The 113,972-nt window shown below is 73.4% G+C and carries 92 protein-coding genes; 36 read left to right on the forward strand and 56 right to left on the reverse strand.

The annotated features are described in order from the left end of the window. Positions 1-1,490: 1,490 nt before the first annotated feature. Positions 1,491-2,018 carry a DUF5709 domain-containing protein gene (locus ACFYVJ_RS22875; RefSeq protein ID WP_388894306.1) on the forward strand — a complete coding sequence of 176 codons (528 nt, stop codon included), beginning with the start codon at positions 1,491-1,493 and terminating at the stop codon, positions 2,016-2,018. 105 nt (positions 2,019-2,123) lie between these two features. Here ACFYVJ_RS22875 and ACFYVJ_RS22880 read toward each other — a convergent pair whose 3' ends face one another. Then, positions 2,124-2,900: a DeoR/GlpR family DNA-binding transcription regulator gene (locus ACFYVJ_RS22880; RefSeq protein ID WP_326800407.1), complete on the reverse strand. Its 777-nt coding sequence runs from the start codon at positions 2,898-2,900 to the stop codon at positions 2,124-2,126. Between the two features lie 433 nt (positions 2,901-3,333). On the opposite strand from ACFYVJ_RS22880, the gene ACFYVJ_RS22885 reads away from it, so the two are divergent. The 8 genes from ACFYVJ_RS22885 to ACFYVJ_RS22920 all read left to right on the forward strand — a co-directional run bounded on the left by ACFYVJ_RS22885 (position 3,334) and on the right by ACFYVJ_RS22920 (position 12,629). Further along, complete coding sequence (locus tag ACFYVJ_RS22885) at positions 3,334-4,410, forward strand: sugar ABC transporter substrate-binding protein (protein WP_388894309.1); 1,077 nt, start codon at positions 3,334-3,336, stop codon at positions 4,408-4,410. A gap of 63 nt (positions 4,411-4,473) precedes the next feature. After that, the gene (locus ACFYVJ_RS22890) at positions 4,474-5,319 is read left to right on the forward strand and encodes an ATP-binding cassette domain-containing protein (protein WP_388894312.1); all 846 of its coding nucleotides are present in this window, start codon (positions 4,474-4,476) and stop codon (positions 5,317-5,319) included. Beyond that, on the forward strand, positions 5,316-6,566 hold the full coding sequence (locus tag ACFYVJ_RS22895; RefSeq protein ID WP_388894314.1) for a sugar ABC transporter permease: 1,251 nt from the start codon (positions 5,316-5,318) through the stop codon (positions 6,564-6,566). Before ACFYVJ_RS22890 ends, ACFYVJ_RS22895 begins: the two co-directional genes overlap by 4 nt. Before the next feature lie 4 nt (positions 6,567-6,570). Beyond that, a complete protein-coding gene (locus tag ACFYVJ_RS22900; RefSeq protein ID WP_388894317.1) occupies positions 6,571-8,112 on the forward strand; it encodes an FGGY family carbohydrate kinase in 1,542 nt (513 codons plus the stop codon). Further along, the gene (locus ACFYVJ_RS22905) at positions 8,109-9,701 is read left to right on the forward strand and encodes an FGGY-family carbohydrate kinase (RefSeq protein WP_388894320.1); all 1,593 of its coding nucleotides are present in this window, start codon (positions 8,109-8,111) and stop codon (positions 9,699-9,701) included. The genes ACFYVJ_RS22900 and ACFYVJ_RS22905 overlap by 4 nt, the downstream gene beginning before the upstream one ends. Further along, entirely contained in the window at positions 9,698-10,396 is a 699-nt protein-coding gene (locus ACFYVJ_RS22910) for a histidine phosphatase family protein (protein ID WP_388894323.1), read from the forward strand. The genes ACFYVJ_RS22905 and ACFYVJ_RS22910 overlap by 4 nt, the downstream gene beginning before the upstream one ends. Next, positions 10,393-11,421, forward strand: a complete 1,029-nt coding sequence (locus tag ACFYVJ_RS22915; RefSeq protein ID WP_388894326.1) for a 2-hydroxyacid dehydrogenase — start codon at positions 10,393-10,395, stop codon at positions 11,419-11,421. Before ACFYVJ_RS22910 ends, ACFYVJ_RS22915 begins: the two co-directional genes overlap by 4 nt. A gap of 20 nt (positions 11,422-11,441) precedes the next feature. Continuing rightward, entirely contained in the window at positions 11,442-12,629 is a 1,188-nt protein-coding gene (locus ACFYVJ_RS22920; protein ID WP_388894328.1) for a hypothetical protein, read from the forward strand. A 66-nt stretch (positions 12,630-12,695) separates the two neighbouring features. Here the strand turns inward: ACFYVJ_RS22920 and msrB are convergent, their stop codons facing one another. The 4 genes from msrB to ACFYVJ_RS22940 all read right to left on the reverse strand — a co-directional run bounded on the left by msrB (position 12,696) and on the right by ACFYVJ_RS22940 (position 15,996). Further along, positions 12,696-13,115 carry a peptide-methionine (R)-S-oxide reductase MsrB gene (gene msrB / locus ACFYVJ_RS22925; protein WP_388894331.1) on the reverse strand — a complete coding sequence of 140 codons (420 nt, stop codon included), beginning with the start codon at positions 13,113-13,115 and terminating at the stop codon, positions 12,696-12,698. A gap of 1 nt (position 13,116) precedes the next feature. Further along, positions 13,117-14,526 carry a UDP-N-acetylmuramate--L-alanine ligase gene (gene murC / locus ACFYVJ_RS22930; RefSeq protein WP_388894334.1) on the reverse strand — a complete coding sequence of 470 codons (1,410 nt, stop codon included), beginning with the start codon at positions 14,524-14,526 and terminating at the stop codon, positions 13,117-13,119. 128 nt (positions 14,527-14,654) lie between these two features. After that, the gene (locus ACFYVJ_RS22935; protein ID WP_388894336.1) at positions 14,655-15,122 is read right to left on the reverse strand and encodes an indole-3-glycerol phosphate synthase; all 468 of its coding nucleotides are present in this window, start codon (positions 15,120-15,122) and stop codon (positions 14,655-14,657) included. A gap of 106 nt (positions 15,123-15,228) precedes the next feature. Continuing rightward, positions 15,229-15,996, reverse strand: coding sequence for a dihydrofolate reductase family protein (locus ACFYVJ_RS22940; RefSeq protein WP_388894339.1), 768 nt, complete (start codon positions 15,994-15,996; stop codon positions 15,229-15,231). A gap of 64 nt (positions 15,997-16,060) precedes the next feature. Here ACFYVJ_RS22940 and zapE point away from each other — a divergent pair, with 64 nt between their 5' ends. From zapE to ACFYVJ_RS22955, 3 genes are all read left to right on the forward strand, one after another. Further along, a complete protein-coding gene (gene zapE / locus ACFYVJ_RS22945; RefSeq protein WP_388894342.1) occupies positions 16,061-17,215 on the forward strand; it encodes a cell division protein ZapE in 1,155 nt (384 codons plus the stop codon). 103 nt (positions 17,216-17,318) lie between these two features. After that, positions 17,319-18,680 carry an alkaline phosphatase PhoX gene (locus ACFYVJ_RS22950; protein ID WP_388894345.1) on the forward strand — a complete coding sequence of 454 codons (1,362 nt, stop codon included), beginning with the start codon at positions 17,319-17,321 and terminating at the stop codon, positions 18,678-18,680. Positions 18,681-18,857: 177 nt separating this feature from the next. Beyond that, positions 18,858-19,802 (forward strand): polysaccharide deacetylase family protein, encoded by a 945-nt coding sequence (locus ACFYVJ_RS22955; protein ID WP_388894348.1) that lies wholly within the window; start codon positions 18,858-18,860, stop codon positions 19,800-19,802. 97 nt (positions 19,803-19,899) lie between these two features. On the opposite strand, the gene ACFYVJ_RS22960 is transcribed toward ACFYVJ_RS22955, so the two are convergent. After that, positions 19,900-20,577: an AIM24 family protein gene (locus ACFYVJ_RS22960; RefSeq protein WP_125937701.1), complete on the reverse strand. Its 678-nt coding sequence runs from the start codon at positions 20,575-20,577 to the stop codon at positions 19,900-19,902. Between the two features lie 6 nt (positions 20,578-20,583). Here ACFYVJ_RS22960 and ACFYVJ_RS22965 point away from each other — a divergent pair, with 6 nt between their 5' ends. Then, positions 20,584-21,414, forward strand: a complete 831-nt coding sequence (locus ACFYVJ_RS22965; protein WP_388894352.1) for a peptidyl-tRNA hydrolase — start codon at positions 20,584-20,586, stop codon at positions 21,412-21,414. 225 nt (positions 21,415-21,639) lie between these two features. Here ACFYVJ_RS22965 and ACFYVJ_RS22970 read toward each other — a convergent pair whose 3' ends face one another. Next, positions 21,640-23,046 (reverse strand): FAD-dependent oxidoreductase, encoded by a 1,407-nt coding sequence (locus ACFYVJ_RS22970; RefSeq protein ID WP_388894355.1) that lies wholly within the window; start codon positions 23,044-23,046, stop codon positions 21,640-21,642. Between the two features lie 41 nt (positions 23,047-23,087). Continuing rightward, the gene (locus tag ACFYVJ_RS22975) at positions 23,088-24,062 is read right to left on the reverse strand and encodes a DUF4349 domain-containing protein (protein ID WP_388894357.1); all 975 of its coding nucleotides are present in this window, start codon (positions 24,060-24,062) and stop codon (positions 23,088-23,090) included. Positions 24,063-24,303: 241 nt separating this feature from the next. Here ACFYVJ_RS22975 and hemG point away from each other — a divergent pair, with 241 nt between their 5' ends. Together hemG and hemQ are read left to right on the forward strand one after the other, a co-directional pair. Further along, entirely contained in the window at positions 24,304-25,863 is a 1,560-nt protein-coding gene (gene hemG, locus ACFYVJ_RS22980; protein ID WP_388894359.1) for a protoporphyrinogen oxidase, read from the forward strand. Beyond that, positions 25,860-26,606 (forward strand): hydrogen peroxide-dependent heme synthase, encoded by a 747-nt coding sequence (gene hemQ, locus ACFYVJ_RS22985; protein ID WP_388894362.1) that lies wholly within the window; start codon positions 25,860-25,862, stop codon positions 26,604-26,606. Before hemG ends, hemQ begins: the two co-directional genes overlap by 4 nt. Positions 26,607-26,650: 44 nt before the next feature. Here hemQ and ACFYVJ_RS22990 read toward each other — a convergent pair whose 3' ends face one another. The 3 genes from ACFYVJ_RS22990 to hemE all read right to left on the reverse strand — a co-directional run bounded on the left by ACFYVJ_RS22990 (position 26,651) and on the right by hemE (position 30,332). After that, positions 26,651-28,276 (reverse strand): alpha/beta hydrolase, encoded by a 1,626-nt coding sequence (locus ACFYVJ_RS22990; RefSeq protein WP_388894365.1) that lies wholly within the window; start codon positions 28,274-28,276, stop codon positions 26,651-26,653. 155 nt (positions 28,277-28,431) lie between these two features. Then, a complete protein-coding gene (locus ACFYVJ_RS22995; protein WP_388894368.1) occupies positions 28,432-29,166 on the reverse strand; it encodes a TIGR04222 domain-containing membrane protein in 735 nt (244 codons plus the stop codon). 158 nt (positions 29,167-29,324) lie between these two features. Beyond that, positions 29,325-30,332 (reverse strand): uroporphyrinogen decarboxylase, encoded by a 1,008-nt coding sequence (hemE, locus tag ACFYVJ_RS23000; RefSeq protein ID WP_388894681.1) that lies wholly within the window; start codon positions 30,330-30,332, stop codon positions 29,325-29,327. Between the two features lie 188 nt (positions 30,333-30,520). On the opposite strand from hemE, the gene ACFYVJ_RS23005 reads away from it, so the two are divergent. From ACFYVJ_RS23005 to ACFYVJ_RS23030, 6 genes are all read left to right on the forward strand, one after another. Next, positions 30,521-31,216: a DUF3000 domain-containing protein gene (locus ACFYVJ_RS23005; RefSeq protein WP_388894371.1), complete on the forward strand. Its 696-nt coding sequence runs from the start codon at positions 30,521-30,523 to the stop codon at positions 31,214-31,216. A gap of 330 nt (positions 31,217-31,546) precedes the next feature. Continuing rightward, entirely contained in the window at positions 31,547-32,239 is a 693-nt protein-coding gene (locus tag ACFYVJ_RS23010) for a LuxR C-terminal-related transcriptional regulator (RefSeq protein WP_388894374.1), read from the forward strand. Between the two features lie 105 nt (positions 32,240-32,344). Continuing rightward, positions 32,345-33,604, forward strand: a complete 1,260-nt coding sequence (locus tag ACFYVJ_RS23015; protein ID WP_388894378.1) for an HRDC domain-containing protein — start codon at positions 32,345-32,347, stop codon at positions 33,602-33,604. Between the two features lie 437 nt (positions 33,605-34,041). Beyond that, positions 34,042-35,262 carry a thiolase family protein gene (locus ACFYVJ_RS23020; RefSeq protein ID WP_388894381.1) on the forward strand — a complete coding sequence of 407 codons (1,221 nt, stop codon included), beginning with the start codon at positions 34,042-34,044 and terminating at the stop codon, positions 35,260-35,262. Continuing rightward, a complete protein-coding gene (locus tag ACFYVJ_RS23025; protein ID WP_388894384.1) occupies positions 35,259-37,391 on the forward strand; it encodes a 3-hydroxyacyl-CoA dehydrogenase NAD-binding domain-containing protein in 2,133 nt (710 codons plus the stop codon). The genes ACFYVJ_RS23020 and ACFYVJ_RS23025 overlap by 4 nt, the downstream gene beginning before the upstream one ends. A gap of 79 nt (positions 37,392-37,470) precedes the next feature. After that, on the forward strand, positions 37,471-37,863 hold the full coding sequence (locus tag ACFYVJ_RS23030; RefSeq protein WP_388894386.1) for an NTP pyrophosphohydrolase: 393 nt from the start codon (positions 37,471-37,473) through the stop codon (positions 37,861-37,863). A gap of 289 nt (positions 37,864-38,152) precedes the next feature. Here ACFYVJ_RS23030 and dxs read toward each other — a convergent pair whose 3' ends face one another. The 5 genes from dxs to ACFYVJ_RS23055 form a co-directional block, all read right to left on the reverse strand. After that, positions 38,153-40,123, reverse strand: a complete 1,971-nt coding sequence (gene dxs / locus ACFYVJ_RS23035) for a 1-deoxy-D-xylulose-5-phosphate synthase (RefSeq protein WP_388894390.1) — start codon at positions 40,121-40,123, stop codon at positions 38,153-38,155. Positions 40,124-40,340: 217 nt separating this feature from the next. After that, positions 40,341-41,675 carry a sugar ABC transporter permease gene (locus ACFYVJ_RS23040; RefSeq protein ID WP_388894393.1) on the reverse strand — a complete coding sequence of 445 codons (1,335 nt, stop codon included), beginning with the start codon at positions 41,673-41,675 and terminating at the stop codon, positions 40,341-40,343. Then, positions 41,672-42,454, reverse strand: a complete 783-nt coding sequence (locus tag ACFYVJ_RS23045) for an ATP-binding cassette domain-containing protein (RefSeq protein WP_388894396.1) — start codon at positions 42,452-42,454, stop codon at positions 41,672-41,674. The genes ACFYVJ_RS23040 and ACFYVJ_RS23045 overlap by 4 nt, the downstream gene beginning before the upstream one ends. Before the next feature lie 129 nt (positions 42,455-42,583). Beyond that, positions 42,584-43,693: a sugar ABC transporter substrate-binding protein gene (locus ACFYVJ_RS23050; protein WP_388894399.1), complete on the reverse strand. Its 1,110-nt coding sequence runs from the start codon at positions 43,691-43,693 to the stop codon at positions 42,584-42,586. Between the two features lie 130 nt (positions 43,694-43,823). Further along, complete coding sequence (locus tag ACFYVJ_RS23055; RefSeq protein WP_388894684.1) at positions 43,824-45,029, reverse strand: ROK family protein; 1,206 nt, start codon at positions 45,027-45,029, stop codon at positions 43,824-43,826. Between the two features lie 479 nt (positions 45,030-45,508). On the opposite strand from ACFYVJ_RS23055, the gene ACFYVJ_RS23060 reads away from it, so the two are divergent. Beyond that, on the forward strand, positions 45,509-46,129 hold the full coding sequence (locus ACFYVJ_RS23060; RefSeq protein ID WP_388894401.1) for a hypothetical protein: 621 nt from the start codon (positions 45,509-45,511) through the stop codon (positions 46,127-46,129). After that, positions 46,120-47,154, forward strand: a complete 1,035-nt coding sequence (locus ACFYVJ_RS23065) for a hypothetical protein (RefSeq protein WP_388894404.1) — start codon at positions 46,120-46,122, stop codon at positions 47,152-47,154. The genes ACFYVJ_RS23060 and ACFYVJ_RS23065 overlap by 10 nt, the downstream gene beginning before the upstream one ends. A 63-nt stretch (positions 47,155-47,217) precedes the next feature. Here the strand turns inward: ACFYVJ_RS23065 and ACFYVJ_RS23070 are convergent, their stop codons facing one another. Genes ACFYVJ_RS23070 through ngcE form a run of 3 tightly spaced genes read right to left on the reverse strand, consistent with a single transcriptional unit; the run spans position 47,218 to position 50,695 of the window. Further along, the gene (locus ACFYVJ_RS23070) at positions 47,218-48,147 is read right to left on the reverse strand and encodes a carbohydrate ABC transporter permease (protein WP_388894407.1); all 930 of its coding nucleotides are present in this window, start codon (positions 48,145-48,147) and stop codon (positions 47,218-47,220) included. Positions 48,148-48,197: 50 nt separating this feature from the next. Further along, complete coding sequence (locus ACFYVJ_RS23075) at positions 48,198-49,229, reverse strand: carbohydrate ABC transporter permease (protein WP_388894410.1); 1,032 nt, start codon at positions 49,227-49,229, stop codon at positions 48,198-48,200. A gap of 44 nt (positions 49,230-49,273) precedes the next feature. Beyond that, on the reverse strand, positions 49,274-50,695 hold the full coding sequence (gene ngcE / locus ACFYVJ_RS23080; protein ID WP_388894413.1) for an N-acetylglucosamine/diacetylchitobiose ABC transporter substrate-binding protein: 1,422 nt from the start codon (positions 50,693-50,695) through the stop codon (positions 49,274-49,276). A 782-nt stretch (positions 50,696-51,477) separates the two neighbouring features. Between ngcE and ACFYVJ_RS23085 the strand changes: the two genes are divergently transcribed. Both ACFYVJ_RS23085 and ACFYVJ_RS23090 read left to right on the forward strand, forming a co-directional pair. Beyond that, positions 51,478-52,977: a toll/interleukin-1 receptor domain-containing protein gene (locus ACFYVJ_RS23085; RefSeq protein ID WP_388894416.1), complete on the forward strand. Its 1,500-nt coding sequence runs from the start codon at positions 51,478-51,480 to the stop codon at positions 52,975-52,977. A gap of 32 nt (positions 52,978-53,009) precedes the next feature. Further along, positions 53,010-54,863, forward strand: a complete 1,854-nt coding sequence (locus tag ACFYVJ_RS23090; RefSeq protein ID WP_388894419.1) for an SPFH domain-containing protein — start codon at positions 53,010-53,012, stop codon at positions 54,861-54,863. Here the strand turns inward: ACFYVJ_RS23090 and ACFYVJ_RS23095 are convergent. From ACFYVJ_RS23095 to ACFYVJ_RS23130, 8 genes are all read right to left on the reverse strand, one after another. Continuing rightward, positions 54,832-55,386, reverse strand: a complete 555-nt coding sequence (locus ACFYVJ_RS23095; RefSeq protein ID WP_388894422.1) for a toll/interleukin-1 receptor domain-containing protein — start codon at positions 55,384-55,386, stop codon at positions 54,832-54,834. The genes ACFYVJ_RS23090 and ACFYVJ_RS23095 overlap by 32 nt on opposite strands. Positions 55,387-55,392: 6 nt before the next feature. Continuing rightward, positions 55,393-58,107 carry an aconitate hydratase AcnA gene (acnA, locus tag ACFYVJ_RS23100; protein ID WP_388894687.1) on the reverse strand — a complete coding sequence of 905 codons (2,715 nt, stop codon included), beginning with the start codon at positions 58,105-58,107 and terminating at the stop codon, positions 55,393-55,395. A 207-nt stretch (positions 58,108-58,314) separates the two neighbouring features. Next, positions 58,315-59,139 carry an SAM-dependent methyltransferase gene (locus tag ACFYVJ_RS23105; protein WP_388894425.1) on the reverse strand — a complete coding sequence of 275 codons (825 nt, stop codon included), beginning with the start codon at positions 59,137-59,139 and terminating at the stop codon, positions 58,315-58,317. Positions 59,140-59,213: 74 nt separating this feature from the next. Further along, on the reverse strand, positions 59,214-60,830 hold the full coding sequence (locus ACFYVJ_RS23110) for a hypothetical protein (RefSeq protein ID WP_388894428.1): 1,617 nt from the start codon (positions 60,828-60,830) through the stop codon (positions 59,214-59,216). Further along, positions 60,817-62,865 carry an ATP-binding protein gene (locus ACFYVJ_RS23115; RefSeq protein ID WP_388894430.1) on the reverse strand — a complete coding sequence of 683 codons (2,049 nt, stop codon included), beginning with the start codon at positions 62,863-62,865 and terminating at the stop codon, positions 60,817-60,819. The genes ACFYVJ_RS23110 and ACFYVJ_RS23115 overlap by 14 nt, the downstream gene beginning before the upstream one ends. A gap of 36 nt (positions 62,866-62,901) precedes the next feature. Beyond that, positions 62,902-63,795 carry a hypothetical protein gene (locus ACFYVJ_RS23120; RefSeq protein ID WP_388894433.1) on the reverse strand — a complete coding sequence of 298 codons (894 nt, stop codon included), beginning with the start codon at positions 63,793-63,795 and terminating at the stop codon, positions 62,902-62,904. Positions 63,796-63,950: 155 nt separating this feature from the next. Then, positions 63,951-64,349: a RidA family protein gene (locus tag ACFYVJ_RS23125; RefSeq protein WP_101420856.1), complete on the reverse strand. Its 399-nt coding sequence runs from the start codon at positions 64,347-64,349 to the stop codon at positions 63,951-63,953. Positions 64,350-64,439: 90 nt separating this feature from the next. Then, the gene (locus ACFYVJ_RS23130) at positions 64,440-65,636 is read right to left on the reverse strand and encodes an acyl-CoA dehydrogenase family protein (RefSeq protein WP_388894438.1); all 1,197 of its coding nucleotides are present in this window, start codon (positions 65,634-65,636) and stop codon (positions 64,440-64,442) included. A 354-nt stretch (positions 65,637-65,990) separates the two neighbouring features. Here ACFYVJ_RS23130 and ACFYVJ_RS23135 point away from each other — a divergent pair, with 354 nt between their 5' ends. The 4 genes from ACFYVJ_RS23135 (at position 65,991) to ACFYVJ_RS23150 (ending at position 71,012) form a co-directional block, all read left to right on the forward strand. Continuing rightward, positions 65,991-67,628, forward strand: coding sequence for an AMP-binding protein (locus tag ACFYVJ_RS23135; protein ID WP_388894441.1), 1,638 nt, complete (start codon positions 65,991-65,993; stop codon positions 67,626-67,628). Between the two features lie 9 nt (positions 67,629-67,637). Continuing rightward, entirely contained in the window at positions 67,638-68,498 is an 861-nt protein-coding gene (locus ACFYVJ_RS23140) for a PaaX family transcriptional regulator C-terminal domain-containing protein (RefSeq protein ID WP_388894444.1), read from the forward strand. A 203-nt stretch (positions 68,499-68,701) separates the two neighbouring features. Next, positions 68,702-69,529 (forward strand): alpha/beta fold hydrolase, encoded by an 828-nt coding sequence (locus tag ACFYVJ_RS23145; protein ID WP_388894690.1) that lies wholly within the window; start codon positions 68,702-68,704, stop codon positions 69,527-69,529. 31 nt (positions 69,530-69,560) lie between these two features. Further along, positions 69,561-71,012: a catalase gene (locus tag ACFYVJ_RS23150; RefSeq protein ID WP_388894447.1), complete on the forward strand. Its 1,452-nt coding sequence runs from the start codon at positions 69,561-69,563 to the stop codon at positions 71,010-71,012. A gap of 36 nt (positions 71,013-71,048) precedes the next feature. Here ACFYVJ_RS23150 and ACFYVJ_RS23155 read toward each other — a convergent pair whose 3' ends face one another. The 4 genes from ACFYVJ_RS23155 to ACFYVJ_RS23170 form a co-directional block, all read right to left on the reverse strand. Further along, the gene (locus ACFYVJ_RS23155) at positions 71,049-73,376 is read right to left on the reverse strand and encodes a bifunctional salicylyl-CoA 5-hydroxylase/oxidoreductase (protein WP_388894450.1); all 2,328 of its coding nucleotides are present in this window, start codon (positions 73,374-73,376) and stop codon (positions 71,049-71,051) included. Between the two features lie 5 nt (positions 73,377-73,381). Then, positions 73,382-74,209 carry an enoyl-CoA hydratase family protein gene (locus ACFYVJ_RS23160; protein ID WP_388894453.1) on the reverse strand — a complete coding sequence of 276 codons (828 nt, stop codon included), beginning with the start codon at positions 74,207-74,209 and terminating at the stop codon, positions 73,382-73,384. A 168-nt stretch (positions 74,210-74,377) separates the two neighbouring features. Then, entirely contained in the window at positions 74,378-75,376 is a 999-nt protein-coding gene (argF, locus tag ACFYVJ_RS23165) for an ornithine carbamoyltransferase (protein ID WP_388894456.1), read from the reverse strand. 142 nt (positions 75,377-75,518) lie between these two features. Further along, positions 75,519-76,448 (reverse strand): AraC family transcriptional regulator, encoded by a 930-nt coding sequence (locus ACFYVJ_RS23170; protein WP_388894458.1) that lies wholly within the window; start codon positions 76,446-76,448, stop codon positions 75,519-75,521. 144 nt (positions 76,449-76,592) lie between these two features. Between ACFYVJ_RS23170 and ACFYVJ_RS23175 the strand changes: the two genes are divergently transcribed. Then, on the forward strand, positions 76,593-77,345 hold the full coding sequence (locus ACFYVJ_RS23175; protein WP_388894460.1) for an SDR family NAD(P)-dependent oxidoreductase: 753 nt from the start codon (positions 76,593-76,595) through the stop codon (positions 77,343-77,345). A gap of 118 nt (positions 77,346-77,463) precedes the next feature. On the opposite strand, the gene ACFYVJ_RS23180 is transcribed toward ACFYVJ_RS23175, so the two are convergent. From ACFYVJ_RS23180 to ACFYVJ_RS23200, 5 genes are all read right to left on the reverse strand, one after another. Then, a complete protein-coding gene (locus ACFYVJ_RS23180; RefSeq protein ID WP_101420867.1) occupies positions 77,464-78,705 on the reverse strand; it encodes an arginine deiminase in 1,242 nt (413 codons plus the stop codon). Positions 78,706-78,808: 103 nt separating this feature from the next. Beyond that, positions 78,809-81,475, reverse strand: coding sequence for a polynucleotide kinase-phosphatase (locus ACFYVJ_RS23185; protein ID WP_388894464.1), 2,667 nt, complete (start codon positions 81,473-81,475; stop codon positions 78,809-78,811). Next, complete coding sequence (locus ACFYVJ_RS23190) at positions 81,472-83,004, reverse strand: 3' terminal RNA ribose 2'-O-methyltransferase Hen1 (RefSeq protein ID WP_388894467.1); 1,533 nt, start codon at positions 83,002-83,004, stop codon at positions 81,472-81,474. Before ACFYVJ_RS23190 ends, ACFYVJ_RS23185 begins: the two co-directional genes overlap by 4 nt. A gap of 262 nt (positions 83,005-83,266) precedes the next feature. Then, positions 83,267-84,205 (reverse strand): homocysteine S-methyltransferase, encoded by a 939-nt coding sequence (gene mmuM / locus ACFYVJ_RS23195; RefSeq protein ID WP_388894470.1) that lies wholly within the window; start codon positions 84,203-84,205, stop codon positions 83,267-83,269. Continuing rightward, positions 84,202-84,549, reverse strand: coding sequence for a nucleotide pyrophosphohydrolase (locus ACFYVJ_RS23200; RefSeq protein WP_388894473.1), 348 nt, complete (start codon positions 84,547-84,549; stop codon positions 84,202-84,204). The genes mmuM and ACFYVJ_RS23200 overlap by 4 nt, the downstream gene beginning before the upstream one ends. 91 nt (positions 84,550-84,640) lie before the next feature. Between ACFYVJ_RS23200 and ACFYVJ_RS23205 the strand changes: the two genes are divergently transcribed. Both ACFYVJ_RS23205 and ACFYVJ_RS23210 read left to right on the forward strand, forming a co-directional pair. Further along, complete coding sequence (locus ACFYVJ_RS23205) at positions 84,641-85,405, forward strand: TetR/AcrR family transcriptional regulator (RefSeq protein ID WP_388894693.1); 765 nt, start codon at positions 84,641-84,643, stop codon at positions 85,403-85,405. Then, positions 85,368-85,589 carry a hypothetical protein gene (locus tag ACFYVJ_RS23210; protein ID WP_388894476.1) on the forward strand — a complete coding sequence of 74 codons (222 nt, stop codon included), beginning with the start codon at positions 85,368-85,370 and terminating at the stop codon, positions 85,587-85,589. Before ACFYVJ_RS23205 ends, ACFYVJ_RS23210 begins: the two co-directional genes overlap by 38 nt. Before the next feature lie 68 nt (positions 85,590-85,657). Here the strand turns inward: ACFYVJ_RS23210 and ACFYVJ_RS23215 are convergent, their stop codons facing one another. Then, the gene (locus ACFYVJ_RS23215) at positions 85,658-86,050 is read right to left on the reverse strand and encodes an ester cyclase (protein WP_388894479.1); all 393 of its coding nucleotides are present in this window, start codon (positions 86,048-86,050) and stop codon (positions 85,658-85,660) included. A 115-nt stretch (positions 86,051-86,165) separates the two neighbouring features. Between ACFYVJ_RS23215 and ACFYVJ_RS23220 the strand changes: the two genes are divergently transcribed. Next, on the forward strand, positions 86,166-86,771 hold the full coding sequence (locus ACFYVJ_RS23220) for a TetR/AcrR family transcriptional regulator (protein WP_388894482.1): 606 nt from the start codon (positions 86,166-86,168) through the stop codon (positions 86,769-86,771). Positions 86,772-86,787: 16 nt separating this feature from the next. On the opposite strand, the gene ACFYVJ_RS23225 is transcribed toward ACFYVJ_RS23220, so the two are convergent. From ACFYVJ_RS23225 to ACFYVJ_RS23255, 7 genes are all read right to left on the reverse strand, one after another. Next, positions 86,788-87,582 (reverse strand): SDR family oxidoreductase, encoded by a 795-nt coding sequence (locus tag ACFYVJ_RS23225; protein ID WP_388894485.1) that lies wholly within the window; start codon positions 87,580-87,582, stop codon positions 86,788-86,790. A gap of 162 nt (positions 87,583-87,744) precedes the next feature. Continuing rightward, positions 87,745-89,028 carry an AAA family ATPase gene (locus tag ACFYVJ_RS23230; protein ID WP_388894488.1) on the reverse strand — a complete coding sequence of 428 codons (1,284 nt, stop codon included), beginning with the start codon at positions 89,026-89,028 and terminating at the stop codon, positions 87,745-87,747. Between the two features lie 151 nt (positions 89,029-89,179). Further along, a complete protein-coding gene (locus ACFYVJ_RS23235; RefSeq protein WP_388894491.1) occupies positions 89,180-89,551 on the reverse strand; it encodes a cell division protein SepF in 372 nt (123 codons plus the stop codon). A 377-nt stretch (positions 89,552-89,928) separates the two neighbouring features. Next, entirely contained in the window at positions 89,929-91,494 is a 1,566-nt protein-coding gene (locus tag ACFYVJ_RS23240; protein ID WP_388894494.1) for an alkaline phosphatase D family protein, read from the reverse strand. Continuing rightward, the gene (locus ACFYVJ_RS23245) at positions 91,491-92,072 is read right to left on the reverse strand and encodes a phosphoesterase (protein ID WP_388894497.1); all 582 of its coding nucleotides are present in this window, start codon (positions 92,070-92,072) and stop codon (positions 91,491-91,493) included. Before ACFYVJ_RS23245 ends, ACFYVJ_RS23240 begins: the two co-directional genes overlap by 4 nt. Positions 92,073-92,203: 131 nt before the next feature. Then, on the reverse strand, positions 92,204-92,734 hold the full coding sequence (locus tag ACFYVJ_RS23250) for an ArsR/SmtB family transcription factor (protein WP_388894696.1): 531 nt from the start codon (positions 92,732-92,734) through the stop codon (positions 92,204-92,206). After that, on the reverse strand, positions 92,731-93,207 hold the full coding sequence (locus ACFYVJ_RS23255) for a hypothetical protein (RefSeq protein ID WP_388894499.1): 477 nt from the start codon (positions 93,205-93,207) through the stop codon (positions 92,731-92,733). Before ACFYVJ_RS23255 ends, ACFYVJ_RS23250 begins: the two co-directional genes overlap by 4 nt. A 185-nt stretch (positions 93,208-93,392) precedes the next feature. On the opposite strand from ACFYVJ_RS23255, the gene ACFYVJ_RS23260 reads away from it, so the two are divergent. Both ACFYVJ_RS23260 and ACFYVJ_RS23265 read left to right on the forward strand, forming a co-directional pair. Beyond that, entirely contained in the window at positions 93,393-94,658 is a 1,266-nt protein-coding gene (locus tag ACFYVJ_RS23260) for a hypothetical protein (protein WP_388894502.1), read from the forward strand. Between the two features lie 47 nt (positions 94,659-94,705). Further along, complete coding sequence (locus ACFYVJ_RS23265) at positions 94,706-95,533, forward strand: peptidoglycan DD-metalloendopeptidase family protein (protein WP_388894505.1); 828 nt, start codon at positions 94,706-94,708, stop codon at positions 95,531-95,533. Between the two features lie 129 nt (positions 95,534-95,662). On the opposite strand, the gene ACFYVJ_RS23270 is transcribed toward ACFYVJ_RS23265, so the two are convergent. Together ACFYVJ_RS23270 and ACFYVJ_RS23275 are read right to left on the reverse strand one after the other, a co-directional pair. Then, positions 95,663-96,850: an abortive phage infection protein gene (locus tag ACFYVJ_RS23270; protein ID WP_388894508.1), complete on the reverse strand. Its 1,188-nt coding sequence runs from the start codon at positions 96,848-96,850 to the stop codon at positions 95,663-95,665. Between the two features lie 159 nt (positions 96,851-97,009). Then, entirely contained in the window at positions 97,010-98,218 is a 1,209-nt protein-coding gene (locus tag ACFYVJ_RS23275; protein WP_388894511.1) for an acyltransferase, read from the reverse strand. A gap of 377 nt (positions 98,219-98,595) precedes the next feature. On the opposite strand from ACFYVJ_RS23275, the gene ACFYVJ_RS23280 reads away from it, so the two are divergent. After that, entirely contained in the window at positions 98,596-101,937 is a 3,342-nt protein-coding gene (locus ACFYVJ_RS23280; RefSeq protein WP_388894514.1) for a glycosylhydrolase-like jelly roll fold domain-containing protein, read from the forward strand. Between the two features lie 51 nt (positions 101,938-101,988). On the opposite strand, the gene ACFYVJ_RS23285 is transcribed toward ACFYVJ_RS23280, so the two are convergent. From ACFYVJ_RS23285 to ACFYVJ_RS23330, 10 genes are all read right to left on the reverse strand, one after another. Beyond that, positions 101,989-102,180 (reverse strand): DUF397 domain-containing protein, encoded by a 192-nt coding sequence (locus ACFYVJ_RS23285; protein WP_388894517.1) that lies wholly within the window; start codon positions 102,178-102,180, stop codon positions 101,989-101,991. After that, positions 102,177-103,025 (reverse strand): helix-turn-helix domain-containing protein, encoded by an 849-nt coding sequence (locus tag ACFYVJ_RS23290; protein WP_388894519.1) that lies wholly within the window; start codon positions 103,023-103,025, stop codon positions 102,177-102,179. The genes ACFYVJ_RS23285 and ACFYVJ_RS23290 overlap by 4 nt, the downstream gene beginning before the upstream one ends. Positions 103,026-103,160: 135 nt before the next feature. Next, a complete protein-coding gene (locus ACFYVJ_RS23295) occupies positions 103,161-104,183 on the reverse strand; it encodes an alpha/beta hydrolase (RefSeq protein WP_388894522.1) in 1,023 nt (340 codons plus the stop codon). 76 nt (positions 104,184-104,259) lie between these two features. Beyond that, positions 104,260-105,900, reverse strand: a complete 1,641-nt coding sequence (locus ACFYVJ_RS23300; RefSeq protein WP_388894525.1) for a phosphodiester glycosidase family protein — start codon at positions 105,898-105,900, stop codon at positions 104,260-104,262. Between the two features lie 146 nt (positions 105,901-106,046). Further along, positions 106,047-108,452, reverse strand: coding sequence for a family 43 glycosylhydrolase (locus tag ACFYVJ_RS23305; RefSeq protein WP_388894528.1), 2,406 nt, complete (start codon positions 108,450-108,452; stop codon positions 106,047-106,049). Next, entirely contained in the window at positions 108,449-109,918 is a 1,470-nt protein-coding gene (locus ACFYVJ_RS23310; RefSeq protein WP_388894531.1) for a sulfatase-like hydrolase/transferase, read from the reverse strand. Before ACFYVJ_RS23310 ends, ACFYVJ_RS23305 begins: the two co-directional genes overlap by 4 nt. Beyond that, the gene (locus tag ACFYVJ_RS23315; RefSeq protein WP_388894534.1) at positions 109,915-110,898 is read right to left on the reverse strand and encodes an aliphatic sulfonate ABC transporter substrate-binding protein; all 984 of its coding nucleotides are present in this window, start codon (positions 110,896-110,898) and stop codon (positions 109,915-109,917) included. The genes ACFYVJ_RS23310 and ACFYVJ_RS23315 overlap by 4 nt, the downstream gene beginning before the upstream one ends. Before the next feature lie 62 nt (positions 110,899-110,960). Further along, positions 110,961-111,740 carry an ABC transporter ATP-binding protein gene (locus ACFYVJ_RS23320; RefSeq protein ID WP_388894537.1) on the reverse strand — a complete coding sequence of 260 codons (780 nt, stop codon included), beginning with the start codon at positions 111,738-111,740 and terminating at the stop codon, positions 110,961-110,963. Continuing rightward, the gene (locus ACFYVJ_RS23325; protein ID WP_388894540.1) at positions 111,737-112,549 is read right to left on the reverse strand and encodes an ABC transporter permease; all 813 of its coding nucleotides are present in this window, start codon (positions 112,547-112,549) and stop codon (positions 111,737-111,739) included. The genes ACFYVJ_RS23320 and ACFYVJ_RS23325 overlap by 4 nt, the downstream gene beginning before the upstream one ends. A gap of 16 nt (positions 112,550-112,565) precedes the next feature. Next, positions 112,566-113,768, reverse strand: a complete 1,203-nt coding sequence (locus ACFYVJ_RS23330; protein WP_388894543.1) for an ROK family protein — start codon at positions 113,766-113,768, stop codon at positions 112,566-112,568. Positions 113,769-113,972: the final 204 nt, after the last annotated feature.

The following is a 113,972-nucleotide window of genomic DNA, read 5'->3' on the forward strand; positions in this document are numbered from 1 at the left end:
ACCAACGACCCCGACCTGCCCACCGAACTCACCGCATAACCTCACAACAAGATCACGCCAGTGGCCACCGATACACCACCCCCGCGGACGTGACCCGACCGGTCTCACCCTGCGCCGGTATTCGCCCCCCGTCTGCCGGTACCGCCCGTGATCGGATCAGGCCCGGCACCGCCGTTCGCCCCCGACCACCGTGGACCGGCAACCGGCTGAGCCCAGATCCGGGGGCCCACCCCACCCGCCGGGGGTATCCGCGACAGAGCGCAGCCGTCTCCGGCCTCCGCCCCGTCCAGCGGGGACAACGGCGATCAGCGCCAGCCCGCCCCCGGCCTCCGCCCAACTTCCCACGAGAACATCGGCGATCGGCCCCAGCCCGTCTCCGGCCTTCGCCCCACGTCCGCCGGGGCAACGGCGATCAGGGCAGACCCCGGCGAGCGGCAGCCCGCTCCACGTCCGCCGGGAACCTCAGCGATCGGGGAAGCCCCGGCACCCGCCGGCCCCGGCCTCCGTCGACCGGATGCATCAGCGATCAGGGCAGACCCACCGGCCGGCTTGGCCCCCGTCCGCCGAGAACATCGGCGATCGGGAAACACCCGGCACCCGGCAGTCCGGCCTCCGTCGGCCGGGTGCATCGGCGATAGGGGCAGACCCACCGGCCGGCGTCCGGCCCTCCGTCCGCCGGGAACGTCGGCGAACGGGACTGGCCCAACTCCCGGCGGCCCGGCCACCCCGTCCGCCGGACACCGCCTTCGTAGCGCAGCATTAGGGCGCCCGCTCCCTCCTGGCCACCCATAGCCGCCGGTCTTTCGGGCCGGAGTCCGGTGTCAAGGGTGGGGCGAAGCCCCATCGCGAAGCGACGTTCCTCGCAGCGAAGCGGAGAGGAGCGCCCTTGACGGCGGACGCAGGCCCGCACACTCAGGAGTGGGGTGGCCCGGGGGGAGCCCCAATGACGCCCCACTCCCTTCGCCGCCACCCCCGTACACCGGCACACCCCACGCACCACCGCCACCCCGACGCCGTATCCCCGCACCCGGCCCCACCCACGCACCGCCCCCACCCCGACGCCGCACCCCCGCACCCGGCCCCACCCCACGCACCGCCCCCACCCCGACCCGTACCCCCCACCCGGCCCCACCCAGGCACCACAGCCAGCCCGACACCGACCCCCGCACCCGTCCCACCGCACGGACAACCACCCTCCCCACGCCGTACCCCCGCACCCGCCCCTCGTGCACAAAAGGCCAGCTCACACCGCCAGCGCCCCCGCGCTGTCAGACCAGCCGCATACCCTTGGGTGGGCGTGAGGGGAAATAGAGCGGAAATAGAGGCGAAAAGGACCGGAAAGAGGGGCGCCTCTTCGCCGCGCCCGCGCCGCCCCGTCGCCTGACCGCCGGACCCACCCACCCCGCCACCCGATCGCCCCGCCCAGGTATCCCCGCCCCCACGCCCCGCCGAGGATGACCGCAGCGGGAAATTCTCCACAGGAGGCGCGTGTGACGGGCAGCGACGGCGAAGAAGACAGCGCCGCTGGCGACGAGGTCTACCAGCCCTACGCCTCCGGCGCGCCCGGAGACGGGGCTCAGGACGACGAAGGGCTGCTGCCGCCCGAGGACACCCTGGACGGGTTCATCGACCCCCTCGACGAGGGGTACTCCCCACCCGAGAAGCCCCGCGGGGTCGACCGCACCGGCGTCACCGCCGCCGAGCAGCGTCGCGGGGAGTCCCTGGACGAGCGGCTCGCCGAGGAGATCCCCGATCCGCCCGTCCTCCCCGACGACGACGGCCTCGGCGACGCCGCCGACACCGACGGCGAGCTGATCGACGACGAGGTCGGCGACCGCCGCGCCGGCCGCCTCGTCGCGCCGGACGAGGGCGCCCACGACGACGAAGAGAAAGACATGATCGCCTCGGACGCCGGCATCAACGGCGCCGCCGCCTCCGCCGAGGAAGCCGCCGTCCACGTCGTCGACGATGAGGAAGAGTACGAAGGCCCGCAGGAAGGCCGGCACGAAGGCCCGTAGGAGGACCCGCAGGAAGGTCCGCACGAAGGTCCGCACGGCAGCCCGCACGAAGACAGCGCGCGGTCCGCTCCACCGACGCCCCCCGCCGAGACGGACACGCCCCCCTCACTCCGGGTGGGCCACCAGCACCTCCACCCCGTCCGCCTGCAGTGCGTCCAGATCCGCCGGCGGGATCCCCGAGTCGACGATGACCAGGTCGAAGGCCGTCACCGGGGCGAGTTGGTACAGGCCCCGGCGGCGGAACTTCGTGTGGTCCACCAGGAGGATCTTGCGGGCGCACGCCTCCATCAGCGCGCGCTTGACCGCCACCGTCTCCTGCGACTGGTGGTAGCAGTGCCCCCGGGTGATCGCCGTCGTGGAGGCGAAGAGGGTGTCGGCGTACAGGCTCGTGACCGCGTCGACCGTGCGCAGGCCCAGGAAGGCGTCGTACGCGGGGTAGTACGTGCCGCCCAGTGATATCAGCTCGATGCCCGGGCTGCCCGCGAGCACCTGCGTGACCGGCACGAAGTTGGTGATGACCGTCAGCGGCGCCTGCTGCGTGAGCAGGCGGGTCAGGGCCAGGGCCGTGGTGCTGTCGTCGATGATCACCGACTGGCCGGACTTGACCAGCGGCAGCGCGGCGCGGGCCAGGGCGTTCTTCTCGGCCGTCATCGCCTGGGTGCGGTGGCGCACGTCGCCGTGGAAGGCGGTCGAGGGCTGGGCGGTGGCGCCGCCGCGGACCTTGCGGAGCCAGCCTCTGCTCTGCAGGTGGTCGAGGTCCCGGCGGATGGTCATGGGGGTCACGCCGAGTTCGTCGGCCAACTGCTCGATGCGGACGAAGCCTTCGTCCACGACGCGGCCTTTGATGCGGTCTCTTCGCTCCCGGGGCTTTCGCCCGCTCATGTCGGCCGGCTGCCGGGTCTCTGCCCCCATGGAAACTCCTGTTCTCTTTCTGTGAAGTGAACATTCCCGTATCCGGACGCCGCGCCCCGCTCAGGGCTGCGTACGCGGCGGATGGCGACGCGACTGCCTGCGCTGTCATAGTCCCCCACCGCACCTGCCATCGACTCGATGTTAACCGCCCCTGATCGAGCGAACACTCAAAGGGGTGCTTTACCGGGGTCCGTTGTTCATTTTCTGAGGCCCGTTGACACGAATGAAACATCCGAGTTTCGTGTGCGTCGCCTTCCAAGCGCCCGGCGGGCACCCGGCAACCGCCGGGCAGCGGTCCGGCGGGCGCCCACGAAGGCCACCACGCCGAGGGCACAGCGCACCGCGCCCCCGCGCCCCACCGCAGCCAGCGCCCACGAGCAAGGACACGAGCAAGGAGTGGATCATGAGACGACTGGCCAGTTTTGCTCTCGCCGGCATCCTCGCCACCGGCGCACTGACCGCCTGCGCCGAGGAGCCCGGCAGTTCGGGTGACGACGGCGAGGGCGGCGGCACCGGGGCCGGGAAGGTCGCGTTCCTCATGCCCGACCTGGCCTCCACGCGCTACGAGCAGTACGACGCCCCGCTGTTCAAGAAGCGGATGGGCGAGCTCTGCGACGAGTGCAAGGTCATCTACCAGAACGCCGACAGCGACGCCGCCCTCCAGCAGCAGCAGGCCAACTCCGCCATGGCGCAGGGCGCCAAGGTCATCGTCCTGGACCCGGTGGACTCCGAGTCCGCGGCGACCATCGTGCAGACCGCGCAGTCGCAGGGCGTCAAGGTCATCGCGTACGACCGGCCGATCCCCACCAAGCCCGCCGACTTCTACGTCTCGTTCGACAACGAGGCCATCGGCGAGTCCATCGGCCAGTCGCTCGTCGACCACCTCGACAAGGAGTCCGCCGAGGGCGGCATCCTCCAGGTCAACGGCTCGCCGACGGACGCCGCGGCCGGGCTGATCAAGAAGGGCATCCACAACGCCGTCGACGACAGCGGCTACAAGCTGCTCGCCGAGTACGACACACCCGACTGGTCGCCGGAGAAGGCCCAGCAGTGGGTGAGCGGCCAGATCTCGCAGTACTCGGGACGCATCGCCGGCGTGGTCGCCGCCAACGACGGCACCGGCGGCGGGTCGATCGCCGCGTTCAAGGCCGCCGAGGCCCAGGTCCCGCCGGTCACCGGCAACGACGCCGAGCTTGCGGCCGTTCAGCGGATCATCGCGGGCGACCAGTTCAACACCATCTCCAAGCCGATCAAGACCGTCGCCGAGGCCGCCGCCGAGGTCACGTACGCCTTCATGCAGGGCGAGAAGCCCAAGGCCGACACCCAGCTCTTCGACACGCCGTCCCAGCTCTTCCAGCCGACCGTCGTCACGCAGGAGAACCTCAAGGAGGTCATCTTCGGCCCCGACGGCGTGCTGAAGGCCGAGGACGTCTGCACCCGCGAGTACGCCAAGGACTGCGAGAGCCTCGGCATCGGCTGACGGTACGCAGCCTCCGCACCCGGCGAACTCCGCACCCGGCGAAACGAAAGGAAAAGGGTCACGATGACAGCCCCCGCCGCCCCGGCCGCGCCCACCGTGCTGTCCCTGCGCGGCGTCAGCAAGCAGTTCGGCGCCGTCGCCGCGCTCACCGGCATCGACCTCGACGTGGCCGCCGGCGAGGTGGTGGCCGTCGTCGGGGACAACGGCGCCGGCAAGTCCACGCTGGTGAAGATCCTGTCGGGGGTCTACACCCCCGACGGGGGCACCATCGCCTTCCACGACCGGGAGGTGTCGCTCGCCTCCCCGGCCGACGCGCAGGCCATCGGCATCGCCACCGTCTTCCAGGACCTCGCGCTCTGCGAGAACCTCGACGTCAAGGCGAACCTCTTCCTCGGCCAGGAGCTACGTCCCTGGATGCTGGACGACGTTCGGATGGAGACCCGCTCCTGGGAGCTGCTGCGGGAGCTGTCGGCCCGTATCCCCACCCTCGACGTGCCGGTGGCCGCCCTCTCCGGCGGCCAGCGGCAGACGGTGGCGATCACCCGGGCGCTGCTGGGCAAGCCCGAGGTGATCCTCCTCGACGAGCCGACCGCCGCGCTCGGCGTGGCGCAGACGGCCGAGGTGCTGAACCTCATCGAGCGGCTGAAGGGCAACGGCCTCGGCGTCGTCATGATCAGCCACAACATGGACGACGTACGCGCCGTCGCCGACCGGGTGGCGGTGCTCCGCCTCGGCCGTAACAACGGCGTCTTCGACGCCCGCACGGTCACCTCGGAGCAGGTCGTCGCCGCGATCACCGGCGCGGTGGACAACGTGGTCGCGCAGCGCGCGGCCAGGAGAGCCGCGGCCGGCGAACCGCGGCCGGACGCGGCGACGCGGAATGAGCGGAAAGAGAAGGAACTGCCGTGACATCCCTGGACACTCCGCCGAGCAAGACCACCGACTTGCAGGACGAGCGGCTGACGACGCCCCAGGGCATCGGCGACAGCGTCCGCGCCGCCATCCGCCGCACCCGCGACGGCGACCTGGGCATGCTGCCCGTCGTCGCCGGCATCCTCGTCATCTGGACCATCTTCCAGTCGCTGAACCAGACCTTCCTGTCCAGCACCAACCTGGTGAACCTGACCTTCGAGATGGTGCCGCTCGGCGTCATCGCGCTGGGCATCGTCTGCGTGCTGCTCGTCGGCCAGATCGACCTGTCGGTCGGCTCGGTCAGCGGCGTCTCGGCCGCCGCCACCGCCGTCGTCATGGTCAAGCACGAGCAGCCGATGGTGCTGGCCCTGGCCGTCGCGATCGCCGGCGGCTGTGTGATCGGCTGGCTCTACGGCCAGATACTGAACCGCTTCGGCGTGCCCAGCTTCGTCGTCACCCTGGGCGGGCTGCTGGCCTTCCTGGGCCTGCAGTTGTGGCTGCTGCGCGACCAGAACGCGATCAACATCCCGTTCGACTCGCCGCTGGTGAAGTTCGCGCAGGTGTGGTTCGTGCCCGAGGCGCTGGCCTACGTCTTCGCGGTCGCGGCGGCCGGCGGCTTCCTCGCCGTGGGCTGGGTGCGGGCCCGCAGCCGGCGCCTCGCGGGGCTGTCGTCCGCGTCGATGCAGTGGCTCGGGCTGCAGGCGGGGCTGCTGGCCGCGGCGCTGCTGTTCACGGTCTACTACCTGAACCGCACCCGTGGCGTCCCCTGGATGTTCATGCTCTTCGTCAGCCTGGTGCTGATGGTGCACTACGTCCTCACCAAGACGAAGTTCGGGCGCTCCCTGTACGCGGTGGGCGGCAACGCGGAGGCGGCCCGCCGGGCCGGCATCAACGTCCGCGCCGTCTACACCTCCGCGTTCGTCATGTGCTCCGCGCTGGCGGCGACCGGCGGCGTGCTGGCCGCGGCGCGGCTGGCGGCGGCGAACCAGTCGACCGGCACCGCGGACGTCAACCTCAACGCCATCGCCGCCGCGGTCATCGGCGGCACCAGCCTCTTCGGCGGCCGCGGTTCCGCGTTCGCGGCGCTGCTGGGCGTGCTGGTCATCCAGTCGATCTCCAGCGGTCTGACGCTGCTCAACCTCGACTCCTCGTACCGCTTCATCATCACGGGCCTGGTGCTGCTCGTCGCCGTGGCCCTGGACTCCGCGGCCCGCCGGTCGCGGCAGGCACACGGAAGGGGCTGACGACATGGGGGAAGCGGACCTGACCGCGATCGCGATCGACGCCGGCACCACCGTCGTCAAGGTCGTCGGCTACGGCCCGGACGGCGCGGAGCTGACGGTCGGCCGGCGCCCGACGCGGGTGACGCGGCCCCGGCCCGGCTGGGCCGAGCAGGACATGGCCGACGTGTGGGACGCGGTGGCCTCCGCCGTACGGGAGGTGGTCGCCGAGCTGCCCGCGCCGCCCGCGTTCGTCGCGGTGACCGGGCAGGGCGACGGGGCCTGGCTGATCGACGGCGCGGGCCGGCCCACCGGGCCCGCGGTTCTCTGGAACGACGGCCGCGCCGCCGGCATCGTCGGCGACTGGGAGCGGGACGGGACCGTGGCCGAGGCGTTCCGCATCTGCGGCTCGCGGCTGTCCACGGGCATGCCGAACGCGGTGCTGGCGTGGCTGCGCGCGCACGACCCTGACCGCCTCGCCCGCTCCCGGCACCTGCTGACCTGCGGGGGCTGGCTGTTCTACAAGCTCACCGGCCGGCCCGCCGTGGACGAGTCGGAGGCCGCGGCGCCGTTCCTGGACATCGCCGAACGCACCTGGTCGGACCGGCTGTTCGAGCTGTACGGGGTGGAGTGGGCCCGCGAACTGCTGCCGCCGCTGCGCGACGACGACCACCGCGTCACCCCGCTCGGCGCCGCCGCCGGCGCCGAGACCGGGCTGCCGGAGGGCATCCCCGTGGTGCTCGCCCCGTACGACATCTGCGCCACCGCGATCGGCTCGGGCGCGGTCGGCGCGGGCCGCGCGTGCACCATCCTCGGCACCACGCTCTCCACCGAGATCGTCATGGACGCACCCCCCGCGCCCGGTCCCGCGGACACGCCCGTGGGCATCACCGTCCCGCTCGGCGTCCCCGGCCACTACCTGCGCGCCTTCCCGACGATGAGCGGCGGCGACATGCTCGAGTGGGGCGCGAAGCTCCTGGGTCTCGCCTCGGCCGCAGACCTGATGGAGCTGGCCGAGCGCGGCTCGGCGGACACGGCCGGGGTGCGGTTCATGCCGTACCTCTCCCCCGCGGGCGAGCGCGCCCCGTTCTTCGACCCGGCAGCCCGCGGCTCGCTGACCGGTCTGTCGCTGGACAGCGCCCGCGAGGACGTGGCGCGCGCGGTGGTGGAGGGGGTCACCCTCGCGATCCGCGACTGCCTCGCCGCCTCGCCCGCGGAGCCGGACCTGCTGACGCTCAGCGGCGGCGGCACCCGCAGCGGGTTCTGGATGCGGCTGATCTCGGACGTCACGGGCGTGCCCGTGGCGGTCCCCGCCGACACCGAGATCGGCGCCCGCGGCGCGTGGCTGACCGGCGCCGTCGCGACCGGCAGGGAGCCGGACTTCGCGACGGCGGCGGCGCACCAGGTACGTATCGCCGCGTCGTACGAACCGGACCCCGCCCGCGCCGCGGACGGCCGCTACGCCGAGTTCCTGGAGCTGCGCGAGCTGCACCGGCCGGTGTGGGCGCTGGGCCGGGAGCGTACGGCCGACGGGAACGGATCCGCGCACTCCGGTGGAGCCGGCGCATGACCCACCCCGCTCCCGACGCCTGGCTCGGCATCGACCTGGGCACGCAGGGCGTCCGCGCGGTGGCCACCGACTCCGCCGGGCAGTTGCTCGGCGCGGGGACGGCCCCGCTGACCAGCGACCGCCGCGACGGCCGCCACGAGCAGGACCCGGACGAGTGGTGGCGCGCGGTCTGCGCCGCGGTCGGGCAGGCCCGTGCGGCGGGCGCGGACCCGCGCCGGATCCGGGCCGTGGCCGTCGACGCCACCTCCGGCACCGTCACCCTGACGGACCGCCACGGGCACACCGTCACGCCCGCGCTGATGTACGACGACGGGCGCGCCGCCGTCGAGGCCGAGAAGGTCAACGAGGCCGGCGAGGCGCAGTGGACCCGCGCCGGCTACCGGCGGATGCAGCGCTCCTGGGGGCTGCCGAAGCTGCGCTGGCTGCTCGACCGGCATCCGCGGGCCGCCGCGGACGGCTGGCGGCTGGCGCACCAGAGCGACGTGGTCAACCGCCGGCTCGTCGGCCACGACGTACCGACCGATACCAGCAACGCGCTCAAGACCGGCGCCGACGCCGCCACCGTGACCTGGCCGGAGAAGGTCTTCGCGGACCTCGGCATCCCCGCGGAGGTGCTGCCGGGGCTGGTGCCGCCCGGGACCGTGCTCGGTGAGGTCTCGGCCGCCGCGGCGGCGGAGACCGGGCTGCTCGCGGGCACCCCGGTGGTCGCCGGGATGACCGACGGCTGCGCCGCCCAACTGGGCTCCGGGGCCACGGCGGTGGGGAGCTGGAACTCCGTCATGGGCACCACCCTGGTGCTCAAGGGCGTGACCGCGGAGCTGGTCCACGACCCGGCGGGCGTCATGTACTCGCATCGCTCGCCCGCGGGCACCTGGCTGCCGGGCGGCGCGTCCAGCGTCGGGGCCGGGCTGGTGGCGCGGGAGTTCGCGGGCGCCGACCTGGACCGGCTGACGGCCGGGGCGGCGGAGCTGCTGCCGACCGGGCTGCTGCGCTATCCGCTGGTCTCGCCCGGGGAGCGGTTCCCGTTCGTCGCGCCCGGCGCGACGGCGTTCCGCAGCCGGGAGCCGGCGGGCTCCGCCGAGGACTTCGCGGCGCTGCTCCAGGGGGCCGCGTACGTCGAGCGGCTCTGCTTCGACTACGCCGACCTGCTCGGCGCGCCCGCCACCGGGGCCGTCGTCCTCACCGGCGGTGCGACCCGCAACCCGGTGTGGAACCAGCTCCGCGCCGACGTGCTGCGCCGCCCGGTGACGCTGCCGCGGCACGCGCAGCCGGCGCTCGGGATGGCCGTCCTGGCCGCCGCCGCCCTCGACGGCACCGGCGACGGCGACCGCATCGGGAACGGCAGCGGCACAGGGACCGGCTCCGGCCCCGACTCCGGCTCCGGCACCGCCGCCGGCAGCCCCGCCGCGGGCGGCGCCCTCGACCGCGCCGCCGCCGCGATGGTCCGGGCCGACCGCACCGTCGAGCCCCGCGACCCGTACCGATCCGCCCACGACGAGGGCTATGTCCGGCTCGTCGACCTGCTGGCCCGGCGCGGCTGGCTGCCCGAGGTCGTCGCGGCCCACGCACGAGAGAGGACCGCGTCATGAGCCTCAACGTCATCTTCGTCCGGCACGGGGAGAGCGTCTGGCACGGCGAGAACCGCTACGCCGGCGCCACCGACATCGACCTCACAGAACACGGCCGCGACCAGGCCGCCGCCCTCGCCGACTGGGCGGCGCAGGCGGGTCTCGCGGCCGTGTGGTCCTCGCCGATGCTGCGCTGCCGGCAGACCGCGGCGGGCAGCGCGGCGGCCGCGGGGCTGCCGCTGCACCTCGACCCGCGGCTGCGCGAGCTGGACTTCGGCGTGGCCGAGGGGCTGACCCGCGCCGAGATGCGCGAGCGGATGCCCGAGGCCGTGGCGTCGTTCGAGGCCGACCCGGTGGCCAGCCACTTCCCCGAGGGGGAGGACCCGGCCGCGGTCGTCGAGCGGTACGCCGCCTTCCTCGCCGACCTGCGCGCGGAACACGACACCGGTGCGCAGGGCAGCGGAGGACAGGGCACCGGAGGACAGGGCAGCGGCAAGCAGGCCGGCGGCGGGAAGAGCGACGGGCGGATACTCGTCGTCGCCCACTCCACCGCCATCCGGCTCACCCTGTGCCGGCTGCTCGGCCTGCCGCTGCGCGACTACCGCCGCCGCTTCCCCCACCTGGCCAACTGCGCCCTCAACGAGCTGGTCCTCAGCGACGGCACGCCCTCGCTGCTGACGCTGAACCGCCCCGTGACCCCCGGAGTCCCCGCGTGACCACCATCCTCGCCGCCGGCGACCACTTCGTCCGCAACGACCTGCTCCGCGACCGGCTCCGCCCGGTCGCCCCCGACGCCGACGTCCGCGAACTCACCCTGCCCTGGCCCGTCGAGCCGTTCGGCCCGGTGGCCGAGGTGCGGGAGGCGTCGGGCACCGAGGACCAGCTCATCGAGGCCCTGGACGGCGCCGAGATCTGCGTGACGCAGATGGCGCCGCTGACCGAACGGATCCTCGCCGCCAGCCCCGCCCTGCGGCTGTTCTGCGTCAGCCGCGGCGGCCCCGTCAACGCCAACCTGGAAGCCGCCACCCGCCACGGCGTCGCCGTCACCTACGCCCCCGGCCGCAACGCCACCGCCACCGCCGAGCACACCGTGGCCCTGATGCTGGCCGCCGCCCGCCGGATCCCCGCCACCCACGCGGACCTGGCGGCCGGCACCTGGCGCGGCGACTACTACCGCTACGAGGCCGTCGGGCCGGAGCTGGAGGGCAGCACGGTCGGCATCGTCGGCTACGGCGCCATCGGCTCCCGCGTGGCCCGTATCGCCCGCGGCTTCGGCGCCCGCGTGCTCGTCGCCGACCCCTTCGCCGACGCGGCGGCCGTCGCGCCGGACGAACTGGTCGAGCTGCCCGAGCTGATGAACCGTTCCGCCTTCGTCACCGTGCACGCCCGTGCCACCCCGCAGACCGAGGGGCTGATCTCCCGCGAGCTGATCGGCCTCATGCCCGCCGGCGGCGTCCTCGTCAACTGCGCCCGCGGCTCCCTCGTCGACTACGACGCGGTCTGCGACGCCCTCGACGAAGGCCGGCTCTTCGGTGCCGCGTTCGACGTGTTCCCCGTCGAACCGCTGCCCACCGACTCGCGACTGCCCCGTACCCCGGGCGTCGTGATGACCCCCCACTTGGCCGGCGCCAGCCGCCAGACCGCCCACAACGCGGCCGGCATGGTCGCCACCGAGGTCGGCCACCACCTGGCCGGCCGGCCCCTGATCCACTGCGCGAATCCGGAAGTGCTCACCAGATGAACCCGTGGAAAGGAACCCGCATGCGCGGCAAGTACCGTACGGCCAGAGCGGCCGTCGTCGCCGGCATAGCCGTCCCCGCCCTCCTGCTCACCGCCGCCCCGGCAGGCTTCGCGGCCGCCACCGCACCCGCCGCCCCCGCGGCCAAGCCGCTCCCGCCCAACCTGCCCACCCACATCGAAGGCGGCGCGTGGCCGACGAGCCACGTCCAGGGTGTCACCGTCGACACCGAACGCGGCTTCGTCTACTGGTCCTTCACGCAGATGCTGGTCAAGACCGACCTCGACGGCAACGTGATCGGCACCGTCGAGGGCCTCACCGGACACCTCGGCGACATCGACCTCAACGACCGCGACGGCCGCGTCTACGGCTCGCTGGAGTACAAGGCCGAAGAGGCGTTCTACATCGCCGTCTTCGACGTGGACGAGATCGACCGGGTCGGCATGAACGCCGAGTCCGACGGCGTGATGACCGCCGTCCACCTGGACGAGGTCGTCGAGGACTTCACCGCCGACATGAACGGCGACGGCGTCTTCGACGGCGACACCGCGAACACCCCCGACCACCGCTACGGCTGCTCCGGCATCGACGGCGTCTCCTTCGGCCCGGAGTTCGGCAAGCGCGGCGGGGTGCAGAAGCTGATGGTCGCCTACGGCGTGTACTCCAACACCACGCGCGCCGACAACGACCACCAGGTGGTCCTGGAGTACGACGTGCGCGACTGGCGCCGCTACGAGCGCCCGCTGTCGCAGGCCGACCCGCACCGCAGCGGCCCGAAGCGGACGGACGGCAAGTACTTCGCGTACACCGGCAACACCACCTACGGCGTGCAGAACCTCCAGTACGACCCGTACACCCGCAACTGGATCATGGCGGTCTACGACGGCGTGAAGGAGGGCTTCCCGAACTACTCGTTCTTCACCGTCGACGGCTCGAAGAAGCCGGTGCGCGGCGAGATCAGGGGCCAGGCGAAGCCCGAGAAGGGCAAGCTGCTCACGCTGCGCGACGCGGGCCTGAACGACCCGGAGACGGGCGTGCGCGGCTGGGAGTTCCACGGCAACTACGGCATCGACGCGCTGGGCGACGGCCGCTACTACGTCGCCGAGGGCCGGGCGGTGACCGAGGACGGCGTGAAGAAGCAGGAGGGCGAGGTCTACCTCTACCGCTGGACGGGCGAGACCCCGACCCCGTTCGAGCGCGTCGAGGACTGACGCGGGGCGCTCTCGCGCCTCCCGGGCCCGCACGTATCGGGGGCGGGCCCGGGGGGTTCCCGGCCGTTACTGCCCGGTGGACTCACCGGCGGGCAGCAGCCGCAGGGAGACGGAGTTGATGCAGTAGCGCTGGTCGGTCGGCGTCGGGTAGCCCTCGCCGCTGAAGACGTGGCCCAGGTGGGAGCCGCAGCGGGCGCAGCGCACCTCGGTACGGACCGTGCCCATCGACCGGTCCTCCAGCAGCTCGACGGCCTCGCTCTGCGCCGGGTCGTAGAAGCTCGGCCAGCCGCAGTGGCTCTCGAACTTCTCCGTGGAGCGGAACAGCTCCGCGCCACAGGCCCGGCACTCGTAGACGCCCTCGGCCTTGGTGTCGGTGTACTCGCCGGTAAAGGGGCGCTCGGTGCCCGCCTGCCGCAGCACCTGGTACTCCTCGGGCGACAGCTCCGCGCGCCACTGCTCGTCCGGCTTGTCGACCTCGTATGTCATCTCAGCCCTCCAGTCGGGACAGGATCCGGGGTCCCAGCTCGGTGACGTCCCCTGCCCCCATGGTGAGAACGAGATCACCGGGCTTCGCCATTCCTGCCACCAGGCCCGGGACGGCGGCCATGTCGGGCGCGGAGGTGACGTCGGCACCCTGCGCGCGGGCGGCCTCGATGATGATGTCGCTGGTCACGCCGGGGATCGGGTCCTCGCGGGCGGGATAGATGCCGAGCACCAGGGAGGCGTCGGCGAGCGCGAGGGCCTGGCCCATCTCGGTGCCCAGCTCGCGGGTGCGCGAGAACAGGTGCGGCTGGAAGACGACGAGGATGCGGCCGGAGCGGCCGCCGTGGCCGTCGTCCGCGGCGGCCCGTACGGCCTCCAGGTCGGCGCTCATCTCGGTGGGGTGGTGCGCGTACGTGTCCACGACCCGCACGCCCCCCGCCGTGCCCTTCGGCTGCAGCCGCCGGCCGACGCCGGTGAAGGACGCCAGCGCCGGCGCCAGCTCCGCGGCGGGCACGCCTGCCGCGGCGCCCGCGGCCAGCGCCGCGACGGCGTTGTGTGCGTAGTGGCGGCCGGGGACGGAGACGCCGAAGGTGAGCTTCGCGCCGTCGAGCACCACGGTGACCTCGCTGGCCAGGCCCTTGGGGGTGACGGAGAGCACGCGCGCGTCGGCGTCGGGTGACTCGCCGTAGGTGACGGTACGCACGCCGCTTTCCGCCAGCCGGCGGGTCAGCTCGCGGGCGCCCGGGTGGTCGGCGGAGACGACGAGGGTGCCGCCGGGGACGATGCGGTCGGCGAAGGTCTCGAAGGAGGCGTAGATCTCCTCCAGCGAGGCGTAGTTGGCGTGGTGGTCCAGCTCGACGTTGAGGACGATGGCGACCTCGGGCGCGTACTTGTGGAAGCTGCGGTCGCTCTCGTCCGCCTCGGCGACGAAGAGGTCGCCGGTGCCGTGGTGCGCGTTGGTGCCGGGGGCGTCGATGTCACCGCCGATGGCGTACGACGGGTCGCGGCCGAGGGTGCGCAGGGCGACGGCGAGCATCGAGGTGGTCGTCGTCTTGCCGTGGGTGCCGGCCACGGCGATGGGGCGCAGCCCGTCCATGACCGCTGCGAGCGCGTCGGAGCGGTGCACGACGGGCAGCCCGCGGGCGCGGGCGGCGGCCAGCTCGGGATTGTCCTCGCGGATGGCGGAGGAGACGACGACGGCGCTGGCGCCGGGGTCCAGGTGCCCGGCGGCGTGGCCGAGGTGCACGACGGCGCCCAGCTCGCGGAGGGCGGCCACGGTGCCGGACTCGCGGGCGTCGCTGCCGGCGACGGCGGCGCCGCGCTGGGCGAGGATCTTCGCGATGCCCGACATACCGGCGCCGCCGATGCCGACGAAGTGCGGACTCTCCAGCGTGGGCGGGATCCCCGGGGTCATGTGGTGGCGCCCTGCCTTCCTGGCGGGTTCGGATGGGACGCGACGATTCTCGCACCCCGCGCCGACAATCCGGTGCCACCGCCGGGGCCGGGCGGCGCGTGGCCCCCGCCCCCGGCGCGCGGCCGGGCTCAGCCCTCGTGCGCGAAGAGCTTCAGCACCGGCACGCCGACCTTGTGCCGGGCCCGGGAGGCCCAGTCGCGGTGGAAGAACTCCTCCACCAGGTGCGGCGCGGTGAGCACGATGACCTCGTCGGCCCGCGTCTGCTCCACGACGGACTTCAGCAGGTCGAGCGGGTGCCGGTCGACGATCTCGCCGACGGCCTCCGCCCCCTTCTCGCGCAGCGCCTTCAGGGAGTGCTCCAGGGCCAGCTTGGCGGTGGGCAGCGCCTCGTGCCCCTCCGGCTCGTCCGACTCGCGGACCGCGTCCTCCAGCTCTCCGAGGGCTACGTCGTCGAGCGCCCGCAACAGCACTCCCTGGTCTCCGCGGGGTTGCAGCAGCACGACGAAGCTGACGGGCTCCTGACCGTGGAGCGTGGTGACCATCTCCACATCCACGGGTGCGAGCGGCTTCTCGATCATCAGGACGGTGGTGAACACGATGAACGCCCTTCTTCCGCACAGGCACACAGACCACGTCAGAAACGATCCTGCCGACTTAGTCTGCCCCAGCACGGCTAAGCGGAACGTGATATTCCGCAGATTGTCAGAACCGACGGTAACGCGTGAACAGGAAGCCGGCCTCCTCCATGACCGACTCCAGGCCGAGGCCCAGCGGCTCCGCCTCCGGGGCGGTGCCGTGCATGATCCGGGGCCCGTCTCCCAGCGCCACCCGGGGCGCCAGGGTCAGGCACAGCTCGTCGAGCACCCCCGCCCGGGCGAAGCGGCCCAGCGCCGAGGGACCGCCCTCCGTCAGCAGCCGCCGGTGCCCGCGCTCCGCGAGCGCGGCGACGGCCGCCGCCGGGTCCGCGCCCCGGCCCTCCCCCGCGACCACGACCTCGGCTCCGGCCGCCCGGGCCGCGGCCACCCGCTCCGCCGGCGCCCGGGCGCCCGTGAGCAGCAGCGTCGGCACGGCCGGTGCGGTGAACAGCGGCAGCGAGAAGTCCAGGTCGAAGGAGGCGGTGAGGATCGCGACCGGCGGCGCGGGGCTCTGGCCCGCCGCGGCCCTGCGGGCGGCGAACGCCTCGCGGACGCGGGCCGGCCTGTACCCCTCAAGGCGTACCGTTTCTGCACCCACGACCACCACGTCGGCCAGCGCGCGCAGCACACCGAAGAGGCGCATGTCCGCCGGGGACGACAGCGGCTGGGAGCGCCCGTCGAAGGACGCGGCGCCGTCGACGGAGCTGACCATGTTGGCCCGTAGCCAGACGCCGTCCCCCGGGGGGTATGCATAGGCGTCCGCGAGCTCGTCCAGGGACCACTCGCGGTCGGCGAGGGCGGACGGATCCGCGGGTACGGGCAGCAGGCGACGCATATGCGGCAGTGTGGCATGACGTACTGGTGTACGGCTTGCCGAGGAGTCGACCTACAGTGAGAACGTGTCCCCTTCCGCCTCCGCCTCCACCGCCGACACGCCCGGCGGCATAGCCCCGGGCGCGCTCACCGGCCGCGAGCCGCGCGTGCCCGCCGAACGGCTGGTCGCCGAGCTGGTGCCGCCGCCGCGCTTCGACGCGGTGCGGTTCTCGACCTACGTGCCGGACCCCGCCCGCCCCAGCCAGGCGGAGGCCGTACGCGCCCTCGCCGCCTTCGCCGCCGGGCTCGGCGGCGGCGCCACCGCGGTGGGCGGCCGGCGGCCCTGGTGGCGGCGGGCGCCGAAGGAGCCCACCGGGCCGCGCGGGGTGTATCTGGACGGCGGCTTCGGCGTCGGCAAGACGCACCTGCTGGCCTCGCTCTGGCACGCCACCGAGGCGGCGCCCGAGCTGAAGGGCTTCTGCACGTTCGTCGAGCTGACGAACCTGGTGGGCGCGCTGGGCTTCCAGCAGACGGTACGCACCCTCGGGGACCACCGGCTGCTGTGCATCGACGAGTTCGAGCTGGACGACCCCGGCGACACCGTGCTGGTCTCCAGCCTCCTCGGCAAGCTCGTCGACTCCGGCGTCGCGCTGGCCGCCACCTCCAACACCCTGCCGGGCAAGCTGGGCGAGGGCCGCTTCGCCGCGGCCGACTTCCTGCGCGAGATACAGGGCCTGGCGGACCGCTTCCGCCCCCTGCGCATCGACGGCGACGACTACCGCCACCGCGGCCTGCCCGCCGCCCCCGACCCGCTGACCGACGCGGCCGTCAGCCGCGCCGCCCACACCCTCCCCGGCGCCACGCTCGACGCCTTCCCCGACCTCCTCGGCCACCTCGCCCGGGTCCACCCCAGCCGCTACGGCGCGCTGACCGACGGCGTCCGCACCGTCTGCCTGACCGGCGTGCGGCCGGTGGCCGACGAGGCGACGGCGCTGCGGCTGGTGGTGCTCGCGGACCGGCTGTACGACCGGGAGATACCCGTGCTCGCCTCCGGCGTTCCGTTCGACCGGCTCTTCGGCGACGACATGCTCGCGGGCGGGTACCGCAAGAAGTACTTTCGCGCGATATCCCGGCTCACCGCGCTGGCCCGCGACGCCCGTCCTGACCTGGACGAACGGGACACCCCGGACGACTCCGCAGCGGCCGGCGGCAGCGGCGGCACACCGCCGCCACAGGAGTAGACCCTTCACACACCTCTCACCTGGTTCACTTTCAGTTCACCGAGTGGTACACACGGTCGGGTCACCGTTTTCCTGTCCGTCAGCAGGGAGTTGGTCTTTCCGCATGGCTGCCACACGACGTGAGGTTCTCGCCCGTACCGGCGCGCTGGGCGCCGGCATCGCCTTCACCGGAAGCGTCTCCGAGCTGTACGCCGGCACCGCCGCCGCACACGCCCCGAAGGACGCCGGCTACGGCCCGCTCGTCCCCGACCCCAACGGCCTCCTCGACCTCCCCGAGGGCTTCGAGTACCGGGTGCTCTCCCGCGAGGGCGACCAACTGCTCTCCGGCGAGGGCGCCGTGCCCAGCAACCACGACGGCATGGCCGCCTTCCGCGCCCGCGGGGGCGACGTCCGGCTCGTCCGCAACCACGAGAACCGCCCCACCGCACCCCACCGCGTCCCCGCCATCGACGGCCTGACGTACGACCCGATGGGCATGGGCGGCTGCACCGTGCTGGAGGTCGACCGGAACGGCGAACTCGAGGGCGAGCGCGTCGGCATCGCCGGCACCGCGGTCAACTGCGCCGGCGGGCCCAGCCTCTGGGGCACCTGGCTGACCTGCGAGGAGACCGAGGACAAGGCCGGCACCAACGGGTACACCAAGGACCACGGCTTCATCTTCGAGGTCGACCCCGTCGACCCGCACGAGAGCGGCGCGGAGCCGCTCACCGCGATGGGCCGCTTCCAGCACGAGGCCGTCGCCTTCGACCCGTCCAACGGCGTCGTCTACGAGACGGAGGACGCCTTCCAGCACCCGTTCGGGCTGTTCTACCGCTTCCTGCCGAAGAAGCCCAAGGGCGGCCTCGGCTCCCTGCGGGCCGGCGGCGAGCTGCAGGCCATGCGGGTGCCGGACGTGCCGGACCTGTCGGTGGTCGAGGAGATCGGCACCACGTTCGACGACGTCGAGTGGATCGAGGTCCCCGACCCGCTGGCGGCGAAGACCCCGATCCGCCACCAGGACTTCGGGCGCCCCATGTCGCACGCGCAGAAGCTGGAGGGCTGCTACTGGGGCGGCAACTCGGTGTACTTCGTCTCCAGCTTCGCCAAGTCCTCCGAGGGCTCGGGCGGCGACCACTTCGGCCAGGTGTGGCGCTACACGCCGCGGACCAACGAGCTGAAGCTCGTCATCCGCTTCGGCCCCGACCACGGCGTCGACACCCCCGGCGAGTCCCCCGACAACATCGCCCTGTCGCCGTCGGGCGGCCTGTTCCTCTGCGAGGACGGCGGCGGCGAGCAGCACGTGTACGGCGTCTCGCGGCGCGGCGAGGTCTTCGCGGTGGCGCGCAACCGGCAGAACACGGGCAGCGCGGAGGACCCGGAGTACGGCGAGTTCGCCGGCGTCACCTTCTCGCCGAACGGCCGGACGATGTACGTGAACTGCTACGCGCCCGGCACCACGTTCGCCATCACCGGCCGCTGGCGGTAGCCCCCCGGCGCGTACGCGCACGCAAGGCGGTACCGGCACGGCGCCCGGCGCCGGCCCGGCGGAGGACCGGTTCCACCCGGTTCGCCGCCCGGGCCGGCGCCGCGGCGTGTCGTAGCCCGTTCACCCGGGCGCTCGCTCCGGCGCGCGCGCCCCCGGAAGCGCTCTTACGCTCCCCGCATGATCGACTTCCGGCGCCCGCGCCCCGCCCGCGCGGCCCTCGTCGCGCTGCTCGCCCTCTTCCTCGCGGCGTGCGCCCAGCCTTCCGCGCCCTCGGCACCGGCCGGCGCGCCCGCGGCCAGGGAGCACAGCGACCACCCGGCCGCGTACGGGACGGGGCGGCCGCAGAAGGACCCGGAGGGCGGGACCCGGGGCGAGAGCAGGGACGAGGCACGCGGCGGGGCGCGGGCGAAGGCCCGCGGGGAGGCCAAGGCGGCCCGCGCGGGACTCGCGCCGGTGTGGCGGCACGGCGCACGCCGGGGCGCGGCCGGCAAGCGCGTCGCGCTCACCTTCGACGCCGACATGATGGCCGACCAGCACGACCGCGCCGACGCCGGCGAGCGGTTCGACAACCCCGGGCTCATCGCCGCGCTACGGCAACTGAAGGTGCCCGCGACCGTCTTCATGACCGGCACCTGGGCCGCCCGCTACCCCGGCCAGGCCCGCGCCATCGGCCGCGACCCGCTGTTCGAGGTGGCCAACCACTCCTACAGCCACCGCGCCTTCGCCACCCCCTGCTACGGCCTGCCCGAGGTCGACCCCGGCACCATGCGCGCCGAGGTCGAGCGGACCTTCGCCGAGCTGCGCCGCGCGGGCGTGCCCGCACCCGTCCCGTACTTCCGCTTCCCCGGCGGCTGTTACGACGACGCGGCGCTGCGCGCCCTCGCCCCGACGGGGGTGACCGCCGTGCAGTGGGACGTGCCCAGCGGCGACGCGTTCGCCACCGACCCGGGCGCGGTGGCGGAGGAGGTGCTGACGCGGGTGCGGCCGGGGTCGGTGGTGGTCCTGCACGTCACCCGCAGCGCGGCGCCGGTCACGGAGCAGGCGGTGCGCGAGATCGTGCCGGAGCTGCGCCGGCGCGGCTACGGCTTCGCCAAGGTCTCCGAGCTGATGGCGGCGCGCTGAGGCCCGCGGGGGCCGCCGACGCCCGCAGGGGAGCCGCGGCCCGTAGCGGACCCGCCGCGGCGGCAGCGGAACCCTCGCCCCGCCGCGGCGCCCCGGGTCACCCGGTGGGCGCCCCCGTGCCGGTCTCGCTCGGCCGCACCACGACGAAGCCCTCGCCGTCCAGCCGGAGCTGCATGACCTCTCCGGAGCCGCCGCGGATCATCGACCCGAAGCTCTGCGAGCGGTGCAGCCCCGTCTGGAGCTGGGTGCTCCAGCCGACGACGGCGTCGGTGTCGACGAAGACCGGGTAGCCCGGCGAGACGGGGATGACGATCGGGGTGCCGTCGCAGACCACGCCCAGCCGGCCCTGGCCGGTGAACACGCTGTTGAACAGCCCGCCGCCGGCCATACCCGCGCCCTTGACCACCTTGATGTCGTACGACAGCGTCGAGTCGAAGCACAGCACGTTGCGCCCGTTGAGCGTCAGGCTGTCGTTCGGCTGGTCGAAGTCCAGGATGAAGCAGTTGGCCGCGCTCAGCGCGAACCAGCACTCCCCCTGCCCCTTCACCGACATGAGCGCCAGGCCCTCGCCGGTGACCGCGCGCTTGAGGAACTGCCCCGCCCCCTGGCCCTTCTTCTCGAACTGCAGATTGCCCCTGTAGGCGATCATCGCGCCCTGCCGGGCCAGGCACTCGCCGTTGACGGCGTACTTGATCGACTTGGCGTTCTGCAGAGTCATGCCGACCTGAGTCGCAGGCTCGGCCATGTTTTCCTTAGCGAACAAATCACTGCGCATACGGGCATGATCCGCCGGAATCCCTCCCTCCGCCAAGCAGGCTGCGCCCCTGGCACACTTGATCGTGTGACCGGCACCGAGACCAGCCCCTTCCAGCACGAGGCGGTGAGCCGCGACGACCTGCCGCAGTTCGTCCTCCCCCTCGTCGTACGCATCGAGCGCGCCGGCCCGCCCACGCGCACCGACGCCCTTGAGACGGCGGCGCGGGCGGTGCTGGTCCTGCTGGCGGACGAGCGATGCGCGGACGGGGGCCCGTGGGCCCGGGCGGTACGGGACTGGCAGGACGCCCGGATCCGCAAGGTGGTGCGGCGCGCGCGGGGCGCGGAGTGGCGCCGCGCGGAGGCGCTGCCCGGGATCACGGTGACGTCGGCGGCCGGCGGCGCCGCGGAGCACGGCGCGGGCACCGCGGCGAGCCCGGCCGGGGCGGCCGCCGCCGCCGAGGTGCGGGTCTTCCCGCCCGTACCGCTCGACGGCTGGCCCAAGGACCTCGCCCGGCTCCAGGTCTCCGGCACCGACCTCGACGACCCCGGGCCCCCTCCCCCGCCCCCGGCCGGCGTCCCGGTGCTGTGGCTGGCGCCGGGGCTCGGCATGACCGCGGGCAAGGCGATGGCCCAGGCGGGGCACGGCGCCCAACTCGCCTGGTGGGAGCTGTCCGACGCGGAGCGCACGGCCTGGCGCGCCGCCGGCTTCCCCCTCGCCGTCCGCACGCCTGCGCCGGAGCGCTGGGCGGAGCTGGTCGCGAGCGGGCTGCCGGTGGTCAGGGACGCCGGGTACACGGAGATCGCCGCGGGCAGTTGCACGGTCGTCGCCGACCACCCCGCGCTGCGCACCGGCTGACCCGCGGCCGTACGGGCACGCGCGCGCGGGACGCACATCGCGGTGCACGCGCGCCTAGGGGCACGCGCGCGGCCCGACTGCCCCTACTCCGTCGCCACCCGCACGCCCAGCGCCACCAGCGTGCCGCCGGGCAGCGTCGATGCACTCGGGTGCACGGCGCCGGGCACGCGCGCGCCGGACGGCGTACGCGGTCCGTACGGCCGCGAGAACCCGGCCGCCGTCGCGTCAGCCGCCGTCGGTCTCCCGCGCGTCCTCCGCGACGGCCGCCGCCGCCTTGCGCGCCGCGACCAGCACCGGGTCCCACACCGGCGAGAACGGCGGCGCGTACCCCAGGTCCAGGGCCGTCATCTGCTCCACTGTCATGCCCGCCGTCAGCGCCACCGCCGCGATGTCCACGCGCTTGCCCGCGCCCTCGCGGCCGACGATCTGCACGCCGAGCAGCCGCCCCGTGCGCCGCTCCGCGAGCATCTTCACGTGCATGAGCGCGGCCCGCGGGTAGTAACCGGCGCGGCTGGTCGACCGGATGGTCACCGTCACGTACTGCAGGCCCACTTCGCGCGCCTGCGCCTCAAGCAGACCCGTACGGGCGATCTCCAGATCGCACACCTTGCTGACGGCCGTGCCGACCACGCCGGGAAACGTGCCGAAGCCGCCGCCGACGTTGCGGCCGATGACCTGCCCGTGCTTGTTGGCGTGCGTGCCCAGCGGGATGTACCGCTCGCGGCCCGACACCAGGTCGAGCACCTCGACGCAGTCGCCGCCCGCCCACACGTTCTCCTGCCCCCGCACCCGCATCGCCAGGTCCGTCAGCAGCCCGCCGGACTCGCCCAGCGGCAGCCCGGCGTCCCGCGCGAGCCCGGTCTCCGGGCGCACGCCCAGGCCCAGCACGACGACGTCCGCCGGATACTCGCCGTCCGCCGTGGCCACGCCGCGCACCTCGCCGTCCGTGCCGGTGAGGATCCCGGTGACCTCGGCGCCGGTGACGATCCCGATGCCGTTGCCGTTCATCGCCTCGTGCACCAGGGTGCCCATGTCGGGGTCGAGGGTGTTCATGGGCTGCTCGGCGCGCTCCAGCACGGTGACGTGGAGCCCGCGGTGGCAGAACGCCTCCGCCATCTCCACCCCGATGTACCCGGCGCCCACCACGACCGCGTGCCGGACGTGCTGCTTCTGCAGCCGGTCCAGCAGTTCCTGGCCGTCGTCCAGGCTCTGCACCCCGTGCACCCCGGGAGCGTCGATGCCGGGCAGCGGCGGGCGCAGCGGGCGGGCGCCGGTGGCGATGACGAGGTGGTCGAAGCCGTGCCAGCGCTCCTGCGCGCCGCCCTCCTCGTCGAGGGCGCGGGTGCGGACGCACTGCCGGTCGAGGTCGATCTCGGTGACCTCGGTGCGCATCCGCAGGTCGATGCCGCGCGCGCGGTGCTCCTCCGGGGTACGGGCGATGAGCTGGTCCCGCTCGGGGACCTCGCCGCCGACCCAGTACGGAATCCCGCAGGCGGAGTACGACGTGAACCGGCCGCGCTCGAACGCGGTGATCTCCAGCTCGTCCGGCGACCGCATCCGGCGCGCCTGCGACGCCGCGGACATGCCCGCCGCATCGCCGCCGATGACCACCATCCGCTGCTTGGCCCCCATGACGCTCCCTTTCGCCGCCGTGAAGGACACGCTACGACGGGTTACTCGGGCTCGCCGCCCTGGGGTGTCGGCTGCCCGGGGAACGGGCTGGGCGGCGGGGTGACGTGCCGCCGCGGCAGCCGGCCGCGCAGCCACCGCCAGGCCAGCGCGAGCAGGACGAGGAGCGCGACGAAGGGCAGCGACGCGGAGACGGCTATCAGCACCCCGCGCAGCCCGGTGACGAAGGCGTCCCAGCCGCCGGCCAGGGCGTCGGTGACGCCGGTGCCGTCGTCCTCGTCCGCGGGGGGCGCGGCGGCGGGCCTGCGCAGCTCCAGGGTGATCGTGCCGAGTTCGGTGCGCTCCTTCAGCGAGGACTGCTGGGCGAGGAGCGCTTCCAGGTCGGCCTGGCGGGTGCCGAGTTCCCCCTCCAGGGTGACGACGTCAGCGAGTTTCGTGGCGTCGTCCATCAGATCCCTGATGCGTGCGACGCTCGCGCGCTGGGACCGCACCCGGCTGTCGACGTCCACGACCTCGTCGGTGACGTCCTTCACCTCCACCTCCCGGTCGACGACGCGGCCCAGCCCGGCGAGGTCGCCGAGGACGGCGTCGTACTCCCCTGCGGGCACCCGCAGGGTGAGCCGGGCGCGCGCGGGGGCACCGGGCTCCTGGCTGGTCGACTCGTCGCCGACGTAGCCGCCGGCGCCCTCGGCGAGCGTGCGGGCGGAGTCGGCTGCCGCGGGCAGGTCCTTGGTACGCACGGTGATCTCGGCGGTGCGGATGAGGGCCTGCGGCGCGAGGGTGACGCCCTCGGCGGCGGTGGCGCCGCCGCGGGGCGCGCGCGAGTCGGCGGAGTCACCGGCGCCGGCGCCGCCGCCCGCGTCCGGTGCCGCCCCCTGCGCCCCCTTGGCGTCGGCCCGGGCGCCGCCGCCCTCGGCGTCCGCCCCGCCGTCGGAGCTGCCGGAGCAGCCGCCGACGGCGAGCGCGGCGGCGAGCAGCGCGGCGGCGAGCGCGGATCTGGTCCTGATACGTGCGGGCATCGTCGAACCCCCCAGGTGTCGGGTCTGTGCAGCTTTGACGGGACGGCGGGGCCGGAGGTTCGGGATGGCGGGTCCCGGAAGGGTCACGATCGGACTACGCGGAGGGCGCGGTGCGGGCGCGGGTGGGGACCGCGCGGCGCGGGCTCGTTCGCGGGCGCCTCCCGGGTCGTACGCGGGGCGTCGGCGCGGGTTGTCCACAGGCACGTACGGGGGTGTCCGCCGGTCTGAGACAGTGGCGTGCATGAGCAGCGCACAGCCCGCGGAGCCCGGGCCGCCCAGGGTCGTCGTCATCGGCGGCGGCATCGCCGGACTCGCCGCCGCGCACCGGCTGCTGGCCGGCGGCGCGCGGGTCACGGTGCTGGAGGCCGGGACCCGGCTCGGCGGCAAGCTGCACGCGGGCGAGCTGGCCGGCGTGCCTGCCGACCTCGGCGCGGAGGCCCTGCTGGCCCGCCGGCCGGAGGCCGTCGGCCTCGCCCGCGAGGTGGGGCTCGCCGGCGCGCTGCAGCCGGTGGCCGCGGGCGGCGCGGCGGTCTGGACCCGCGGCAGGCTGCGGCCGCTGCCCGGCGGCCAGGTGATGGGCGTCCCCGGCGACCTGGAGCGGCTGGCGGCGGCGGAGGTGCTGTCGCCCGAGGGCCTGGCGCGGGTCGCCCGTGAGGCGGAGCTGCCGCCGGCGGAGCCGGGCGAGGACGTGGCGATCGGCGCGTTCGTCGCCGAACGGCTGGGCGCGGAGGTCACGGACCGGCTGGTGGAGCCGTTGCTGGGCGGGGTGTACGCGGGCGACGCGTACCGGCTGTCGATGCGGGCCGCGGTCCCGCAGTTGTTCGCGGCGCTGCGCGAGGAGCGGACGCTGCTGGGCGCGGCCAGGGCGGTGCAGTCCCGCGGCGCGGCGGCGGGCCCGTCGCAGGCGCCGGTCTTCATGGGCATCGAGGGCGGCATCGGCCGCCTGCCGGCGGCGGTGGCGGAGGCCGTACGGGAAGCGGGCGGCGAGATCGTCCTCGGCACGGAGGCCGCGTCGCTGGAGCGCGTGAAGGGTGTCCCCGACCCCGCGCCTTCCCGAAACCCGGGGCTCCGCCCCGGGGACCCCGCAGGGGCCGCACCCCCGGAGCCCGGCCCGGCCGGGCACCCCGTCACGTCCGCAGCCGCACCGGCCCGTCCAGCCGGCCCGGACCTCGCCCGCTGGCGGGTTCTCACCGGGGGGCGGGCCTACGAGGCCGATGCCGTCGTCCTCGCCGTGCCCGCCGCCGCCGCCGCGCGGCTCGTACGCGGACTCGCCCCGCGGGCCGCCGCCGAGTTCGACGGGGTGCGGTACGCCTCCATGGCGCTGATCACCCTCGCCCTCCCCCGCCGGGAGGCCGAGGCCCAGTTGCCCGCCGGGACCGGCTTCCTCGTGCCGCCGGTCGACGGGCGGACCATCAAGGCGTCGACGTTCTCCTCCGCCAAGTGGCGCTGGGCCGGCGACGACGACGTGTTCCTCCTGCGCACCTCCGTCGGCCGCATCGACGACGACAAGACCCTCGAACGGGACGACGCCGACCTCGTCACCGCCTCCCTCGACGACCTGCGCGCCGCCACCGGACTCGCCGCCCGCCCGGTCGCGAGCCGCGTCAGCCGGTGGCGCGGCGCCCTGCCGCAGTACGAGGTGGGGCACGACGACCGGGTGGCGCGCATCCGCGGCGCGCTGCCCGCCGGGCTCGCGGTGTGCGGCGCGCTCTACGACGGTGTGGGCATCCCCGCCTGCATCGCGAGCGCGCACCGGGCCGCCGACGAGCTGCTGGGGCGCCCTGGGACAATGACCGCATGAGTGACGCAACCCCCCCGCCGGCGGACTCGCCCGCGGCTCCGTCCCGCTCCGCGAACGCCGGCAAGAAGGCCAAGGACCTCAACGAGGTCATCCGCTACACCCTCTGGTCCGTCTTCCGGCTGCGCGACGCCCTCCCCGAGGACCGCGCGGACTACGCGGACGAGGTGACCGAGCTGTTCGAGCAGCTCGCCGCGAAGGACGTCGTCGTGCGCGGCACGTACGACGTGTCGGGGCTGCGCGCCGACGCGGACGTCATGATCTGGTGGCACGCGGAGAGCGCGGACGCGCTGCAGGAGGCGTACAACCTCTTCCGCCGCACCCGCCTCGGCCGCGCCCTCGCGCCGGTCTGGTCGAACATGGCGCTGCACCGCCCCGCCGAGTTCAACAAGTCGCACATCCCGGCGTTCCTCGCGGACGAGACCCCGCGCGCGTACGTGAGCGTGTACCCGTTCGTCCGCTCCTACGACTGGTACCTGCTGCCGGACGAGGACCGCCGCCGCATGCTCGCCGACCACGGCAAGATGGCCCGCGGCTTCCCGGACGTACGCGCCAACACGGTGCCGTCGTTCTCGCTCGGCGACTACGAGTGGATCCTCGCCTTCGAGGCCGACGAACTGCACCGCATCGTGGACCTGATGCGCCACCTGCGCGGGTCCGAGGCGCGGCTGCACGTCCGCGAGGAGGTGCCGTTCTACACCGGCCGCCGCAAGCCGGTCACGGAGCTCGTCGCCTCCCTCGCCTGACCACCCGCCCCGGCGGTCCGGGCCCGGACCCCGGCGGTCCGGCCTCAGCCGACCGCCGGGCCGCCGGTCCCCGGCGCCGCCGACCGCTTCCCGCCCCGCTCCGCCTTCGGCTCCGGGTGCGGTGCGCAGCTCACGTCGCCGGGCGTGCGGCCCGTCAGCAGGTATGTGTCGACGTGCTTGTTGACGCAGCCGTTCTCGCCCCCGGCGAGCCCGTGCGACCCGGCGTCCTTCTCCGTCACCAGGTCCGCCGAGCCGCCCAGCCGCCGGGCGAGTTCCTGGGCGCCGTCGTACGGCGTGGCCGCGTCGCGCTCGGCGGCGAGGAGGAGCACCGGCGGCAGCTCGCCGGCGTCGGTGCGGACGTCGAGGGGCTGCTGCCGCGGGCCGGACCAGAACGCGCACGGCAGGTTCATCCAGGCGTTCTCCCACGTCTCGAACGGCGCCACGCGCGCGAGCCGGCTGTTGTCGCGGTCCCAGGTCTCCCAGTCCGTGGGCCAGGGCGCGTCATTGCACTCGACGGCGGTGTAGACGGCGTTGCCGTTCTCCTCCGCCGCGTTGTCCGACGGATCGTCGGCCGCGAACTCCACCAGCGTCCTGGGCTTGCCGTCCAGGTAGTCCGCGAGCGCGGTGGCGGCCTGCGCCCAGTACGCGTCGGCGTACGCCGCCCGCAGGAAGCCCGCCTGCAACTGGGCCGTGCCGATCTGCCCGCCGGCCGGCTCCTTCTCGATCGCCTCGCGGGCCCGCTCGTACGCCGCCGCCACCTCCCACCGGGTGCCGCCGAGGTGGTAGACGTCGTCGTGCTCGGCCACCCACCGCTGCCAGTCTGCCCAGCGCTCCTCGAACGCGGCGGACTGGCGCAGGTTGTTGCCGTACCAGATCTGCCGCGGGTCGGGGTCGACCGGGCTGTCGAAGACCATGCGGCGCACGTGGTCCGGGTAGAGCGCGGCGTACAGGCTGCCGAAGTAGGTGCCGTAGGAGGCCCCGAGGTAGGTGAGCTTGCGCTCGCCCAGCGCGGCCCGCAGCACGTCGAGGTCGCGGGCGTTGTTGAGGGACGTGTAGTGCCGCAGGCCCGCGATCTTCCGGCAGCCGTCGGCGTACGCGCGCGCCTTCTCGATCCGGGCGCGCTTCTCGCGCTCCGAGGGGCGCTCGGAGGTGTTCGACGGCGCCTTCATGAACTCGTCGGGGTTCTGGCAGGACAGTGCGCCGGAGCGCTCGACGCCACGCGGGGCGTAGCCGACGAAGTCGTACGCCTCGGCCAGCCGCCGCCACTCCGGGGACCGGCTGAGCAGCGGGAAGTACGTGCCGGAGCCACCGGGGCCGCCGGGGTTGAAGACGAGCTTGCCCTGCCGTTCGGCGCGCGGTCCGGTGGCGCCGATGTGGCTGACGGTGAGCTTGAGCTGCCGGCCGGCCGGCTTCGCGTAGTCCAGCGGGACGGCGACGGTGCCGCACTTGACGGGCGCCGGCAGCCGCTCCGCCGCCGGGCAGGGGCCGAAGTCGACGCCGGCCTTCGCGGCGCGCGCGGCGGCGACGGCGACCCCGCGGGCCTCGGGGCCCGCGGCCGCCCGGGACACGGGGGCGGCGGTCCCCGAGCGGGCCGCGTCGGCGGCGGGGGCCGCGGCGAGGCCGGTGAGAGCGAGCGAACCGAGGATTCCGTACAGCACTGCTGCTCTCACGAAGGGGCCCTTCCGGCGTGACGAGACGTGACGAGGCGTGGCGACGGCCGCTCGGAGCGGCGTGCGCGACGGGAAGAAAGGAGGGTAAAAGTGATAATTCTTGGCGGAGTTGCTGATGTAAAGGACCCCGGCGGGGTGTCGCGCCGCGCGTCGGGCTACCGCGCGAGCGCGGCGCGCATCTCCGGGTCGGGCAGCGCGGCGGGCCCGTGTACGGCGAGCCCGGTGAGCAGGGAGTCCGCCTCGTCGAGGGTGGCGAGCAGCCCGCGGCCGTCGGGCGTGGCCCAGCGCGTGTAGTCGCCGACCTCCAGCCGGGCTATCGCCAGACAGCCGCAGACGAGTATCAGCGGCAGCACGAACCAGCCCGCGATCGGTTCCTGCTCCGGCGCCCGCAGCGCCAGCGCGACGGTCCCGGCGCCGAGCACCACCACCCCCGCGATCCGTACGTGCCGCACCGCGGCGCGTACGGCGGACCGGATCGGCGCGGGCACCGCGAGCCCGGCGGCGGCGAGGCCGTCGTCCAGGTCGCGCAGCGCGTCGGCGGCGGAGGCGGCGGCGCGGATGGCCGGAATCGTGTTCTGCCCGCCGGGCCCGGCGGCGGCGATCACCGCGCGCTCGACGGGGTCGCGGCCCTCGGGCGCCACGACGGTCGCCCAGCCGGTGTGCGCGAGCAGCAGCCGCCTCTCGCGCGCCAGCGCGACCAGGGTGACGTCGACGACCCGCCGCGGCCCGCCGGCGAGGAAGGCGGCCTCGTACAGGGTCAGCTCACGCGCCCCGCGGACCTGCGCCGGCTCGGGCTCCGGCTGTGCCGCGGCGACGGAACCGACGAGGACCAGGCGCCCGCACGTCAGCAGCGCGGCCGCCCAGGCGACGAGCGCGAAGCACACCCACATGGCGGTGTTCTACGCGATCGGGGGCACAGGGCGCCAGCCCTATCTTTCCGAACGCGGCCGTGATAGCGGGGTGTTGCGGACCCGTAGCCGACAGGAAGCGTACGGGCGGACCGGTCTGCGGGAGGGCCGCAGGGGAGGCAGCGGGCAGGCTGCCGGGGTCAGCGGGCCGAGGACTCGTGCACGTACTCCACGAGCCGCGTGAGCGCGTCGGGGTCCGTGGTCGGGAGCACGCCGTGGCCGAGGTTGAACACGTGCCCCTCAAGACCCGCCGCCGCCCGAAGCACCTCGCCCGCCTTGGCCTCCATCGCCTCGCGGGGCGCGAACAGCACCGCCGGGTCGAGGTTGCCCTGCAGCGCCTTGCCGGGGCCCACGCGGCGCGCCGCCTCGTCCATCGGCACCCGCCAGTCGACGCCGACGACGTCCGCGCCCGCCTCGCCCATCGCGGCCAGCAGCTCGCCGGTGCCGACGCCGAAGTGGATCCGCGGCACGCCGTACTCCGCGACGGCCGCGAAGACCTCCGCCGACGCGGGCAGCACCGCGCGCCGGTAGTCGGCGGGGGCCAGGGCGCCCGCCCAGGAGTCGAAGAGCTGCACGGCGGAGGCGCCGGCCTCGATCTGCACCCGCAGGAACGCCGCCGTGATGCCCGCGAGCCGGCCGACCAGCTCGGCCCACAGCTCCGGGGCGCCGTACATCATCGCCTTGGTGTGCTCGTGGTTGCGCGAGGGACCGCCCTCGACCAGATAGCTGGCCAGCGTGAACGGCGCCCCGGCGAAGCCGATGAGCGGCGTCGCGCCCAGCTCCTCCGTCAGCCGGCCCACGGCCTCGGCCACGTACGGCACGTCGTCCGGCTCCAGCGGGCGGAGCTGCGCGAGGTCGGCGCGGCTGCGGATCGGCTGGGCGACGACGGGCCCGACGCCCGGTTTGATGTCGAGGTCGACGCCGATGGCCTTGAGCGGCACGACGATGTCGCTGAAGAGGATCGCGGCATCCACGCCGTGCCGCCGTACGGGCTGCAGCGTGATCTCGGTGACGAGGTCGGGCCGCCGGCACGAGTCGAGCATGGCGATGCCCTCGCGCAGCCGCCGGTACTCGGGCAGCGACCGGCCCGCCTGCCGCATGAACCACACGGGTGTGTGCGGCACGGGCTCGCGCCGGCACGCGCGCAGGAACGCGGAGTCGGCGGCCGGGCCCGCGGGGGCGGTGGCCGTGGAAGGGCCGGCGGTGGACGTGGCGGAGGGGCGGGGGGCGCTGTCGGCACTCACCCCAGCATCTTCGCACGCGCGTGGGAGTCGAGATCCGGCCACCCGGGTGTCCCGCAGCGCTTCTGCACGCCGCGCCCCCTAGTCTTCCGGGCATGGTTGCGGCTCCTGGACACCTCGTCGACGAACCCGATGGCCCCCCGGAAGGCCGGCCGGGGGGCGGAGCCCTGCCGCCCCCGTTCCGCCGGGCCGTCGAGGCGCTCGACTCCGCTGCGGTACGCCCCGAAGTGACGCTGCAGGCGACGCGGGCACCGCGGGGCATCGCCCCGTTCGCGTACGCCCTGGAGGCGGACGTCGACGAGGACGCGGCGGAGGACGTCGAGCCCGCCGACGGGCGGCTGGTGCTGCTGCACGACCCGGACGGGCAGGACACCTGGCGCGGTACGTTCCGCTTCGTCACGCTGCTGCGGGCGGAGCTGGAGCCGGAGATGGCCGCGGACCCGCTGCTGCCCGAGGTGTGCTGGTCCTGGCTGACCGGCGCGCTGGACACCCGCGGCCTGGGCTACGGCGAGCCCAGCGGCACGGTCACCCGGGCGTCCTCGCACCACTTCGGCGGGCTGGCGGAGCGCGGCACGACGACGAAGATCGAGATCCGGGCGTCCTGGACCCCGCAGCCGTCGCGCGCGGCCGGGGACGGCGCCCCGGACGCGGCGGCGCACCTGGCGGCGTGGGTGGAGATGCTGTGCCAGTGCGCGGGGCTGCCGCCGTCGGCCGCGCCGCCGGCGGCGCCGGAGCCGGACGCCGCACCGATCGTGCCGCTGCCGCAGCGCCGCGGCTCGCGCCGGCGCTGAGCTGAGCGCCGAGCGCGCGGCCGCGGGCGGGACGGAGCGCGCGGCGGGCGGTCGGGGCGTACGGGCTCGGCGGGGTCGCCGGCCCGGGTGCGGACCGGATCGCGGGACCGCGCGCACCGGCCCGGAGGGCGGCGACCGGCCGCGTGCCCCGCAGTCGATCGCCCATCCGAATTGTCCGTTTTTTCCTCACTAATTCGTGATCATTGCCTAAAGCCCCTCCGGGCTCCTGCCGAAGACGTGAGAGACCTTCCGTACGCGGCCCCTACGCGACACGGAACGTCCCGGCTCTCCCAGCCGGCCCCGTCCCCGCACACCGTCTGGAGGGACCTGGTGTCTGTTCTCCTCGAGCAACCCACAAGCCTGGTCGCCTACCGCCCCAACAAGCCGACGGCCATGGTCGTCGTGGCCGACCCCCGCGTGCGCTCGACCGTCACCCGCCACCTGTGGGCGCTGGGCGTGCGCGACGTGATCGAGGCGTCGTCCGTCGCGGAGGCCCGCCCCCGGATCGCCAACCCCCGCGACATCTGCGTCGCCGACGTCCACCTGCCCGACGGCTCCGGCCTCACGCTGCTCTCCGAGGCGCGCTCCGCGGGCTGGCCCAACGGCCTCGCCCTCTCCGCCGCCGACGACATCGGCGCCGTACGCAACGCCCTCGCGGGCGGCGTCCGCGGCTACGTCGTCACCGGCACCCGCACCAGCATGGGCCTGCCCACCCGCCCCAACGCCGCGCACATCGGCGCCGCCGCGGGCCGGCTGCACCACCGCCGCCCACCGGGCTCCCCCGGCGCCGGCGGCAACTCCGGTCCGCCCGGACACCCCGGCGGTTACCGCGAGCTGTCCGGCCGCGAGGTCGAGGTGCTGCGGCTGGTGGCGGAGGGCCAGTCGAACAAGGCCATCGGCGTCTCGATGGGACTGTCCGCGCTGACCGTCAAAAGCCACCTCGCCCGCATCGCGCGCAAGCTCGGCACGGGCGACCGCGCCGGCATGGTGGCGGTGGCGCTGCGCACCGGCATCATCCACTGACCGGGGCCCGGAGACGGGCCCTCTCCAGGCAGCCGCGCGGCGCCCGTCGACGTAACGTTCCGTCGACGGGCGCTGTCGTGCACGACTCACAGATACCCTTGACACGTGACCGACGCCCAAGAGACCGCAGCAGAGGACAGACTCCCCGCACCCGGAGCACCGACTTCCGGATCGGCGCCGGTCCCCCTTCTCGATCCCCGCGAGGGCATCCCTCCCGTCACCGCGGACCCCGAGGCGCTCGCCGAGGTCGTCAGCGCGTTCGCCGCGGGCAGCGGCCCGGTCGCCATCGACGCGGAGCGCGCCAGCGGCTACCGCTACGGGCAGCGGGCGTACCTCGTGCAGTTGCGCCGGGAGGGTGCGGGCACGGCGCTGATCGACCCGGTGGCCTGTCCCGACCTCTCCGGTCTCGCGACGGCCATCGGCGATGCGGAATGGGTTCTGCACGCCGCGACGCAGGATCTGCCGTGTCTCGCCGAGATAGGCATGCGTCCTGGCGCGCTGTTCGACACGGAGCTGGCGGGGCGGCTGGCGGGCTTCCCCCGGGTCGGTCTCGGCGCGATGGTCGAGAACGTCCTGGGGTACGCGCTGGAGAAGGGCCACTCCGCCGTCGACTGGTCCACGAGGCCGCTGCCCGAGCCGTGGCTGCGCTACGCCGCGCTCGACGTCGAGCTGCTGGTGGACCTGCGGGACGCGCTGGTCGAGGAGCTGACGGCGCAGGGGAAGCTGCGCTGGGCGGAGGAGGAGTTCGCGGCGATCGCCGCGGCACCGCCGCCGGAGCCGCGGCGGGACCCCTGGCGGCGTACGTCGGGCATGCACAAGGTACGGCGCAGGCGCCAGCTCGGCACCGTACGGGAGCTGTGGACGGCCCGGGACCGCATCGCGCAGCGGCGCGACATCTCGCCGGGCAAGGTGCTCGCGGACACCGCCATCGTGGAGGCAGCGCTCGCGATGCCGACGTCCACGCGGGCGCTGGCCGCGCTGCCGGGCTTCGGGCACCGCATGGGCCGGCGGCAGTTGGAGCAGTGGCTCGCCGCGGTGGAGCGCGCCCGCGCGCTGCCGGAGTCCGAGCTGCCGCAGCCGGGACTGCCGCTGAACGGCCCGCCGCCGCCGCGCGCATGGGCGGACAAGGACCCGGCCGCGGCCGCCCGGCTGTCGGCGGCACGGGCGGCGGTGACGGCACGCGCGGAGGAGCTGGGCCTGCCCCAGGAGAACCTGATCGCCCCGGACACGGTGCGCCGCATCTGCTGGGAACCCCCGAAGGACCCCACGGAGGAGTCGGTGGCAGATGCCCTGACCCACCTGGGCGCCCGCCGCTGGCAGATCGACCAGGTCGCCCCCCTCCTGACGGTGGCTGTCAGCGACTGAGCACCCCGGCGGGAACCCCCGGACGGCGTGGCCCCGGCCGTACGGCGCGGGTGGCGATCCCGCGCGGACGGAACGATCCGGGCGAGGCTCGGGCCGCGGCGCCGGAGGCCCGGCCGCCGGGCGGCACCGCCCGGGGCGGCACCGCCACGGGCACCCCACGCCCAGGAGGCGCGCGCGGCGAAGCCGTGGCGCCACTCGGCCACCGGTCGCGGTGCCGCAAGACACCCGCCCTACCCTCGGGGCCCGTATCCCGCCATCGCCCACCCGGCGAGGGCATCGCCCGGTACCTGATCACACGCCCGGTGAGGGTGCTGTGAGGCACAACTCCGGCAGGGCCCTGGGCACCTTCTGTTACCCGCGAGTAGCATGGGGGCGAGCCGTGCCGTCCCCCGCGGGCCGGTGCCGCGTGACCCCGCATCCCCTCCGGAGGAGAGCCCGTGCCTCGTACCGCAAGGGACGTCGTCTTCGTCGACGGCGTCCGCACCCCGTTCGGCAAGGCGGGCCCGAAGGGCATCTACCACGAGACCCGCGCCGACGACCTCGTCGTCAAGTGCATCCGCGAGCTGCTGCGCCGCAACCCCGCCCTCGACCCCGCCACCGTCGACGACGTCGCCATCGCCGCCACCACCCAGATCGGCGACCAGGGCCTGACCATCGGCCGCACCGCCGGCATCCTCGCCGGGCTGCCGCCGACCGTGCCCGGGTACTCCATCGACCGGATGTGCGCCGGCGCGATGACCGCCGTGACGACGACCGCCGCCTCCACCGCCTTCGGCGCGTACGACATCGCCCTGGCCGGCGGCGTCGAGCACATGGGCCGGCACCCGATGGGCGAGGGCGTGGACCCCAACCCGCGGTTCGTCTCGGAGAAGCTCGTCGACGAGTCCGCCCTCTTCATGGGCATGACCGCGGAGAACCTGCACGACCGCTTCCCGCACCTGACCAAGGCCCGCGCCGACGAGTACGCGGTGCACTCGCAGGAGAAGGCCGCCAAGGCGTACGCGAACGGGCGGATCCAGGCCGACCTGGTGCCCATCTCCGTCCGCCGCACCAACGCAGAAGCCGGCGAGACCGGCTGGGGCCTGGCCACGCAGGACGAGCCGATGCGCCCCGGCACCACCCTGGCGAACCTCGCGACGCTGAAGACCCCCTTCCGCGCCCACGGCCGGGTCACCGCAGGCAACGCCGCCGGGCTCAACGACGGTGCCACCGCCTCCCTCATCGCCGCCGAGGACGTGGCGCGCGCGGCCGGGCTGCCGGTGAAGATGCGGCTGGTGTCGTTCGCCTTCGCCGGGGTGGAGCCCGAGGTGATGGGCGTCGGCCCGATCCCGTCCACCGAGAAGGCGCTCGCCAAGGCGGGCCTCGGCATCGGCGACATCGGCCTGTTCGAGATCAACGAGGCGTTCGCCGTGCAGGTGCTGGCGTTCCTCGACCACTTCGGCATCGCCGACGACGACCCCCGCGTCAACCAGTACGGCGGCGCCATCGCCTTCGGCCACCCGCTCGCCTCCTCCGGCGTGCGGCTGATGACCCAACTGGCGCGGCAGTTCGAGGAGCAGCCGCAGGTGCGGTACGGCATCACCACCATGTGCGTCGGCTTCGGCATGGGCGGCACGGTCATCTGGGAGAACCCGCGCTTCGAGGGGGCAGGCAAGTGAGCAGCAGCACCGTGGAACTTCTCAAGGGCGCGGCCGAGCGCTTCCCCGACGAGGTCGTCACGCAGGCGCACGTACGCCACCTCGATCTGCCCGGCGGCGCGGGCCGGTTCGCGCTCATCACGCTGGACAACGGCTTCGACCACACCAAGCCGACCACCTTCGGCCCGCAGTCGCTCGCCGGCCTCGACGCCGCGCTCGACCAGGTCGAGAAGGAGGCCGCGGAGGGCGGGATCGTCGGCGTCGGCGTCACCGGCAAGCCGTTCATCTTCGCCGTCGGCGCCGACCTCAAGGGCGTCGAGGTGCTCGGGCAGCGCGACGAGGCGCTGGCCATCGGGCGCGGCGGGCACGAGGTGTTCAAGCGGCTGGCCGGCCTGGGCGTGCCGACGTTCGCGTACTACAACGGCGCCGCGATGGGCGGCGGCGTCGAGATCGGGCTGCACTGCACGTACCGCACGGTCTCCGCCGCCGTGCCCGCGTTCTCGCTGCCGGAGGTCTTCCTCGGGCTGGTGCCCGGGTGGGGCGGCTGCACGCTGCTGCCGAACCTGATCGGCGCGGACCGCGCGGTCACCGTCGTGATCGAGAACAGCCTCAACCAGAACCGGCAGCTCAAGGGCAAGCAGGTCTACGACCTGGGCATCGCCGACGCGGTCTTCGAGGGCGCCGACTTCCTGGAGCAGTCCCTCGCCTGGACCGGCGCCGTCCTCGGCGGCGAACTGGAGGTCGTACGCCCGGACATCGACCGCGGCGAGGCGTGGGACGCGGCGATCGAGCGCGGCCGCGCCGTCGCCGACGACAAGGTGCACGGGGCCGCCCCGGCGGCGTACCGCGCGCTGGACATCATGGCCGCGGCGAAGAACGGCGACCTGCGGCAGGGCTTCGCGGCCGAGGACGAGGCGCTGGCCGACCTGATCATGGGCGGCGAACTGCGGGCCGGGATCTACGCGTTCGACCTCGTGCAGCGGCGCGCCAAGCGGCCCGCCGGGGCACCGGACAAGGGCCTCGCCCGGCCGGTCACGAAGGTGGGCGTGGTCGGCGCAGGGCTGATGGCCTCGCAGTTGGCGCTGCTGTTCGTCCGCCGGCTCGACGTGCCCGTCGTGCTCACGGACATCGACCAGGAGCGCATCGACAAGGGCGTGGCGTGGGTCCACGAGCAGATCGACATGCTGCTGCTGAAGGGCCGGGTGAACCAGGACGCGGCCAACCGGCTCAAGGCGCTGGTCACCGGGTCGCTGGACAAGGCCGCGGCGTTCGCCGACGCCGACTTCGTGATCGAGGCGGTCTTCGAGGAACTCTCCCTCAAGCAGCGGATCTTCGCCGAGCTGGAGGAGGTCGTACCGCCGACGGCGATCCTCGCGACGAACACCTCGTCCCTGTCGGTGACGGAGATGGGCGCCGGGCTCAAGCACCCCGAGCGGGTCGTGGGCTTCCACTTCTTCAACCCGGTGGCGGTGCTGCCGCTGCTGGAGATCGTACGGGCCGCGGACACCGACGACGCCTCGCTGGCCACGGCGTTCGCCGTCGCCAAGAAGCTGAAGAAGTCGGCCGTGCTGGTCAAGGACGCCCCGGCGTTCGTCGTCAACCGCATCCTGACCCGCTTCATGGGCGAGGTGCTGGGCGCCGTGGACGAGGGGACGCCGGTGGAGGTCGCGGACGGGGCGCTGGCCCCGCTGGGGCTGCCGATGTCGCCGATCGTGCTGCTCGACCTGGTCGGCCCGGCGGTCGCCCACCACGTCGCGGGCACCCTCGCCGAGGCGTTCCCCGACCGCTTCGCGCAGTCGGCGAACCTGGGCCGGGTCGTGGAGGCGGGCAAGCGGACGCTGTACGTCCATGACTCGGGCAAGCCGGAGCTGGACCCGGAGGTGGCGGCGCTCTTCCAGGTCGGCGACACGGTGCTGACGGAGGAGCAGGTACGCGACCGGGCGCTGGACGCCATCGCGCAGGAGATCCGGCTGATGCTGGACGAGGGCGTCGTGGCCGAGGCGCAGGACGTCGACCTGTGCCTGATCACCGGCGCGGGCTGGCCGTTCCACCTGGGCGGCATCACGCCGTATCTGGACCGGGCGGGCGTCAGCGAGCGCGTCACGGGCCGCCGGTTCCTGCCGCCGGGCGTGGCGAGCGTTCCGGAGTAGCGGTAGGTCATCCGTGCCCCGGCCGCAGGTGTGCGGCCGGGGCACGTGCGTGTCGTACGGGCGTGGGAGGCTGGGCGGCATGGACGCACCCCTCCCACTGCTCGTCGTGGACGCCGCCAACGTCGTCGGGTCGGTGCCCGACGGCTGGTGGCGCGACCGGCACGGGGCGGCGGAGCGGCTGCGCGACGGCCTCGTGCCGTACGCCTCGGCGGGCGTGGCGGGGCTGCCGGGTCCGGTGGAGGTGGTGCTCGTGGTCGAGGGCGCGGCCCGCGGGGTGGCGGCGGTGCCGGGGGTGCGGGTCGTGGCGGCGGACGGCAGCGGGGACGACCGGATCGTGGCGGTCGTCGCGGACGCGGCCGGGCGGGATCCGGGGCGCCGCGTGCTGGTGGTCACGGCGGACCGCGCGCTGCGCGACCGCGTCCACCGCCACGGCGCGGCCACGGCGGGCCCGCGCACGGTCCGTCCCGTCTGACACCCGCCGACGGCGGCCGAGCGCGGGTGCAGGCCGTCACGTTCGCCGTACGGGTGTACCGGGAGGGGAGCCAGGGCGCGGGGGAACGTGGCCGGTGCGGGATCGGTGGGGGTGGCCGATGCCAGGGGCGGCATCGGACGCGTTGTCGGCGCACCCCCTCATGACGGGTCCCCTTCACGGATCCCTCTGCGGCGGCGTCGCCGCCGTGGTCACCATCTTCGCGGCGGACACGGCCCGGCTCCTGAGCGCCCCGCGGAGCCGGGCCCGCCGCTGATCCGGACGGGAGACGCTAGTCCCGGGCGGCCTCTTCTCCGGTGACGGAAGTCGCGGGAGGCGCGCCCGCCTCGCGGGCGATGTCCTCGTCGGCGCGCCGGTCGAGGCGGGCGACCAGGCCGGTGACCTGGCGGGCGATGTCCGGGGCCGTCAGGCCGATGTCCGCCAGGACCTCCTTGCGGGAGGCGTGGTCCAGGAAGCGCTCCGGGATGCCGAAGTCGCGCAGCGGGATGTCGACGCCCGCGTCGCGCAGCGCCTGCGCGACGGCGGAGCCGACGCCGCCGGTGCGGATGTTGTCCTCGACGGTGACGACCACGCGGTGCCGCTCCGCGAGCGGCGGCAGCGCCGCGTCGACGGGCTTGACCCAGCGCGGGTCGACGACCGTCGTCGTGATGCCCTGCTTGTCGAGCAGCCCGGCGACCTCCAGGCACATCGGCGCCAGCGCGCCGACGGAGACCAGCAGCACGTCGGGGCGCTCCGCGCCCTCGGTGCCGGCCGCCGGCTCGTGGAGCACGTCCATGCCGCCGATCCGGCCGACCGCGGGGACCGCGGGACCGACGGCGCCCTTGGAGTAGCGCACGACGGTCGGGGCGTCGTCGACGGCGACGGCCTCGCGCAACTGGGCGCGTACCTGGTCGGCGTCGCGCGGGGCGGCGATCCGCAGCCCGGGGACGACCTGGAGGATCGACATGTCCCACATGCCGTTGTGGGAGGCGCCGTCGCTGCCGGTGACCCCGGCCCGGTCCAGGACGAACGTCACCCCGCAGCGGTGCAGCGCGACGTCCATCAGCACCTGGTCGAACGCCCGGTTGAGGAACGTGGCGTAGACGGCGAAGACCGGGTGCAGGCCGCCGGTGGCCAGGCCGGCGGCGGAGACCGCGGCGTGCTGCTCGGCGATGCCCACGTCGTAGACCCGGTCGGGGAAGGTCTCGGCGAACTTCTGCAGGCCCACGGGGCGCATCATGGCGGCGGTGATCCCGACGACGTCGGGGCGCTCGCGGCCGATCCGTACCATCTCGTCGGCGAAGACGGAGGTCCAGTCGGCACCGCCCGCGGCCACCGGCAGGCCGGTGTCCGGGTGGATGACGCCGACCTGGTGGAACTGGTCGGCCTCGTCCTGGCGCGCGGGCAGGTAGCCGCGGCCCTTCTCGGTCAGGCAGTGCACGATGACGGGGCCGCCGAAGCGGCGGGCGCGCTGGAGCGCGGACTCGACGGCGGCGATGTCGTGGCCGTCGATGGGGCCGACGTACTTCAGCCCCAGGTCCTCGAACATGCCCTGCGGCGCAATGAAGTCCTTCAGGCCCTTCTTGGCGCCGTGCAGGGTCTCGTACAGCGGCTTGCCGACGACGGGCGTGCGGTCCAGCAGCTCCTTGCCGCGGGCGAGGAAGCGCTCGTAGCCGTCGGTGGTGCGCAGGGTGGCGAGGTGGTCGGCGAGGCCGCCGATGGTGGGGGCGTACGAGCGCTCGTTGTCGTTGACGACGATGACGAGGGGGCGGTCCTGGGCGGCGGCGATGTTGTTCAGCGCCTCCCAGGCCATGCCGCCGGTCAGCGCGCCGTCACCGATGACCGCGACGACGGCGGCGTCCCGGCCGCGTACCTCGTTGGCCTTGGCCAGGCCGTCGGCCCAGCCGAGGACGGTGGAGGCGTGGCTGTTCTCGATGACGTCGTGGTCGGACTCGGCCCGCGAGGGGTAGCCGGACAGGCCGCCCTTCTTCTTGAGCTTGCCGAAGTCCTGGCGGCCGGTGAGCAGCTTGTGCACGTACGACTGGTGGCCGGTGTCCCACAGCACCCGGTCGCGGGGCGATTCGAAGACCCGGTGCAGCGCGATGCTCAGCTCCACCACGCCGAGGTTCGGGCCGAGGTGGCCGCCGGTGCGGGCGACGGATTGCACCAGGAAGGTGCGGATCTCCGCGGCCAGCCGGTCGAGCTGCTCGGGACCGAGCCGGTCCAGGTCGCGCGGTCCCTTGATACGGGCCAGCAGTGCCACCCGTGCCTCCTTGCTGTCGCAGCCTGCCTTCGGGCCGTACGGCCCGGGCCCCGCCGTCCGTGCGGACGTGCCGGGCCCGAAGCGTCCGGTCGAGTCTAATGTTCCCGATGTCCGGTCGCTGATCCGACAGTGCGATGTATGCCACAGGTCCGCAACAGCTACACCCCCGTACCGGGGTCGGTACGGGGGTGCAGGCGGGTGGCGGGCGGGACGCCGGTCAAGCGCGTCCGGCCGTTTTCTGGGTGCGGCGGGAGACGGAGTCGATGACGACCGCCGCCAGCAGCACCGAGCCGGTGATCATGTACTGCACCGGCGCGTCGATGCCCTTGAGCGCCAGGCCCGACTGGATGGACATGATGACCAGCACGCCGAGCAGAGCGGACCAACTGCTGCCGCGGCCGCCGTAGAGGCTGGTACCGCCGATGACGGCCGCCGCGATGGCGTTCATCAGCAGCGTGCCGCCGCCCGCGCCCTGGTTCGCCGCGGCGATGGTCGACGTCATGAACAGGCCGCCGACCGCCGCCAGCGTGCCGGAGACGGCGAAGACCGCGATGCGCATCAGGTCGACGTCGATACCCGCCCGGCGGCTGGCCTCGACGCTGCCGCCGAGGGCGAAGATCCGCCGGCCGAAGCCGGTGCGGCGCAGCGTGAAGTCCGCGCCGACGACCACGATGAGGAAGATGAGCAGCGCCAGCGGCAGGCCCTTGTACTGGTTCAGCACGTACGCCGGGACGTACGCGAGCACCGCGAGCACGGCCGTACGCAGGATGATCTCGCTCAGCGGCCGCGACGGCACCCCGGCCGCCTCGCGCCGCCTCGCCCCGAAGAACGCGGCGGCGAAGTAGCCGCCGACGGCGATCGTGGCCACCCCGTAGGCGGCGGCGACGTCGGTGAAGTAGTACGTGGTGAGCTTGCCGACCACGCCGTCGGAGTCGATGTTGATGGTGCCGGAGCTGCCCAGGATGTAGAGCATCAGGCCCTGCCAGCCGAGCAGCCCCGCGAGGGTCACGACGAGCGGCGGGACGCCGATCCGGGCGAAGAAGAAGCCGTGGAAGGTGCCGGTCGCGGTGCCGACCAGGATCGCGAGGATGATCGCCGGGACTTCCGGCATCCCCTCCTGGACGGCCAGCACGGCGAACACCGCGCCCGCGAGCCCGCTGACCGAGCCGATCGACAGGTCGATCTCGCCGAGCAGCAGCACGAAGATGATGCCGACGGCTATCAGCCCGGGACCGGCGATGTCGATGGAGATGTTCGACAGGTTCTGCGCGGACAGGAAGGCGTCGTCCAGGCCCTGGAAGATCGCCATGATGAGGATCAGGCCGACGATGACCGGGACGGAGCCCAGCTCACCCCCGCGCATGCGGCGCTTGAACTCGGTCAGATAGCCGGCGAAGCCCTGCTCGCGGACGACCAGCCGGGGATCGACGGCGGTGACGGCGCCCTTGGCGACGCCGGGCGAGGACTCGGGGGGCGGGGTGTCGGCGGGTGCGGCGGACTTCGCGAGATCGGTCTTCGCGGAGTCCCTTTTCTTGATCCCCTCGGTGCTCACTTCGCTGCCTCCGCACTTCCGCGCGCCGAGCGGCGCGTCACGGCGTTGTCCGTGGCGCCCGTGATGGCGGCGACGATCTCTTCCTGCGTCGTGGCCGCGACGTCGAAGACGCCGTTGTTACGGCCGAGGCGCAGCACGGCGACCCGGTCGGCGACGGCCTTGACGTCCTCCATGTTGTGGCTGATCAGCAGCACGGCGTGGTCGCGCTCGCGCAGCCGCTCGACGAGGTCGAGCACCTGGGCGGTCTGCTCGACGCCGAGGGCGGCGGTGGGCTCGTCGAGGATGACGAGCTGGGGGTCGCCGAGGAGCGAGCGGGCGATGGCCACGGTCTGCCGCTGGCCGCCGGACAGGGAGGCGGTGGGGATGCGGACGCTGGGGATGCGGATGGACAGGGTGGTGAGCAACTCGCGGGCGCGGCGCTCCATTTCGACCTCGTCCAGGACACCCGCGCGGCGGATCTCGCGGCCGAGGAAGAGGTTGCCGACGACGTCGAGGTTGTCGCAGAGCGACAGGTCCTGGTAGACGGTGGCGATGCCCAGGTCCTGGGCGTCGTGCGGCTTGTGGATACGAACGGGGCGGCCGCCCCACTCGATGCGGCCGTCGTCGATGGCGTGGACGCCGGCGACGGTCTTGACGAGCGTGGACTTTCCGGCGCCGTTGTCGCCGACGAGGGCGACCACTTCACCGGCGCGGACCTCGAGATCGACGTCGGTGAGTGCCTGGACGGCACCGAACCGCTTCGAGATCCCGCGCAACGCCAGCACGGGCGTAGCGGACACGTTGAACCATCTCCTACAGGGGGGTAGGCGTGGACAAGATGAGGGCCCGGGTGCCCGGGGACCCGCCGGCAGCGGGAGTGGAATGACGGGTCCCCGGGCACACGGGTGGCTGGTGGCCGGCTCAGCGGCTCACTGCAGGCCGGCGTCCTTGCAGGCGGACGCGAACTTGCCCGCGCAGATCTCCTCGATCGTCCACAGGCCGTCCTTGACGACCGTCTCCTCGATGTTGTCCGTGGTCAGCGCGATCGGGTCGATGAGCACGGCGGGCACGCCCTGCTCGGACTCGCTGTCCACCGTGCCGGTCGCGACGGAGTCGACCTTCTCGCCGCGGGCCAGCTTGACGGCCATCTCGGCGGCGGCGTCGGCCTCGGGCTTGTACGGCTTGTAAACGCTCATGTACTGCTCGCCGGTGACGATGCGCTGCACGCCCGCCAGCTCCGCGTCCTGGCCGGTGACCGGCGGCAGCGGGTCGAAGTCGGCGGCCTTCAGGGCGGTGATGGCGCCGCCCGCCATGCCGTCGTTGGCGGCGTAGACACCGATGATCTTGTCCTTGCCGACCGAGGAGATGGCGCCCTTCATGTCGGAGTTGGCGTTCTCCGCCTTCCACTCCTTGACGTCGTACTCCTTGCCGACGTTCACCTTGCCGTCGAGGACGGAGTGTGCGCCCTCCTTGAACATCGCGGCGTTCGGGTCGGTGACGGAGCCGTTGAGCATGACGACTTCGCCGTCCTTGGCCTTGTCGCCGAGCGCCGCCAGCAGGGACTCGGCCTGGACCTGGCCGACCTTGTTGTTGTCGAAGGAGGTGTACCCGCTGATCGGGCCCTCGGCCAGGCGGTCGTACGCGACGACGGGGATGCCGGCGTCGTCCGCGGCCTTGACGCTGGAGGCGATCGACTTGTAGTCGACGGCGTCCAGGATCAGCGCGTCGACCTCCTGCGTGATCATGGTGTCGACCTGCTGCTTCTGCGTGGTCGCGTCCTGCTTGGCGTTGTTGTAGATGACCTTGGTGCCCGGGGCCAGCTCTTCGATCTTCTTCTCGATCAGCGGCCGGTCGAAGTCCTCGTAGCGCGCGGTCTGGTCCTCCGGCAGGAGGAGACCTATCGTCAACGGCCCGTCGTTCTTCTTGTCGCCGCTGTCGGAGTCGTTGTCGGCCTCATCGGCGCTGCCACAGGCCGCGATGCCGACGGTCATGGTTACGGCGGCCAGTGCGACTGCCGCACGGCGCAGATAGGTGTGCACGGTCGAACCTCCCTGACGTGGCCGCGCCTTCGCGGCCGAGGTGTGAGGTAGTCAACTCGCCCGTAACCATGCCGTCAAGAAGTAAATGCTTAACGAGACGGATACGATCTCATGGTTTCTCTATGTGAACTCATCCGTCTGTGAGAGCGGGGGTGAGGACCGGCACGGCGCCGTCAAGGATCGAACGGTCGCCCATCTCGCTCAGCACCAGGGCCAGCGCCCCGAGCACCTCCGCGCGGCTGCCCAGCGCCCCGGAGGCCAGGTCGAGCTGGCGGGCGGCGCTGGGGATCGCGTAGCGCGCGACGGACTCCCCTATGGGCTGCAGGATCAGCTCCCCGGCCTCGGCGAGGTCGCCGCCGAGGACGACCCGGCTGGGGTTGAGCAGGTTGCACAGGCTGGCCACGCCGCTGCCGATGTGCCGGCCGACGTCGGCGATCACCCGGCGGCAGCCCGGGTCGCCGTCCCGGGCGAGCTGCACCATGCGCTCCACGGTCAGCCCGGGGCCGTGGCTGGCCTCCAGCAGACCGAGGATGTAGCGGCCGGCGGTGAAGGTCTCCAGACAGCCGCGGTTGCCGCAGCGGCAGACGGGACCGGACTCGTCCAGCGTGATGTGCCCTATCTCGCCGGCCGTGCCGCCGGGGCCGCGGTAGAGCTGGCCGTTGATCACCAGGCCGGCGCCGACGCCGCTGGCGACCTTGATGTACGCCACGTCCTTGGCGCCCCGGCCGCTGCCCCAGACCAGCTCGCCGAGGGCGCCGAGGTTCGCGTCGTTGTCGACGTAGACCGGGACGCCGAGGCGGGACTGCAGGTCGTCGCGCGGGTTCGTGCCGGTCCAGCCCGGCAGGATGCTGGTGGAGCCCAGCACGCCGGTCTCGGTGTCTATCGGCCCCGGCACCCCGAGGCCGACGCCGACGACCTTGTCCGCGGGCACGTCCGTGGCCCCCACCAGACGGCTCACCAGCGCCTCCGCGCGGTCCAGGCCCTGGGTCGCGGAGGCGTCCACGTCGATCGGCTCGGACTCCTCGGCGAGCACCTGGTGCGCCAGGTTCCCCACCGCCACCCGCAGGTGGGTGTGCCCGAAGTCGACCCCGACGACGATCCCGGCGTCCCCGCTGAGGGACACCGCCCGCGCGCGCCGCCCGCCCGCGGAGGTGGGCGTGACGCTGACCGTGCCGCTCTCCTGGAGCTCCCGGACGATGTTGGAGACCGTCGCGGCCGACAGCCCGGTGCTCCGCGCGATCTGCGCCTGCGTGAGCGAACCGGACAGTCGCACGGCGCGCACGACGCGCTCAAGGTTTGCCCGGTGCAGCGAGGACTGCGAGCCCGGAGTCTCCACGGCCATCCACTCCTGGTTCGGCGGGCGACACGACGGCCCCCCACCTCCCGGGCCACGCCGATGGGACCCGGATCGCCTACAACTTGTGAAGTCTAGGCTCGACGGCCATGGTTACCGCCGTCAAGACCTTGACGGCGTGACTATTCCGTAACCCGCACACATCCACGGTACCTGGGGGCCGTGCCGCCGCCCCGCGGGCCGGGACTCCCGGCGGACCGATCGAGGTCGGCCACCGCCCGGCGCCGCCCCGCCGGACGGCTGCCGGCCGCGTACCCTGGTAACGGCTGTGTCGCGAACTGGCAGCAGCCGGTGGTCCGTCCGGGACGTGGCTCGATAACGTTGCCCCGAACATGACGCGCGCGGGACGCACAACCGCTCGGGAGACCGGACGCTCCTGGCCCTCACCGGACCGCCCCTGCCGCAGTCAGCCTGACGACGCTGGGAGTTGGTCATCGATGCGGCACCGCACCCTCGGCCGGGTGACGGCCACAGCCCTCGGCGCGGCGCTGCTGCTCACCGCCTGCGGCGGCTCCGACGACGACGGCGGCGGAGACGAGATCGTGGGCGCGGAGAACAAGACCTCCGAGTCCCCCGCCGCCCCCGCGGAAGAGGACCCGGACGCCCCCGCCTTCGACTTCCCCGACGATCTCCAGGCCGACGTGGAGCCCGCGGACACCGGGGACGAGAAGAAGGACGCGGTGCTGCGGGACCAGGGCTACGCCCTCAGCGCCATGGTGGAGAGCTACGGGCGGCAGAAGGCCACGGCCAACTTCGAGAAGTACTGGCAGGATCCGGCCTACGCGACCTATGTGCAGGACTTCGAGCGCTTCGCCGGCGAGGGGCAGCGCATCGCGGGTACCGGGCGGTACTTCGACCGCGAGGTCAAGCAGGTCAAGGACGGTTCGGCGCTGGTCGTGTTCTGCGAGGACCAGAGCGACGGCTACGTCGTCGACGCGAAGACCGGCAAGAGCGTGGGCGCGGAGGGCGGCGAGAACGCCGCGGTGATGCGGCTGTACCGGCAGACGCTCACGCGCACGGACGACGGCACCTGGACGGTGACCGAGTCCGACTGGACGGAGGGGGACGGGACATGTCGTTGAGCTCGGGGAGCGGGGCGGTCATACGCCGCTCGGGGATGGGCCTCGCGGCGGCGGCCGGCGTGACCGCGATGCTGCTGACCACCACGCAGCCCGCGTACGCGCAGGGCGGCGGCTGGGGCACCGGCGGAGGCGGCGAGTCGGACGGCGGCGACGGCATCGGCGCGTGGAGCCAGGTGAAGGTCACCTCCACCGGCGGCGACCCCGCCGCCCCGCCGCTGACCCCCGTTCAGGGCAACTGGACTCCCCCGGCCTGCTGGTACGAGCCGGTCAAGACCGCCGAGGAGATGGCGGAGTGGGGGCCCGGCACCTGGACGAACTCGGAGAGCGCCCAGGCCGAGTGGATCCGGGAGTGGGAGGACAAGGAGTGGAACAAGGACAAGGACGGCGCCTGGTGGGACGTCGTCTACAACAAGAACATGAGCAGGGACGAGGCGCTCCAGGCGTGTGACGTCCTCCAGGGCAACCCCTTCTGGGTGGACCAGGGAGACACGCCGGAAGACGGCCCCAGCATCAGCCCCGAGATGCTCGCCGAGATCGCCTACAACGCGACCAAGCTGCCCGCCCCGCCGGTGAAGCTGAAGCCGGACCTCGCGCTGCAGAAGGTCAACCTGCCGGTGCACGCGACATTCCAGAGCGACACCGGGCTCCAGCGGGTCGCGACCACCGCCAGCATCAACCTCCTCGGCGTGGAGTACGCCGCCACCACCGTGGCCACGCCCAAGGAGCTGCGGATCGACGCCGGCACCGAGTACGCCGAGCCGGAGTCGTGCACCTACGGCCTGAGCGGCGGCGGCGCGGGCGGGTACGACGTCAACACCGAGGACGCCGGCTGCAACGTGACGTACCGCAAGTCCTCCGGCGAGGGCACCTACGCGCTGGAGGCGTCGCTCACCTGGGAGGTCCACTGGACCGCCTCGGCGAACCCGGACGGCCCGCCGGAGGCGGGCGACCCGCAACTGCCCGAGGGCATGTCCTCCGGCACGTACGACGTGACCGTCAAGGAGATCCAGACGGTCGTGCGCTGAGCGCCGCGAGCGGCCGGTGCGGTGGACCGCACCGGCCGCTCCGCGCATGCCGCTTCCCTGGTCCTACTTCACCGCGCCGGCCGTGAGCCCGGACTGCACCTGGCGCTGGAAGATGATGTACACGATCAGGATCGGCAGCGCCGCCATCACCAGCCCCGCGAAGAGCCTGCCGTAGTCGGAGCGGTAGCCCGCCTGGGCGAAGAGCAGTCCGATGCCCTGGGTGAGCACGTAGTCGTCCTCGTTGCCCTGGTTGAGCGCGAAGGGCAGCACGTACTGGTTCCAGTGCCCGAGGAAGTTGAAGATGCCCACGCTGATCAGGCCGGGTTTCGCCATGGGCAGCATCACCTGGAAGAAGATCCGGGTGTGGGAGGCCCCGTCGATCTCCGCGGCCTCGGAGACCGACGAGGGCAGGGTGCGGAAGAACGTGGTCATGAAGAAGATCGTGAACGGCATGGAGTACGCGATGTACACCATGATCAGCCCGTGCCGGGTGTCGAGCAGGGAGAGGTTCTTCATGACGAAGAACAGCGGCACGAGCGCCATCACCACGGGGAACGCCATGCCGCCGACGAAGGTGAAGTAGACGACGCGCGCGCCCTTGAAGTCGAACCGGGCGAGCACGTACGCGGCCATCGACCCGAAGAGCATGGTCAGCGGCACGGAAATGGAGACGATGAGCAGGGAGTTGGCCGCGTACCGGCCGATGCGCGCCCGGCTCCAGGCGTTGGACCAGTTCGCCCAGTCGATGCTGCTGGGCAGCGCCCACGGGTTGGCCAGGATGTCGCCCGAGTCCTTCAGGGCGTTCATCAGGGCCCACACCAGCGGGCCCGCGGCCAGCACGGTCCACAGGATCAGGAAGCCGTGCGAGAAGACGTTGAGTACGGCGCCCTCGATCTTCTTCCGCGGCTCCAGCAGCGGCGACCGCGACGTGTCGTCCGCCACTGCCGCCTTGTCGAGCGCGGGTGGGCGGTCGGTGGGTTCCGCAGTGGTCATGACCTGGCCTTCCGGATCGTGCTCTGCACTCGATGCTCGGTACCCGATGCTCAGTACTCGACGCGGTCGCGGCGGCGGCCCACGGACAGCGCGGCCACGGCGAGGATCATGGTGAGGATGAACAGCGCGACGCCCATCGCCGCGCCCCGGCCCGCCTGCAACTGGCCGAAGCCGGTGTTCCAGAGGTAGACGCCGAGCACCATGGTGGAGTCGTCGGGCCCGCCCGGTCCCTGGGTGATGATGTTGACGACGGCGAACGACTCCGCGCCGAGCGCCATGATCCCCATGTACACCCAGCCGGTCTGCACGGTGTCGCGGATGAGCGGCAGGGTGATGCGGAAGAAGGTGGCCGCCCGGCTGGCGCCGTCCAGGAGCGCGGATTCGTAGATCTCCTTGGGGATCTGCCCGATGGCCGCGGAGAACAGGACCACGAAGAATCCGACCATGGCCCAGCACATCACGATCATCACGGCCCACAGCGCGAACTTCGAGTCCGCCAGCCAGCCGCCGTTCGGCGACAGCGCCTCGGGCAGGACCGGGTCCAGCAGGCCGACATCGGGTTTGAAGATGTAGCCCCACAGCGCCGCGATCACCGCGATGGACAGGGCCTGCGGAAAGAAGTACACGATCTTGTACGTCTTGGCGCCGCGAACCCCGGAGATCGCCTCGCCCTTCTTGTGCCGGCCGCCGACGGTGAGCATGAAGGCGAAGAACAGTCCGAGGCTGAGCGTCACCAACGGGACGGCGAGGGCGAGGATCAGGTTGTTGCGGACGGCGGCCCAGAAGGTCGAGTCGTCCAGCAGCCTGGAGTAGTTCTCGAACCCCACCATGTTGAAGTCGCTGCTGACACCGGTCCAGTCGGTGAGCGAGTAGTAGAAGGTCTGGATGAACGGCGAGATGACGAACACCGCGTACAGCCCGAGGGGGACGATGAGGAATCCCGTGACGAAGCGGTACTTGAGGTAGGTCCGGTACCGCGGAGAGCTGCGGAAGCCCGTTTTCCGCGCATTGCCGGGCGCCGGCCGCCCCGCGGCCTTCCCGGGCTCCCCGACTTTCGTCACGGCCAGGCCGTCGTCCGTCATTCCGGCGCCCCCATCTCGCTCGCTCACCGACTGGATCCGGCGCTTCAGTGCTTGTACTTCGTGATGCTGTCGTCCTGGGCCGTCTCGTCGGCGATGCCCTGGATCTTGTCGATGGCCTCGGCGGGCTTGATGCCGCCCTTCATCATGTCGCCCCAGACGAAGACGATCTTCTCCCGGTACGGGGTCGGGTACCAGTCGGGGAACCGGGGGTTGAGGAAGTTCTCACCGGCGCCGTCGAGGAGCCCGACGGCGGTGGTCAGCCCGGTGCCGAGCTGGAGGCCCTCCTCGGAGCCCTCGACGCAGGCCAGCGACGACACCAGCTCGGTGAAGCCCGCCGCGGACTTCTTGCTCAGCATGTTCCGGAGGAACTCCATGGCGCCCACGGAGTTCTTGCCCTTCGCCGGCACGATGAAGGGCTCGCCGGCCTGCGCCCAGATGGTCTCGAACGGCATCGCGTCGGAGCTGTCGAGGTTCGGCGACGGGGCGACCGTCATCTGGAAGTCGGGGGGCGTGGTGTCCTTGGACTCGTTCTCCACCCACGAACCGTTCGGGATGAAGATGCAGTTGCCGCGTTCGGTCCAGTCGGTCTGGACGTCGGTGTGCGTCTTGCCGGGCGAGTTCTTCAGGACGTAGCCCTTGTCGTACAGCTCGTAGTGCGCCTCCATGACGCCCTTGACGGCGTCGTGCTTCCAGGCGTTGGGTTCGAGGTTGTCGATCGCGTCGAGCACCTCGGCGCCGCCGACCTTGCCGATCATCGGCAGCATGCTGAAGCCGAGGTACTGGGGGTAGACGCCGGTGTACGCGAATCCGGCGATGTTCTGCTTCTTCGCGTCGGCGCAGATGGCGAGCATGTCGTCCCAGGTCTTCGGGTACTCCCAGCCGTTGTCGTCCAGCAGCTTCTGGGAATACCAGAGGCCGAACACCGAATAGGCGATGTTCATCCGGTAGACCTTCTCGTCACCGTACTGGCCCATTTCGACGGTGCCGTCGCGCAGCGTTTCGCGGACCGTCTTGTTCGGGTCGTCGATGGACGGGGCGTCGAGCAGCGGGGTGAGGTCCGCGAGTTGCTGCTGGGTGATGAGCGCGGGCACGTCCATGGCCTCGTCGCCCGAGTTGTTGATGAGGTCCGGCGGGTCGCCGGCCGCCATCCGGCCCTGGACCTTCGACTGGATCTTCTCGGTGGAGCCGGTCTTCACCTTGCCGAAGTTCTTCTGGTAGGCGGTGGCGTCGTCGTCGACGTACTTCGTACCGAAACCGCCGTCGAACATCAGTACTTCGAGTTCGGCGTTCTTGTCCACACCGAGCGGGTTCTTGTCGGTCTTGTCGCCCTTCGCACCGCCGCCGTTGTCGTCGTCGCCACCGCTGGCACATGCCGACAGCGCACTGACCGTGGGGACGGAGATCAGACCGAGGGCCACGGCCCGCTTGATCAGATCGCGGCGACCGACATGCGAATTGGATCCCATGCTCAAGTCCTCACTCTCTCCAGGACTCAGGCGGTGTACCGGATCCCCGTTGGGACGTGCCTCATGGTGCAGGAGCCGATTACCGCGGTCATGTGTTACGTGAGTGGTGCAGGGTGGTGCGCCGGAGGGTGGGGGAGCCGCCGGGTGCGGACAGGTATAGTCCACTCGGCGCCGCCTTATCAAGATCGAATACAAGGTTCATCAAGAGTATTTCCCGACTTGAGACCTGCGGGAAACGCGCCGGAGCCCCACCCGCACCCGGTCGGCAGGACCACCCGCCACGCAACCCCCCGACCGCCATTGGTCCAGCCTTTTGGAGCCCGGGTTCCGCGGCTGCGGCCACCGCCACCGGCCGCCCGGAATGTACTGATCAGCGCCAGGTCCGTACGTCCACGAGGGTGCCGGTGCCCGGCCACGAGCACCCGGCCACCCCGTCACCGGCACCGTGCCGGCCGGAACGTACCCCGTGCGGTGGCCACGCGAAAAACCCCGCACCGGCCTTGTTGGTCATGGGTGGGCATGGCAGCGCTGCCGCGGACAGGCGAGGGCCAGTCGTCCCGAGCGAACCCGGCGCGTTCGGCTGACAACACGGGTGGTCGCGGCTGCCCGCCGGTCACGCCTCAACCGTTCGGCCAACTCCGGAACTTACGCGCACCACGCTCCCGTTGACGCTGCGTCACCGGTAACCTCGGTTACACCATGCGTTCGTCGTGCTACAGCACGAACGCGCGCCGCGGGACCGCCGGAGCTCGCCGGATCCGGCGGGAAAGGAGACGGGGGGTATGGCCGACGCCTATGTGGCGTACGCGGCGGACGATGCCGAGTGGGTTGGTGTGCTCACCAAGCGGCTGCGCGCCCATGGGGTGAGCGCGTTGGGGGACCGTCACCACTTGCTGCCGGGGAGTGTGGTGGTTCACGAGGTCGAGGACGCCATTCGTTCGGCGAGTACCGGGCTTGTCGTGTTCAGCCCTGCCGCGATGGCCCATGCCTGGCTCCGGCAGGAGTACGCGGCGCTCTTCCAGGCGTCCGCCGGCCGGGATCTGCGGCTGGTGCCCGTGCTGCTGGGGAACGCGGGGCCGCCGCCGTTCGCCGCGACTCGGCTTCCGATGGACTTCCGGCGGCTGCCTGCCGAGGGGGCCGCGTTCGAGGACCGGGTGGCACTGCTCGCGCGGATCATCCGGGGTGAGCAGCCGCCGGACGAGTTGCTGCGGAAGGTCGAGGACGTACAGGATGATCTGGGCGTCGTCCGGAGTGGTCCGGTGCGGCCGCTGACCGGGCCGGCCGAGCCGAGCGTGGTGATCTGTCACGCGCACGCGGATCTGGAGTACGTGCGTGGGCTGGGGCGGCGGCTGGCCGACGCGGGGTTGCCGGTGTGGACGGCCGGTCGGCTGACCTGGGGTGACGACTGGGTGTGGGCCATTCGCCGGCAGTTGGCCAGCGCGGTGGCCGTGGTGGTGGTGATGTCGCCCGAGGCGCAGGCGGCGCAGGACGTGAGCCGGGATATTCTGGAGGGGCAGCGGCTGGGGCGTCCGTTCTTCCCGGTGCTACTCCGCGGCGAGCGGCACTATCTGCTGGCCAGCAGCTCGTACTTCGACGCGCGCGGCGGCGCGTTGCCGGGCCCAGCGGAGCTGCGGCCGCTGCAGCGGCTCCTCAAGCGGTCCGAGGGCGGCCTCCGTAACGAACACCCCGTCTTCACCCCGGTGCCCCGGCCGGGGCACCGGGCGGCAGTGCGCCCGCCCGTCGACGCCTCGCTGGCCACGCTCCACGCGCTGCTCGCCGCGGGCGAGGTGGAGCAGGCCGACGTACTGACGACGGCGCTGCTGCTGCAGGAGGCCGGGCGGCACGAGTACGGGTTCATCCGGCCCATGGGCGAGGACGGGGAACGGGCCCTGCCGGACGGATTCCTCGACGCCGTCGACACGGTCTGGGCGAGCCTGCTGCCCTCGGGGGAACGGGGCGGGCTGCACGGGTTCCGGGCGCAGACCCGCCGGGCGCGGCCGGAGGGGCGCGGACACCGGGCATTCGCCGCGCTGGCGTTGGCGTACGGCTGGACCGACGCGCCGCACGCACCCTCTCCTCGCTACGAGACGTTCGTACGCGCCGCGGCCTGCGCGCCGGAGGACTACCCGGCGTTCTTTCCGACGCTGCGCAGCCCGCAGAACGAGGCGCGGAAGGATTGGCACGACCAGTGGTCGCTGACCGTCCGGGCGATCCATCAGCGGCTGGCGGACTGGCCGGGTGCTGAGCACCACACGGAGGACCACGACGACACAGGCACGTGAGCGGGGCACGCGCCGGAAGGAGGTGAGGGTGCATGGTGGTGTTGGTGATCGTGCTGCTCGTGGCGGTCGGCGCGGTCGGCGGGGTGGCGGTCGTGTATCCCGAGAGCGGGCTCGCACGGCGGCTCGGCTTCGTGGTGATCCCCGGGGACATGGTCGGCGTCGTGCGCCGGCGTATCGGGGGCAATCCGTCAGACCCCCGGTTCAAGCGAGTGGTAGCGGACAACTCGCGCGGCATCCAGGCACGGTGTCTGACGCCCGGGGTACGGCACTGGCTCATGCCCGGCGTCTACAGTGTCGACCTCGCTCCCCGTGTCAGCATCCCGCCCGGCATGATCGGGCTGGTCACGGCACTGGACGGGGCGTCGCGCCCGGCGGGGCGGCTGCTCAGCCGACGGGTGGAGTGCGACAACTTCCAGGACGGTGTGGCTTTCCTGCTGGGTGAGGGGGAGCAGGGCAGGCAACTGGCGACGCTGCCGGGCGACGCCTCGTACTACATCAACCCGGAGCTCTTCCGGGTTGATTTCGTGCCCCGTACGCATGTGCCGGACGGGACGGTCGGGCTCGTACGGGCCAAGGTGGGGCAGTTGCGGCTGCCGGACCAGCCGTTCGGGCGGTACGTAGAGTGCGACGTCTTCCAGGACGGTGACGCGTTCCTGCTGGGCGGTGGGGAGCAGGGGCGGCAGCTGGCAGTGCTGGGCGGCGGTGCCTCGTACGACATTCACCCCGACCTCTTCGAGGTCCTGACCACGGAGAGCATCGGGCCCGGGCGGCAGGACGGTCTCACCTCCGGCCATCTGCGGTACGTCAACATCCCCGTCGGTTACGTCGGCGTCGTCGTCACGCTGCACGGCATCGAGCCGCCGCCGGAGGACGACGTCATCGGGCCCGTCGTGCATGGGCACAGCAACTACCGGCTGCCGTGGAAGTTCCTCGACGGGCACGGCTGGCGCGGGGTGCAGCAGGAGACGCTGCGGCAGGGCGGGGTGTACGCGCTCAACCCGTGGTTCGCGCGGATCGTGCTGATCCCGACGCGGCTGCTGACGCTCGAGTGGAAGGACAAGATGCCCACCGAGGCCGACAACTACGACGCGGAGCTGGAGCAGCTGATCATCAACATCCAGGGCTTCCTGCTGAAGGTCAACGTCACACAGACCCTGCAGATCCCGGCTTCCGCCGCGCCGCGCCTGGTCAGCCAGTTCGGCGGGGAGGTCTCCCGGGACGGGCTCGGCGGGCTGGTCATCGACCCGCGCCCGGTCCAGCGGTTCGTCGAACGGGTGCTGGGCGGCACGGTCGAGAGCTACCTCACCCAGGTCGCCGCCTCGTCCACGGTGGAGGACTACCTCACGCAGCAGGACGACATCCGTGCCGAACTCGCCGCCAGGGTCCGACAGAACGTGGCCGAATGGGGTATCACCGTCTCCGACACCCTCGTCGGGCTCTCCGTCGCGCAGGACACCGAACTGGACCGCATCCGCCGGCTGCCGATGACCGAGGCCCACCGCCGCCGGACGCTGGAGGAGGAGGTCAAGAGCGCCCAGATCCACGCCCAGATCCGGCGGATCGAGATCGCCGTCGAGCGGGAGGAACGCGGTCTGGCCGTCGCGGAGCTGGAGGCCCTCGCGAACCTGCTCGGGCCCGAGGTGGCGTCGGTCCAGGCGCTGCTGGCGGAGGTCAAGGACATGCGGGTGCCCGATGTCATCTCCGGGGACGCGGCGATGATGGGCCAGTTCATGCCGTGGCAGCGGATCCAGGACGTCATCACCGGCCTGCGCCGTGAGAAGTCCGGGGATCCGGTGCTGGAGACCGTGTCGCAGAAGGATGAGCTGGAGGCGGGGGACGGGTCGGCGGACGACCTCAAGCCCGGTTCGTCAGCACCGCACGGCTGATCTGCTCGCAGAGCCGGTCGTAGGCGGCCTGGTCGGCGCCGCGGAAGTCCGCCGGGTAGAGGACTTCGGCGAACTCCGGCAGGTCCAGGGACTCGCCAGGGTCGCCGATGAGCACGGGGACGAAGCGCTGCGCCTCGTTCTCCGGGAACCGGCGCATCAGCGCGGCGTACTCCCGGCGCACCCAGCCGTCGTCCCGCATCCCGGGGCCGAAGACCAGCAGCCCGTGCGCAGCGTCGCGGATGGCGCGCTCGGGTGTGTGCACGCGGACACCGCCGGGCTGCGCCAGCAGCTCGTCGTACGCCACGCGGACGCCGTGCGCGGTGAGGAAGGCGGCGAAGCCCCGGACCCAGGGGGCGTCGGTGTCGGCGTAGGCGATGAAGACGTCATACGGGGGGGCGGCGGCGGGGGCGGGCTCCGGTGACGCGGGGGCGGCGTGCGATCTGGCGCGCAGGCGCGTCTTCCGCCCCGTCGCGCGCGAGCGCCCTGCCCCCGCGCGAGATGCAGGGGCAGGGCGCTCGTTCACGTCAGGTCAAGAACGGATAAGTTGGCGGAGGACGTACTGCAGGATGCCGCCGTTGCGGTAGTAGTCCGCCTCGCCGGGGGTGTCGATCCGTACCACCGCGTCGAACTCCACGCCCGTGTCCGTCGTCACCTTCACCGTCTCCGGGACGGCGCCGTCGTTCAGGGCCGTGATGCCGGTGAAGGTGAAGGTCTCCTCGCCCGTCAGGCCCAGCGACTGCGCCGTGGCGCCCGCGGGGTACTGCAGGGGCAGGACGCCCATGCCGATGAGGTTCGAGCGGTGGATGCGCTCGTACGACTCGGCGATCACCGCGCGGACGCCGAGCAGCGCCGTGCCCTTGGCCGCCCAGTCGCGCGACGAGCCGGAGCCGTACTCCTTGCCCGCCAGCACCACCAGCGGGGTGCCGGCCGCGGCGTAGTTCTGGGCCGCGTCGTAGATGAAGGAGACCGGCGCGTCCGCACGGGTGAAGTCGCGGGTGTAGCCGCCCTCCGTGCCCGGGGCGATCTGGTTGCGCAGCCGGATGTTGGCGAAGGTGCCGCGGATCATGACCTCGTGGTTGCCGCGGCGGGAGCCGTAGCTGTTGAAGTCGCGGCGGGTCACGCCGTGCTCGGTGAGGTACTGGCCCGCCGGGGTGTCGGCCTTGATGGCGCCGGCCGGCGAGATGTGGTCGGTGGTGACCGAGTCGCCGAGCAGGGCCAGCACGCGGGCGCCCGCGATGTCCCCGACCGGCGCCGGGTCCATGGCCATGCCGTCGAAGTACGGGGGCTTGCGCACGTAGGTGGACTCGGTGTCCCAGGCGAAGGTGTCGCCCGTCGGGATCGGCAGCGCCTGCCACTGCGCGTCGCCGGCGAAGACGTCCTGGTACGACTCGGTGAACATCTCCTCGCCGATCGCGGCGGCGACGACCTGCTCGACCTCCTGCTCGCTGGGCCAGATGTCCTTCAGGTAGACCGGCTTGCCCTCCTTGTCCGTGCCCAGCGGCTCGCGGGTGATGTCGGTCTTCATGGTGCCCGCGAGCGCGTACGCGACGACCAGCGGCGGCGACGCCAGGTAGTTCATCTTCACGTCGGGGTTGATCCGGCCCTCGAAGTTCCGGTTGCCGGAGAGCACCGAGGTGACGGCCAGGTCGTGCTCGTTGACGGCCTTGGAGATCTCCTCCGGCAGCGGTCCCGAGTTGCCGATGCAGGTGGTGCAGCCGTAGCCGACGAGGTTGAAGCCGAGCTTGTCGAGGTACGGGGTGAGCCCGGCCCGGTCGTAGTAGTCCATGACGACCTTGGAGCCCGGCGCGAGCGTGGTCTTCACCCACGGCTTGCGGGTCAGGCCCTTCTCCACCGCCTTCTTCGCCAGCAGCGCCGCGCCGACCATGACGGACGGGTTGGAGGTGTTGGTGCAGGAGGTGATGGCGGCGACGGTGACGGCGCCGTGGTCGATCTCGTACGTCGTGCCGTCGGGCGCGGTCACCGGGGTGACGCGGGTCGGTACGCCGTTGGAGGACGCGGGGGCGTCGGAGGCGGGGAAGGACTCCTTGCCGGGCTCGTCGGCGTCCTCGACGTAGTTGCGCACGTCGAGGCGGAACTGCTCGGCGGCCTTCGCCAGCTCGATGCGGTCCTGCGGGCGCTTCGGCCCGGCGAGCGACGGCACCACCGTGGCGAGGTCCAGCTCCAGGTACTCGGAGTACTCCGGCTCGTGCGCCGGGTCGTGCCACAGCCCCTGGGCCTTGGCGTACTCCTCGACCAGGGCGAGCTGCTGCGCGTCGCGGCCGGTGAGCTTCAGGTACGTGATCGTCTCGGCGTCGATCGGGAAGATCGCCGCGGTGGAGCCGAACTCCGGCGACATGTTGCCGATCGTCGCCCGGTTGGCCAGCGGGATCTGGCCGACGCCCGCGCCGTAGAACTCGACGAACTTGCCGACGACGCCGTGCTTGCGCAGCATCTCGGTGATGGTCAGCACCAGGTCGGTGGCGGTGGTGCCGGTGGGCAGCTCGCCGGTGAGCTTGAAGCCGACGACCCGCGGGATGAGCATCGAGACGGGCTGGCCGAGCATCGCCGCCTCGGCCTCGATGCCGCCGACGCCCCAGCCGAGCACGCCGAGGCCGTTGACCATGGTGGTGTGGCTGTCGGTGCCGACGAGGGTGTCGGGGTACGCCTTGCCGTCGCGGACCATGACGACGCGGGCCAGGTGCTCGATGTTCACCTGGTGCACGATGCCGGTGCCGGGCGGGACGACCTTGAACTCGTCGAACGCGGTCTGGCCCCAGCGCAGGAACTGGTAGCGCTCGCGGTTGCGCCCGTACTCCAGCTCCACGTTGACCTGGAAGGAGTCCGGGGTGCCGAACTTGTCGGCGATCACGGAGTGGTCGATGACCAGCTCGGCCGGGGCCAGCGGGTTGATCCTGGCGGGGTCGCCGCCCAGGTCCTTGACGGCCTCGCGCATGGTGGCGAGGTCGACGACGCAGGGGACGCCGGTGAAGTCCTGCATGATCACGCGGGCCGGCGTGAACTGGATCTCCCGGCTCGGCTGCGCCTGGGAGTCCCAGCCGCCCAGGGCCCGGATGTGGTCGGCGGTGATGTTCGCGCCGTCCTCGGTGCGGAGCAGGTTCTCCAGCAGCACCTTCAGGCTGTACGGGAGCCGGGCGGCACCGGTCACCTTGTCCAGCCGGAAGATCTCGTACGACTCGCCGCCCACCTGCAGCGTGCTGCGGGCGTCGAAGCTGTTCGCCGACACGACAGTCTCCTTCGTCATATGCGTTCCACCGCAATCCTGCCGCTACGTCCGAAGCGGGGCGACTTGAGGGTGGCACCTTCGGCAGATATCTCGATGTCGAGATAAACCTTACTCCATGGCTCCGCCGCGGTGCCCACCCGTGCCGGGTACGGGACGGGGGCGCCCCGCTGCGCCGTCCGGGTGCCGCGGGGGATGCCCCCGGCCGGGTCAGGCCGGCTTGCGGGCCACGCCGCCGTACATCGCGATGTGCGAGTTCGGCACCGACTCACCGATGCCGTCGGGCCGCCAGTGGTGGACCAGCGTCACGCCCGGGTCGATCGGCTCCAGGCCCGCGAAGAACCGCTCCGCCTCGGCCCGGTCGCGGATCTGCAGCGGGATGCCGCGCTCGTTGTACTCGCGGCCGACGCCCGCGACCCGCTCCGGGTCGGTGTCCCCGGTGAAGACCGTCAGCGCCAGGAAGCTGCCCGGTGCCAGCGCGCTCAGCAGCCGGGCGACGATGCCCTGCGGGTCGTCCTCGTCGAGGATGAAGTGGACGATGGCGATGAGCGACAGCGCGACCGGCCGGTCGAGGTCGAGCACCTTGCGCAGTTGGGGATCGCCGAGGATGGACTCGGGGTCGCGCAGGTCGGCCTGGATGTAGCCGGTCCTGCCCTGCCTGGTGCTCTGCAGCAGCGCGCGGGCGTGGGCGAGGACGATGGGGTCGTTGTCCACGTACACCACCCGGCACTCCGGGGCGACCTCCTGGGCCACCTCGTGGAGGTTCGGCGGTGTCGGTATGCCGGTGCCGATGTCCAGGAACTGCCGTACGCCGTAGTCGCGGGCCAGCGTCCTGGTGACCCGGTGCATGAAGACGCGGGTCTGCTTCATGGAGGTCGGCAGGCTGGGCCAGGCGCGCACCGAGGCGTCGCCCGCGGCGCGGTCGGGGGCGAAGTTGTCCTTGCCGCCGAGGAGGTAGTCGTAGACCCGCGCGGAGTGCGGGCGGTCGGTGCGCAGGTCGATCTCGGGCGCGTCGTCGCCGGGTAAGGGGTTCATGGGGTGCGGTTCACCTTTCTCGTCGTACGTGGTCGTCGTACGCGGTCGTCGTACGCGGCCGTCGTACGCGGCCGTCAGGCCGGGCACGTGCCGTCCGGGCCCTGGAACGTCCGGTACAGCCGCGGCCTGTCCGCGTCCTCCGGGCGCGGGTACTCGATCACCGGGACCGGCTTGCACACGGGCCAGTTGTCCTTCTCCACGTCGAAGCCGAACTGCCCGCTGGCGCCGTGCACGCAGTCCTGGCACGGGTCGCCGCCCGCGACCACCTTCATGTTGGTGAGGGTGTTGTACACGTCCAGCTTGGACGGCAGCCGGCCGGACTCGCCCCCGTCCGGCCGGTTCAGGTCGTCCAGCGCGGTGCCGACGGCCTGGGCGAGGACGGTGAAGGCGTCGTGGTGCATGATCGCGTACCCGTCGTCGAGCGCCTCCCCCGGCAGCCCGCTGACCTTCGCGAACCCGGCCGCGAAGGTGGTGAAGCGCTCGTCGGCGCCGTCCCCCGCCCGCCACGAGGGCGCGTCCGTCGCCGAGGCGCCGACGGTGACGACGCGGGCCTCGGCCATGTCGGCGCGCACCCCCTCGTCCGTCAGCCCCTCGGGCAGGCCGGTCGCCACCCGCAGGATGCGGATCTCGGCGTCGAAGTCGTCGCACTCCGGCTCGTCGGACAACTGGGTGATGAGATACGGCAGATCGGAGTCGCGGCCGGCGTAGAAGACCGTGTCCGCCTCCAGCCGGCATATCCCCCGCGCCGCCGGGGAGAAGCGGCGCGGCGCGCCCTTGTAGTCGCCCATGATGCCGACGAAGGAGGAGCTGCGGTTCTCCAGCCGGTACTCCTCGCCGAACTCGTCGCGCATGTTGTCGCGGGTGTTGGCGACGTAGTCGTCCTCCTTGCGCGAGTCCCACACGAGGTAGCCGGAGGGCTTGCCTGGCCCGGCGCCCGGGTGCCCTTCGAGGTAGTCGGCGAGCGCGGCGACGGACTCGGTGTTGGACGGCGCGGACTTGAACAGGGTGTCGGCGCTGATCTCCGGCGAGCTGAGCACGCCGCTGACGGCGGGTATGTCGGCCCGGGACAGCGCGACGGCCGCGTCCTCGGTGTCCTGTTCGCTGTTGGGCAGGCCGACCACGCCGACGAGCGGCGAGTCCTCCCTGGTCGGCGCCTTGCCGGTGGTGAGGTCGGCGAGCGCGTCGACGGCCGGCCGCCACTGCGAGAGGTCCTTGCCGATGTTGGCCAGCAGGAGCTGGTAGTCGACGCCCTGGCCGCGGTTGGCCGCGAGCTGCGCGGTGAGCACGCCCGCCAGGGTGTTCTGGACGACCTCGGGGGTCATGGCGCTGGACTCGGTGGCGTTGAACGGCATCATGAGGCCGACGCGCACGTACGGTTCGCGGGCGGAGCTGTCGCCGTCCTCCCAGCCCGCGCGGACCCGCTCGTTCTCGGCACCGATCTGCCGTACGAGGTCCGCTATCCGCTCGTCAGGACCGTCCGCGCCCGGCGCGAAGGCCGGCGCCTCTGCGGTGGGGTCGGCGACGCCGACGCACTCCTCGCCGTTCGCGGACTCCACGAGCCCGTCGCCGCACGCCCCTTCGCCGCCGAGGCCGAGGACCACCAGCACGGTGGCCGCGGTGATCGCCGCGACGGTCAGCACTCCCAGGATCGCCTTCTCGGCTCGGCCCAGCGGCCGGCTAAGGAATGGCATGGCCCCTCCCCTCCTCGCCGCCCTCGCGGCGTTCCACGGCCGAGTCCGGCGTGCGCGGTTCCCTGAGCGCCGCCGGCCAGTCCTGCGACGCGGCGTACAGCGCCCTGCCGCCCGTGGGGTGCTCGAACGACAGGAAGTCCAGCTCCCGCCCGATCCGGCCGCGCAGGTGCGCGTCGGGTACGGACAGGGGGTCGGCGGCGTACCAGACGGCGTGCAGCAGCCGGTTGACGGACCGCGCGACGGAGTCGGCGCCGGCCAGCGTGCCGTCCCGCTCCCCCGACGCCGTCGCCCGGCACACGTCGGCCCAGGCGGGGTCGGGCGGGTGCGGGGCGCGGGCGACGTGCCACAGGTCGGTGAGCCAGCGGTCGGTGGCGGGCCCGTGCAGGGTCTCGGCGAGCCAGCGGGCGGGCTCGGCGGGGCGGCCCGCGGCCAGTTCGTGGTGCCGGGCGGCGGCGTGCTCGCCGCGGTCCTCGTGGTGCCGGCGCAGCAGCTCGTGCAGCTCGGGCCAGGGCTGCGGCGGGTCGGTGGCGTCCGCCGGGCGGCGGCGCAGCTCGTCGACGAGGACGGCGCGCAGGAACTCGTCGCCGACGAAGGGGCGCCCGGGCTGCGGCCACCGCTCGTCGCGCAGGTGGCTGCGTGCCTCCTCGACGGCTCCCGCCTGGTGGTCCCTGGTCAGGTACGCGGCGGCCAGCGCCCGGGCCGCGGCGGCGTCCTGCGCGACGGACAGCAGCACGAGGTACGAGCTGAGCCCCGCGTCGGGGACGAGCGCGGCGAGCATCAGCTCGGTCACGTGCTCCCCCGCGAGCCGCAGCCGTGTCAGCTCGTGCGGCTCGACGGCCGCGGGCTCCGGTGCGGCGTCGAGGGCGTCGTAGAAGATCCGGCAGCCGAGCGGGCTGCCGCCGGTGAACCGGTGCACGGCGCGGGCCACTTCCTGGCGCACCGCCCGCTCCTCGCCGACGTGCATCATCGACAGCAGCTCGTCGGGGTCCAGCGGCGGCAGCGGCAGGGTGACGAGCCCGGCGGCCGGGTCGCCCGGCTCGCCGCCGCGGCGCCACTCGGGCAGCCCGGGGACGTTCGCGGCGGTCCAGCGGGCCGCGCCGCCGTAGCGGTCGCCGCGCGGCTCGCCGAGGGTGGCGGCGACCACGACGAGCGGGTCGGGCCGCCCGGCCGCGGTGACGCGCCGGGCGAGCAGCAGGTCGAGCAGCTCGGTGCCGGCGGCGGTGTGGACGTTGTCGAGGAGGGCCAGCGGCCGGGGCGCGGCGTTGAGGTGGCGCCATCCCGCGTACGCGGCCCGCAGGTCCTCCAGCAGCGCCTCGACCAGGTGGACCTCGATGCGCCGCCGCATGCCCTCGCCGAGGTGGAAGGCGCGGCAGAGCGCGGTGAGCACGTGGTTGTCGTCCTGCTGCGAGGTGGGTACGTCCGCGAGCCCCCCGTACCACTGGCGCACCGCCCGGCTCTCCCGGAAGCCGAGGTACCGGTCGGTGAAGAGGTGCACGCTCGCGGCGGCGACCGGGCCCAGCTCGTCGGTGCCCCAGCCGCCGATGCGGCCGAGGACGTCGCCGGGCCAGTTGCGGGCCCGCTCCGGGTCCTTCTCCAGCCCGCAGTCGGTGAGCAGCGCCTCGACGCGCTCGCGGGCGCACGCCTGCTCGTCCAGCTCCCCGCGGTGCCAGGCGCTGACGGCCACCAGGCCGGTCAGCAGCCGGGGCAGCCGCAGCCGGCCGAAGCCGGGGCAGTGCGCGCTCAGGCCGCGGGCCAGGCCGGTCAGCAGCTCGGCGACGGGCGAGGTGTTGGAGACCGCGGCGTCGTCGTCGCGGACGCCGGCGCAGTCGACGGCGGCGACGGGCACGCGGTCGGCGTACGCCTCGCGCAGCGCGTCCAGCACGGCGGTGCGGCCGCTGCCGTGGCCGCCGTGGAGGAGCACTGCGGGCACCTCGCCGCGCGGCTCCTGGCGCACGGCCTTCCGCTTCGTGTGGTGCAATCCCACCATGCGGGGCACCAGTTCGCGCAGCACGGCATCACGTCCGTACAGGGTCAAGCTCCGCTTCCCTCCCGTTGCGCGACGGCGTCCCGGCTACCCGAGCATGCCGCCGACCTGTCGTGCCATGTCGAGCAGCAGTTGGCGGCCCGGGCTGTCGGGGGCGCCGGTCAGCTCCTCGCGGATCCGGCCGACGAGCGCCCGCAGCCGTCCCGGCCGGCCCTCTTCGGCAGCGCGGCGCAGCTCGTCCCCCTGCCGCAGCAGGTGCCGCAGCCGCTCCTCGTCGAGGCCGAGCCCGGGGCCCAGGCCGGCGAGTTCGTCGGCGAGCGTGCCGACGTAGGTGACGGTGCTGTTGCTGATGAAGGTGACCGGGCCGCGGATGGTGTCGATGTGGTACGTGGGCTGCCGCTCGCGCTCCCGGCGCAGGAACTCGGCGAGGCCGGTGCCCGCGTGGCCGCAGTCGAGACCGCGCTCGGTCAGCTCGGCCCGCCCGGTGACCACGTCCCCGTCGGTGCCGTCGCCGGCGAGGGCCAGCAGCCCCGCGGCCCGTAAAGAGCGGGCGGCGGCGAGGACTTCGCCGGCCCGGAGGGCGTCGCCGTGGAAGAAGACGTGGTCGGCCACGAAGAAGTCGCGGAGCGGCAGCGCCCCGTCGCCGCGGTGCTCGAACGCCCAGCGCAGCACCGCGTTCTCGGCGTACTCCTGGCGCGCCCCGGGGTCGCGGCGCTCGCGCTCCAGGCGCAGCGCGCGCCGGTGGCCCTCCGGGCGCAGGGAGGTGTCGGCGGGGGTGTGGTCGGGCCAGCGGTGGACGTCCACCAGGCCGCGGTCCGCCAGCGCGGCGATGACGGCGGAGACGCGGACGGGCGGCTTGTTCTGCTCCAGGCCGAAGGCGGCGGTGCGCACGGGCACGTCGGGGCGGTGGCCGGACTCACGCAGCAGCCACAGGAGCAGCCGCGCCTCGTAGCGGTCGAGCTCCGTCCTGCCGTGTGCCATCGGCGGGCAACCTCTGTTCTGCGTGCGGCGGTTGGGGGTGCGCACGAATCTACCTACGATGCCGCCCGGTCACCAGTTCGTAGCGGTGCGCGGTCGCCGCACTGCGGCCGACTCGTAGCGCGACCGCGACCTGCCGGTGCGGTTCCGCGCCGGTGTCACGGCAGCACCGCGATGCCGTCCAGCTCGACCAGCGCCTCGGTGTCCCAGAGCCGGGTGACGCCGATCAGCGCCATCGCCGGGTACGTGTCGCCGGCCAGCCGGCGCCAGATGCGGCCCAGTTCCGCGGCGTGCGCGCGGTAGTCCTCCGGGTCGGTGGCGTAGACGGTGACGCGGGTGAGGTGGGCGGGCTCCCCCGCGCAGGCGCCGAGCGCGGTGAGGAGGTTGCCGAGGGCCTGCTCGAACTGGGCGGGGAGGGTGTCGCCGACGACCCGGCCGGCGCCGTCGAGGGCGGTCTGGCCGGCGAGGAAGACGAGGCTGGAGCCGGTCGCGGTGACGGCGTGGCTGAAGCCGGAGGGGCGGGCCAGAGAGGCGGGGTTGACGCGGTGGACGGACACGGCGGCGGGGATCCCTTCGGTGGTTCCTGCGGTGGTCCTGCGGAGCGGCCGGGCGTACGGCGCCGGTGGCCCGGCCCGTGCGCCCGCGGGTCAACGGCGGTACAGCTCCTTGGCGATGATGCTCCGCTGCACCTCGGTCGCCCCCTCGTAGATGCGCGGCGCGCGCACCTCGCGGTACAGGTGCTCCAGCAGATGCCCGGCCTGAAGCGCGCGGGCGCCGTGGATCTGCACCGCCGCGTCGACGGCCGCCTGCGCGGTCTCGGTGGCCAGCAGCTTCGCCATCGCCGCCCGCCGGGCGACGTCCGGCGCGCCCGCGTCGTACGCCGAGGCAGCCGCGTACACCAGCAGCCGGGCCGCCTCGACGCGGGTGGCCGTCTCGGCGAGGGTGTGCGCGACGGACTGCAGGTCCTTCAGCGGCCCGCCGAACGCCTCCCGCCGCCCGGCGTGGTCCAGTGCCGCGTCGAGCGCCGCCTGCGCCATGCCGACGGCGAACGCGCCGACGGAGGGCCGGAAGAGGTTGAGCGTCGCCATCGCGGTACGGAAGCCGCCGTCGACCTCCCCGAGGACGTCGGCGGCGGTGACGGGGACGCCGTCGAAGCGCAGGGTGCCGATGGGGTGCGGGCTGAGCATGGTGAGCGCTTCGCCGGTCAGCCCGGGGCGGCCGGCTGGCACGAGGAAGGCGGTGACGCCGCGGGCGCCGGCGTCCGGCGTGGTGCGGGCGAAGACGGTGGCGACGTCGGCCTCCGGGGCGTTGGAGATCCACTTCTTCTCGCCGGTCAGCCGCCAGCGCCCCGGCCCGTCCGGCTCGGCGGCCAGCCGCAGCGCCGCCGCGTCTGAGCCCGCCTCCGGCTCGGTCAGCGCGAAGGCGGCGACGGCGCGCCCGGCCGTCACCTCCGGCAGCCAGCGCTCCCGCTGCTCCCGGGTCCCGGCCTGCACGACGGGGTACGCACCGAGCCCCTGGAGCGCGAGCGCCGTCTCGGCCTCGGTGCACTCGCGGGCCAGCGACTCGCGCAGCAGGCACAGCGTGAGCGCCGAGACCGGCCCCGCGGCGGGGAACACCCGGGTCAGCAGGCCGGGTTCGCCGTCGTCGCCGGGGGCGCCGAGGGCGGCGAGGAGCGGCCGGTTGACCCGTCCCGGCGCGCCCGCCTCGGCCAGCGGGCGCAGCCGCCGCGCGGCGAACGCCCGCAACCCGGCGCACCACGCCTGGAGCCCGGGGTCGAGCGCGAAGGGCCGCGGCGGCGACGGCGCCTGCGACGGCTGCGGCTGCGGCGGCTGCTCCTGCGCCATGCGGTGCTCCTCTCTCCCGGCGACGCGGCGTCCCCGGGCCGGCCGCCGGCCGGGAGCGGGCTGGCGTCCCATGCGCGTACGGGCCCGGCCTGGCGGGTTATCGCGGACTGTTGACTGTCGTCACGCCAACGCTACGCTCCTTGGGGTACCGCAGGGCAGACCCAGGGCCTGTCGTCGATCTCCCGTCTGCGGCGCGACGCCTGGCACGCACGCTCGCGGCGTTGTCGGGATCGACCGAATAGGCCCACTATGCGGACGACCCTCCGCCTTGCGATCGCACGCACCAGACGCCGCACCGCCCGCCCTCCGGGCGAACGACGCGAGATCGACGACAGGCCCTAGGGGGCGTACGCCATGCAGCTCAAGCCTTCCGCCCACGCCGACACCTTCGCCCGCGACCACCTCCCGCCGCCCGGGCAGTGGCCGGACCTGGTCTTCCCGCTGCCCGGCCTGCGCTACCCCGACCGGCTCAACTGCGGCGCGGAGCTGCTCGACGCCACGGTCGAGCGGTTCGGCGCCGGCCGCCCCGCGCTGCACACCGCGGCCGGCGAGACGTGGACGTACGGCGAACTCCAGCGCCGCACCGACCGGATCGCGCACGTGCTGACCGACGACCTCGGCGTGCTGCCCGGCAACCGCGTGCTGCTGCGCGGGCCTACCACGCCCTGGCTGGTGGCCTGCTGGCTGGCCGTCATGAAGGCGGGCGCGGTCGCCGTCACCGTGCTCGCCGCGCAGCGCGCGCACGAGCTGCGCGGCATCTGCGACATCGCGCGGATACGGCACGCGCTGTGCGACGCCCGTTCGCTCGGCGACCTGGCGCGGGCGGAGGCGGCGGATCTGACGGTGGTCCCGTACGGCGGCGGGGAGCCCGGCGACCTGCTGCGCCTCGCCGACGCCAAACCCGACGCGTACGCCCCCGTGGAGACCTCCGCCGACGACGTCGCGCTCATCGCCTTCACCTCCGGCACCACCGGCCGGCCCAAGGGCTGCGTCCACTTCCACCGCGACGTGCTGGCCATCGCCGACACCTTCTCCGCGCACGTGCTGAAGCCCCTCCCCGACGACGTGTTCGCGGGCAGCCCGCCGCTGGGCTTCACCTTCGGCCTCGGCGGCCTCGTGGTCTTCCCGATGCGGGCCGGCGCCTCGGCGCTGCTGCTGGAGCAGGCCGGGCCCGACCGGCTGCTGCCCGCGGTCGCGGAGCACCGGGTGTCGGTGCTGTTCACCGCCCCGACCGCGTACCGGGCGATGCTCGACAAGCTCGGCGCGTACGACACCGGCTCGCTGCGCCGCTGCGTGTCCGCGGGCGAGAACCTGCCGGCGGCCACCTGGCGGGAGTGGCGCGAGCGCACCGGACTGCGGATCATCAACGGCATCGGCGCCACCGAGATGCTGCACATCTTCATCTCCGCCGCCGACGACGACGCCCGGCCGGGGACGACGGGCGTACCGGTGCCCGGGTACGAGGCGCGGATCGTGGACGCGGCCGGGGCCGGGGTGCCGGACGGGGAGCCGGGGCTGCTGGCGGTGCGCGGGCCCACGGGGTGCCGGTATCTGGCCGACGAGCGGCAGCGGGAGTACGTGCGGGGCGGCTGGAACCTCACCGGCGACACGTATGTGCGCGAGCCCGACGGGTACTTCAGGTATGTGGCGCGTGCGGACGACATGATCATCTCGGCCGGGTACAACATCGCGGGCCCGGAGGTCGAGGACGCGCTGCTGCGCCACCCGGACGTGCGGGAGGCGGCGGTCGTGGGCCGTCCCGACGCGGAGCGGGGCACGGTGGTCGTGGCGTACGCGGTGCTGCGCGACGGCGTGGTGCGGGGGCCGGAGACGGAGGCGGCGCTGCGCGAGTTCACGAAGGGCGAGATCACGCCTTACAAGTGCCCGAAGGAGATCCTCTTCACGGACGCGCTGCCGCGGACGCCGACGGGGAAGCTGCAGCGCTACCGGCTGCGGGAGGAGCAGGCCGGGCGGGCGGCCGGGAATCGCTAGAGTGATCGAGTGCCAGCCGAACGAACCCCGCGCTCCCTGATCGTCAGCTTCTACGGCGCGTTCGGCCGCGGCGAGGACGCGGATTCCGGGCGGGTGCCCGTGGCGGCGCTGATCCGGCTGCTGGGCGCGGTGGGCGTGGACGCGCCCGCGGTGCGCTCCGCGGTCTCCCGGCTCAAGCGGCGCGGGCTGCTGGTGCCCGTACGGCACGAAGGGGAGGCCGCGTACGCCCTGTCACCGTCGGCCCGCACCCTCCTCGACGACGGCGACCGCCGCATCTACCGCCGGGAGACTCCGGCGGGCCCCGGCGACTGGCTGCTGGCGGTCTTCTCCGTACCGGAGTCGGAACGGCGGAAGCGCCACCTGCTGCGCTCCCGGCTGGCCCGGCTGGGCTTCGGGCAGGCGGCTCCCGGCGTGTGGATCGCCCCGGCGCACGTCGCCGAGGAGACCCGGCACACCCTGCGCCGCCTGGAACTCGCCCCGTACGTCGACCTCTTCCGCGGCACCCACGAGGGCTTCACGCCGACGCCGGAGGCGGTGGCGCGGTGGTGGGACCTCCCGGCCACGGCGAAGCTGCACGAGGCGTTCCTGGACGCCCACGAGCCGGTGCTGGCGAGGTGGTCCGCCCGCCCGGCGGCGGAGCGGACGGCGGGGCGAGGAGCGGGCCAGGGGGCGGACCCTGACGCGTACCGCGACTACCTGCTGGCCCTCGACACCTGGCGCCACCTCCCCTACGCCGACCCGGGCCTGCCCGCCGAGGTCCTGCCCCGGGACTGGCCGGGCGCCCGCGCGGCGGCGGTCTTCGCGGCCCTGGACGACCGCCTGCGCGCCCCCGCGTCGCGGTTCGTCCAGTCCACCCTGCACGCACCGTGACCGGCCCGCCGGCGCGATGAGCCGCTGACCCCGCCGTACCCCCGCACCGACTGTGCCCGAATTGCGGGGTTTCGGTGGTGTGGCGAAGATGAATCCGGTGCTGCCGCGCATCCACGCGGCCGCGCGATCCTCTCGTCATGCCTCTCCGAATCGCCGGGCGGCGGTCCGCCCCCGGCTGCTCCCGCGGGAAGGGAAACCAGGACATGCCGGTTTGCACGACGCGCGACGGTGTCGACATCTTCTACAAGGACTGGGGCACGGGGCGCCCCGTGGTGTTCATCCACGGCTGGCCGCTGAACGGCGACGCCTGGCAGGACCAGCTCAAGGCCGTGGCCGACGCCGGCTTCCGCGGCATCGCGCACGACCGGCGGGGGCACGGGCGGTCCACGCCGGTCTTCGACGGCTACGACTTCGACACCTTCGCCGACGACCTGCACGACCTGCTCACCGAACTGGACCTGCGGGACGTCACTCTGGTGGCACATTCCATGGGCGGCGGCGAGCTGGCCCGCTACATCGGCAGGCACGGCACCGGGCGGGTGCGTTCCGCGGTGCTGCTCTCGGCGATCCCGCCGCTGATGCTCCAGGGCCCGGACAATCCCGAGGGCGTGCCGCAGAAGGTCTTCGACGACATCAAGGCCGGGATCCTCCACGAGCGCTCGCAGTTCTGGAAGGAGACGGCCGTCGGCTTCTTCTCCGCGAACCGCGAAGGCACCAAGGCGACCCAGGGCAACCAGGACGCCTTCTGGCACATGGCCATGGCCGAGACCATCGAGGGCGGGGTCGCCTGCGTCGACGCCTTCGCGGCCACCGACTTCCACGAGGACCTCCGGAAGTTCGACGTGCCGACCCTCGTCGTCCACGGCGACGACGACCAGGTCGTGCCGATCGACGCCACCGGCCGCAAGACCGCCGAGATCGTCCGGGACGCCGAGCTGAAGGTCTACGAGGGCGGCAGCCACGGCATCGCCCTCGTGCCGGGCTTCAAGGAGAAGTTCACCAAGGACCTGCTGACGTTCCTCCAGAAATGACGCCCCCGAACCCCCCACCCGGAGCAGCGCGATGAGCGACCCGAGCAGCACCGACAACAGTGGCACGCCCGTCGAGAGCGACCAGTACTCGCTCAGCGTCGGCGCCGACGGCCCGATCCTCCTCCAGGACGGCTATCTGATCGAGAAGATGGCCCAGTTCAACCGCGAGCGCGTCCCCGAGCGGGTGGTGCACGCCAAGGGCTCGGGGGCGTACGGGACCTTCCAGGTCACGGGCGACGTCAGCGAGCTGACGAAGGCCGACGTCTTCCAGCCCGGCCGCCGCACCCGGATGCTGGCGCGCTTCTCGACCGTCGCGGGCGAGCAGGGCAGTCCCGACACCTGGCGGGACCCGCGCGGCTTCGCGCTGAAGTTCTACACCCGCGACGGCGTGTACGACATGGTGGGCAACAACACGCCGGTCTTCTTCATGCGCGACCCCAGCAAGTTCCAGGACTTCATCCGCTCGCAGAAGCGCACCCTCGACTCGGGCCTGCGCGACAACGACATGCAGTGGGACTACTGGACGCTCTCGCCGGAGTCGGCGCACCAGGTGACGTACCTGATGGGCGACCGCGGCATCCCCCGGACGTACCGGCACATGAACGGCTACAGCTCCCACACCTACCTGTGGACCAACGCCGCCGGCAAGCGCACCTGGATCAAGTACCACTTCAAGACCGACCAGGGCGTCGGCTACCTCACCGACGCCGACGCCGCCACGATGGCCGGCGAGGACGCCGACTTCCACCGCCGCGACCTGGCCGAGGCCATCGCCCGCGGCGAGGCGCCGTCGTGGACGCTGTACGTGCAGGCGATCCCGTACGAGGACGCGCCGGACTACCGCTTCAACATCTTCGACGTCACCAAGGTCGTCCCGCACGGCGACTACCCGCTGACCGAGGTCGGCCGGATGACGCTCGACACCAACCCGGAGGACTACTTCGTCCACATCGAGCAGGCCGCGTTCGAGCCCAGCAACCTGGTGCCTGGCATCGGCCCGTCGCCGGACAAGATGCTCCAGGCCCGCCTCTTCTCCTACGCCGACACCCACCGCTACCGCATCGGCACCAACTACGCGCAACTGCCGCCCAACCAGTCGGAGACCGAGGTCCGTTCGTACGCCAAGGACGGCGCGATGCGCTACCACCCGCCGAACGTGGCCCGCCCCTACGCGCCCAACTCCTACGGCGGCCCGGCCGCCGACGAGGAGCGCTCCAACCACCCGCCGCGCTGGACGGTGGACACCGCGGAGATGGTCCGCGCCGCCTACACCCTGCACGCGGACGACGACGACTTCACCCAGCCGGGCGCGCTGGTGCGCGACGTCATGGACGACGCCGCCCGCGACCGCCTGGTCGGCAACGTCACCCGGCACCTGCTGAACGGCGTCAGCGAGCCCGTGCTCCAGCGCGCGGTCGCGTACTGGCGCAGCGTCGACCTGCGCACCGGCGACAGGATCGCCGCGGGCGTCCGGCAGCGCTGACGCGCGGGGCACTCCGGCCCCGCCGGCGGCCGCCGCTCAGCCGGCGGCCCCCGCTCGGCCGCCGTCCAGCGTCAGCCGCGGCTTCGGCCCGTCGGTACGTCCCGTCGGCGGCCTGCGGCTGCCCGCGCGGTACGGGGCCGGCCACGGGGCGCCCGGGCCGGTGTAGCCCTGCTCGGCGGCGGCGTGCAGCGTCCAGTGGGGGTCGTAGAGGTGCGGGCGGGCCAGGGCGCACAGGTCGGCGCGGCCGGCGAGGATCAGGGAGTTGACGTCGTCCCACGAGGAGATCGCCCCGACCGCGATCACCGGGATGCCGGTCTCCGCGCGGATCCGGTCGGCGTACGGCGTCTGGTACGAGCGGCCGAACGCCGGCTTCTCGTCGGCGACGACCTGGCCCGTGGAGACGTCGATCGCCGCCGCGCCGTGGGCGGCGAACGCGCGGGCGACCGCGACCGCGTCGGCCCCGGTGGTGCCGCCCTCGGCCCAGTCGGTGGCGGAGATCCGCACGGTCACGGGCCGGTCGGCCGGCCACGCGGCCCGTACCGCGTCGAAGACCTCCAGCGGGTAGCGCAGCCTGCCGTCGAGGTCGCCGCCGTAGGCGTCGGTGCGGTGGTTGGTCAGCGGGGAGAGGAAGCCGGACAGCAGGTAGCCGTGCGCGCAGTGCAGCTCCAGCAGGTCGAACCCGGCGCGGGCGGCGCGCCGCGCGGCGGCGGCGAACTCCTCGCGGATCGCCGTCATTCCGGCGCGGTCCAGCGCGCGCGGCGTCTGGTTCAGGCCCGCGCGGTACGGCAGCGGGGAGGGGGCGACGACGGGCCAGTTGCCGTCGGGCAGCGGCTCGTCGATGCCCTCCCACATCAGCTTCGTGGAGCCCTTGCGGCCGGAGTGGCCGAGCTGGATGCCGAGGGCGGCGCCGGGCGCGTGGCCGCGTACGAAATCGGTGACGCGGCGCCAGCCGGCCTCCTGCTCGTCCGACCACAGGCCGGTGCAGCCGGGGGTGATGCGGCCGCGGGGGCTGACGCAGACCATCTCGGTCATCACCAGACCCGCGCCGCCCAGCGCGCGGGCGCCGAGGTGGACGAGGTGGAAGTCGCCGGGCAGGCCGTCCTCGGCGACGTACAGGTCCATCGGCGAGCACACGACGCGGTTGCGCAGCGTGAGGCCGCCGAGGGTGTACGGCGTGAACATCGGCGGCGTGCCCTCCGGCACCCCCGCCTCCCGCTCCACGGCGGCGACGAAGCCCGGGTCGCGCAGCCGCAGGTTGTCGTGGGTGATGCGGCGGCTGCGGGTCAGCAGGTCGAACGCGAACTGCCGCGGCGGGCGGCCGAGATGGCGCGCCAGGTCCTCGAACCACTCGCGGCTGGCGTGCGCGGCGCGCTGGGTGGAGGCGACGACGGGCTTGCGCTCCGCCTCGTACGCCGCGAGCGCGGCCGGCACGTCCGGCTGCTCCTCGACGCACGCGGCGAGCGCGAGGGCGTCCTCGACGGCGAGCTTGGTGCCGGAGCCGACGGAGAAGTGGGCGGTGTGGGCGGCGTCGCCGAGGAGGACGACGGCGCCGCCGCCGGGCGAAGGCTCGTGCCACCAGCGGTCGTTGACGACCGTGCGGAACGCCGTCCACTGCGAGCGGTTGCCCGTCAGCGGCCGGCCGCCGAGCGCGTCGGCGAAGTACGCGGCGCACCGCTCGGCCGTCTCCTCCTCGTCGCAGGCGTCGAGCCCGGCGCGGCGCCAGACCTCCTCGCGCATCTCGACGATGACGGTGGAGGCTCCTCCCGACGACGCGGCCGACACGGCGTACGGGTAGCCGTGCAACTGCATGACGCCCGCGCCGGTCTCGACGATCTCGAAGCGGAAGGCGTCGAACGCGAACGGCGCGGACAGCCACACGTACCGGCAGCGGTGTGCGGCGATCCGGGGGCGGAAGGCATCGGCGTGCGCCTCGCGGGTGGCGCTGTTGACGCCGTCGGCGCCGACGACGAGGTCGTGGTCGCGGGCGAGTTCGGCGGCGGGCGGCGCCTCGGTCCGAAACCGCAGGTCGACGCCGAGGTCGCGGCAGCGCTGCTGGAGCACTGCGAGCAGCCGGCGGCGGCCCAGGGCGGCGAAGCCGTGGCCGCCGGAGCGCTGCACGGTGCCGCGGTGGACGATGTCGATGTCGTCCCAGCGCACGAACTCCCGCTGCAGCGCGGCGTAGACGGCGGGGTCGGCGTGCTCGATGCCGCCGAGGGTCTCGTCGGAGAGCACGACGCCGAAGCCGTACGTGCTGTCCGGGGCGTTGCGCTCGTAGACGGTGACCGTACGGGCGGGGTCGAGGCGCTTGAGGAGCGCCGCGGCGTACAGCCCGCCGGGCCCGCCGCCGATGACCGCGGCCCGCACGGCGCTCAGCGCCCCTGCCAGGCGGGGGGCCGCTTGGCGGTGAACGCGGCGTGGAACTCGGCGTAGTCGGCGCTGTTCATCAGCAGCGCCTGGGTGGCGGCGTCCATCTCGACGGCGGCGGCCAGCGGCATGTCGAGCTCGGCGGTGAGCAGCGCCTTGGTCTGCGCGTACGCGAGGGCGGGCCCGGCGGCGAGGCGGCGGGCCAGCGCGGCGGCGGTCTCGTCGGCGCGGCCCTCGTCGGCGAGTTCGCTGAGGAGGCCGATGCGTTCGGCCTCGGCGGCGCGGACGGCGTCGCCGAGCATCAGCAGCCGGGTCGCGTGGCCGAGGCCGACGACGCGGGGCAGCAGGTAGGCGGCGCCCATGTCGCCGCCGGAGAGGCCGACGCGGGTGAAGAGGAAGGCGAAGCGCGCGGAGTGGTCGGCGACGCGGAAGTCGGCGGCGAGCGCGAGGACGGCACCGGCGCCCGCGGCGACCCCGTGCACGGCGGCGACCACCGGGAACGGGGCTTCGCGCAGGGCCCGTACGACCTGTCCCGTCATGCGGTTGAAGTCCAGCAGCCGGGCGGTGTCCATGGCCAGGGTGGCGCCGATGATCTCGTCGACGTCGCCGCCGGAGCAGAAGCCCCGGCCCGCGCCGGCGAGGACGAGGGCGCGGGTGCCGCCGGTGCGGGCCAGCTCGGCGATGAGGTCGCGGAGGTCCGCGTACGCCTCGAAGGTCAGCGCGTTGAGCTTCTCGGGGCGGTCGAGCGTGACGGTGACGACGCCGTCGTCTTCTGTGACCCGCAGGTGCTCCCACTGCTCGGTGCGGCCGGCGGATCCGGTGAACGGGCTCATCGTGCGCGGCCCCTGTCTGCAGACGGTGGCGGGCGGTGGCGGTAAGCCGAAGTTATCACTCGTACGTGACTGTCGTCACGACCACGCGATAAGGCCAGGGGCATGCGGATCCCGCCGGACGGCCCCGGGGAGCGGGCGGCCGCGGACGGGCGGGCGGGGGTGGGGCGTTCAGCCCAGGGTGGCGACCATGAGCGCCTTGATGGTGTGCATCCGGTTCTCCGCCTCGTCGAAGACGACGGAGTGCGCCGACTCGAAGACCTCGTCGGTGACCTCCAGCGACGTCAGCCCGTGCCGCGCGTGGATCTCCCGGCCGACGGCCGTGCCGAGGTCGTGGAAGGCGGGCAGGCAGTGGAGGAACTTCACGTCCGGGTTGCCGGTGGCGCGCAGCACGTCCGTCGTGACCGCGTACGGGCGCAGCGCCGCGATCCGCTCGTCCCACACCTCCTGGGGCTCGCCCATCGAGACCCAGACGTCGGTGGCGACGAAGTCGGCGCCGGCCACGCCCTCGGCGACGTCGGCGGTGAGGGTGATCCGCGCGCCGGAGGCGGCGGCGAGCCGGCGGGCCCCGGCGACGACGGCGTCGCCGGGCCAGTACGCCTCGGGCGCGACGATGCGCACGTCCATGCCGAGCAGGGCGGCGGTGACCAGGTAGGAGTTGCCCATGTTGAAGCGGGCGTCGCCGAGGTAGGCGTACGCGATCTCCCCGACCGGGCCCGGGCGGTGCTCGGACATCGTGAGCACGTCGGCGAGCATCTGCGTGGGGTGCCACTCGTCGGTCAGGCCGTTGTAGACGGGCACGCCGGCGTACGCGGCCAGCTCCTCGACGGCCGACTGGGCGGCGCCGCGGTACTGGATGGCGTCGTACATCCGCCCCAGCACCCGCGCGGTGTCCTTCACCGACTCCTTGTGGCCGAGCTGCGAGCCGGCCGGGTCCATGTACGTGGTCGACGCGCCCTGGTCCGCCGCCGCGACCTCGAACGCGGCGCGGGTGCGCGTCGAGGTCTTCTCGAAGACCAGCGCGACGTTCTTCCCGGCCAGCCGCTGCCGCTCGGTGCCGGCCCGCTTCGCCGCCTTCAGCTCGGCGGCCAGCGCCAGGAGGTGGTGCAGCTCCTCGGCGGTGTAGTCCAGCTCCTTGACGAAGGTCCGGCCGGTGAGGTCTATCGCCATGGTTCCGCGCTCCTGAGATTCCATGCGTGCGAACGCATCACTATACAGACCGGCTGGTGGGCACGGCTCGGTACCACCGTCCCGCTTCTCACGGGTACCCGCCTCGCCGCCGGTGGTGCACAGGACGCCCCATCGGCTTGCGTCAGCTTCCGTTCGCGGCCGGCCCCGACGGCTGCCGCGCCCGGTTCCGGAACTGCGCGGGCGACGAGCCGACCACGCGGCGGAACGCGGTGCTGAACGCGCTCTCGGACAGGTAGCCCGTGGCCCGGGCGAGCTCGGAGATCGACATCGTGTCCCGGGCGAGGGCGTCGCGGGCGAGGCTCATGCGCCACTGGATCAGGTACTCCAGCGGCGGGACCCCGACGTGGCTCTTGAACGCCTGGGCGAACGCGGAACGCGACATGTGGCTGATCCCGGCGAGCTCCCTGAGGGTCCAGGAGTGGGCCACGTCCGCGTGCACGGCCCGCAGCGCGGCACCGATGCCGTCGTCGTTCAGCGCGCCCAGCCAGCCGGTGGGCCGGTCCGTCTGAGCGGCGTGGGCGCGCAGCATGTGCACGAGCAGGATCTGCGCGAGGTGGTTCTGCACCAGCGGGCCGCCGGCGGCGGTGACCCCGACCTCGGTGGCCAGGAGATCGATCAGTTGCGCGAGCCGCCTGCCGTGGGGATCGGCCACGCGGACGATCACGAGCGGCGGCAGGAGATCGGTCAGGAGGGCCGCGTTCCGCTCGTCGAACCCGATGTGCCCGACGCAGAGGTAGAGGTCCTCCCCGGACTCCGGGCCGATCCGCACGAACCCGTCCTCCGCACCCGCCAGCACCGGCTCCGCGGGGCGCGGGCGTGCGTCGAGCGAGCCGGCGAGCACGTACGGCGGGGGGTTGCCCAGCATGAAGGTGTCGCCCGCCCGCAGGAGCACCGGCTCGTGCCCTTCGAGGATCAGCCAGCAGGTGCCGCGCACGAGGCCGCCGACCCGCACGTGCAGGAACGGGTCGAAGCGCAGCGCCCACTCACCCGCGGCCAGGAGGCTGGGCCCGATGACGGTACGGGGCCGGAGCAGGCCGATCGCGTCGGCCACGGGATCCCTGAACCCGAGCACCCGCGCCACCTCCCTGGACGATGCGTAAAGAAGTGCGGACTCTACATTATGGATCGCCCTCCGCCGCTCCGGCACTCTCGAACCCGGAAGGATCGGCAACGACACAGTGATGGAGACATCCACATGGGACAGCTCGAAGGCAGGACCGCGGTGGTCACCGGTGGCAGCACCGGTATCGGTCTGGCCACCGCCGTACGGCTGGCGGACGAGGGCGCGTACGTGTTCGTCACCGGGCGGCGCGAGGCCGAGCTGGAGGCCGCGGTCAAGACCGTCGGAACGGACCGGGCCACGGCGGTGGCCGGCGACATCGGCACGATGGCCGACCTGGACCGGCTCTACGACGCGGTACGGGCCAGGGGCGAGGGTCTGGACGTGCTCGTGGCGAACGCGGCGATCGGCACGTTCGTGACGCTGGAGCAGACCACCGAGGAGCACTTCGACCAGACCTTCGGGGTCAACGTCCGGGGCACGCTGTTCACCGTGCAGAAGGCGCTGCCGCTGCTCAACGACGGCGCCTCGGTCGTCCTGGTCGGCTCGACCGCCGGCGACCGCGGAGTGGAGGCGTTCGGCGCGTACGCCGCGTCGAAGGCGGCCGTCCGGTCCTTCGCGCGGACGTGGTCCAACGAGCTCAAGGGCCGCGGCATCCGGGTCAACGCGGTCTCGCCCGCATGGATCGAGACCCCCGGGGGCACCGCCGCCTTCGGCGACGAGGAGACCGCCCGGGCCGTCAAGGAGAACGTCGCCGCGACCGTGGCCAAGGGACGCATGGGCCGGCCCGACGAGGCCGCCGCGGTCGTGGCCTTCCTGGCCTCGGAGCAGAGCAGCTACGTCGTCGGCGCGAACCTCTACGTCGACGGGGGCACGAACCAGATCTGAGCGGCACCGCACGGCGGACGGCATCCGGAGCGTCCCGGTCCCGGGTGCCACGCCGCCGCCGTCCGGGCCCGTCCCGGCCCGGGCCGGGACGCACCCCGGCCCGGGCCGGGCCCCCGGGCTAGACCGGGTCGCGCTCGACGGGGCAGCTCATGCACCGCGGGCCGCCCCGGCCCCGGCCCAGTTCGCTGCCGCGGATCTCGATCACCTCGATGCCCTGCTTGCGCAGGAACGTGTTCGTGGTCGAGTTCCGCTCGTACGCCACCACCACGCCCGGCTCCACCGCCAGCACGTTGCAGCCGTCGTCCCACTGCTCCCGCTCCGCGGCGTGCACGTCCTGCGTCGCCGTCAGCACCCGGATCCCGTCCAGGCCCAGCGCGGCGGCGATGGCGTTGTGCATGTGCTCCGGCGGATGGTCGGTGACCTTCAGGTCGTCGCTGCCCGAGCCGGGCTCGATCGTGTACGAGCGCAGCATGCCCAGGCCCGCGTACTGCGTGAACGTGTCGCCGTCGATCATCGTCATCACCGTGTCGAGGTGCATGAACGCCCGCGCCTTCGGCATGTCGAGCGCGACGATCGTCCGCGCGGAGCCCGCCGCGAACAGCCCGCGCGCCAGCAGCTCCACCGCCTGCGGCGTGGTGCGCTCGCTCATCCCGATGAGCACGGCGCCGTTGCCGATGACCAGCACGTCGCCGCCCTCGATGGTCGACGGGTAGTCCTCCTGGCCGCCGGACCAGACGTGGAACTCGCCCGACTGCGGCCCCGCGAACAGCGGATGGTGCTTGTAGATCGCCTCGAAGTGGACCGTCTCGCGCTGCCGCGCCGGCCAGCGCATCGCGTTGATCGACACCCCGTCGTAGACCCAGCAGGACGTGTCCCGGGTGAACAGGTGGTTCGGCAGCGGGCCGAGGAGGAAGTCGTCCGGGTCCATCACGTGGAAGCGCACCGACGCCGGCTCGGCGAACCCCTCCAGGTACTCCCGCTTCGTCATCCCGCCGACCAGCGCCTCCACGAGCGCCGCGGAGTCCATGGACTCGAAGGTGGAGCGGAGCTTCTCGGTGGCGAGCGGCCCGTACTCCTTCTCGTCGAAGACGCGGTCGAGTACCAGCGCCCGCGCCTCGGGGAGGTCCAGGGTCTCGGCGAGCAGGTCGCCGAAGAGGTGCACCTGCACGCCGCGGTCGCGCAGCACGTCGGCGAAGCCGTCGTGCTCCTCGCGGGCCCGGCGGACCCAGAGCACGTCGTCGAAGAGGAGGGCGTCCTTGTTGCGGGGCGTGAGCCGCTTCAGCTCCATGTCCGGCCGGTGGAGTATCACGCGGCTCAGGCGACCGGCCTCGGAGTCGACGCGGAATGAGGGCGCTGGCATGGGATCAGACTGCCACGCGGGGCGACGCGGGGCAGCGGTTCGGGATCAGTGACGGCAGCGGGGCGAGGCGGGCCCGCGGTGGTGGTCGCGGGCCCGCCCGTCTTCACAGCCGCGGGTCCACCGGCTCCGACTCCAGCGCCAGCACCGCGAACACCGCCTCGTGCACCCGCCACAGCGGCTCCCCCGCCGCCAGCCGGTCCAGCGCCTCGAGCCCCAGCGCGTACTCGCGCAGCGCCAGGGAGCGCTTGTGCCCCAGGTAGCGGCTGCGCAGCCGGGTCAGGTTCTCCGGCCGGGTGTACTCCGGGCCGTAGATGATCCGCAGGTACTCCCGGCCGCGGCACTTGACGCCCGGCTGTACGAGCCGGCCCTCCCCGCTCCGCACGAGCGCCCGGAGCGGCTTGACGACCATGCCCTCGCCGCCGGCCGCCGTCATCTCCTGCCACCAGGCCACCCCCGCGGCGACCGACTCCTCGTCGCCGGTGTCGACGTACAGCCGCCCGGTGCGCTGGAGCAGGCCGGTGGCGTCCTGCGCCACCAGCCGGTCGAGCCGGGCGAGCTGCGCGTCGTGCGGCTCGCCGGCCAGGTTCCGGCCCTCGGCGGCGAGGAGCTGGAACGGGGCCAGCCGCACGCCGTCGAGGCCGTCGACCGGCCAGCAGTAGCGGCGGTACGCGGCCGAGAACGACTCGGCGTCGGCGGCCCGCTCGCGCTGGCGGCCGAGGAGCGCGGCGAGGGCGGCGCCGGGGTCGGGGTCCTCGGCGGCGCCGGGGTCGGTGCCCGCGGCCGGCGGGGCCGCGGGCGCGGTGGCCGCCAGGCGCGTCCGCGTCGCCTCCAGCGCCGCCAGCGCACCCGGGAACACCGCCCGCGACGCCGCGCCCACCGCGGCGTACTGCTGCCGCAGCAGCCCGCCGGCCTTCAGCGACCACGGCAGCAGCTCGGCGTCGAGCAGCAGCCAGTCCGTACCCAGCTCCTCCCACAGCCCGGCGCCCGTCGCCGCGTCGCGGACGCGGGCGAGCACCTGCTCGGTGCGCTCGGCGTCGGAGAAGAACGGGCGGCCCGTGCGGGTGTGCAGCGCGCCCGTCACGCCCGAGCCCTGCGGCAGGCCGAAGCGCTTCTCCGCCACGCCCGCGTCCCGGCACACCAGCGCCACGGCGCGCGAGCCCATGTGCTTCTCCTCGCATACCACCTGAGCCACGCCGTCCGCGCGGTACGCCGCGAACGCCTCCGCCGGGTGCTCCAGATGCCCCTCCTCGGCGGAGGTGGCGGTCGGCGCCATCGTCGGCGGCAGGTAGAGCAGCAGCCGCGGGTCGACCGCGAAGCGGCTCATGACCTCCAGGGCCGCCGCCGCGTTCTCCTCCCGTACGGCGACGCGGCCGTGCTGGGCGGTCTCCACGACGCGGCGGCCGTGCACGTCGGCGAGGTCCAGCGGGCGGTCGCCGGCCGTACCCGCCTGTGCGGCGTCCGTACCGGCGGCGCCGGCGGCGAGGGGCCTGACCGGCTCGTACCAGACGCGCTCGGCCGGGACGTCGACCAGCTCGCGCTCCGGCCAGCGCAGCGCGGTCAGCTTGCCGCCGAAGACGCAGCCGGTGTCGAGGCAGAGGGTGTTGTTGAGCCACGACGCCTCCGGCGTCGGGGTGTGGCCGTAGACGACGGCGGCGCGGCCGCGGTACTCCTCGGCCCACGGGTAGCGCACCGGCAGCCCGTACTCGTCCGTCTCGCCCGTCGTGTCCCCGTACAGCGCGAAGGAGCGCACCCGTCCGGAGGTCCGGCCGTGGTACTTCTCCGGCAGGCCGGCGTGGCTGACGACGAGCCGGCCGCCGTCGAGGACGTAGTGGCTGACGAGCCCGTCGACGAACGTCCGCACCCGGTCCCGGAACCCGGGCTCCGCCGCCTCCGCGCGCTCCAACTGCTCGACGGTCTCGGCGAGGCCGTGCGTCAGCTTGACGTTGCGGCCGTGCAGGAGGCGGCCCAGCTTGTTCTCGTGGTTGCCCGGCACGCACAGCGCGCTGCCCGCGGCGACCATGCCCATGACGCGGCGCAGCACACCGGGGCTGTCGGGACCGCGGTCGACGAGGTCGCCGACGAAGACCGCCGTGCGGCCCGCTGGGTGCACCCCGTCCTCGTACCCGAGGCTCGTCAGCAGCGTCTCCAGCTCGCTCGCGCAGCCGTGCACGTCGCCGATGAGGTCGAACGGGCCCGTGAGGTGCGCCAGATCGTTGTAGCGCCGCTCCAGCACGACCCGGGCGGCGTCGATCTCGTCGGTGCCGCGCAGGTGGTGCACGGCGCGGAAGCCCTCGCGCTGCAGCCCGCGCAGGCCGCGGCGCAGCTCGCGGCGCTGCCGCGGGATGACGTGGGCGCCCATGCCGGCGCGGTCGGGGCGGGCGGCGTTGCGCTCGCGGCAGACGCTCTCGGGGACGTCGAGGACGACCGCGACGGGCAGCACGTCGTGCTCGCGGGCGAGCCGGACGAGCCGGCGGCGGGCCTCGGGCTGGACGCTGGTGGCGTCGACGACCGTGAGCCGGCCCGCGGCGAGGCGCTTGCCGGCGATGTAGTGCAGGACCTCGAAGGCGTCGCCGGAGGCGGACTGGTCGTTCTCGTCGTCGGCGACGAGGCCGCGGCAGAAATCGGAGGAGAGCACCTCGGTGGGCTTGAAGTGGCGGCGGGCGAAGGTGGACTTGCCCGATCCCGTGGTGCCGATGAGGACGACGAGGGAGAGGTCGGGGACGCCGAGGCGGCGGGGGGCGGTGCCGGGTGCCGGGGTGGTGTCGCTCATGACGCCTCCTTCGGGGTGTGGGCGGGGCCGGCCGTTGCGGTCGTGGTGCCGGTGGTCGTTCCGGTGCCGGCGCTGGGGCTGGTGGCGGTCCTGGTGAAGACCGCGAGCTGGGTCGGCGGGCCGACCTCCGGGTCGTCAGGGCCCACCCCCTCGTACGCCACCGCGTAGCCGAACCGCGCCGCCACCGGCTCGGCCCAGGCGCGGAACTCCGCCCGGGTCCACTCGAAGCGGTGGTCCGCGTGCCGGACGTGGCCTGCGGGCAGGGACTCCCAGCGCACGTTGTACTCGGAGTTGGGCGTCGTCACGACCACCGTTCCGGGGCGCGCGGAGCCGAAGACGGCGTACTCCAGGGCGGGCAGCCGCGGCGGGTCGACGTGCTCGACGACCTCGCTCAGCACGGCGGCGTCGTAGCCCGCGAGCCTGCGGTCGGTGTACGTGAGCGCGCTCTGCAGCAGCGACACGCGCGCGGCCTGCCGCTCGCCCATGCGCTCCAGCCGCAGCCGGCGGGAGGCGGCGGCGAGGGCGCGTACGGACACGTCGACGCCGACGATCTCGGTGAACCGCGGGTCGTTCAGCAGCTCCTTCACCAACTGGCCCTGGCCGCAGCCGAGGTCGAGCACCCGGGCCGCGCCGGCGGCGCGCAGCGCCTCGGCGATGGCGGCGCGGCGCTGCACCGCGAGCGGCACCGGCTTCTCCTCGGTGTCGGTCGCCTCGTCGACGGCGTTGTCCAGCTCCTCCGGCTCGGCGTCGTCGGACTCGGCGAGGCGGGCCAGCTCCAGCCGCTCCAGCGCCTCGCGGGCGAGCGACCAGCGGCGGGAGAGGTACCGGCCGGTGATGAGGCGCTGCTCGGGGTGGTCCTCCAGCCAGCCCTCACCGGCGCGCAGCAGCTTGTCGACCTCGTCGGGCGCGACGCCGTAGTGCTTGGCGTCGTCGAGCACCGGCAGCAGGACGTACAGGTGGCGCAGGGCGTCGGCGAGCCGCACCTCGCCGTCGAGGACCAGGGAGACGTACCGCGAGTCGCCCCACTCGGGGAACTCGGGGTCCAGCGGCACGGCGTCGGCGGTGACCTGCCAGCCCATGGGCGCGAAGAGCCGGGTGACGAGCCCGGGGCCGCCGCGGGCGGGGACGGCGGGGACCTCGACGCGCAAGGGGAGGGGCCGGGCGGCGCGCTCGGGGTGGGTGCGGCTGGTGCCGGTCATGGCGGTGCGGAAGACGCGGCTGAGCGCGACGGCGAGGAGGGAGGACGCGGCGTAGGGCCGGTCGTTGACGTACTGCGCGAGGGCGGAGTCGGGGCTCTTGCCCTTGCCGCCCCTGCCTTTGCCCTTCGCGGCGCGCACGAGGCCGACGGGGTCCACTTCGAGGAGCAGCGCGGCGGTGCAGCGGGCGGGGGTCGCCTCGGGGTAGAAGACGTGGGCCGTGCCGCGCGAGGTGGCGAACTCCTGCGCCTTGCCGGGGTGCTTGTGCAGGAGGAAGCCGAGGTCGGTGGCGGGCGCGGCGTCGGTGCCGGTCGCGGTGATGGTCAGGAACACGTGGACGAGTATTTCGCGCGGGGTGGGACGGGGGCCATCGGGTTTCGGCGGGGCAGGGGCGCGGGAGCGGTGCTCGCGTCCGAGAGCGGTGCTCTGGGTGCGGCGTGCTGTTCACGTCGGGAAGCGGTGCTCTCGGCGGGGAGCGGTGCTCTCGGCGCGGGTCGTCGCTCTCGGGCGAGAGCGGTGCTCTCCGAGGCGTCGGGCGCTCACGGCGCAGAGCGGTGCTCACGTGCGAGAGCGGTGCTCACCGCGCGTGCGGTGCTCACCGGGCCGTGCCGCTCCCGTGCAGTTCCGCCGCCAGGGTGGCGATCGCCCGCGGGCCCACCCGGCAGCAGCCGCCCAGGGCGGCGGCCCCCGCCCGGCGCCAACTCGCCGCGGCCGGGGCGTCGAAGGAGCCGGGGCCGCGCCAGGCGCGGGTTTCGGCGTTCCAGGTCTCGCCGCTGTTGGGGTACGCCAGCACCGGCTTGCCCGTGACGCGCGCCGCCGTCTCCACCGCGTACGCGACGTCCCCCGGCGCGCAGCAGTTGACGCCCACCGCCGCCACCCCCTCGTCGTCCGCGACGACCGCGAAGGCGTCCGCCAGCGGCTCGCCCGCCCGGGTCGCCCCGCCCGCCACCGTGTACGTCAGCCACACCGGCACGCCGAGGCCCGCCGCCGCCCGCAGCAGCGCCGTCGCCTCCGTCACGCCCGGGACCGTCTCCAACGCCAGCACGTCCGGCTCAGCCGCCGCCAGCACCTCCAGCCGGGGCCGGTGGAAGCGCTCCAACTCCGCGACACCCACCCCGTCCCCGTACCGGCCGTGGTACTCCGAGCCGTCCGCCAGCATCGCCCCGTACGGGCCCGCGGACGCCGCCACCCACACCGGCCGCGGCGCCGCGTCCGCCACCCGCCGGGCCAGCGCCACGCTGCCCGTCAGCAGCCGGGCCGCCTCCGCCCGCCCGACACCGCGGCGCGCGAAGCCCTCGAACGTCGCCTGGTAGCTCGCCGTCAGCAGCACGTCCGCCCCGGCCCGTACGTACGCGGCGTGCGCGGCCTCGATCTGCGCCGGGTCCTCGGCGAGCACCCGGGCCGACCACAGCGCGTCGCGAAGGTCGCAGCCCTGCGCTTCGAGCTGGTTCGACAGGCCCCCGTCGAGCACCAGCGGCGGGCCGCCGGCCGCGGCCCGCCCGACCGCCTCCGGGAACGACGAGACGGGCCTCAACGCCCCTCCCCCGGCTCCCGATCCTGCGGCGCCGGGAACCGATTCTCGTTGCGCTCGATCTTCGCCGCCAGCGCCGCCAGCGGGTCCACCCCCACCGCCGAGCAGAACTGCAGCAGGTACGACAGCACGTCCGCGACCTCGTCCGTCACCCGGTGCGCCGCCTCCGGGTCCGCCATGATCCGCGCGGACTCCTCGGGCGTCAGCCACTGGAAGATCTCCACCAGCTCCGCGGCCTCCACGCTCAGCGCGGCGGCGAGGTTCTTCGGGGTGTGGTACTGCTCCCAGTCCCGCGCCGCGGCGAACGCCGCGAGCCGCTTCTGCAGTGCCTGCACGTCGTCGCTCATGCGCCCTGTCTACCACCCGGACCGACGGCGAAGCCGCCCGCCGGTGGCCTCTTGCCGGGCGTTAACTTAACGACGTACAGTCAGATTGACGATGTTCCGGATCGGCCTGGGGGTTCGCGTGGAGTCCGACGGTTCCGCACACGGGGGCGGGCGCAGCACCGCTACGGGCCGGGGCGTCTGGCTGCGGAAATGGCCCGAAGGTCCCAGCCGGGCCTCCCCGCTGTCGCAGGCGCGCATCGCCGGGGCCGCCGTGGCGCTGCTGGACGAGGGCGGCCCCGACCGGCTGACCATGCGCGGGCTCGCCCAGCGCCTCCAGGTCAGCGCAACCGCGCTGTACTGGCATGTGACGTCCAGGGAGGACGTCCTGGATCTGGCCTTCGACCACGTCTTCGCACAGGTACGCATCCCGGAACCCGGCCCGGAGTGGACCCTGGACGTCGAACGCCTGGTGGTGGGCTGGCACGCGGCGATGCTGCGGCACCCGTGGTCGCCCGCCCTCGTGGGCAGGCCGATGCTGGGCCCGAACGTCCTCGCGCGCACCGAGTCCCTCCAGTCCGCACTCGTCCGCGGCGGCCTGACCGGCCGCACCCTCGCCCTGGCCACTCACCTGCTCGCGAACTACGCGATCGGCGCAGCCCTGGTGGAAGCCACCTGGCAGCGCGGACAGGACCCGGCCGTTCGCGCCGAGGCGCAAGCCCACCTGGCCGCCCGCACCGACCTGTACCCGACGCTCAACGAGCACGGCCACCTCGACGACCGGTGGCCCGACGAAGAACTCTTCGCCGCCGGCGTCCACACGATCCTGGGAGCGGTGACCCATGACGCTGCTGCGCGTCGAACTCGACGCCGACCGTGACCGCGCCCGGCGCTTCGACGAACGCGTCAGGCGCGGCGAGCCGTTCCCGAAGGAGCGGCAACTCGTCATCGACGAGGCGTGGGCGCGCGGATTCACGCCCACCGGCAAGGTGACGTACCGGGGCATCGGCCAGGGACAGCCGCCCACGCTCAAGTTCGACGCGGAGGTCGACGTCTCGACGTGAGGGAGGACGGCGCCGCGGGCACGGTGCGGGACGGCGGCGCCGGCCGCCGTCCCGCACGGCCGTGACCGTCAGATCCCGAGTTGCCGCTGTACGGCCTGGGCGTCGATCAGGTAGTTCATCTCGTAGAAGCGTCCGTCACGGACCTTGTGGAAGGCGTACTCGGCGTACTCGATCGTTTCGCCGGTCGGGGCGACGCCGAACCACTCCTTCGCGGGCGTGCCCTTGTTGAACAGGCGGGCCGCGACGCGGTCACCGTCGATGGCTACGTCCTTCACCCGCCAGGTGAAGTCCGGCACCGCGTCGCCGTGCCCCTTCAGCTCCGCGATGACGTCGTCCCGCGTGACCGGCCGGCCGTTCTCGGTGAGCTCGTCATGGATGAACTCGGTCATCCGGTCGAACTCATGGGCGTTGAGCGCCTGGATGTAACGCTCGAAGACTTCGCGTACTTCCTTCTCGGACATGCTGACCTCTCTGCCGCCCCGACCCCCGGGGCCGTCGTGGATAGGAACCGGGAGCACGCAACTTCTATTCCACCCGGTACAGAAATGCGCGCCCGCCCGGGAGTACGCTGCACGCATGGCTGGTTCGCGCCGCGCCGTCATGGGTCGGCCTCGGGAGTTCGACATCGACGAGGCGCTTGAGCGCGCCATGCTCCTCTTCTGGGAACGGGGCTACGAGGGGGTCAGCCTCACCGCTCTGACCACGGCCCTGGGCATCACGAAGCCAAGCCTGTACGCGGCCTTCGGGGACAAGAGGGAACTGTTCCGCAAAGCCCTGGAGCGCTACACCGAGGGCCCGGCCGACTACGGGACGCGCGCCCTGGCGGAGCCGACCGCGCGCGGCGTGGCCGAGGCGATTCTCCGCGGAGCAGTCAGGACCACCACGCGTCCCGGAGGCCCCGCGGGCTGCCTGGGCGTGCAGGGCGCGCTGGCGTCGAGCGAGGCGGGCCGCCCCGCGCACGACATGCTGGTCGAGTGGCGGAACGACTCGGGCCTGCGCCTTGAGGAGCGCTTCCAGCGGGCCGTCGACGAGGGCGACCTTCCGCGCGACGCCGACCCCCGACGACTCGCCCGGTATGTCATGACCGTGACGTTCGGCATCGCCGTCCAGGCCGCCGGCGGCCTCGGCCACGACGAACTCCAGGACATCGCCGACATGGCAATGGAACGGTGGCCGCGGTAGCGGGCGGACGAAGCCTTCAGTACACCCAGCGCCGGAAGCCCGACTCCGCGTTGACCGTGTTGCCCGTGATCGTCGCCGCGTCGTCGCCCAGGAGCAGCGCCACCACCGCCGCCGCCTCGTCCGGCGTGTTCCACGTGCCGCGGGGTAGCGCCCGGCCGACCTCGGCGGCCAGTTCGTCCGTCGCCCAACCGGTGTCCGTGGGGCCGGGGTTGACGCAGTTCACGGTGATGCCGCGGTCGACGAGGGCGTCCGAGAGCGTCAGCGTCAACTGCTGGAGCGCTCCCTTCGTCGCGGCGTACGGGATCTCCTGGCTCATCGGTGCCAGATGCTGGCCGGAGGTGAAGAGCACGACCCGGCCGCCGCCCCGCTCCTTCCCCGCCGCCGCGTCGTACTGCGCCGCGTACGCCTGCACCAGCAGCAGCGTGGCCCGGACGTTCACCGCCCAGCACAGGTCCAGTTCGGCGGCCGTCAGCCCGTCGAGGTCGTACGTGGAGCTGCGGGCGTGGTTGACGACGAGCGTGTCGACCATCCCGTACCGCTCCCCCGCCGCGGCCAGCAGCGCGGCGGGGGCGTCGGCTTCCGCGAGGTCGGCGTGGGCGTAGGCGAGCCGGTCGCCCTCGCCGCCGAGGGCGGCGGTGACGGCCGCGGTGCCGCCGCGGTCGGCGCCCCAGGGCATCTCGTCGTCGTGCGGCGTCCAGCCGTGCGCGAAGACGCGCGTGCCGTCGGCCAGCAGCCGGCGGGCGATGGCGAAGCCGATTCCCTGCTCGCGGCTCACGCCGGTGACCAGTGCGGTCCGGCCCTGGAGGGGCATGTGCACTCCGTTTCGCTGCGTTCGTGGGGGCGCCTCACCGGAATCGGCGGCTCCCCATGATCGGGCACACCCCCGCCCGCCCCGCAACGCCTTTTCCCACGACCTGACGACTGACAGATTCCGTCATCTGACATCCGTCAGCCGTCCGCCGTCATTCCTCCGTCATCCCTCTGCCTTCGGGCCCTCCCGCCCCTGCCCCGGCTGCTCCCGCCGCTGCGGCAGCGGCACCGCCGTGGCGCACTCCGCCTCCGCCAGCGACGGGTCGCCGACCGAGCCCAGCACCCGGATGTGGCCGCGCGCGCCCATCCGCCCGGACAGCGCCACGAGTTCCCGCGCCTGCCGTGCGTCCAGGCTCCGGTCGAGCCCGTCCGCCATGACCGTCAGGACCTGGCGGGCCGGCAGCACCTCCGAGGCCGGGTCGACCGCCAGCACCCCGGGGCCGGTGAGCAGGACCAGCGCCAGCGCGAGGTAGCGCAACTCGCCGTCGCCCAGGGTCTCGACCGGGGTGCTGCGCCGGCCCGGTTCGCGCAGCAGGACGGCGCGGACCAGCCCGTCCCCGTACTCCTCCGTCGTCAGGTCGTGGACCGGGCCCGCGCAGCCGCCGCGCACGGCGTCCACGAGGGCGGCGTGCCGCAGGCCGCACTCGTCGCGTACGCGGCGCAGGACGGCGGGGAGGTTGCGGCTGTCGGGGGTGAGTTGCTCGCCGCCGATCGGTACGGCCGTGGCGGCGCGCATCAGGGCGGGGTGCGGGTCGCAGGGGTAGACGGAGCGGAGGGCGAGGACGGCTTGTTCGGCGGCGGCGAGCACGAGTTGTTCGCCGTCGGTGCGGCCGCCGATGCGGAGCGGTAAGAGGGCGGTGCCGAGCCGGTCGTCGGGGAGCGGGGCGCGGGTGACGGGGGCGGGTCCTGCGGTGTGCCAGGAGGCTTGGACGCGGTCGCGGCGGGGGTCGCGGAGTGCGGTGGCGAGCAGGGTGTGTCCGGCGCCGGTGAGGCGTTCGCCGACGATGCGGAGTTCGGGTTCCGCCTGGACGGCGACGTCGAGCCGGATGTCGCCGAGGGGGCCGCGGACGGTGCAGCCGAGGCGGACGCCGCGGCGGCCGGCGGCATCGGGTTTGGCCCGCTGCGGTACGCAGGCGGCGGCGCCTCCGGACACCGGGGCGAACGCCTCTTCCAGGGTGGCGCCCGCGCCGAGTCTGGCCAGGACGCCGCAGGCTTCCAGGGCCGCGGTCTTGCCGCTGCCGCTGCCGCCGGTGAGCAGGGTGACGGGGCCGAGGCCGAGCCGGGTGCCGCGGTGCGATTTGAAGGCGGAGACGCGGAGTTCGCGGAGGACGGCGCGGTCGGTGTGGGGGTGGCGGCCGGTGTGGGCGGTGCGCAGGGTGGTGTCCGGGGGCGGGTCGTGCAGGAGGTCTCGGGGGGCGCGGGGAGGGTGCCCGGTGGGGGAGGTCATGTTCCCGGACGCTATTGAGCGGGCCGTGAGCGGAACCGTTCCGGCAGCGGCACCTTCGCCCGAACGGGCGAGCCCTCGCGGATCCGTGGGGGCTCGCCCGTTCGGGCGCGGTAAGGGCGCTGTGCCGGCGGTGGCCGGGCGGGCGCCCCGGTCAGTGGCCGGCGACCGGTTCGACTTCCGTGCCGAGGGGGGCGAGGAGGAAGACGTTGCGGTCGACGCGGTGCATGCTGCTCTGGATGCCGAAGGTGACGCCGCTGGCGAAGTCGAGGATGCGTTTGGCCACGTCGATCTCGGCGCCGGTGAGGTCGAGCAGGACGGGGACTTGCGCTATCAGGTATTCGGCGACGCGCCTGGCGTCGGCGAAGACCTGGCAGCGGATGACGACGAACTGCCGCTGGTCGGCGTCGGCTTCGGGGTCGTCGAGGGCTTGGTGCCCGGTCCAGGAGGGCCATTCGTTGCCGCGCAGGGGGACGACTTCGGCGAGCCCCTGCCACTGCTCGTCGGTGACGTCATGTCCGGTCAACGTGCCTCCTCTGCAGTTCCGCGTGCTCCCGGTGCGGCCATCGGGCGATTCTATCGATGGGCCGAACAGGTGACCGCGCAGGGACACACGGGAATCCGGGTTTTTACGTCCGGGGCGACCCCAAGGTTCCGCTCGGTCCGGCTTAAGCAAATCCGAGGATTGACTTGGGTGTTGGGCGCGGCGGACGATCGGGCGGGATCCCCAGGCGGCAACCCGGCCGGGTCCGTGCGCCGTGCGGCCGACGGCGTGCGTGGTGCGGCCGGGTGCCGACCGGCTCGGCGCCCTGGGGGCGCCGGGCGGCGTGCCGCGCGTCGGTGGCGGCGGTGGTGCGCGTCGGTGGCGGCGGTGGTGCGCGTCGGTGGCGGCGGTGGTGCGCGTCAGTCGCGGCGGTACTGGGCCGGGGAGTTCTTCGTCGCCTGGTCCTCGTAGCTGCCGGTCCTGCCGCGGTCGACGTGGAAGGTGGTGAGCGTGGTGACGGGCGAGTCCGGGTCGCGGCGGTCGCCGATGACGCGCATGTGGGCGCTGAAGCGTTCGGGGGTGACGTCGTAGACGTCGTAGCCGTAGCGGTTGCCTTCGAAGTACTTGAGGTGCGGGTTGGCGGCGCCCATGACGGGTCCGTTGGCCTGGTTCCAGTCCGGTGAGTAGGCGCCGGAGGTGACGGAGTGGGCGGTGAACTCGGTGCCGATCAGGGGTGATTCGGGGTTGTCGTAGTCGGTGCGGATGTCGTCGACGAAGGCGGAGTGCCAGTCGCCGGTGACGACGACGAGGTCTTCGAGTCCTGCGGCATGGACGTGCTGGAGGACTTCCTTGCGTTCGGCGAGGAAGCCGTCCCACTGGTCGGTGAACATGTACGGGCCGCCGGGTGCGCCGCGGAGCTGGCTGAGCATGATCGAGTTGGCCCAGACGTGCCAGGTGTCGGGGGCGTTGTCGATGTGGTGCTTGAGCCAGTTCTTCTGTTCCGTGCCGAGGATGGTGCCGTCGGGGAGGTTCTGCGCGGAGCGGTGGGAGCGCAGGTCGAGGATGGCGAGCTGGACGAGTCCGCCCCAGGTGCGGGTGCGGTGGATCTCGGGGTCGGGGAGGGCGGAGTCGCCGAAGGAGTCGCGGTGCGGCATGTGTTCGTACCACGCCTGGTAGGCGGCGGCGCGGCGGCGTACGAAGGGGGCGCTGCCGCCGCTGCCGCTGTAGTCGTTGACGACTTCGTGGTCGTCCCAGGTGAGGAACCAGGGGTGGGCGGCGTGGGCGGCGCGGAGTGCGGGGTCGCCTTTGTAGAGGGCGTGGCGTTTGCGGTAGTCGGCGAGGGTGAGGATTTCGGGTCCGTCGTGGTCGCGGACGTGGTCTTCGGGTATGCCGCCGACTTGGCCGTGTTCGTAGATGTAGTCGCCGAGGTGGATGACGAAGTCGACGTTCTCGGCGGCGATGCCGCGGTGGGCGGCGTAGTAGCCGTCGTGGAACGCCTGGCAGTTGGCGGCGGCGAAGCGGACGCGGCCGACGGTGCCGGCGGGGGCGGTGCGGGTGCGGCCGGTGCGGCTGGTGCGGCCGAGGGCGCTGAAGGCGTAGTGGTAGGTGCGGCCGGGGGTGAGGCCGGTGACGGGGATGTGGACGCTGTGGCCGAGGGTGGCGGAGGCGGGTGCGGTGCCGGTGGCGACGGCGCGGCGCAGTTCGGGGTCTTCTGCGAGTGTCCAGCGGACGTCGACGATGTCGGGGAGGTCTTGTTCGGCGGCGAGGGGTTCGGGGGCGAGGCGGGTCCAGAGGAGGACGGAGTCGGGTTGGGGGTCGCCGGAGGCGACGCCGAGGGTGAAGGGTGCGGTGTCGTATCGGGCGCCGAGTGTTTCGGCGGCGGCGCGGGCCTGGGCGGGGCTGAGTCCTGCGGTGAGGGGCCAGGCGGCGCCGAGGGTGCCGGCGGCGGCCGCGGTTTTGAGGAGGGTGCGGCGGTCGAGGGTCACGGGCGGCCTCCTCGGCGGGTGGCGGTGAGGGTGAGGGTGAGGGCGTCGGCGTAGCCGTCGTTGGCGGTGCCGCCGGCGCGGGTGAGGGTGAGCAGGAGGCGGGCGGTGCGGGTGCCGGGGGGTACGGGGGCGGTGGCGGTGCGTTCGAGGAGGGCGGTGCGGCCGGCGCGTTCTTCTGCGGTGACGGGGCCGAGGACGCTGAGGGCGAGGGGGGTGCCCTGGGGGTCGCGGAGTTCGACGGAGAGCCGGGCGCCGTCCTGTTGGTCGGCGTAGCCGCCGAGCCAGGCGGTGAGGGTGTAGTGGACGCGTCCTGCGTCGATGGCTTGGTGTCCGGTGGCGCCTTTGCGGGGGAGGTCGATGTCCTGGAGGAGTGTGGTGCGGGGGCTGTTGCCGCCGGTGAAGAAGCGGGTGCCGCGGGTGGTGGGGCCGGGGTCGCCGGGGGTGGGGTAGCCGCCGCCGAGGTCGTAGGGGACGAGGGCGGGGGCGCCTTGGGTGAGGCGCCAGCCGTGGACGGTGGTGACGGGGTCGGCGGTGCCTCCGGGTCCGGTTTCTGCGTCGCCGTTGACGACGAGGTTCACGCCTGCCTCCCTGGTGGTCGGGGTGGGGGTGCTGGGGGTGTGGGGCGCAGGTATCACAGCAGCGGTGGGTGAACCTGCGGGGGACGTGCGGCGAATGGTGCCGGGCGCGGGTGGGGCACGGGTGGTGCGGGTCAGCCGTCGAGGAGGTGGCGGCCGCGGGCGGTGAGGCGGTGGACGACGTGGGGTCCGGTGCGTTCGCTTTCTGCGAGTCCTGCGCGGCGCAGGACGGTGAGGTGGCCGCTGACGGAGGAGGCGGGCATGCCTAGGCGGGCGGCGATGCCGCCGGTGGTGGCGGGGGCGGGGGTGGGGGTGAGGGCGGCGAGGACGCGGGCGCGGCTGGTGCCGAGGAGGGCGGCGAGTGCGGTGTGGCGGTGGGTGGCGGGGCCGTTGGTGGGGGGTGGGGCGGGGTGGCGGCGTACGGGGTGGACGACGACGGGTGGGAGTCCGGGGTCGGCGAGGGCGATGGGGGTGGTGTGGCAGAAGTAGGAGGGGATGAGGCGGAGTCCGCGGCCGTGCAGGTGGAGGGTGGAGTCGACGGGGTAGGGGGCGGTGAGGACGGGGTCGGTCCAGGTGAAGGGGTCGAGGGTGGCGAGGACGGCGGGCAGGCCGGCTTCGAGGGCTTCGAGTTGGCGGGCGCGGTCGGCGGCGACGGTGGCTTCTATTTCGCTCCAGTCGGGGGCGACGAGGTGGTGGTGGAGGTGGTGTAGGGCGTCGGCGAGGTCGGCGAGTACGGTGCGGTCGCCTGCGGCGAGGCGGCGGGTCCAGGGGGCAGGGGGCGGTGCCGGGCGGCGAGGCGGATTTCGCGGGCGAGGCGGGTGGCGGGGGTGGCGCGCAGGGTGCGCAGGGCGGCGGTGATGCCGTCTTCGGATTCGGCGGGGGTGAGGAAGTCGGGGAAGTAGCGGGCGTCGGCGGGTGCGATGCCGTTGACGAACCGGCAGGTGCGGCGCAGGTCGTGTTGTCGGAGGCGGTGGCGGGCGCGGCGGTGCCAGGGGCGCAGTCTGGCGGGGAGGCGGGGTGCGGGGGTGTAGGCGACGTGCAGCCCGAGGATCGCCTCCCAGATGGGGTCGGCGGTGCGGGCGAGCTGGACGTGGCGGAAGTCCCGGTCATTGAAGTGGACATGAAGCTTTCCGGCCATACCCGAGGGTAACCACCCGCGGCCTGCGCTGTCTCCGGCGCGACCGCTCCCGTTCCGGCCGCGGTGGACTCGGGTTTTCGACGGTGGCGGAAAACCCGTGCGGCGCGGGGGTCCGGGGGGGCCTACGATGCGTCGCCGCACGGCCAGCACCTTCGCGAACCCCCATGAACACGGGAAGGAGCCAGATGCGGCGCACACCAACACGGAGCCGGTGGCGCAGGGTTGCGCTGACCGGCGCGATCTGCGCGGCCGCCGTCGCGCACCCGGCGTATGCCGGGGCGGCCGGCGGCACGGCGGGGGCCGGCGGCCCCGCGCCGCCCGCCGCCTGGCGGGCGGACCTCGCGGACGTCGGCGCGGACGACGTCAACGTCCGGTACGTACAGGGGGATCTGCGGCTGCGTTCGCGGACGACCGCACCCGCGTCCCTGGAGTCGGTCCCCGGCGAGGGCAGCCAGGTCCTCGCCCCGGAGCGGCTCGACCGTCCCGTCAACCGGGTACGGGCCGAGCTGGACGCCCGCCTCCCGGCGGGCGCCGGGGTCGCGGTCGACGTCCGCGGCCGGGCGCCGGACGGCGGCTGGACGGAGTGGCTGCCGGCGGGCGCGGATGCGGCCCGGGCGGCGCAACTGCCGTTCGCGGTCACCGAGGTGCAGGCCCGGCTGACGCTGCGGGCCGCCGGCACCGGCGCCGCGCCGTCGGTCCAGGGGCTGCGGCTACGGGCCGACACCGACGCGGCGCCGCGCGCCCGCGCCGCCGCGGCCCCGCTGACGTACCGGCTGTTCGCCACCCGCGAGGGACTGGTGGGCGGCACGACGGCCAACGGCCATGTCATCGTGCCCAACGACCACTTCGTGGCCCTGCCGTCGCGGCGCGGGCTGTCGCCGAAGGGCAGCGCCGAGTACTCGGTGCAGGTCTGCGGCCCGGCGCGGTGCGAGACGGCGCCGGTGTGGGACGTGGGCCCGTGGAACACCAAGGACGACTACTGGAGCCCGCCGTCGGTGCGCGAGTCGTGGCGGGACCTGCCGCAGGGCATGCCGGAGGCGCAGGCGGCGTACCAGAACGGCTACAACGGCGGGCGTGACGAGTTCGGCCGCCGGGTCGCGAACCCGGCGGGCATCGACCTCGCCGACGGCACGTTCTACAACGTCGGCCTGAACGACAACGGCTGGGTCGACGTGACGTTCCTGTGGACCGGCGACCAGACCGGCAAGCGGTTCCCCACCTGGGGCACCGACGTGCGGGTCCGCCAGGCGTCCACCACCTCCTCCGCGGTGCTGACCACGCTGCCCGGGCCTACGCAGGTGCGGGTGGAGTGCCAGGAGCGCGGCGAGCGGATCACGTACGACGGGCACACCAACGACGCCTGGGCCTATCTGCCCGACTACGGCGGCTACATCTCCAACATCTTCATCGACGTCGCCGACGCCTGGCTGCCGGGCGTCCCCGAGTGCTGAACGCGCCATCCCCCGCACCTTTCACCCCCACCGAAGGAGGCGACCCGATGCCTCGCAGACCCCACTCCTCCCCCGTTTCCGCCCGCCCGCGGGCGCGGCGGGCCGCGGCGGTCGTCGTCGCGGCGCTGCTGACGCTGCTGGGACTGACCGCGGCGGCGCCGGCGCAGGCCGACCCGGGCCCCAGGCTGGCGCCGAACTTCAAGGCGCCGTTCCCCTGCGGCCAGCAGTGGACGTACAGCCATCACAGCGCCGAGGTGCGCCGCGCGCTGGACTTCATCCGCTCCGACGGCGGCGGCACGGCGGGCACGCCGACCGTCGCCTCCGCGGCGGGCACCGCCACCCGGCACTACCAGGCGGGCGGCGCGGGCAACTACATCGTCATCGACCACGGCGGCGGCTGGAAGACGTACTACTTCCACCTCGCGTCGTTCTCCGTCGCCAACGGCGCCTCGGTCGGCCAGGGCCAGCAGATCGGCGTCACGGGCAGCACCGGCAACTCCTCGGGCGCCCACATCCACTACGAGCAGCTCCTCAACGGCGTCGGCCAGGACATCCGCATCAACGGCTCCGCGCTGCCGTATCCCGGCTCGTACGGCCAGTACCACCTGCGCAGCGACAACTGCGGCAACACCAACTTCTCCACCTGGGGCACCGGTGTGCGCGTCCGCGCGGACGCGCGCCTCAGCGCCGCGGTGGTGACGACCCTTTCCGGTCCGACGCGCGTCTTCGTCGAGTGCCAGAAGAAGGGCGACGTGGTCAACGCCGAGGGCTACACGAACGAATGGTGGAGCCGCCTGCGTGACCAGCGCGGCTTCATCTCCAACATCTACATCGACCATCCGGCCGCGCAGCTACCGGGCGTGCCGCTCTGCTGAACCCCCTCGGACCCGCAGGGGCCGGCGTCCCGCGCCGGACCCTGCGCCGGGTCCGGCTCCGGGTCCGGCCCCGGCACGCGCGGCGCAGGGGGGCCGCGACCGGGGAGTGGACCCGGGCGCGGGCAGCCGCTACCGGCGGGCGGCGCGCGCGTAGCGGGAGGCGAGCGCGTGGTACGCCTCCTTGGGCTCCCAGTGCCAGGGCGACTCCGGGTCGCCGGGGGTGTCCTGGATCGGCTTGACGATGGCGTAGCTGACGGTGTCGAGGTCGTGCACCGGGTCGTCCGGCCAGTGCCAGGATCCGGGGGTGAGGAACTCGAAGGCGTGCGCCGAGTGCAGCCCCATCGACTCGATGACGTCGTAGACGTCGGTGAGGTACGCGGCCTGGGTGCGCTCGCTGCGCACCAGCGGCTCGGTCAGCTCGGGCGGCGTCTTGTCGAAGTCGACCTTGGCCCATCCCATGCCGCCGTCCGCGGGGGCGCCTTCGTAGGTGCAGCAGCCGAACTCGGAGATCGACAGCGGCTTGCCGAAGCGCAGGTAGGCGCGCAGGTCGCGGCGGTAGCCGGCGGGGCGCGGGTGGTAGCCGTAGTAGTCGATGCCGACGATGTCGAAGAGGTTCCAGTCGACCTCGTCGTCCTGGGCGGCGGCGTAGCTGAGTCCGCCGCCGAAGACGGACCGGCCGACGGCGGCGGCGCGGGCGGTGAACTCGTCCAGCTTGCGCTGCATCTCGACGGGGTCGAAGGTGCCGTTCTGGATGTTCTCGATCCGCTCGAAGACGTTCGCGCCGGGAACGATCCCCGGCACGAAGAGCCAGAACTCGCACCCGACGCTCAGCTCCACCCCGGCGCCCTGGCGGCGCAACCCCTCGGCGTGCCGGCCGACTTCGGCGAGGTGGTCGAGGATCTCGCGCGGGGGACGGTCGCCGAGGGTGGGTTCTGCGCGCACGTACAGGCCGCGCTCGGCGGCCTCTTCCGCGGTGGCGGTCAGGCGGGCCACGCCGTCGCCGGTGACCTTCACGGCGTTGGCGTGCAGGCCGTCGCGGATGGCGCGGATGTCGCGCCGCATCCGGGCGGCGCTCCACCGGGTGGCGGGGGTCTCCCCGGCGCCGATGGTGTAGCAGACGCTGCGGTACCGGACGCCTCCCCCGCCGGGCCCCTTGCCCGTACGGGCCGCTGCCGCGGGCCGCGCCGGAGGCGCCGCCGCCGCACCGCTCCCGCCGGCGGCCGCCGCCCCGGCGACGGCCGCGGCCCCGACCCCCGCCGCCCCGGCCAGGAACCGCTTCCGGCTCAACCCCCGTGCCTGCACTCCACGTCCCTGCATGTACGCCTCCCGCGGCAGCCATCATCGCCCGGCCCGGCGGCATGCCCGGCGGGCCTTCCCCGCACATTAACAGAGTGCGTACTCTAGTAATGGCGCACAGGGCAGGCAGCGCCGCCGGCGGAGCGGCGAGAGGCTGTCACCGGCACTGCGGAGACGCCTCTAGGGGCGCATCCCGAACAGGAAGCGGGTCGCCCGCGTACGGCGGACGAGCAGCTCGTACGCGGCGAGGGTGAGGAGGAGGGCGATCACCACGAGCACGGCGTACTCGACCGGGATCGGCGCGGACCAGCCGGTCACGAAGTAGGCGACGGCGACCACGATCGGCTGGTGCAGGAGGTACAGCGGCAGCACGGCCGCGGAGAGATAGCCGTACAGGCGCCGGCGCGTCGCCGGGGCCGGTGTCGGTGCCGCACGCGGCTGCGCCGGCCGCCGGCGGTCGAGGAGGCCCGGGATGGCGACCACCAGGCACCATCCGGCCGCACCGAACAGCGCCCGCGAGACGGTGGCCAGGGCGGTGGTCTCCGTGAACGGCTCGTCGGCCAGCGCGAAGCCGGGGCCCGACGCCGCGAACAGCAGGCCGCCCAGCCAGGCCGCGATCCCGGCGTCGCGCCGCATCACGGTACGGAAGCGGTCGTCCGCGGCGAGCACGAAGCCGGCGACGAAGAACAGCAGATACGCCCAGCGGTGCCAGCCCGCGTAGTCCTCCTCCATCCGCCCGAAGGCACAGATCGCCGCGAAGGCGAGGGCCGGCAGGAGCACCACGCCCCGCCGGCGCAGGGCGGCCTCCGCCACCCGGTCGCCGACGCGGCGGACGCGCTCGCGCGGCAGCCACCGGTGAAACGGCACCAGCAGGAGGGAGAACGCCAGGAGCAGCACGACGAACCACAGATGGCCGGTCTCGAAGTGCTCACCCTGGACGAGGAAAGGAAACTCCGCGGGCTCCAGGTGCACCTCGTAGAAGCGGGGCAGGAAACCGAGGTACGACTCGTGGTAGCCGGCGTCGGCCGAGCGCAGCCGCAGCCACTGCGGCAGCGGGTTCAGCGCTAGGGTCACGAAGACCAGAGGGACGCCGAGCCGCAGCAGCCGCTCGCCGGCGAAGCCGCCCGCGCCGCGGCGCCGAAGCGAGTGCCAGGCACCGAGGCCGGAGATGAGGAACAGCAGCGGCATCGCCCAGACGACCGCGAACCCGGCGATGATCAGGATGGCTTCTGTGGTCTCGGCGTTCTTGACGTAGAAGTCGTCGTCGGTGGCGAAGACGAGCGCCGAGTGGAAGAAGACCAGCCCGATCACGACCAGCATCCGGATCGCGTCCAGCTCCGGCCGCCGCGCCGGTAGCGGTACCCGCACCGGATCCGTACCCGTCGCCATGTCCGCGCCCCCCGTCACCTGCAGGCCACCAGTGTGGGAAAGGCGACCGCCCGGCACCACCCCCGCAACGGACTCCGCTCACCGGCGAGCAGCGCCGCGCTCCCGCCCCGGCACAACGGCGTGCGCCCTCACGCCGCCCTGTGGCTTCCGCCGTACGCACCTAGGTTGCCTGACGGAGGAGCAGGAGAGAGGTACGCCAGGTCACGGATGCGTGGCGACGGATCACGGGGCCAACCGAGTAGGACCCGGACGTCATCGAGATCATTTTGAAACGTTCAACTATCCAGTCTCTGCACGGGTGTTGACGGGGCAAGTACTGAGTTCTAACTTCTGTCCGCGCGTAGGTAATCGTTGAAACCTTTCATTTAGGGGTCTGGATGAGCGACCGCACGCGAGTCTCACGCAGAACGGTGCTGCAACTGGCGGCGGCCGCGGCCGCCGCCGGCGTCCCCGTCTACACGGCCGCCCCCGCCGGCGCCGCCGGCGGCTGGTCCGCCGACCGCTTCGCCCGGCCCGGGACCGGCAGCATGCCCATGGTCCTGTGGTTCTGGAACGGCACCGTCACCCGCGAGCTGGTGGACGACGGCCTCGCCGACCTGCGCGCCCAGGGCGTGACGGAGGTGCTCGTCTTCCCCTTCGACACCGCCGCCCTGCGGCCGGAGTTCTTCACCGAGGAGTGGTTCGACCTCATCGGCCACACACTCCGCGAGGCCGAGCGGCACGACATGGCCATCTGGCTCTTCAACGACGACTTCTTCCCCAGCGGCCGGGCCGGCGGCTTCGTCGTCCACGGCGGCACCGTCGGCGACCGCACCTACCCCCCGCGCCCCGACCTGCGCGCCAAGTGCGTGCTGCGCAGCACCTTCCCCGTCGCCGGCGGCACCACCGCCGAGCTGACGGGCCGGGCGCTGTCGGTGGCCGACGGCAGGCTGCTCGTCGACGCGGCGGCATACGACGGCGTACGGGTCCTCAAGGCCGGCACCGGGTGGACCGACTACGACGTCACCGCCCGCGTCCGCGTCGACCGCGCCACCGCCGGGCTGATGGTGCGCTCCCCCGACGCGAAGAACGGCTACCTCGCCGACCTGCGCGCCGACGGCGGCGTCGACCTCTGGCTCCAGCGCGACGGGGCGTTCACCCGTCTCCGGGCGGGCGCGGCGCCGCCCGCCTTCGACGCCGCGGCCGACCACGAGCTGACCGTGACCGTACGCGGCGACACCCTCACCCCGGCCCTCGACGGCACCGAACTGCCCGGCGCCACCGACGCGACCTTCGCCGCCGGCACCGCCGGTGTCCGCGCCACCGCCACCCAGCGCTCCTCCTGGGACGACCTGCGCGTCACCGCCCCCGACGGCGCCGAACTGTTCGCCGCCGCCTTCGACTCACCCGCCGACGCCGACGCCTTCGCGACCCCCGGTGACCTCGGCACCCCCGTCGCCGCCGCGGCCCGCCCCGCCGGGGCGAGCGGCGACGGCACGGTCGCGAAGATGACCGACCTCACCGAGGCCGCCGTGGGTCCCGGCGTCTGGGAAGCGCCCGCCGGCGACTGGCAGGTCGACGTCTACAGCCTGCGACCGCTCGCCGACGCGAGCGGCCCGTGGCGCAACTACCTCGACCTCCTCGACGACGAGGCCGTCGAGCTGTACATGGACATCGTCCCCGCCGAGTACCTGCGCCGCTTCGGCTGGGCGGCCGGCGGTGTGCTGCGCGGCTTCGCCGACGACGAGCCGTTCCTGTCCTCCTCCCCCGCGGCCTGGGGCCGGGTGCCCTGGTCACCGACCCTCCCCGCCGAACTGGAGACACTGAAGGCGGGCGCCGGGGCGGGCATCGTGCTCTCCGCGGTCCACGACGACCTCGGCGCCGAGGGCCGCGCGCTGCGCGGCGTCTTCTGGCGCGCGGTGTCCAACCGCTTCGCCGACGCCTACTACCGCCGCCTCGGCGGCTGGACGGCCGAACGCGGGCTCGACGTCATCTCCAACCCGCTCTGGGACGAGTTCGGCCCGGCCCGCCAGTTGCGCAGCAGCGGCAACCTCAACACCAGCCACCAGCACGTCCAGATCCCCGGCACCGACCTGATCTTCGACCACCAGGAACTCGGCTTCCACCGCATCCTCCCCCGCTGGCCCGCCAGCGCCGCCCATCAGCGCGGCCTGGAGCGCGTCTACCTGGAGGCCATGGGCGGCGTCGGCTGGCAGACCACACCCGCGTACACCCGCGAGGTGATCGGCTCGTTCGCCGTCCGCGGCATCAACAAGGTGCTGCTGCACTGCCGCTTCTCCGACTCCGAGGCCATCGTCTACCCGCCGCCGTTCCAGCCCGTGAACCCCTGGTGGCACGTCTCCGCGCCCCTCAACACCTGGATCGGCCGGGTCGTGGAGGCCACCCGCGCCACCGCCCCCGCCCGCACCGCGCTGCTCCAGCCGCAGCGCGCCGCCGAGTGCTACCAGGACGACGAGGCCGAACGGAACGCGATCGACGCGGCGTTCACCGGCGCTGCCCACGCCCTGGAGGACGTGCAGGTCGACTTCGACTTCCTTGACGAGGGCGCCCTGACCGGGGACCCGGCGCTCCTCGAACACGGCCGGCCCCGGGACGGCCGGCTGGCGGTGGGGCACGCGGCGTACGAGGTCGTGGTGCTGCCGCGAACGCCCATGCTCTCGCTCGCCGCGGTACGGACCCTGACCGGCTTCGTCGGCGGCGGCGGCACGCTGGTCGCCGTCGGCGACCTGCCCCGGCATGAGCCCTCCGGCGCCGACGACCGGCTCGCCCGCGCGCTCGACCGGCTCTTCGCCCACCCGGGCGCCCACCGCGCCGACGCCCCTGCCGCCGCCGCCGCACTCGTCGCCGACTCCGGCGCCGCGGCGGCCAAGCTGACGCCCGCGATCCCCGAGGTACGGGTGCTGCGCCTCACGCGCGACGGCGACGCGGCATTCTTCCTCGCCAACGAGCGGGACGACGCTGTGGAGTTCACCGCCGTCTTCCCGGCCCACGGCGCACCGGAGCTGTGGGACCCGGAGTCCGGCGAGACGCGGCCCGCAGGGGTGTGGCGCCGGGAACGGGCGGGGACGGCGGTACCGCTGGAGCTGGGCGCGCGGGCGACGGTACTGGTCGTGCTGCGGTCAGGGGGCCGCGAACCCGCGCACGCCGTCGAGGCGAACGCGCCGGTGGCGGAGCTGAAGGTGCGCGGGGACACGGCGACGGCCACCGTACGGGTCGCCACCGCGATGACCGTACGCGTCGCGGCCGTCGATGGCCCGCGCCGCTTCAGCGGCAGCCGCAGGAGCGCCGATCCCCTGACGCCGGTGCCGCTGGACGGCGACTGGAGCTTCCGCTTCGACCGCGACGGCGCGGAGACGGTGCAGCGGCCCCTGGGGTCGTGGACCGAACTGGACGCCGCCCACTCCGGCTCGGCGGTCTACGGCCGCGAGTTCCGCCTGGAGGAGACCCAACTCCGCGGACGCCGCTGGCTGCTGGACCTGGGCGAGGTGCGTGACGTCGCCGAGGTGACGGTCAACGACGAGGAACTGCCGGGGCTGCTGTGGGCCCCGTACCGGGTGGACGTCACCGACGCGCTGCGCGCGGGGGCGAACGAGCTGACGGTACGGATCACCAACACGGGCGCGAACGAGCGCGGCACTGCGGTGGAGTCGGGGCTGCTGGGGCCGGTACTGCTGCGGCCGGAGCGGCTGGTGGAGGTGCGGTTGGCGCGGAGGGACTGAGGGGCTGAGGGCCGCCCGTGCGGCCGGGGTCGGCCGCACGGGCGGGGTGTTTCAGAGGTCGACGGCCTTGGCGAAGGTGACGAAGTCGGCCCAGGCCGCGGGGGTCACGGAGAGCTGACCGCCCTCCCGGTCCTTGGTGTCACGGACGAGGACAGCCTGCGGAGTCACGGCGACCTCGATGCAGTTGTCGCCATCGCCACCGCTGTAGCTGCTCTTGAACCACTCCGGTCCGATCCTGCTCATAGGTCTCCTCGCATCTGCTGCAACAAGTCCACCGTAGCCTCGTGGCTGAGCGCCTGGGAACTGATCTTCCGGTAGCGCTGCTGGAGCATACCCACATCGGCCAGGTCGCTGATCAGATTGCTCGACCGCTGTCCCTCGGAGTAGCCAAGCCACTTGTGGTCGACGGTTTCGGCGAGGTAGAGGGAGCCGTCTCCCCCGGCGTGCTTCTCCATGCGCCGCGGCATCACCTGGATCTCGACGTTGCGGCGTTCGCCGGTCGCAAGCAGGTGGTCGATCAGGCGGCGAGTCACCTCCACCCCGCCCACCTGCCGGTCCAGCAGCGCCTGTTCCACGATGAAGCCGAAGAACGTGTTCGGCCGCTGGTCGAGTACAGCCTGCCGCTCCAGCCTTGCCGCGATCCGCTGCTCGATCTGCTCTTCGACCAGCGGGGGAAGAACGGCCTCGAATACGGCGCGAATGTACGGCTCCGGCTGCAACAGGCCCGGGATCGTGCGGCACTCGTACGCGTACAGCGTCAGCGCCTCCTGCTCGATCACCGCCCAGTGCCTGAACCGCGACGCCAGGCCCGCCTTCCTCGTCAGGCTCAGGCGCGTCTCCTTCAGCAGCCTCGCGGCCAGCGGGCCCAGCACCTGCTCGGCCAGCTTGTCCAGGTCCCTCGGCGGGAACCTGCCGCCCCGTTCGATCTTCGAGATGTGTTCCACCGAGTACCCCAGGCCCTCGGCCAGCGCCTCCTGCGTCAGCCCCGCGTCGTCACGCAGGACCTTCAGCATCGCCCCGAAGGTCTTGAGATTGTCCGCCGCCTCCGACTCGCCCCCGTACAGGCTGACGTTGCCGACTTTCCCCATGTCCGGCCACCTCTCATGTGTCCCTGCCGGAACTCCGGCATCGCCATGATTACTGACCGTGACTACGCCAGTCCAGTGAGTAACCCGCCCAACCGGCTGTTGGGCGGGTCCTGTACGGGTTCGCGAGGGGGCCCGTCAGCGCACCTTCAGCGCGTCCAGCAGCATCGGCAGCGAGGCGTGCAACTCCCGCTCCCAGTACGCCCAGCGGTGGGTGCCGGGACCGTAGAGATTGGTGATCACCTTTTTTGCGCCGACCCGCTTCAGCTCGTCGGCCAGCGCCTGGTTCTGCCTGTTGAAGTCGGCCTCCAGGGCGTCCCGCGCGCCGGGCGGGTCGAGCGGGCCCGCCGTGCCGTCGCCGCAGGAGAGGTAGACCGGCGTCGACTTCAGCTTCTTCGCCAGGTAGTACGGGTCGTGGGCCTGCCAGATGGCGCGCTGGTCGACCGGGTCGCCCCACACCCGGCGCGGGTCGTCGCCCTGGCCGCCGAAGAAGCCCATGATGCGGTTGACCGACTCGTCGTTGAGCAGCGGGTGCGCGGCGCCGGAGTAGGCGGCGGCGGCGCGGAACATGCCGCGGTGGCGGGCCGCGTACATCAGCGCGCCCTGGCCGCCCATCGACAGGCCCGCCACCACCCGGTTGGAACTCGCGCCCCAGTCGCTCTCCAGCAGCCGGCGCAGTTCGTCGGTGTGGAAGGTCTCCCACGCCGGGTCGCCGCCCTCGCCGAAGTTCCACCAGTCGCTGTACCAGCCGTTCCAGCCGGCCTCGGGCATGACGACGAGGACGTTGCGCAGGTCGTCGGTGTCCTCGACGTCGGTCGCCGATGTCCATGACGTGTAGTCGCCGCAGCAGCCGTGCAGCAGCCACAGGGTGGGCCACTTCTGGCCGGGCTGCTCGGGGTCCCAGCCGTCGGGGGTCAGCAGGCGTACGGGGACCGTTCGGCCGCCGAGGGCGGGGGACCGTACCGACAGGTCGACCAGGCGCTCGCCGACCTGCTTGACGCCGACGACCTCGGCGTCGCCCCGGGGTCCGCCCTGCGCGGCGGCTTCCGCGGGGGCTTCCGGGGCGGCCGCGGCGAGGGAGGGGGCGGCGGGGACGAGGGTGAGGAGCAGGGCAGCGAGGATGAGCAGCAAGCGGTTTCTCACGGTCTGAACTGCTGTCATGGCGGCTCCCGTTGGTGGTGTGGGTCGCTGGACGTGCGTGTTCGGACGTGCGTGTTCTCGGAGCGGGAAGACCCGGTCAGCGGCGTTGCGGCAGGATCAGCAGCGCGTCGCCGACCGGCCGCTCCCCCGCCGCGTCGGACGGGTCGTTGATCACCTGGCCGCCGACGGCCATCGTGGTCGAGCCGCCGCCGTCGAGGTTCACGGCGTCGCGCAGCCCCAGCGCGCGGGCGACATCGGCGCTTTCGGGGATGCTGAGGCCGAGGGAGTCCGTGGCGCGGCCGTCCGCGGTGACGAGGACGGTGCGGCCCGCGGCGTCGACGCCGGCGAGGGTGCGCGGGTTCCGCTTGTGCATCCAGCCGTAGTAGAAGCTCGGGTTCGCCGGCTGGACCATGCCGTCGGCGGCGGGCGTGACGTGCGTGCGGCCGTCGCGGACGAGTTCGGGGCCGCCGTTGACGACCGCCGTGCCGGGCGGGGTGGCCAGCGGGCGGCCGCGGTCGTCGCGCAGCCCGTGGCGTATGCGCAGCGGCTCGCCGGGGCGGGCGAGGGCGGCGAGTTCTTCGGCCTGCGCGCCGGTGGCCTGGACGGAGGTGCCGCCGGCCGGCAGCGGGCCGCCGCGCGGGGAGCGCACCTCGGTGACCCGGCCGCGGGCGTCGAGCACGGCTTCGGTGCCGTCGCCGGCGGGGGTGCGGGCCCCGTACTCCTCGGTGAAGGCGACGACTTCGTCGTCGTCGGTGCAGGTCACGTCGTGGCGCGGGAGGGGGGTCGGGGTGTCGTCCGCGGTGCCGCCGCAGTTGCGGATGAGGCCCGGTACGCGGTCGATGCCGTCCAGCGGCAGCGCGTCGCCGCGGGCGGTGACGCTGCCGTGCCAGCCGAGCCGGGTGACGCTCGTGCCGCGGGCGGAGTCGCGCAGCACGAGCGCGGGCCGGGTGCCGACGGACTCGCTGAGCACGCGGCCGTCGTAGACGCCTGCGCCCGCGGGGTCGCCGGGGGCGCCGGCCTTGGGGTCGAGGACGAAGAACCCGGCGTTGACCGCGGCGGTCGCGCCCGCGGCGGCGGCGAGTTCGCTGGTCTTCTCGCGGTTCTCCAGGTCGGGGCCGTAGGAGGCGGTGAGCCCGCCGCGGAACGTGCGCGGGTCGACGGTCAGCACGTCGACCCGCCAGGTGCCGCGGACGCCGGCGTCGCCGTCCCAGCCGGTGTACGCGGCGGAGCCGGCGTATCCGGCGGCGACCAGCCGGGCCCGTTCGGCGTTCGCGGCGGCCTGTCCGTCGAACGAGCCGACGCGGACCCGCCAGCCGAGGGTGCCGCCGGCGAAGTCGGCGACCGCGGGCGTCGTGACCTCCTCGGCGCGGGCGGCGAAGCCGGCGCCGGTGAGCTTCGCGGCCAGTTCCCCGGCGCTGGCCCGGTCGCGCAGGGCGGCGGGGGGCGCGTCGGGGTCGGGCGATCCGGCGCCGCCGGGGATGGACACCTCGACGGTCCACGGGAGTTGCGGGCTGCCTGCGCCGCGCACGATGCGGGTGAGGGTGACGCCGGGCTGGAGCGTCTCGGTGGTCCTGGTCTCGGTGAGGCCGGGGTCGCCCAGGGGCAGGGGCTTCGCCGCCGGGGAGGCCGGGGCGGAGGGTGCGGGTGACGCCGACACCGATGCGGACGCCGACGGCATCGCGGCGACCGAGGCGAGGAGCGCCAGGACCGTGCCCGCGCCGAGCAGTTTGCTGTTCACGAGGACCTCTCCGAGGTGACGTACGGGGGACGCACGAGGCGGCCCCGCCGGCACCAGGAGTGCCGGCGGGGCCGGTGGACCAGCCTCAGCAAACGGTGAGCGTGATCGAGACCGCCGTCAAGACTTCGGAAGCAAGTACTCCGCCGTCAGCGGCTCCGGTGGGTGCGCACGTAGTCGAACTCCGCGACGGCTCCTTCCCTGTTCATCGACACCAGCCCGATCCGCAGCCGCTCGTCCCCGGGCAGCGTCCACACGCCGTTGTGCACCCAGGTGCGGCCGTCGCGGCTGGTGGCCGCGCGCACCTCGTGCTCGCCGCCGTCCGCGTCGTGGTGGTACGACAGCCGCAGCCACATGGTGTCCGCCGTGGGCCCGCCGAACATGGGCGCGTTGGCCACGGGCGTCGGCGGCGAGGTGGTGGGGCGCGCGCCTTCCTTGCCGAACTCGCTGACGTCGAGGACCGTGCCGCCGCCGCGGTTCAGCGGCAGGGCGGAGTGGGTCATCTTGAAGTACTTGTCGTCGTCGGCGTAGAGGAGCAGTCCCGCCTGCTGGTTGGGCTGGGCAGGGTCGAAGTCGAGCTTCGCCGTCACCGTGTAGTCGCCTTCGGGAGCGTCCCGCAGCAGTACGGACGCGGTGTTGTTGTTCAGGTGCAGCTCGCCGTTCTGCGTGGGCCAGACCAGCCGGCCGCCGTCCGCGGTCACGCCGGGTGCCGGTCCGCGCAGCCACCGCCACGGGGAGCCGGGTTCGGTGCCGGGCACGGCGTCGGAGTCGAACTCGTCGCCGTAGCCGGGCAGGAGACGGCCCGTGGCCGGCTCGGGTACGCGCTTGGTGACCGGCTCGTGGAGCCGTGCCGCGCCGACGTTGTCGGCCGCGGCCCCGCCGCCGCGCGCCGCGGTGCCCACCGCGCCGGCCCCGGTGGCGGCCCCGGGCAGCTTCCGCTCCTGGGCGGCGACGGCGTCGCGCAGCCGGTCGCCGCTGACCTCGACGGTCATCCGGCCGCCGCGGATCTCGGCGGTGACGTTGTGCCAGGAGTCCCAGTCGTACGAGGCGGGCAGCGGCGTCACCTGCTCGCCGCGGCTGCGGCCGTGCACCACGACGTCGGTGACCAGCGCGCCGCGCCCGCGGTCGAGCCAGGCGGTGGTGTGGTTGCGCGGGTCGCGGTAGGCGACGGTCAGGCCCGCGGCGCCGTCCGCGGCGGCAACCCGCAGGTCGGCCTCGGCGCGCAGGTCGCGCGGCGCGGTGGCGCCGGTGACGAGGAACGAGGTGCCGGCGCCGCCCCCGTGGGTCGCGTACGGGCCGGAGTCGGCGTCGTCCGCCACCGCCCAGCCGCCGGTGCCGGCGCCCTCGGCGCGCCAGTCGTCGAGGGAGCCGCCGGCGAACGTGCCGCCGGCGTCCCAGTCGGTGACGGGGGCGCGCTGCGGGCCCTCGGAGGGCCCGGCGCCCGCGCGGACGACGGGCCAGCCGCCGATCCAGTCGAGCCGGTCCATGAGCATCGGGCGCCGGGTGAGCTGGCGGTCGGGCAGTTCGGGGAAGCGGTCGAGGTCGGGGTCGTCGGCGGGGATGCCGTGGTAGACGAGCCAGTCCTGGCCGGCGAGGTCGGTGGTCAGCCCGTTGTGTCCGGGGCCGATCCAGCGGTTGCCGTTGGCGCCGAGGACGATGGCGCCCTTGCTGGTCGGTGCCATCAGGTCGACGCCCTCGTCGTCGCGGAACGGTCCGGTGGGGCTGGTGGAGCGGCCCGCCTTGACCTGGTAGCCGCTGTACGCGCCGTCGCAGCAGCCGGCGTCGGAGTAGAGGAGGTAGTAGTGGCCGTCGCGGCGGACGACGAACGCGCCCTCCATGCGGCGGCCCTGGGCGACCTTCGTCACCTCGCCGGTGATGCGGGTCCTGTCGGCGTTCATCTCGGCGACGCAGAGGATGTCGTAACTGCCCCAGTACAGGTACGTCTTGCCGTCGCGGTCGGTGAACTGCGCCTGGTCGATGCCGCCGGTGGGGCAGCCGCTGGGCGCGGGCAGCACGGGCCCGGTGTCGGTCCACGGCCCGGTCGGGGTGGGCGCGGTGGCGGCGCCGACGGTGTCGCGGCCCGGGACGGAGTAGTACAGGGTGTAGCGGCCGTCGTTGTAGCGGATGTCGGGGGCCCACAGCCGGGAGCCGCGGTGCCATTCGGGCTGCGTCTCGGGGGTGAAGACCTCGCCGGCGTACTCCCAGGTGGCCAGGTCGGCGGAGCGCAGGATCGGCAGCATCCGCTCGCCCTGCTCGCCGCCGGTCTGGAACACGGGGTTCTGGGTGCCGTAGGAGTACCAGTAGCCGTCCTTGCCGCGGATCGTCACCGGGTCGGGGAAGGTGTCGACGACGCCGTCGGTGACCGGGTTGGTGTACGTCCCGGGGGGGCTCTTCCGTTCCGAAGCCGGTGCCGGTGCCGGTGCCGGTGCCGGTGCCGACGCCGGGGCCGGGGCCGGTGCGGGGGCCGGGTCCGCGGCCGTCGCCGACGACAGCGGCAGCAGTCCCGCGAGGAGCGCGCACAGCAGCAGCGCGGTCCGTGTCCACGTCCGTCTCATGCGGTGGTTCCTTCCGGTTCGAATGCGCTGAGGGTCGGGTCGTAGTCGAGGGCGCCGACGTCGTACATCGGCGTCATCCAGTGGTAGAAGTTGTCGCCGCGCTCGCGCAGCAGGTCGTACAGCCGGCGCAGCATCCGGCGGCGTACGGGCAGCATCTCGGGGTGCGCGTAGCGGTTGGCCAGCTCGTGCGGGTCGGCGTGCAGGTCGTACAGCTCGTTGACGGACTCGGGGTTGACGACGAGCTTGTAGCGCTCGTCGCGGATCATGCGCTGCGGGTACGGGAAGTGGTGGCCGTGGAACTCGGCGAGCAGTTCCGCGGGCCACTCGGGGTGCTCGCCGCGGACCAGCGGCAGCAGGCTGCGGCTGTCGACGGCGGGCGCGGTGTCGCAGCCGGCGAGGTCGAGGATGGTGGCGGTGCAGTCGGTCAGGGTCACGAACTCGTCCCTGACCTGCGGTGGGGCGCCGGGGACGCGGACGATGCCGGGGATGCGGTAGATGTCCTCGTACATCGCCGGGCCCTTGTCGTGGAGCCGGTGGGCGCCGGTGAACTCGCCGTGGTCGGCGGTGAAGAACACGGCGGTCTCGTCGGTGAGGCCGAGTTCGTCCAGGCGGGCGAGGATGCGGCCGATCTGCCGGTCGATGAGGGTGACGTAGCCCCAGTAGACGGCGATCAGCTTGCGGGTGACCTCGATGGGGAGGGTGTCGAAGGTCCAGTGGGCGCTGTAGTTGCGCTGGACGGCCGGCTTGCCCTCGAACGTCTCGGCGATGGACGGCGGCAGCTCGACCAGGTCCGGGTCGTACATGTCGTAGTACTCGTCGGGCAGCAGGTAGGGCAGGTGCGGGCCGAAGAAGTGGGTGGCGAGGAAGAAGGGGCGGCCGGTGGCCGCGTAGGTCTCCAGGTGCTCGATGGCGCGGGTGGCGAGGTAGTGCTCGAAGGTGGCCTCGGCGGGCTGGTGGAGGCGGGCCGCGAGCAGGTTGCCGGGGTTGCCGTTGGGGGTGGTGCCGCGGACGGGCTCGGAGATGCGGTACGGCGGCAGCCCCCGCTCGTCGAGGTAGGCGAGGTAGTCGGGGTGGTCGACGGGGTTGTGCCAGCCGGGCAGGTCGGGGCCTTCGAAGCCGTAGGAGGCGGCGTTGCGGTGGGTGCCGCCGTGCCACTTGCCGATCAGCCCGAGCTGGTAGTCGCGCTCGGCGAGCGCGCCGGGGAAGGTGAACGCGTCGTCGCGCAGGTCCTCCAGATAGCCGACGTTGCGTTCGTAGTTGGCGAGCAGCCGGTGGCGGAACGGGGCCTGTCCGGTGAGCAGGCTGGCGCGGGCGGGCGTGCAGATGGCGGTGGGGGTGTAGCACCTCTCGAACCGGGTGCCGGTGGCGGCGAGCCGGTCGAGGTGGGGGGTGGCGACGTGCGGGTTGCCGTAACAGCCCAGGGTGTCGACGCGGTGCTGGTCGGTCATCAGGAACAGCAGGTTCACTGGGCAGACGCCTTCGTGTAGAGGTCGCCGAGGTAGTACTCCGCCGGGTCGGGGGCCTGGTCGAGCTGGCCGGTGCCGACGAAGAACTCGGCGAGGTCGTTCAGCCAGCCGGCCACCGTGCCGTCCTCGGTCTTGGCGACGAGGTCCTTGGTGGCAAGGAGTTCCTGGTTGGTGGCGTCGGCCTTGACCTTCTCCTCGTCGAGCCCGAGCATCGCGGCGGTGTCGGCGACGGACTCGTCGGGGTTCTCGAAGCGCCAGTCGTTGGCCTTCTGCAGCACGCCGACGACCTTGGTGGTCAGCTCGGGGTCGACGCCGGTGCCGGCGACGAAGGCGTTGGGGAAGTAGCCGTTCTCGAAGTCGCGGGTGCTGGCGACCTCTTCGAGGTCGGGGACCTTGGCCTTGATCTCGTCGATCATCGGGTACCAGAGGCCGGCGCCGTCGATCTGCCCGGAGGAGAACGCGGAGACGATCGTCGCGGGGTCCATCGGCACCTTCTCGACGTCGTCGATGGACATCCCCTCCTCCTGGAGGGCGAGGCTCAGCGCCATGTCGCCGGAGGTGCCCTCGGGGACGCCGACCTTCTTGCCCTTGAGGCCGGCGAGGGAGGTGATGCCGGGCTGGGCGATGACGCGGTCCGCGTAGCCGAGGGTGTTGACGGCGATGACGTCGGCCTTGCCGGAGGCGGGCAGCCACATGGCGCCGGGGCCGATGTAGCCGAAGTCGAGGTCGCCGGCGCCGAGGGCCTGGATCTGGATGGGGCCGTTGTTGAAGACGGAGACCTCGGCGTCGAGGCCGGCCTCCTTCCACAGGCCCTGCTTCTCGGCGATCGCCAGCAGGCTGGCGCCGTTGTAGTCGTTGATGTAGCCGAAGCGGACGGTGGAGCCGTCACCGCCGCCGCTGTCGTCGGAGCAGGCGGCGACCGGTAGTGATATGAGCGCTACGGTGAGTGAGAGGGCGAGGGTACGGCGGGTCGCACGCATGGCGGGGTGGTCCTTTCGGGGTGTGCTGAAGTCCGGTGGGTCGTACGGGCGTCGGGGTGGGGTCAGGCGGCGGCCGGGGCGGTGCCCTGGTGGTAGACGGAGTGCCAGACCTCGTTGCGTATCCGGCCGAACTCGGGCGAGAGCCGGATCTCCTCGGTACGGGGGTAGGGCAGGCCGACGTCGACGATCCGGTGGATGCGCCCGGGGCGGGCGGCCATCACCACCACCCGGCTGGCCAGGTAGACCGCCTCGTCGACGTCGTGGGTGATGAACATGACGGTGCGCTTGTCCTGGCTCCAGGTGTCCAGGAGCTGGTCCTGCAACTGCACCCGGGTCAACGCGTCCAGCGCCCCGAACGGCTCGTCCATCAGCAGCACCTGCGGGTTGACCGCGTACGCGCGGGCGATGGCGCAGCGCTGCTTCATGCCGCCGGACAGGGTCTTGGGCAGCGCGTCGGCGAAGTCGGTGAGGCCGACCAGTTCGATGGCGCTGTCGGCCCGCTTCCTGCGCTCGGCGGCGGCGAGGCCGGCGAGCTTCAGCCCGAACTCGACGTTGCGCCGCACGGTCAGCCAGGGGAAGAGGGCGTACTGCTGGAAGATCACACCGCGCTCGGGTCCCGGCCCGGTGACGGGACGGCCGTCGACGAGCACGTCGCCCGAGGTGGGTTCCGCGAGCCCGGCGGCCATGTTGAGCAGGGTGCTCTTGCCGCATCCCGAGGGGCCGACGACGGTGACGAACTCGCGGTCGGCGATGTCCAGGGACACCCCGTTCAGTGCGGTGAAGTCGGTGCCCTTCATCGGGAAGGTCTTCACGACGTCCCGGAAGGAGATCTTCTCGGTCATCGGCGCTCCTGCCAGCCGGTGAGACGGCGTTCGGCGAGCAGCAGCAGGCGGTCCATGACCAGGCCGAGCACGCCGATGGTGATAAGTCCCACGAAGATGGTGTCGAGGTCGTAGTAGGTCTGGGCGTGCTGCATACGGAAGCCGAGGCCCTCCTGGGCGGCGATCAGCTCCGCGGCCACCACGGTGGCCCAGGCGGCGCCGAGGCCGATGCGCATGCCGACGAGGATGAACGGGGCCGACGCCGGGATCACGACCTTCAGGAAGATCACGCGGTCGGTGGCGCCGAGGACGCGGGCGGCGTTGATGAGCGTGCGGTCCACGTCGACCACGCCCTGGAAGGCGGCGACGACGCAGGACAGGAACGCCGCCAGGAAGATGACGAAGACCTTCGGGGTCTCGCCGATGCCCATGAGCACGATCGCCAGCGGGATGAGCGCCAGCGGCGGGATGGTGCGGAAGAACTGGACGTACGGCTCCAGCAGGCCGCGGGCCGTGGGGTACCAGCCCATGAGGAAGCCGACGGGGATCGCCAGCGCGGTGCCGAGCGCGAAGCCGGTGAAGACGCGGCGCAGGCTGGCGAGCAGGTCGTCGGCGAGGGTGCCGTCGGCGATGAGGTCGCCGGCCTTCCGCGCCACGGCGAGCGGCCCGGGCAGGCTCTCGACGTTGAGCGCGGCCAGCACCGCCCAGACGGCCACGCCCGCGGCGAGGGCGATGACGTTCAGCACGAGGGAGCGGACCTGGCCGCGCCGCTCGCCGCGGCGCGTGCGTGGCCTGGCGGCCCGCTTGCGGGGTGTGGTGATCACGGCCATACGTACCTCGTTCGTCTCACGCGTCGTCCTGGGGACCGGCGTCTGCGGGGTAGTGGGAGAGCAGGGGGGATTCGTGCAGCACCAGGGCGATGGCGCCGAGCGCGCCGCCGGTGGCGCCGAGGGTCGCGGGGCGCAGCACCACGCGGTCGCGGGAGGCGGGCATGATGTGGGCGCCGAGCGCCTTCTCGATGGGGGCGGTGAGCGCCTCGCCGGTGCGGGCGAGTTCGCCGCCGATGACGATGACGCCGGGTCCTATGGCGTTGCAGACGGCGGCGAGCACGGTGCCGATGTGGGCGCCGGCGACGGCGAGGACGGCGCGGGCCGCGGGGTCGCCTGCGGACAGCGCGGCGGTGAAGGCGGCGAGGTCGCCGGCGCGGCCGCCGGCGGCGCGGTAGGCGTCGAGTACGGCGCCGACGGAGGCGACGGTCTCCAGACAGCCGGTGCCGCCGCACTCGCAGGGCGCGCCGGCCGGTACGGCGGTGACGTGGCCGAGTTCGCCGGAGAGCCCGAAGGCGCCGCGGTGCAGCGAGCCGCCGACGACGAGGCCGCCGCCGACGCCGTGCGAGACGCGCAGGTAGAGGACGTCGGCGTCGTCGGCGGCGGCGCCCCAGGTGGCTTCGGCGAGCGCGGCGAGGCGGGTGTTGTTGTCCAGGAGTACGGGCACGCCGAAGCTCTTGCGCAGCAGGTCCGACAGCACGTCGAGGCGGCGGCCGCCGGCGGTGAGGTCGCCGGGGGCGCCGATGGGGCCGACGACGCCGACGCCGATGGCGTCGAGCGCGCCGAGGCGCAGCACGCCGCCGGTGAGGGTGCCGACGAGCCGTTCGGCGAGCCGTACGCGCTCCTCCCACGACAGGTCGGGGGCGTGCTGTTCGCTGGCGGAGCCGACGATCTCGTGGGCGACGTTGACGGCGGCGACGTGGACGGCGCGGCGGGCGAAGTCGATGCCGAGGGCCTGTCCGGCGTCGGGGTTGAGGGACAGCTTCTCCACGGGCCGGCCGCGCCGCCGCTCCTCGGCGAGCGGCACGGCGGCGACGACGGCGCCGCTGGCGATGAGGTCGCCGACGATGTCGTAGAGCGTGGTGCGGGACAGCCCGCAGCGGGTCCCGAGTTCGCCGCGGCTGAGGGGGCCGTGCTTGCGCAGCAGGGAGAGCACGAGCTCTTCGTGCTCGCGGCGGAGTCGGGAGAGGGGGCCTGCGGAGGGGTGCATGGCCGACAGCATGGGGACGCCCCGAGTTTTTCGTCAACAGGTCGGAAAAAAGAAACACACGGCCGCAAGACTCCCGTCACAAAACTCCGTTGCCGCTGCCGCACGATGGGGTCTTGCGTGACCTGCGGCGATGCTCCGGGGCACGGACCGGGCAGGGCGTGAGGCCCGACCGGATTATTTTTCCGACCTGTTGACGAAAATCTTGGAGCGTTCGCA

This window comes from Streptomyces sp. NPDC004134 (assembly GCF_042874195.1).
Classification (GTDB): domain Bacteria; phylum Actinomycetota; class Actinomycetes; order Streptomycetales; family Streptomycetaceae; genus Streptomyces.

Excerpts from the sequence above, each read along its gene's own strand:
- ACFYVJ_RS22880 (WP_326800407.1), bottom strand. The coding sequence starts at position 2,900 with ATGAGCGGGCGAAAGCCCCGGGAGCGAAGAGACCGCATCAAAGGCCGC.
- ACFYVJ_RS22885 (WP_388894309.1), top strand. The coding sequence starts at position 3,334 with ATGAGACGACTGGCCAGTTTTGCTCTCGCCGGCATCCTCGCCACCGGC.
- ACFYVJ_RS22890 (WP_388894312.1), top strand. The coding sequence starts at position 4,474 with ATGACAGCCCCCGCCGCCCCGGCCGCGCCCACCGTGCTGTCCCTGCGC.
- ACFYVJ_RS22900 (WP_388894317.1), top strand. The coding sequence starts at position 6,571 with ATGGGGGAAGCGGACCTGACCGCGATCGCGATCGACGCCGGCACCACC.
- ACFYVJ_RS22905 (WP_388894320.1), top strand. The coding sequence starts at position 8,109 with ATGACCCACCCCGCTCCCGACGCCTGGCTCGGCATCGACCTGGGCACG.
- ACFYVJ_RS22910 (WP_388894323.1), top strand. The coding sequence starts at position 9,698 with ATGAGCCTCAACGTCATCTTCGTCCGGCACGGGGAGAGCGTCTGGCAC.
- ACFYVJ_RS22920 (WP_388894328.1), top strand. The coding sequence starts at position 11,442 with ATGCGCGGCAAGTACCGTACGGCCAGAGCGGCCGTCGTCGCCGGCATA.
- msrB (WP_388894331.1), bottom strand. The coding sequence starts at position 13,115 with ATGACATACGAGGTCGACAAGCCGGACGAGCAGTGGCGCGCGGAGCTG.
- murC (WP_388894334.1), bottom strand. The coding sequence starts at position 14,526 with ATGACCCCGGGGATCCCGCCCACGCTGGAGAGTCCGCACTTCGTCGGC.
- ACFYVJ_RS22940 (WP_388894339.1), bottom strand. The coding sequence starts at position 15,996 with ATGCGTCGCCTGCTGCCCGTACCCGCGGATCCGTCCGCCCTCGCCGAC.
- ACFYVJ_RS22950 (WP_388894345.1), top strand. The coding sequence starts at position 17,319 with ATGGCTGCCACACGACGTGAGGTTCTCGCCCGTACCGGCGCGCTGGGC.
- ACFYVJ_RS22955 (WP_388894348.1), top strand. The coding sequence starts at position 18,858 with ATGATCGACTTCCGGCGCCCGCGCCCCGCCCGCGCGGCCCTCGTCGCG.
- ACFYVJ_RS22960 (WP_125937701.1), bottom strand. The coding sequence starts at position 20,577 with ATGCGCAGTGATTTGTTCGCTAAGGAAAACATGGCCGAGCCTGCGACT.
- ACFYVJ_RS22965 (WP_388894352.1), top strand. The coding sequence starts at position 20,584 with ATGATCCGCCGGAATCCCTCCCTCCGCCAAGCAGGCTGCGCCCCTGGC.
- ACFYVJ_RS22970 (WP_388894355.1), bottom strand. The coding sequence starts at position 23,046 with ATGGGGGCCAAGCAGCGGATGGTGGTCATCGGCGGCGATGCGGCGGGC.
- ACFYVJ_RS22975 (WP_388894357.1), bottom strand. The coding sequence starts at position 24,062 with ATGCCCGCACGTATCAGGACCAGATCCGCGCTCGCCGCCGCGCTGCTC.
- hemG (WP_388894359.1), top strand. The coding sequence starts at position 24,304 with ATGAGCAGCGCACAGCCCGCGGAGCCCGGGCCGCCCAGGGTCGTCGTC.
- hemQ (WP_388894362.1), top strand. The coding sequence starts at position 25,860 with ATGAGTGACGCAACCCCCCCGCCGGCGGACTCGCCCGCGGCTCCGTCC.
- ACFYVJ_RS22995 (WP_388894368.1), bottom strand. The coding sequence starts at position 29,166 with ATGTGGGTGTGCTTCGCGCTCGTCGCCTGGGCGGCCGCGCTGCTGACG.
- ACFYVJ_RS23005 (WP_388894371.1), top strand. The coding sequence starts at position 30,521 with ATGGTTGCGGCTCCTGGACACCTCGTCGACGAACCCGATGGCCCCCCG.
- ACFYVJ_RS23030 (WP_388894386.1), top strand. The coding sequence starts at position 37,471 with ATGGACGCACCCCTCCCACTGCTCGTCGTGGACGCCGCCAACGTCGTC.
- ACFYVJ_RS23065 (WP_388894404.1), top strand. The coding sequence starts at position 46,120 with ATGTCGTTGAGCTCGGGGAGCGGGGCGGTCATACGCCGCTCGGGGATG.
- ACFYVJ_RS23070 (WP_388894407.1), bottom strand. The coding sequence starts at position 48,147 with ATGACCACTGCGGAACCCACCGACCGCCCACCCGCGCTCGACAAGGCG.
- ACFYVJ_RS23075 (WP_388894410.1), bottom strand. The coding sequence starts at position 49,229 with ATGACGGACGACGGCCTGGCCGTGACGAAAGTCGGGGAGCCCGGGAAG.
- ngcE (WP_388894413.1), bottom strand. The coding sequence starts at position 50,695 with ATGGGATCCAATTCGCATGTCGGTCGCCGCGATCTGATCAAGCGGGCC.
- ACFYVJ_RS23085 (WP_388894416.1), top strand. The coding sequence starts at position 51,478 with ATGGCCGACGCCTATGTGGCGTACGCGGCGGACGATGCCGAGTGGGTT.
- ACFYVJ_RS23090 (WP_388894419.1), top strand. The coding sequence starts at position 53,010 with ATGGTGGTGTTGGTGATCGTGCTGCTCGTGGCGGTCGGCGCGGTCGGC.
- ACFYVJ_RS23105 (WP_388894425.1), bottom strand. The coding sequence starts at position 59,139 with ATGAACCCCTTACCCGGCGACGACGCGCCCGAGATCGACCTGCGCACC.
- ACFYVJ_RS23110 (WP_388894428.1), bottom strand. The coding sequence starts at position 60,830 with ATGCCATTCCTTAGCCGGCCGCTGGGCCGAGCCGAGAAGGCGATCCTG.
- ACFYVJ_RS23120 (WP_388894433.1), bottom strand. The coding sequence starts at position 63,795 with ATGGCACACGGCAGGACGGAGCTCGACCGCTACGAGGCGCGGCTGCTC.
- ACFYVJ_RS23130 (WP_388894438.1), bottom strand. The coding sequence starts at position 65,636 with ATGGCGCAGGAGCAGCCGCCGCAGCCGCAGCCGTCGCAGGCGCCGTCG.
- ACFYVJ_RS23135 (WP_388894441.1), top strand. The coding sequence starts at position 65,991 with ATGCAGCTCAAGCCTTCCGCCCACGCCGACACCTTCGCCCGCGACCAC.
- ACFYVJ_RS23145 (WP_388894690.1), top strand. The coding sequence starts at position 68,702 with ATGCCGGTTTGCACGACGCGCGACGGTGTCGACATCTTCTACAAGGAC.
- ACFYVJ_RS23150 (WP_388894447.1), top strand. The coding sequence starts at position 69,561 with ATGAGCGACCCGAGCAGCACCGACAACAGTGGCACGCCCGTCGAGAGC.
- ACFYVJ_RS23160 (WP_388894453.1), bottom strand. The coding sequence starts at position 74,209 with ATGAGCCCGTTCACCGGATCCGCCGGCCGCACCGAGCAGTGGGAGCAC.
- argF (WP_388894456.1), bottom strand. The coding sequence starts at position 75,376 with ATGGCGATAGACCTCACCGGCCGGACCTTCGTCAAGGAGCTGGACTAC.
- ACFYVJ_RS23175 (WP_388894460.1), top strand. The coding sequence starts at position 76,593 with ATGGGACAGCTCGAAGGCAGGACCGCGGTGGTCACCGGTGGCAGCACC.
- ACFYVJ_RS23180 (WP_101420867.1), bottom strand. The coding sequence starts at position 78,705 with ATGCCAGCGCCCTCATTCCGCGTCGACTCCGAGGCCGGTCGCCTGAGC.
- ACFYVJ_RS23185 (WP_388894464.1), bottom strand. The coding sequence starts at position 81,475 with ATGAGCGACACCACCCCGGCACCCGGCACCGCCCCCCGCCGCCTCGGC.
- ACFYVJ_RS23200 (WP_388894473.1), bottom strand. The coding sequence starts at position 84,549 with ATGAGCGACGACGTGCAGGCACTGCAGAAGCGGCTCGCGGCGTTCGCC.
- ACFYVJ_RS23205 (WP_388894693.1), top strand. The coding sequence starts at position 84,641 with ATGTTCCGGATCGGCCTGGGGGTTCGCGTGGAGTCCGACGGTTCCGCA.
- ACFYVJ_RS23210 (WP_388894476.1), top strand. The coding sequence starts at position 85,368 with ATGACGCTGCTGCGCGTCGAACTCGACGCCGACCGTGACCGCGCCCGG.
- ACFYVJ_RS23215 (WP_388894479.1), bottom strand. The coding sequence starts at position 86,050 with ATGTCCGAGAAGGAAGTACGCGAAGTCTTCGAGCGTTACATCCAGGCG.
- ACFYVJ_RS23220 (WP_388894482.1), top strand. The coding sequence starts at position 86,166 with ATGGCTGGTTCGCGCCGCGCCGTCATGGGTCGGCCTCGGGAGTTCGAC.
- ACFYVJ_RS23225 (WP_388894485.1), bottom strand. The coding sequence starts at position 87,582 with ATGCCCCTCCAGGGCCGGACCGCACTGGTCACCGGCGTGAGCCGCGAG.
- ACFYVJ_RS23230 (WP_388894488.1), bottom strand. The coding sequence starts at position 89,028 with ATGACCTCCCCCACCGGGCACCCTCCCCGCGCCCCCCGAGACCTCCTG.
- ACFYVJ_RS23255 (WP_388894499.1), bottom strand. The coding sequence starts at position 93,207 with ATGGCCGGAAAGCTTCATGTCCACTTCAATGACCGGGACTTCCGCCAC.
- ACFYVJ_RS23260 (WP_388894502.1), top strand. The coding sequence starts at position 93,393 with ATGCGGCGCACACCAACACGGAGCCGGTGGCGCAGGGTTGCGCTGACC.
- ACFYVJ_RS23265 (WP_388894505.1), top strand. The coding sequence starts at position 94,706 with ATGCCTCGCAGACCCCACTCCTCCCCCGTTTCCGCCCGCCCGCGGGCG.
- ACFYVJ_RS23270 (WP_388894508.1), bottom strand. The coding sequence starts at position 96,850 with ATGCAGGGACGTGGAGTGCAGGCACGGGGGTTGAGCCGGAAGCGGTTC.
- ACFYVJ_RS23275 (WP_388894511.1), bottom strand. The coding sequence starts at position 98,218 with ATGGCGACGGGTACGGATCCGGTGCGGGTACCGCTACCGGCGCGGCGG.
- ACFYVJ_RS23280 (WP_388894514.1), top strand. The coding sequence starts at position 98,596 with ATGAGCGACCGCACGCGAGTCTCACGCAGAACGGTGCTGCAACTGGCG.
- ACFYVJ_RS23285 (WP_388894517.1), bottom strand. The coding sequence starts at position 102,180 with ATGAGCAGGATCGGACCGGAGTGGTTCAAGAGCAGCTACAGCGGTGGC.
- ACFYVJ_RS23290 (WP_388894519.1), bottom strand. The coding sequence starts at position 103,025 with ATGGGGAAAGTCGGCAACGTCAGCCTGTACGGGGGCGAGTCGGAGGCG.
- ACFYVJ_RS23295 (WP_388894522.1), bottom strand. The coding sequence starts at position 104,183 with ATGACAGCAGTTCAGACCGTGAGAAACCGCTTGCTGCTCATCCTCGCT.
- ACFYVJ_RS23305 (WP_388894528.1), bottom strand. The coding sequence starts at position 108,452 with ATGAGACGGACGTGGACACGGACCGCGCTGCTGCTGTGCGCGCTCCTC.
- ACFYVJ_RS23315 (WP_388894534.1), bottom strand. The coding sequence starts at position 110,898 with ATGCGTGCGACCCGCCGTACCCTCGCCCTCTCACTCACCGTAGCGCTC.
- ACFYVJ_RS23320 (WP_388894537.1), bottom strand. The coding sequence starts at position 111,740 with ATGACCGAGAAGATCTCCTTCCGGGACGTCGTGAAGACCTTCCCGATG.
- ACFYVJ_RS23325 (WP_388894540.1), bottom strand. The coding sequence starts at position 112,549 with ATGGCCGTGATCACCACACCCCGCAAGCGGGCCGCCAGGCCACGCACG.
- ACFYVJ_RS23330 (WP_388894543.1), bottom strand. The coding sequence starts at position 113,768 with ATGCTGTCGGCCATGCACCCCTCCGCAGGCCCCCTCTCCCGACTCCGC.